The organism is Streptomyces sp. ATCC 21386, from assembly GCF_018728545.1.
Taxonomy (GTDB): Bacteria; Actinomycetota; Actinomycetes; order Streptomycetales; family Streptomycetaceae; genus Streptomyces.
Window position 1 is genome coordinate 8179441 of sequence record NZ_JAAVVL010000001.1, and the last position, 82859, is coordinate 8262299.

Annotated in this window: 72 protein-coding genes, 1 tRNA gene and 2 pseudogenes (1 of these 75 running past the window's edge); 37 read left to right on the forward strand and 38 right to left on the reverse strand. The window is 71.7% G+C overall.

Annotated elements, in window-relative coordinates; all coding sequences use genetic code 11:
• On the forward strand, nucleotides 1-819 hold the 3' portion of the coding sequence (locus GWK25_RS35030; protein WP_215455526.1) for an FHA domain-containing protein. The gene continues 939 nt to the left of window position 1, outside the view; only the last 819 of its 1758 coding nucleotides appear in the window; the start codon falls outside the window, past its left edge; the stop codon is at nucleotides 817-819.
• 117 nt (nucleotides 820-936) lie between these two features.
• On the opposite strand, the gene GWK25_RS35035 is transcribed toward GWK25_RS35030, so the two are convergent.
• Entirely contained in the window at nucleotides 937-1917 is a 981-nt protein-coding gene (locus GWK25_RS35035) for a methyltransferase domain-containing protein (protein WP_215455527.1), read from the reverse strand.
• Between the two features lie 124 nt (nucleotides 1918-2041).
• Between GWK25_RS35035 and GWK25_RS35040 the strand changes: the two genes are divergently transcribed.
• Nucleotides 2042-2455 carry a globin gene (locus GWK25_RS35040; protein WP_184893993.1) on the forward strand — a complete coding sequence of 138 codons (414 nt, stop codon included), beginning with the start codon at nucleotides 2042-2044 and terminating at the stop codon, nucleotides 2453-2455.
• Between the two features lie 5 nt (nucleotides 2456-2460).
• Here GWK25_RS35040 and GWK25_RS35045 read toward each other — a convergent pair whose 3' ends face one another.
• The 7 genes from GWK25_RS35045 to GWK25_RS35075 all read right to left on the reverse strand — a co-directional run bounded on the left by GWK25_RS35045 (nucleotide 2461) and on the right by GWK25_RS35075 (nucleotide 11920).
• A complete protein-coding gene (locus tag GWK25_RS35045) occupies nucleotides 2461-3153 on the reverse strand; it encodes a hypothetical protein (protein WP_215455528.1) in 693 nt (230 codons plus the stop codon).
• A complete protein-coding gene (locus GWK25_RS35050; protein ID WP_215455529.1) occupies nucleotides 3150-3560 on the reverse strand; it encodes a thioesterase family protein in 411 nt (136 codons plus the stop codon). The genes GWK25_RS35045 and GWK25_RS35050 overlap by 4 nt, the downstream gene beginning before the upstream one ends.
• A 6-nt stretch (nucleotides 3561-3566) precedes the next feature.
• The gene (gene ettA / locus GWK25_RS35055) at nucleotides 3567-5231 is read right to left on the reverse strand and encodes an energy-dependent translational throttle protein EttA (protein ID WP_215455530.1); all 1665 of its coding nucleotides are present in this window, start codon (nucleotides 5229-5231) and stop codon (nucleotides 3567-3569) included.
• Nucleotides 5232-5492: 261 nt separating this feature from the next.
• Nucleotides 5493-6926: a TQXA domain-containing protein gene (locus GWK25_RS35060; protein WP_308404389.1), complete on the reverse strand. Its 1434-nt coding sequence runs from the start codon at nucleotides 6924-6926 to the stop codon at nucleotides 5493-5495.
• Nucleotides 6927-7216: 290 nt separating this feature from the next.
• Nucleotides 7217-7696 carry a single-stranded DNA-binding protein gene (locus GWK25_RS35065; protein WP_215455532.1) on the reverse strand — a complete coding sequence of 160 codons (480 nt, stop codon included), beginning with the start codon at nucleotides 7694-7696 and terminating at the stop codon, nucleotides 7217-7219.
• Nucleotides 7697-7907: 211 nt separating this feature from the next.
• Nucleotides 7908-10016: a GTPase gene (locus GWK25_RS35070; protein WP_251830526.1), complete on the reverse strand. Its 2109-nt coding sequence runs from the start codon at nucleotides 10014-10016 to the stop codon at nucleotides 7908-7910.
• A gap of 221 nt (nucleotides 10017-10237) precedes the next feature.
• Nucleotides 10238-11920 (reverse strand): dynamin family protein, encoded by a 1683-nt coding sequence (locus tag GWK25_RS35075; RefSeq protein WP_215455534.1) that lies wholly within the window; start codon nucleotides 11918-11920, stop codon nucleotides 10238-10240.
• Between the two features lie 271 nt (nucleotides 11921-12191).
• Here GWK25_RS35075 and GWK25_RS35080 point away from each other — a divergent pair.
• The 3 genes from GWK25_RS35080 to GWK25_RS35090 all read left to right on the forward strand — a co-directional run bounded on the left by GWK25_RS35080 (nucleotide 12192) and on the right by GWK25_RS35090 (nucleotide 13213).
• A tRNA-Arg gene (locus tag GWK25_RS35080) sits at nucleotides 12192-12264 on the forward strand.
• A gap of 246 nt (nucleotides 12265-12510) precedes the next feature.
• Nucleotides 12511-12975 carry a hypothetical protein gene (locus GWK25_RS35085; RefSeq protein ID WP_215455535.1) on the forward strand — a complete coding sequence of 155 codons (465 nt, stop codon included), beginning with the start codon at nucleotides 12511-12513 and terminating at the stop codon, nucleotides 12973-12975.
• Between the two features lie 7 nt (nucleotides 12976-12982).
• Nucleotides 12983-13213 carry a hypothetical protein gene (locus GWK25_RS35090; RefSeq protein ID WP_215455536.1) on the forward strand — a complete coding sequence of 77 codons (231 nt, stop codon included), beginning with the start codon at nucleotides 12983-12985 and terminating at the stop codon, nucleotides 13211-13213.
• A gap of 38 nt (nucleotides 13214-13251) precedes the next feature.
• Here the strand turns inward: GWK25_RS35090 and GWK25_RS35095 are convergent.
• Nucleotides 13252-13554, reverse strand: a pseudogene (locus GWK25_RS35095) (DUF2087 domain-containing protein); the annotation flags it as partial.
• Nucleotides 13555-13874: 320 nt separating this feature from the next.
• Between GWK25_RS35095 and GWK25_RS35100 the strand changes: the two are divergent.
• The gene (locus GWK25_RS35100; RefSeq protein WP_215455537.1) at nucleotides 13875-14171 is read left to right on the forward strand and encodes a chaplin; all 297 of its coding nucleotides are present in this window, start codon (nucleotides 13875-13877) and stop codon (nucleotides 14169-14171) included.
• A 161-nt stretch (nucleotides 14172-14332) separates the two neighbouring features.
• Here GWK25_RS35100 and GWK25_RS35105 read toward each other — a convergent pair whose 3' ends face one another.
• From GWK25_RS35105 to chpG, 8 genes are all read right to left on the reverse strand, one after another.
• The gene (locus GWK25_RS35105) at nucleotides 14333-15199 is read right to left on the reverse strand and encodes a tyrosinase family protein (RefSeq protein WP_215455538.1); all 867 of its coding nucleotides are present in this window, start codon (nucleotides 15197-15199) and stop codon (nucleotides 14333-14335) included.
• Nucleotides 15183-15635, reverse strand: coding sequence for a tyrosinase family oxidase copper chaperone (locus GWK25_RS35110; protein WP_308404390.1), 453 nt, complete (start codon nucleotides 15633-15635; stop codon nucleotides 15183-15185). The genes GWK25_RS35105 and GWK25_RS35110 overlap by 17 nt, the downstream gene beginning before the upstream one ends.
• A 108-nt stretch (nucleotides 15636-15743) precedes the next feature.
• On the reverse strand, nucleotides 15744-16250 hold the full coding sequence (locus tag GWK25_RS35115; protein WP_215455539.1) for a hypothetical protein: 507 nt from the start codon (nucleotides 16248-16250) through the stop codon (nucleotides 15744-15746).
• A gap of 214 nt (nucleotides 16251-16464) precedes the next feature.
• Nucleotides 16465-17058 (reverse strand): vitamin K epoxide reductase family protein, encoded by a 594-nt coding sequence (locus GWK25_RS35120; protein WP_308404391.1) that lies wholly within the window; start codon nucleotides 17056-17058, stop codon nucleotides 16465-16467.
• Nucleotides 17059-17147: 89 nt separating this feature from the next.
• Complete coding sequence (locus GWK25_RS35125) at nucleotides 17148-17645, reverse strand: DUF5949 family protein (protein WP_215455541.1); 498 nt, start codon at nucleotides 17643-17645, stop codon at nucleotides 17148-17150.
• A 224-nt stretch (nucleotides 17646-17869) separates the two neighbouring features.
• Nucleotides 17870-18160 (reverse strand): hypothetical protein, encoded by a 291-nt coding sequence (locus GWK25_RS35130; RefSeq protein ID WP_215455542.1) that lies wholly within the window; start codon nucleotides 18158-18160, stop codon nucleotides 17870-17872.
• 143 nt (nucleotides 18161-18303) lie between these two features.
• Nucleotides 18304-19113, reverse strand: coding sequence for a hypothetical protein (locus GWK25_RS35135; RefSeq protein WP_215455543.1), 810 nt, complete (start codon nucleotides 19111-19113; stop codon nucleotides 18304-18306).
• 190 nt (nucleotides 19114-19303) lie between these two features.
• Entirely contained in the window at nucleotides 19304-19543 is a 240-nt protein-coding gene (chpG, locus tag GWK25_RS35140) for a chaplin ChpG (protein ID WP_045557607.1), read from the reverse strand.
• Nucleotides 19544-19842: 299 nt separating this feature from the next.
• Here chpG and GWK25_RS35145 point away from each other — a divergent pair, with 299 nt between their 5' ends.
• The 9 genes from GWK25_RS35145 to GWK25_RS35185 all read left to right on the forward strand — a co-directional run bounded on the left by GWK25_RS35145 (nucleotide 19843) and on the right by GWK25_RS35185 (nucleotide 30888).
• Nucleotides 19843-20982, forward strand: a complete 1140-nt coding sequence (locus GWK25_RS35145; protein WP_215455544.1) for a DUF3344 domain-containing protein — start codon at nucleotides 19843-19845, stop codon at nucleotides 20980-20982.
• A gap of 39 nt (nucleotides 20983-21021) precedes the next feature.
• Complete coding sequence (locus GWK25_RS35150) at nucleotides 21022-22194, forward strand: glycosyltransferase (protein WP_215455545.1); 1173 nt, start codon at nucleotides 21022-21024, stop codon at nucleotides 22192-22194.
• Nucleotides 22191-23645: an exopolysaccharide biosynthesis polyprenyl glycosylphosphotransferase gene (locus GWK25_RS35155; protein WP_374105883.1), complete on the forward strand. Its 1455-nt coding sequence runs from the start codon at nucleotides 22191-22193 to the stop codon at nucleotides 23643-23645. The genes GWK25_RS35150 and GWK25_RS35155 overlap by 4 nt, the downstream gene beginning before the upstream one ends.
• A gap of 2 nt (nucleotides 23646-23647) precedes the next feature.
• Nucleotides 23648-25027 carry an O-antigen ligase family protein gene (locus GWK25_RS35160; RefSeq protein ID WP_308404393.1) on the forward strand — a complete coding sequence of 460 codons (1380 nt, stop codon included), beginning with the start codon at nucleotides 23648-23650 and terminating at the stop codon, nucleotides 25025-25027.
• Between the two features lie 212 nt (nucleotides 25028-25239).
• Nucleotides 25240-26985, forward strand: coding sequence for a murein biosynthesis integral membrane protein MurJ (gene murJ, locus GWK25_RS35165; RefSeq protein ID WP_374200661.1), 1746 nt, complete (start codon nucleotides 25240-25242; stop codon nucleotides 26983-26985).
• Between the two features lie 142 nt (nucleotides 26986-27127).
• The gene (locus tag GWK25_RS35170; protein ID WP_215457822.1) at nucleotides 27128-27820 is read left to right on the forward strand and encodes a polysaccharide deacetylase family protein; all 693 of its coding nucleotides are present in this window, start codon (nucleotides 27128-27130) and stop codon (nucleotides 27818-27820) included.
• Between the two features lie 7 nt (nucleotides 27821-27827).
• Nucleotides 27828-28976: a glycosyltransferase gene (locus GWK25_RS35175; RefSeq protein ID WP_215455547.1), complete on the forward strand. Its 1149-nt coding sequence runs from the start codon at nucleotides 27828-27830 to the stop codon at nucleotides 28974-28976.
• Entirely contained in the window at nucleotides 28973-29641 is a 669-nt protein-coding gene (locus GWK25_RS35180) for a lipopolysaccharide biosynthesis protein (protein WP_215455548.1), read from the forward strand. Before GWK25_RS35175 ends, GWK25_RS35180 begins: the two co-directional genes overlap by 4 nt.
• Nucleotides 29638-30888 (forward strand): GNAT family N-acetyltransferase, encoded by a 1251-nt coding sequence (locus GWK25_RS35185; protein ID WP_308404394.1) that lies wholly within the window; start codon nucleotides 29638-29640, stop codon nucleotides 30886-30888. Before GWK25_RS35180 ends, GWK25_RS35185 begins: the two co-directional genes overlap by 4 nt.
• A gap of 22 nt (nucleotides 30889-30910) precedes the next feature.
• Here the strand turns inward: GWK25_RS35185 and GWK25_RS35190 are convergent, their stop codons facing one another.
• Nucleotides 30911-32299, reverse strand: coding sequence for a glycoside hydrolase family 26 protein (locus tag GWK25_RS35190; RefSeq protein ID WP_215455549.1), 1389 nt, complete (start codon nucleotides 32297-32299; stop codon nucleotides 30911-30913).
• 173 nt (nucleotides 32300-32472) lie between these two features.
• Here GWK25_RS35190 and GWK25_RS35195 point away from each other — a divergent pair, with 173 nt between their 5' ends.
• A complete protein-coding gene (locus GWK25_RS35195) occupies nucleotides 32473-33804 on the forward strand; it encodes an ATP-grasp domain-containing protein (RefSeq protein ID WP_251829185.1) in 1332 nt (443 codons plus the stop codon).
• Nucleotides 33804-35063, forward strand: a complete 1260-nt coding sequence (locus GWK25_RS35200) for an NAD(P)-binding domain-containing protein (protein ID WP_215455550.1) — start codon at nucleotides 33804-33806, stop codon at nucleotides 35061-35063. Before GWK25_RS35195 ends, GWK25_RS35200 begins: the two co-directional genes overlap by 1 nt.
• Before the next feature lie 60 nt (nucleotides 35064-35123).
• Here GWK25_RS35200 and GWK25_RS35205 read toward each other — a convergent pair whose 3' ends face one another.
• The 3 genes from GWK25_RS35205 to GWK25_RS35215 form a co-directional block, all read right to left on the reverse strand.
• Nucleotides 35124-36212: a chaplin gene (locus GWK25_RS35205; protein WP_215455551.1), complete on the reverse strand. Its 1089-nt coding sequence runs from the start codon at nucleotides 36210-36212 to the stop codon at nucleotides 35124-35126.
• Between the two features lie 110 nt (nucleotides 36213-36322).
• Nucleotides 36323-36580 (reverse strand): chaplin, encoded by a 258-nt coding sequence (locus GWK25_RS35210; RefSeq protein ID WP_215455552.1) that lies wholly within the window; start codon nucleotides 36578-36580, stop codon nucleotides 36323-36325.
• 246 nt (nucleotides 36581-36826) lie between these two features.
• A complete protein-coding gene (locus GWK25_RS35215) occupies nucleotides 36827-37240 on the reverse strand; it encodes a rodlin (protein WP_086784304.1) in 414 nt (137 codons plus the stop codon).
• Nucleotides 37241-37493: 253 nt separating this feature from the next.
• Here GWK25_RS35215 and GWK25_RS35220 point away from each other — a divergent pair, with 253 nt between their 5' ends.
• Both GWK25_RS35220 and GWK25_RS35225 read left to right on the forward strand, forming a co-directional pair.
• Nucleotides 37494-37898 carry a rodlin gene (locus GWK25_RS35220; protein WP_215455553.1) on the forward strand — a complete coding sequence of 135 codons (405 nt, stop codon included), beginning with the start codon at nucleotides 37494-37496 and terminating at the stop codon, nucleotides 37896-37898.
• A gap of 111 nt (nucleotides 37899-38009) precedes the next feature.
• Nucleotides 38010-38414, forward strand: a complete 405-nt coding sequence (locus GWK25_RS35225; RefSeq protein WP_060884646.1) for a rodlin — start codon at nucleotides 38010-38012, stop codon at nucleotides 38412-38414.
• Nucleotides 38415-38504: 90 nt separating this feature from the next.
• Here GWK25_RS35225 and GWK25_RS35230 read toward each other — a convergent pair whose 3' ends face one another.
• Nucleotides 38505-40430, reverse strand: coding sequence for a long-chain fatty acid--CoA ligase (locus GWK25_RS35230; RefSeq protein WP_215455554.1), 1926 nt, complete (start codon nucleotides 40428-40430; stop codon nucleotides 38505-38507).
• A gap of 119 nt (nucleotides 40431-40549) precedes the next feature.
• Here GWK25_RS35230 and GWK25_RS35235 point away from each other — a divergent pair, with 119 nt between their 5' ends.
• A complete protein-coding gene (locus GWK25_RS35235) occupies nucleotides 40550-41167 on the forward strand; it encodes a chorismate mutase (protein WP_215455555.1) in 618 nt (205 codons plus the stop codon).
• 4 nt (nucleotides 41168-41171) lie between these two features.
• Here GWK25_RS35235 and GWK25_RS35240 read toward each other — a convergent pair whose 3' ends face one another.
• The 8 genes from GWK25_RS35240 to iolC all read right to left on the reverse strand — a co-directional run bounded on the left by GWK25_RS35240 (nucleotide 41172) and on the right by iolC (nucleotide 52962).
• Nucleotides 41172-42788 (reverse strand): von Willebrand factor type A domain-containing protein, encoded by a 1617-nt coding sequence (locus GWK25_RS35240; protein WP_215455556.1) that lies wholly within the window; start codon nucleotides 42786-42788, stop codon nucleotides 41172-41174.
• 158 nt (nucleotides 42789-42946) lie between these two features.
• Nucleotides 42947-43843 carry an ABC transporter permease gene (locus GWK25_RS35245; RefSeq protein WP_215455557.1) on the reverse strand — a complete coding sequence of 299 codons (897 nt, stop codon included), beginning with the start codon at nucleotides 43841-43843 and terminating at the stop codon, nucleotides 42947-42949.
• Nucleotides 43840-46497 (reverse strand): alpha/beta fold hydrolase, encoded by a 2658-nt coding sequence (locus tag GWK25_RS35250; protein WP_215455558.1) that lies wholly within the window; start codon nucleotides 46495-46497, stop codon nucleotides 43840-43842. Before GWK25_RS35250 ends, GWK25_RS35245 begins: the two co-directional genes overlap by 4 nt.
• Before the next feature lie 288 nt (nucleotides 46498-46785).
• Entirely contained in the window at nucleotides 46786-48288 is a 1503-nt protein-coding gene (mmsA, locus tag GWK25_RS35255; protein WP_215455559.1) for a CoA-acylating methylmalonate-semialdehyde dehydrogenase, read from the reverse strand.
• A 16-nt stretch (nucleotides 48289-48304) separates the two neighbouring features.
• A complete protein-coding gene (gene iolD, locus GWK25_RS35260; protein ID WP_215455560.1) occupies nucleotides 48305-50248 on the reverse strand; it encodes a 3D-(3,5/4)-trihydroxycyclohexane-1,2-dione acylhydrolase (decyclizing) in 1944 nt (647 codons plus the stop codon).
• A complete protein-coding gene (iolB, locus tag GWK25_RS35265) occupies nucleotides 50245-51093 on the reverse strand; it encodes a 5-deoxy-glucuronate isomerase (RefSeq protein WP_215455561.1) in 849 nt (282 codons plus the stop codon). The genes iolD and iolB overlap by 4 nt, the downstream gene beginning before the upstream one ends.
• A 7-nt stretch (nucleotides 51094-51100) precedes the next feature.
• Entirely contained in the window at nucleotides 51101-52015 is a 915-nt protein-coding gene (locus GWK25_RS35270) for a deoxyribose-phosphate aldolase (protein ID WP_374200662.1), read from the reverse strand.
• Nucleotides 52012-52962 carry a 5-dehydro-2-deoxygluconokinase gene (gene iolC, locus GWK25_RS35275; protein ID WP_215455562.1) on the reverse strand — a complete coding sequence of 317 codons (951 nt, stop codon included), beginning with the start codon at nucleotides 52960-52962 and terminating at the stop codon, nucleotides 52012-52014. The genes GWK25_RS35270 and iolC overlap by 4 nt, the downstream gene beginning before the upstream one ends.
• Nucleotides 52963-53087: 125 nt before the next feature.
• Here iolC and GWK25_RS35280 point away from each other — a divergent pair, with 125 nt between their 5' ends.
• The 3 genes from GWK25_RS35280 (at nucleotide 53088) to GWK25_RS35290 (ending at nucleotide 55207) form a co-directional block, all read left to right on the forward strand.
• Complete coding sequence (locus GWK25_RS35280; protein ID WP_215455563.1) at nucleotides 53088-54005, forward strand: sugar phosphate isomerase/epimerase; 918 nt, start codon at nucleotides 53088-53090, stop codon at nucleotides 54003-54005.
• Between the two features lie 348 nt (nucleotides 54006-54353).
• Nucleotides 54354-54557, forward strand: a complete 204-nt coding sequence (locus GWK25_RS35285) for an AlpA family transcriptional regulator (RefSeq protein ID WP_215455564.1) — start codon at nucleotides 54354-54356, stop codon at nucleotides 54555-54557.
• A 59-nt stretch (nucleotides 54558-54616) separates the two neighbouring features.
• Nucleotides 54617-55207, forward strand: coding sequence for a GNAT family N-acetyltransferase (locus tag GWK25_RS35290; RefSeq protein ID WP_215455565.1), 591 nt, complete (start codon nucleotides 54617-54619; stop codon nucleotides 55205-55207).
• Here GWK25_RS35290 and GWK25_RS35295 read toward each other — a convergent pair.
• The gene (locus tag GWK25_RS35295; RefSeq protein WP_215455566.1) at nucleotides 55188-56231 is read right to left on the reverse strand and encodes a zinc-dependent alcohol dehydrogenase family protein; all 1044 of its coding nucleotides are present in this window, start codon (nucleotides 56229-56231) and stop codon (nucleotides 55188-55190) included. The two genes, GWK25_RS35290 and GWK25_RS35295, sit on opposite strands and share 20 nt — an antisense overlap.
• 80 nt (nucleotides 56232-56311) lie before the next feature.
• On the reverse strand, nucleotides 56312-58600 hold the full coding sequence (locus GWK25_RS35300) for an MMPL family transporter (RefSeq protein ID WP_215455567.1): 2289 nt from the start codon (nucleotides 58598-58600) through the stop codon (nucleotides 56312-56314).
• Nucleotides 58601-58920: 320 nt separating this feature from the next.
• On the opposite strand from GWK25_RS35300, the gene GWK25_RS35305 reads away from it, so the two are divergent.
• From GWK25_RS35305 to GWK25_RS35315, 3 genes are all read left to right on the forward strand, one after another.
• Complete coding sequence (locus tag GWK25_RS35305) at nucleotides 58921-59502, forward strand: TetR/AcrR family transcriptional regulator (RefSeq protein ID WP_374200709.1); 582 nt, start codon at nucleotides 58921-58923, stop codon at nucleotides 59500-59502.
• 131 nt (nucleotides 59503-59633) lie between these two features.
• Nucleotides 59634-59873 carry a heavy-metal-associated domain-containing protein gene (locus GWK25_RS35310; protein WP_215455569.1) on the forward strand — a complete coding sequence of 80 codons (240 nt, stop codon included), beginning with the start codon at nucleotides 59634-59636 and terminating at the stop codon, nucleotides 59871-59873.
• 34 nt (nucleotides 59874-59907) lie between these two features.
• Nucleotides 59908-62217: a cation-translocating P-type ATPase gene (locus GWK25_RS35315; RefSeq protein WP_215455570.1), complete on the forward strand. Its 2310-nt coding sequence runs from the start codon at nucleotides 59908-59910 to the stop codon at nucleotides 62215-62217.
• A gap of 761 nt (nucleotides 62218-62978) precedes the next feature.
• Here GWK25_RS35315 and GWK25_RS35320 read toward each other — a convergent pair.
• Together GWK25_RS35320 and GWK25_RS35325 are read right to left on the reverse strand one after the other, a co-directional pair.
• A complete protein-coding gene (locus GWK25_RS35320; protein ID WP_033531335.1) occupies nucleotides 62979-64268 on the reverse strand; it encodes a citrate synthase in 1290 nt (429 codons plus the stop codon).
• Between the two features lie 258 nt (nucleotides 64269-64526).
• Nucleotides 64527-66785: an ATP-dependent RecD-like DNA helicase gene (locus GWK25_RS35325; protein ID WP_215455571.1), complete on the reverse strand. Its 2259-nt coding sequence runs from the start codon at nucleotides 66783-66785 to the stop codon at nucleotides 64527-64529.
• 229 nt (nucleotides 66786-67014) lie between these two features.
• Between GWK25_RS35325 and GWK25_RS35330 the strand changes: the two genes are divergently transcribed.
• The gene (locus tag GWK25_RS35330) at nucleotides 67015-67650 is read left to right on the forward strand and encodes a hypothetical protein (protein WP_215455572.1); all 636 of its coding nucleotides are present in this window, start codon (nucleotides 67015-67017) and stop codon (nucleotides 67648-67650) included.
• A 228-nt stretch (nucleotides 67651-67878) separates the two neighbouring features.
• Here GWK25_RS35330 and GWK25_RS35335 read toward each other — a convergent pair whose 3' ends face one another.
• Complete coding sequence (locus GWK25_RS35335) at nucleotides 67879-68082, reverse strand: DUF397 domain-containing protein (protein ID WP_215457827.1); 204 nt, start codon at nucleotides 68080-68082, stop codon at nucleotides 67879-67881.
• An 8-nt stretch (nucleotides 68083-68090) separates the two neighbouring features.
• On the reverse strand, nucleotides 68091-68918 hold the full coding sequence (locus tag GWK25_RS35340; protein ID WP_215457828.1) for a helix-turn-helix transcriptional regulator: 828 nt from the start codon (nucleotides 68916-68918) through the stop codon (nucleotides 68091-68093).
• On the opposite strand from GWK25_RS35340, the pseudogene GWK25_RS35345 reads away from it, so the two are divergent.
• Nucleotides 68871-69059, forward strand: a pseudogene (locus GWK25_RS35345) (ATP-binding protein); the annotation flags it as partial. The gene GWK25_RS35340 and the pseudogene GWK25_RS35345 sit on opposite strands and share 48 nt — an antisense overlap.
• Nucleotides 69060-69110: 51 nt before the next feature.
• On the forward strand, nucleotides 69111-69608 hold the full coding sequence (locus GWK25_RS35350) for a glutaredoxin domain-containing protein (protein ID WP_215457829.1): 498 nt from the start codon (nucleotides 69111-69113) through the stop codon (nucleotides 69606-69608).
• Here GWK25_RS35350 and GWK25_RS35355 read toward each other — a convergent pair.
• Both GWK25_RS35355 and GWK25_RS35360 read right to left on the reverse strand, forming a co-directional pair.
• Nucleotides 69598-69990 carry a type II toxin-antitoxin system VapC family toxin gene (locus GWK25_RS35355; protein ID WP_215455573.1) on the reverse strand — a complete coding sequence of 131 codons (393 nt, stop codon included), beginning with the start codon at nucleotides 69988-69990 and terminating at the stop codon, nucleotides 69598-69600. The genes GWK25_RS35350 and GWK25_RS35355 overlap by 11 nt on opposite strands.
• Nucleotides 69987-70271, reverse strand: coding sequence for a hypothetical protein (locus GWK25_RS35360; protein WP_215455574.1), 285 nt, complete (start codon nucleotides 70269-70271; stop codon nucleotides 69987-69989). The genes GWK25_RS35355 and GWK25_RS35360 overlap by 4 nt, the downstream gene beginning before the upstream one ends.
• A 216-nt stretch (nucleotides 70272-70487) precedes the next feature.
• Here GWK25_RS35360 and GWK25_RS35365 point away from each other — a divergent pair, with 216 nt between their 5' ends.
• From GWK25_RS35365 to GWK25_RS35400, 8 genes are all read left to right on the forward strand, one after another.
• Nucleotides 70488-71504: a LacI family DNA-binding transcriptional regulator gene (locus tag GWK25_RS35365; RefSeq protein WP_215455575.1), complete on the forward strand. Its 1017-nt coding sequence runs from the start codon at nucleotides 70488-70490 to the stop codon at nucleotides 71502-71504.
• Nucleotides 71501-73030 (forward strand): sugar ABC transporter ATP-binding protein, encoded by a 1530-nt coding sequence (locus GWK25_RS35370; RefSeq protein ID WP_215455576.1) that lies wholly within the window; start codon nucleotides 71501-71503, stop codon nucleotides 73028-73030. Before GWK25_RS35365 ends, GWK25_RS35370 begins: the two co-directional genes overlap by 4 nt.
• Nucleotides 73020-74981, forward strand: a complete 1962-nt coding sequence (locus tag GWK25_RS35375; protein WP_215455577.1) for a substrate-binding domain-containing protein — start codon at nucleotides 73020-73022, stop codon at nucleotides 74979-74981. The genes GWK25_RS35370 and GWK25_RS35375 overlap by 11 nt, the downstream gene beginning before the upstream one ends.
• A 103-nt stretch (nucleotides 74982-75084) precedes the next feature.
• Nucleotides 75085-75990, forward strand: a complete 906-nt coding sequence (locus tag GWK25_RS35380; RefSeq protein WP_215455578.1) for a ribokinase — start codon at nucleotides 75085-75087, stop codon at nucleotides 75988-75990.
• Complete coding sequence (rbsD, locus tag GWK25_RS35385; protein ID WP_215455579.1) at nucleotides 75987-76376, forward strand: D-ribose pyranase; 390 nt, start codon at nucleotides 75987-75989, stop codon at nucleotides 76374-76376. Before GWK25_RS35380 ends, rbsD begins: the two co-directional genes overlap by 4 nt.
• Nucleotides 76377-76499: 123 nt before the next feature.
• Nucleotides 76500-77450, forward strand: a complete 951-nt coding sequence (locus GWK25_RS35390) for a type VII secretion protein (protein ID WP_215455580.1) — start codon at nucleotides 76500-76502, stop codon at nucleotides 77448-77450.
• A 31-nt stretch (nucleotides 77451-77481) separates the two neighbouring features.
• Entirely contained in the window at nucleotides 77482-81516 is a 4035-nt protein-coding gene (gene eccCa / locus GWK25_RS35395; RefSeq protein WP_215455581.1) for a type VII secretion protein EccCa, read from the forward strand.
• A partial coding sequence (locus GWK25_RS35400) for a DUF6177 family protein (RefSeq protein WP_215455582.1) occupies nucleotides 81513-82859 on the forward strand: 1347 nt, incomplete at its 3' end. The genes eccCa and GWK25_RS35400, both read left to right, overlap by 4 nt.

Sequence of the window (82859 nt, forward strand, 5' to 3'; positions counted from 1 at the left end):
CCGCCCGGCCCTACGCCGGGTGGTCCGGGCGGCCCCGGCGGACCTGGCGCTTCCGGTTTCCCCGGCGGCCCGGGTGGTCAGGGTCCCGGCGGCGGTCAGGGCCCCGGTGGCGGTCCCGGCGGTGGCGCGCCGCAGGCGTTCCAGCAGGCAGGAGCCACCGCTCCGCCCGCCTTCCCGCAGGAGACCCGGCGCCCGCAGCCCGGCGGCCCCGGTTCCGGTGGCGGCCCCTCGTTCGGCGGTGACGACGACTGGGTGATCTCCCCGCCATCGACCGGCCCGGGCGGATCCGGCGGCCCCGGCGGTGCGGGTGGACCCGGCGGTCCCGGCGGCGCGGGTGCCCGTCCGGGTGGCTACGGCTATCCGCAGCCCGGTGCCACCCAGGCCCCGCCCGGCCCCGCGTACCCGCAGGCGCCGACGACCTGGAGCGCGACCATCGGCCCCGACCGCGACTACTTCATGGCGATGATGCAGCGCTCGGGCCCGGAGGCCGCGGGCCTGAACCTGCCCGCGTACTCCCCGGAGCAGCGGCGCGCCCTCACCGGCAACCAGATCACCATCGGACGGCGCCGCCACTCCACCGGCGACACCCCCGACATCGATCTCTCGGTGCCACCGGAGGACCCGGGCGTCTCCCACCAGCACGCGGTACTGGTGCAGCAGCCCGACGGCAGCTGGGCTGTCGTCGACCAGAACTCCACGAACGGCACCACGGTCAACGGTTCCGAGGACCCCATCCAGCCCTTCGTCCCGATCCCCCTCCAGGACGGGGACCGGGTCCACGTGGGCGCGTGGACGACGATCACGATCCGCCGGGGCTGACCCGCCCCGACGGCAGTGCGACACGGCTCAGGGCCGACCGGACACCTCGGTCGGCCCTGAGGCCGTTGCGCGGCACGGCAACGGGCACCGGCCGTCGCCGCCACCCCGGGGCCCCGGTCAGGGCAGTGGCCAGGCGTACGGGCCCTCCGGGTCGTCCAGCCAGGCCCAGGCACGGTCGCCGCGCACCGTGATGCCGTACCGCTCGCGGGACGGCATCCCCTCGCGCTGCCACAGGGCGAGTGCCTCGTGCGGGTCGAGACTGGCCGCCGTGAGGGCCAGCAGGAACCGGAAAAGTTCGTGATCCCTGGCCCGGTGCGGCAGGCCGCCCAGATGCGGATGGGCCGCTTCCGGCCCATTGCTTCCGCGCAGGGGCACGAAGTACGCGGAGGTGTGCAGGAAACGCCCCTCCGCGGTCTCGGCGTCCTCGACCCGAAGCCGCACCAGCCCCGTGGCCAGCGGCGTCAGGATGCGTGCGCCGGGGGTGCACTGGGCGAGCCAGGCGCGCGGGATCGAGTGCAGCGTGCAGGTCGCGATGATCCGGTCGTACGGCGCCCGCTCGGGCACCCCGCGCGCCCCGTCCCCGGTGACGACGGTCGGGTGGTACCCGGCGGCGTCCAGGTGCCTGCGCGCCGCCTCGGTGATGTCGGCGTCCAGATCGACGGTGGTCACCCGGTCGTCCCCGAGCCGGTGCGCGAGCAGGGCGGCGTTGTAACCGGTGCCGGCGCCGATCTCCAGCACCCGGTCGCCGTCCTCCACCTCCAGCTCGGCCAGCATCTTCGCCATCAGCGAGGGCTGACTGCTGGAGGAGATCAGCTCCCCGTCCCGCACGCGCGTGGCGAGCGGCGTGTCCGCGTACGCGCCCCGCACCCAGCGCTCCCGCCGCCTGGGGTCGCGTTCCTCGCCCCACAGCCGCTCGAAGCCGCCCAGGACGCCCACGTAGTAGTACGGGACGAAGAGATGCCTGGGGACGCTCTCGAACGCCTTCCGCCACTGGGGGTCGGCGTCCCACGCCCCGCTCGCCTCGATCTCCCGCACCAGCGCCGACCGGGCCTCGGCGGCGAGGCGTTCCACGTCGTGGTCCACAGTGTGCGTGCCCATACCTCCACTGTGCGGCCGGACGCCCCCGGAGGCGAGCACCCCGGCGCTTCGGTCCGGAATCAGCCGGTCCGCGCCTTTCGGAAGAGTCCTAAGCCTCAAGACCTCCGTCGCCGCGTCTGAGACCATGGGGAGCGTGAATGAGATTCGGCGCGGCACGCTTCAGGAGCAGACCTTTTACGAGCAGGTCGGTGGCGAGGAGACCTTCCGGCGCCTCGTGCGCCGTTTCTACGAGGGTGTCGCCGAGGACCCGATCCTGCGGCCCATGTACCCCGAGGAGGACCTTGGCCCCGCCGAGGACCGCCTCACCCTGTTCCTGATCCAGTACTGGGGCGGTCCCACCACCTACAGCGAGAACCGGGGCCACCCCCGGCTCCGCATGCGTCACGCCCCCTTCACCGTCGACCGCGCCGCCCACGACGCCTGGCTGAAGCACATGCGCGACGCCGTCGACGACCTCGACCTCTCCGAGGAACACGAGCGCACCCTGTGGAACTACCTCACCTACGCGGCCGCCTCGATGGTGAACGCCCCGGGCTGAGCGGTTCAGCGGACGCTGACGCCCAGGGTTCCCAGTCCCGCCCTGCGTACGGCGATCGACCCGTACGGTGTGCGCAGGCGGAGCCACGCGCCCGACGAGAACAGTCCCGGTGTCGCCGTCCCGGACGTGCCCCCCGCGCGCGGGGGGCGGAGGAAGCCGAGTGACTGTGCCGCGTGCACGGCCCGCACCGGCAGCGGCGTGTCCCCGACCGTCCGGGACCAGATCTCCCGCCCGATGGCGTCCAGCTCGGCCCGTGTACGGCGCTCGGGCGGCAACTCCTCGGTGCGGGAGCGGAATTCACGTACCGCCGCGGAGACCATCGCCGCCAGCGCGTCCGGTGCGGGCAGGCCCGCCTCCGGCCGCCAGCCGCCGCGCGGGGGCAGCACCCCGGCCCACGGCGGTCCGGTCACCGCTGCCGGGACGACCGCCGTGGCGCCCGGCTCGTCGATGGACTCCAGGAGTTCACCGGCCGACACGGTCACGTCGAGAGTGACGTCGAGTCCGCTCTCGTAGGGCTTGGCGAGGCGCACGGCCCGGATCGCCAGGACCTCGAAGGACGGTGGCCGGCCGAAGACGGCCAGGGCGGTGCCGGCCGCCTGGAGGCGCACCGCGGCTCCACGGTCGTAGTGGAGCAGCCGGGAGAGGAAGGCCGCGAGATCCGCCGCCTCCCCCTCGTCGGCGAGGTGGAGCACCGTCATGCGGCGACGGCCTCCTCCTCGTCGTCCCTGTACCCCTCCAGGAACTCGCGTTCCTCGGAGGTGATCCGGCGGGGCCGTTGCGTCGCGAAGTCGAACGGCACGATCACCGTGGAGGCCCGGACGTAGACCTGGTCCGGGTCCTTGACCTCGTAGGTGATCGTGAACGACGCCGCTCTTATCTCCGTGACCCACAGCTCGACGTCCACGGGCTGGTGCCGGTGGACCAACTGCCGCTTGTAGTCGATCTCATGGCGTGCCACCACGGACCCCTGCTTGAAGTCCTTCTCCGGGCGGAACAGGAAGTCGATACGGGCTTCCTCCAGGTAGCGGAGGAAGACCACGTTGTTGACGTGGCCGTACGCGTCCATGTCCGCCCAGCGCAGTGGGCAGCGGTAGATGTGCCGCAAGATCGATCAGCCCCGGGTCAGCTTCTTGTAGGTGGCGCGGTGCGGACGCGCGGCGTCGGCTCCGAGCCGCTCGATCTTGTTCTTCTCGTACGACTCGAAGTTGCCCTCGAACCAGAACCACTTGGACTCGCCCTCGTAGGCGAGGATGTGCGTGGCCACCCGGTCCAGGAACCAGCGGTCGTGGGAGACGACCACGGCGCAGCCCGGGAACTCCAGGAGCGCGTTCTCCAGCGACGACAGGGTCTCGACGTCGAGGTCGTTGGTCGGCTCGTCGAGGAGCAGCAGGTTGCCGCCCAGCTTGAGGGTGAGCGCCAGGTTGAGGCGGTTGCGCTCACCGCCGGAGAGCACCCCGGCCGGCTTCTGCTGGTCCGGGCCCTTGAAGCCGAACGCGGAGACATAGGCGCGGGAGGGCATCTCGACCTGGCCGACGTTGATGTAGTCCAGCTCGTCGGAGACGACGGCCCACAGCGTCTTCTTGGGGTCGATGTTCTCGCGGCTCTGGTCGACGTAGGAGATCTTGACGGTGTCGCCGACCTTGATCGAACCGGAGTCGGGCTGCTCCAGCCCCTGGATCATCTTGAAGAGGGTCGTCTTGCCGGCGCCGTTCGGGCCGATGATGCCCACGATGCCGTTGCGCGGCAGCGTGAAGGAGAGGTCGTCGATGAGGACCTTCTCGCCGAAGGCCTTGCTGAGGTTGTTGACCTCGACGACCACGTTGCCCAGACGGGGGCCCGGCGGGATCTGGATCTCCTCGAAGTCCAGCTTCCGCATCTTGTCGGCCTCGGCCGCCATCTCCTCGTAGCGGGCCAGACGCGCCTTGGACTTGGCCTGGCGGCCCTTGGCGTTGGAGCGGACCCACTCCAGCTCTTCCTTGAGCCGCTTGGCGCGCTTGGCGTCCTTCTGGCCCTCGACCTTGAGACGGGTCTGCTTGGTCTCCAGGTACGTGGAGTAGTTGCCCTCGTAGCCGATCGCGCGGCCGCGGTCGAGCTCCAGGATCCAGCCCGCGACGTTGTCGAGGAAGTACCGGTCGTGGGTGACGGCGACGACGGTGCCGGGGTACTTCGCGAGGTGCTGCTCGAGCCACTGCACGGACTCGGCGTCCAGGTGGTTGGTGGGCTCGTCGAGCAGCAGCAGGTCGGGGGCCTCCAGCAGAAGCTTGCACAGGGCGACGCGGCGGCGCTCACCACCGGACAGGTTGGTGACGGGCCAGTCGCCGGGCGGGCAGCCCAGGGCGTCCATGGCCTGCTCCAGCTGGGTGTCCAGGTCCCAGGCGTTCGCGTGGTCCAGGTCCTCCTGGAGCTTGCCCATCTCGTCGAGGAGCGCGTCCGAGTAGTCGGTCGCCATGAGCTCCGCGACCTCGTTGAAGCGCTTGAGCTTGCCCATGATCTCGGCGGCGCCGTCCTGCACGTTCTGCAGGACCGTCTTGGACTCGTCCAGCGGGGGCTCCTGGAGGAGCATGCCGACGGTGTAGCCGGGCGACAGGAACGCGTCACCGTTGGACGGCTGCTCCAGGCCCGCCATGATCTTGAGGACGGTGGACTTACCGGCACCGTTCGGGCCGACCACACCGATCTTCGCGCCGGGCAGGAAGCTCAGCGTGACGTCGTCAAGGATGACCTTGTCGCCGTGCGCCTTGCGTGTCTTGCGCATCGTGTAGATGTACTCAGCCAAGAGAAACCGTCCGGCAACTTGAGATCTGGCAGTGGGCAGTACCACCCATCTTGCCGCACTGCCAGCCCTCGACGGAAACCGGATGGTGAGCCCCCCTCACGAACGACGCGGCCCCGGCGCCTGGGAGGCGTACCGGGGCCGCGTAGAACGCACGTGTCACCGCGCGGTCACTCACTGTTGAGTTGCCAAGGAAGCTCACTTTCCGACGATCCGGCGGCCGTTCCTCGGCGGTCCCGCCGCCGTTGCGCGTCCGGCGATGCCTCAGGGGTTCCGCTTGCGGATGAGGATCATCACCGCGCCGCCGATCACGACCAGCCCGATCGCGATGCCGCCGATCACCGGCGTCGCGCCGGAGCTGCCGGTCTCGGCGAGATCGTTACCGGCGTCGGTCACCGTGCCTCCCCCGACCGTCGCCGGGCTCGGTTCGCTCAGCGTCCGGACCGAGTCGCCGCCCGCCCCGGCCTCGGTCTCGGTGCGGCAGTCGAGCACGCCCCGGAACTGCTTCGCGTAGCCGTTGGGGCCCTTGATCGTGAAGTCGTACGCCTGGTCCTCCTGCAGCGGGATCGTCACCGTCCGGGTGCCGCCCGCCTCGATGGTGTACGTGATTCCCATCAGGTCGAAGGCGAAAGGCTTGTCACCCTCGTTGGCGGCCGTGATGTCCAGGCCGCCCTCGGCGCAGTTCTTCTCGGCGGACAGTGCGGGTATCGCGCCCTTCTCGGCCCAGTGCGCGGTCGCCGTCGCGGAGACCGTGGACTCGCTGGAGCCCGCGAGGATCTGGGTCTGGCTGCGGGTCTCGGAGGCGAACGCACGGCCGACCGGGACGGTCGTCGAAGCCTCCACGGTCAGCTCCGCCGTGCCGTCCGCGGTGTCCTCGGGCACCTCGAAGTACAGCTCGCTGCCGTCCCCGGCCGAGGTCACGGCCTCACCCTCGGCGTCGACGACCTTCACGCCGTCCGCCGTCGCGTCCGAGGGCGGGGTCACGGTCACGCCGTCGGCGTTGGTGTGCACCGTGACCGGGCCGAGCCGCTCGCCGGCCCGACCGGAGACCGCCGACGGGTCGAGGGTGAGGGAGGCGCTCGGCTCCGCCAGGTTCCGCGCGTTCTTCTGCAGATAGTCCGCGAGCTTCTCCGCCTCCGGGTCCAGGGCCGTCACATCGGCTCCGTCGGAGTACCGCCAGATCGCCACCTGGGTACCGGTCGCGGCGTCCTGTTCCGTGAGGCCCTTGGCCCCCGCCTTGTCGGCGAGTGCCGCGAGGTCGTTCACCTGCGGGTAGGAGTTCTGCAGAATCCAGCGGATTCTGCCCGCGTCCTTGTTGGCCCCGAGCGAGGTGCCGCTCCAGGGGGTCTCCTGGTACTCGGCGTCCTTCTGTGTCGGGTTCTGGACGTCGACGCAATAGGTCTGCAGGGTGCCGCCGCCGTCGACGAACATCTCGAACAGCCCTGCGGGGAGCTGCTGTTCCTGGCCTTCGTCGGTACGGAGCACAGCCGTCCCGTACGTCTTCAGGCCGCCTATGGTCGCGGTCGCCCCGCCGGAACTCTGCGGAGTCTCGTCGGCGACGGACGGGCTCGCGGTGGCGATTCCGCCCGCGACGACGAGGCCGGACACGAGCGACACGGCGGCGAGCCGGCCGGCCTTGCGCCTGCGTGCGGCCCGCCCGAACCCACCGGAGATCGACGCCGAGAACCAAGAAACCACAGAAATTCCCTTCGAGCAGGACCCGTTGACGTGGGGGGTGGTCCCACCAGCAGAATCAGAAGCCCCGTGAGCTATGCCCGGCATCCTAGGGATGCGGTGCACCACTCTTCCCAGTCGTATCGTCGGACAACCGATCCGAATCGGAATCGTTATCGGTCGCACAGCTCGCGAACAGCACTTATCGACAAGTCGATGAGATGTGTACACAGGCTCTTCACGGTGTGTCCGTCGATGGACCACGGACCGATGAGCCGAAACGCCACGCCCGTTCCGCGGAGCACGATCCGACGTCACGTCACCCCCGCGGGTTCCGGGCGCAGTTCGGTGGACGCGTCGAGCAGGCTGCCGGGCGGCGGGGCCTCCCAGGCCGGCTCCGGCCGGGAGGCAGACTGGGCCGCGATCGCCGCCTCACCCCTGGCCGTCCGCCGGAACGCGGACGTCCCCCGCGACAGATCGTGGCCGACGGCGACCGCGTCGACATCCGCCGAGACCCGACTCTGCCCGTCGCGCTGTTCGGTGCGCACCTTCAACCGCCCGTGCACCACGACCGGATCACCCAGCGCGACGGACGACGCCACGTTCGCGGCGAGCGCGCGCCGGGCCCACACCGTGAAGAAGTTGGTGTGCCCGTCGGTCCACTCGTTCTTCTCCCGGTCCCAGTAGCGCGAGGTCACCGCGAGTCGGAAGCGGGCCGACGAACCCGTCGCCAGCTCCTTGCAGACCGGCTGGGTCGCCACATTCCCCACCACACACACCATCGTCTCGTTCATCTCGCGAACCCCTCCTTCACACCGGCGTCGGACGCCGTCGGCATCGGACACGCGTACGGGCCCGTCCCGTACGACTGCTGCGTCCTTCGGGCGGCGGTCCCTGCGATCGCCGCGAATCCAGACTGCCGCCGCCGGGCCGAGCCCGCTGAGCCCTGTGTACTACCCGCCGGTTGTGGACAACTCCGTCACCCGAGGGGGTGAAAGGCCGACCTCACCTCACCGGTGCCGCCCCCAACACCCGCCCGTACTGCTCCCGCACCTCCCGGTACCGCAGCAGTTCGGCGGCCACCGGATCCAGCACCCGGGCCCGGCCGCACCCGGCGGCGGCCTCCCGCAGCCGCCGTTCCGCCTCATGGCCGTAACGCCTTGCCGGACCGCGTGCCGCCAGCCGGCATCCCCACTCGACGGCCGGACCGCCGACGATGCCGATCACCATCAGCAGCACCGGCACCCCGAGATTCGGTGCCATGAACCCGATGATCTGCCCCAACAACCACAGCCCTCCGACGACTTGGACCAACGTCATGGAGGCCTGTGCGAGCACCGCCGCCGGCCACCAGCTCGGCCGCGGCGGCCGCCCCGTCGGAGCCCCGGCCCGCACCGCCAGCTCGTCCAGCGCCTCGGGCAGCCCCTGCGCGCCTCGTACGGCCGCCTCACGCACCGCCTGGGCCCAGGGCTGGGGCAACCCCCTCGCCGCGCGCTCCGACAACGTACGTACGGCCTGTTCGACGCGCTGCCGGGCGGTGGCCTCCTCGTCCACAGGCGTCTTCAGGGCGAGCCGCCCGGTCGGGGGTTCGCTCCGGTCCTGGTACCAGCGCCACAGCCGCAGCCACGGCGTCCCGCACGCGCGGTTGGCGTTGCGCAGCCAGGCACGCTCGGCGGCCTCGCCCGCGGCGGTGGCGCCGACGGCGTCCGCGAGGCGCGCAGCGAACTCGTCGCGCGCCCTCTCGCTGAGCCCCGCGCGCCGCTGATTGGCGTACACCGGCCACAGCCGCGCGGCCGCCGCGTCCAGATCGGCGCGGACCCGGCGGGCGGGGGCACCCCGCTCGGCCACGAACTGCTCCAGCGCTTCCCGCAGTTCGCCCACGCCGTCCCCGGTGAGCGCGGACAGCGCGAGCACGGTGGCCCCGGGTTCGCCGTGTTCCCCCAGCGCGACGCCGTCCTCGTCGAGCAGGCGGCGCAGATCGTCGAGCACCTGGTGGGAGGCCTCCCCGGGAAGCCGGTCCACCTGGTTGAGGACGACGAACATGACCTCCGCGTGCCCGGCCAGGGGCCGCAGATAGCGCTCGTGGAGGACGGCGTCGGCGTACTTCTCCGGGTCGACGACCCAGATGACCGCGTCCACCAACGCCAGGATTCGGTCGACCTGCTCACGGTGCTGCACGGCCGCCGAGTCGTGGTCGGGCAGATCCACGAGGACGAGACCGCGCAACTGGGCCTCCGCCTCAGCGCTCTGCAACGGCCGCCGCCGCAGCCGTCCCGGAATCCCCAGCCGGTCGATGAGGCTCGCCGCTCCGTCGCTCCAACTGCACGCGATGGGTGCGGCCGTGGTGGGCCGACGGACACCCGTCTCCGAGATCGCCACCCCCGCGAGCGCGTTGAACAGCGTCGACTTGCCGCTGCCGGTGGCACCCGCGATGGCGACGACCGTGTGCTGCCCGGAGAGCCTGCGCCGCGCCGCCGCCTCGTCCAGCACCCGCCCCGCCTCCGCGAGGGTCGCGCTGTCCAGCCGGGTGCGGGACTGTCCCACCAGCTCGCGCAGCGCGTCGAGCCGCGAGCGCAGTTGCCCGTCGTAGGCGAGCGGGACGACCGACTGCGCGACCGGGGCCCTGGTCTCCACGGCCGGCACCCGCTCGGCGGGACCCGCCTCGGTGGCACGCCGGGCGATGAGCCCGTCGTCCCAGGGGTCACCGGCCTCCGCGCCGGCCTCCGCGGCCACGGCGCCCGATTCCGTACGCGCAGCTCCCGGATCCGTACGCGCGGGACTCGACTCCGTACGCGCGGGACCCGACCCCGTACGCGCGGGACCCGATTCCGTACGCGCGGGACCCGATTCCGTACGTGCCGAGGCGCCCCGGAACCCCTCACCGGGGGTTCCGGCGAGTTCGTGGCGGGACACGCCTCCACCGGAACGGTCGTCCACGCGCGCGAAGAGGTCGTTCTCGCCGCCCTCCGTACGCGGCTCACGGCGCGGGCGCGCCGACGGACCGGCGACGGTCCTGTCCCGGCCGCCGATCGCGCCCCGACCCCCGGTCCCCTCCGAACGCTCGGCCCCGGCGGCAAGGCCGTTGGTCCGGCCCTCGCCCTTCTCATCGACCATCTTGCCGACCTTCTCGCCGAACTCCGCGCCGACGTCGTAGCCGAAGTCCTTGCCGAACTTCCCGTCGGACTCCTTGCCGAACGCCCTGCCAAACTCTCTGCCGAATTCCTGGCCGAAGTCCCTGCCGGGCTCCTGACGGGCCGGCCTGGGCCTGGCCTCGCCCTTCTCAGGGAGGTCGTCCCCGGTCTGATCCGTGTGATCAGTGACGGCGGTCACGACGGTCACCTCTCCTTCTGCAGTACGGACAGGGCGGCGATGAGTTCGGCCTGCGGGTCGGGGTGCACCTCGAGGGCGTCGAGCGGGGCGAGCCGGCGGTCGCGCTCGGCGTCGAGCGCCCGTTCGAGGTAGTCGGTGAGCAGCCGTCCACCGCGGTCGCGCAGCCGCAGCGCGCCGTGCGCCCCGATCCGTTGTGCGAGCCCCTCCCCGGCGGACCGGGCCCGTCGGCCGCCCAGCAGGGCCGTGGCACCCAGTGCGGCCACCACCTCCGTGTCCGGAGCGACGCTCCGGTCGAGGTCGCGCACCTCTTCCTCGGCGTACTCCTCCAGGACGCGCCGCCAACGCCGCACGGTCATCCCGATGCGGTGTTCGACGCTCTCCCCCGTCGTGTCACGCTCCGTCAGCCCCGCCGCCACGGCGGCCGGTTCCCGGCTCCAGGCCTCGCCGATGCGCTCGTCGGCGGCGGTGACCGCGCACAGCAACAGGGTGCCGAGGCTCTCGACGAGGGCGTCGAGCAGTTCGCCGGCGGTGCAGTCGAGGGGGTAGCTGCGCCACCGCTTGAGGGCGTCACCCGCGAGCACGGCCCCCGCCTGCAGCCGGCCCTTCACGCGCGCGTGCTCGCTGTCGTACGCGGAGTCGACGGCGGCGGTGAGCCGGAGTGCGGTGGAGTACTGCTGGGCCGCCGCACTCGCCAGCTCGGGCATCCGGGACCGCAGCGAGTCGAGGACCCCGTGCGCGGTGCGGGCCATGGCCTGGTGACGGGCCTCCGGATCGGTCGCCTGCTGGATGAGCCAGGTCCGCAGCGGCGCGACGGCGGTGCCCGGCAGCAGCCCGCCGCCCCAGGCGGACTCGGGGAGTTCGGGGACGGTGAAGCGGGGTACGTCGCCGAGTCCGGCCTTGGTCAGCAGCGCCCCGTACTGCCGGGAGACCTCGGAGACGACCTGGTGGGGCACCCGGTCGAGCACGGTGACCAGGGTCGCCCGGTGTTCCTTCGCGGACCGCAGCAGATGCCACGGCACGGCGTCGGCGTAGCGGGAAGCCGTGGTGACCATCACCCAGATGTCGGCGGCGCAGATGAGTTCGGCGGCGAGGACCCGGTTGTCGGCGTCCAGGGAGTCGATGTCGGGGGCGTCGAGGAGGGCTAGGCCGGGCGGCAGGCTGTCGGCTGTCTCGATGCGCAGGAAGCGCTCGCCTCTCCTGCCGCCGCCACCGTCGCCTTCGCCGTCCGGCGGGAACGCGTCGTCGTCCGGATCCTGACCGGGGTCCCGCGGCGGCGCCCAGGCGCGCGTGAGGTTGGGCAGGACCCGCATGCCGCTGAACCAGTGATGGTCCTCGGGGTGGCAGATCAGGACGGGCGTGCGGGTCGTCGGCCGCAGCACGCCGGCCTCGCTGACCTTCCGTCCCACGAGGGAGTTCACCAGCGTGGACTTGCCGGCGCCGGTGGACCCGCCGACCACCGCCAGCAACGGTGCCTCGGGTTGTCGCAACCGGGGCACCAAGTAGTCGTCGAGTTGCGCGAGCAGTTCGTCGCGGTTGGCACGCGCGCGCGGGGCCCCTGCCAGGGGCAGCGGGAAGCGCGCGGCGGCGACACGGTCGCGCAGGGCGGAGAGCGCGTCGAGCAGCTGAGGCCGTACGTCCAAGGTCACCACATGCGAAGAATGCCCAATTTTGTGGACTTTCTGAAGCATATAAGTACGTCTGCGCGCCGACAGGACACACGGGACGGAGGGGACGAGAGGGGCACAGGCATAACGAGTGCACAACACCCGGGGTCCGAGGCGGCAAAAGAGGTGCACGATTCGTACCTGCCTGCGATTATCAGGACCGCTTCACCGAACCTCCACATTGAGCCACGGAGGCGAAGCAACAGGGACAAGGACTCGGGAGCCCTATCCTTGTCCCCGGCGACGTCACGGATCAGCCCACACCCGGGCACCAAGACAGAGGCCACCACACCCGGCCCCCGTAGCTCAGTGGATAGAGCAGGCGCCTTCTAAGCGCTTGGCCGCAGGTTCGAGTCCTGCCGGGGGCGCCCACACCCCGCCCTCCCTCCGGGAGGGCATTTTTGCTGTTCGAGGGCCACCGCACCCCGCCGACGGAATCACGCCAAGCGATCAAGCTGTGACGCAACGCGACGCGGAGTCGGGGCCCGACGAGATGTACTACACATTCAAGCCTTGATCACACTTGATGGTGAACCTACCAAGATCACGCAACTGGCAGCGGTGAAGGACGGTTGTCCCAGGTGCTCATCTGAAGATCACCACAAGGGGAAATCTTGACCACGCCGCACATCGCACGCCTTCTCGCGTCACTGGTAGCCGCCGGAGCACTCGTTCTCACGACGCCGTCCGGAGCGCAGGCCACCGCGGTCGGATCAACTCCCGTGCGCACCTTCGAGTACACCTTGGGCGGCGTGACCGTGAAGGTGCCAACGGGGTGCATGTTCACCCACATCATCCGCGGAAGCGGGAAGAAGGTCACCTATCAGAACGCGGGTGTGGACTGCGCCTTCGTGGGGGCGATGAGCAGTGGGTTCTGCAACTGGCGCATCGACTTCACCTACGCGGACGTGAACAACCGCGTCTATCGCACCTCGCGGGGCAAAACGCACAGCGAATGCAAGACCGACCCGATGAGGAACAACTCTCCCCAGACGCTGCCTCGTTATGGGAAGGCGTGCGCCCACCTTCATGTCAACGGTGTGCGGCGTGTGAGCCAATGCCACCACATCACGAAGTGAGTCGTTCATGGTCGACCAGCAAGGCGGGCAGAGCGCACCGCGTGTGCACGAAGCGCGGCGTCGGCGAGTCGAGATCGTCGCGTTCCTCTCAGGGATGGGCCTCGTACTCGCCTTCTTCGCGTTTTTTCCCGGGCTGCCGCATGTCATCGACTGGGGAGCGATCCTCGTGTCCCTGGCCGGGGGCGGGCTCGCCCGGTGGGGGTGTCGGGCCTGGATGGCCAGGGGAGCCAAGGAGTAGGCACCTGCCGTCGCGGGGGACTCGGTAGGGAGGTGGTGTCAGGCCACGGACGTGGCGTCGGGGACCCAGTAGGAGCCGTGGTGGCGGTGGAGGTGGCCCAGGTCGACCAGGTAGCGGCGGAGGGTCACATGGTCCACCGGGGCGTCCTCGCACCAGGGGCGCAGCTTCTCGTTGACGGTGCGCTCGGGGTACTCGATGCCCGGCTCGAAGGTGCGTTCCGCCACGTACCGCAGCACGACCAGCTTCCGCTGCCACCGGGCCGGGAGCCGCACGAGGCGCCCGTCGCGCACGAAGGTCCGCAGCACCGGATCGGTCCGTTCCGGCTCTCCGGCTCGCCCGGCCGCGGGCATCCGTCCAGTCGCCTCGGCCCCCTCCGCCCACCTGGCGCCCAAGTTCGGTGTCGCCGTCTGCTCCTCCGCGCCGTTCACTCTTCCGCCCCTCTGTCCGGCTGTCGTCCCGTCGCCCGGAGGTTAGCCGCGCGGCTCCCGGAGCCGCACCGGAATTCCAGTCGGCGCGGGGCGTCCGAAGGTGCCGCTCCCACACTCGCGTTCGGAACGGGTGATCCCCCGATGAACGCCGTGACCACCGGTGCGCGGGCGCGTTGAAGGGGCGTGCGGCCACGAAGAAGCGGTCGCGCTCACCGATCAAGAAGGAGAACGTGATGTCTCGCATCGCGAAGGCAGCCGTCGTCACGCTCGGCACGTCCGCCGTCGTGCTCAGCGGCGCCGGCCTGGCCTCGGCGGACGCGGGCGCCGAGGCCAAGGCCGTCGGCTCCCCGGGTGTCCTGTCGGGCAACGTCGTCCAGGTCCCCGTCAACGTGCCGATCAACCTGTGCGGGAACACGATCGACGTCATCGGCCTGCTGAACCCGGCCTTCGGCAACGTCTGCGTCAACAAGAGCGACGACAACCACAAGGGCAACCCCGGCAGCCCCGGCCCGTCCGGCTACGGCCACTGACGGGGCCGACGCCCCGAGCGGCACGGCTGTTCCGGCAGGCCAGGAACTGCACGGCAGTACCAGGAAGCCCCCGACGGTGTCCGACCGTCGGGGGCTTCTCGCCACTCCAGGAGCCCGTTCCCGGAGCCCATTCACGCCGCCCGGTCACGCGGCCCCACCGGTCACGCGTACCGGTACACGCTCCCGATCTCCTCCATCTGCCCCGGCGTCACGTTCCACGGCGGCATCCGCTCGTCGCGGGCGAGGATCCGGCCGCGCTGGGCGTCGCCCCGGGCCGGCGGCTTGGCCGGGAGGTAGCGCGCGCCCTTGTGCCGGCGCTGCCAGCGCGTCCACTGCAGGTCGATGAAGGCGTGATGCAGCCAGAAGACGGGGTCGTTGACGGAGGCGCCGCCGACCATGTGCCCGCCGACCCACCGGTGCACCCGGTTGTGGTTGAGCCACGAGCCGTTGCCGGTCCCCTGCCCCCACCCTTCGAGCCGGTTGCGGAACCCCCCGCGGGTGACCGAGTTCCAGGGGGCCTTGTCGTAGACCGGCTCGGCGAGGGCCGCGTCCAGGTCACGGGCCGTGGGAAGACCGACGGGGTTGCGGGGGTAACCGAAGTCCCGGGTGAGGTACTCGACGTCCGTGAGCCCCTCCGTGATGGTCCACCTGCCCGTGCCGTACGCGAAGGGGCCGGTCATCACCCGCTTGTCGGAGCGTCGGCCGTTGCCGCCGAGCAGATCCGCCGTCCAGGGCACCGAGGTCGTCGTACGGTCCCGGGTCCAGTCCCAGTAGGGCACCGTCACCGAGTCGTCGATCCGGCGCAGCGCCTTCTCCAGCTCCAGCACGAACCGGCGGTGCCACGGGAGGAAGGAGGGCGCCATGTGGGCCGTCCGCAGACCGCCGTCGCCGTCGGAGACGTAGTGGTCGATGTGCATGCGCACGAACTCGTCGTACTCACCGCGCTGTTTGAGCTGCAGCAGCGCTCCGACGAACCGCCGCCGCTCGCTGCGGGTGAGGGTGCTGACGTCCTTACGCGTGTAGGCCATGGCCGACCGCTCCCTCCATGGTCGCCGACACGCGCAGGCGCTGGGCCGTGCCCAGCTCGTCGACCGCCGCGCGGGTCGCGTCCAGGGCCGTCGGGTACGAGCGGTAGTGGTCGATCATGCTCAGGTACGTGCCGTCGGCGCGCCGCATCAGGTGGAGCGGACGTCCGTCGACGGTGATGTCCCAGGTGTCGCGGCCGGGTGTCCGGGCGGCCAGATAGGCGGCCTGGCCCGTGTCGGCCCTGGCGCCGCGGATGCGGTGGCCCCGATAGATCTCGTCGAAGTCGGCCTCCTCGGGGCGCGCCGACGGGCGTGGCCACGCGGCGGCGACGACGGGGGCCACGGCCAGGGCGAGGGCGGAGACGCCCAGCGCGCGCAGCGCGTTGCGGCGCGTTCTGCTCCGGCCGGCGTCGGGGTCCGCCGTCACTCTGCTCGTCACTCTGCCGACGAACAACACTCTCTCCTCGTCGTGTTCGGTAGCGGTGACCCCCGGGCGGCCGGCCCGGGCGCGTGCGGCCCGGGCCTCGTCCTCCGTGTCGCCGCGGGCTCAGACGAGCCCGAGGTTCGCGGTCGGCGCCGTCCGCAGCACCGGGGTGAGGACGGCCGCCTGGGGGTCCTTGAGGCTGGGCAGGCCCAGCGCGTCGGGGTTGGGCGCGGTCAGCGGGGTGTCCACGTTCAGCCCGGGGGTGAGGGTCCGCAGGTCGGCGGCGGGGGCGTCGACGCCCACACGCTCGAAGCCCTCCCCGACGATCCGGGGCAGCGGCGTCTCGGCCTGCAGCCCCGGCAGCGCGGCGCCGAGCGGCACCTGCGGAAGGGCACTGGCGGGCAGCAGTCGGCCCTCGACATACTTCGGTCCCTCGGGAGCGCCCGGCGACAGCAGCGGCAGTTCCCCGCCCAGCCTGGGCATCTTCACGTTCAGGGAGTGCTCCACCCCTTCGAGCGGTACGGGGACGGGCACCGTCTCGGCCGCGACGGCGGGGGCTGCGGAGGCGCCCACCGCGGCCGCCACACCGGTGACGACGGCGGCAAGGGTTCCTCGTGTGGTCGGCTTCATCTCGGTACGGTCCCTTTCAGGAATGGGCGGATCCGGGGCTCGGCGTCCGTATCTGGTGAACGATCCGGAGATCTCCCTCAGCGGAAGATTCGCCCGACTGCCGCAATAGTCCGAGAGGCCTATCGGCCCACTGGTCGTCTGCTCGTTTCGTCGCCTGGTCGTCAGGTCGTTTAGTCGCCTGGTCGTTTGGTCGGCCGGTCGGACGGTCCGGTGGTCAGCTGGTCCAGAAATCCCACCAGCGGGTCAGGACGAGCATCCCGATCACTCCGAGGTGCACCACCGGGAACACCCAGGTGAACTCGCCCAGGAAGCTCCGCAGCCCGGCGGGCGCGGGCAGGAGACCCTCGCGGACGACGAACGAGGTCAGGTACCAGAAGAGGACGACCGTGGCGATCCAGGCCAGGCAGCACCACAGACAGAGCGAGTTGATCCGGTACAGCGACTCGAACTGGAGCCAGGTCACGAAGCCGACCCCGAACAGCGCGCCCGCCTCGAAGGTCAGCCAGTACCAGCGCGGGAAGGCCGCCCCGGCCAGCAGGCTCATGCCGACGCAGATGACGATGCCGTAGGCCACCAGGCCGATCATCGGATTGGGAAACCCGAAAGCGGAAGCCTGGTCGCTCTTCATGATGTTGCCGCAGGAGACGACCGGGTTGAGGCTGCACCCGGGGGTGAAGTTCGGGTCCTCCAGCAGCTTGAACTTGTCGAGCGTGATGACCCAGGAGGCGAGCAGTCCGGCCGCTCCGGTGATCAGCAGCAGGATCGCGAAGGCACGACTGCCGCCGGCCGCACGGTGCGTGCCCCTCACACCCGCGCCCGCCGCACCAGCGGAACCAGAGGAACCCTCGGCACCCGCCGTACCGGCCCGGCTCTCCGACCACCCTGCCGGGGCGGCCATCAGTCGCGCAGGCTGCGGGCCGGCAGGAGGACGTGGGCCGCGCTGGTCAGCGTCTCGGTGTCACCGGCGAAGGCGGCGAGGGCCTCGGGCTCGACGGGCGTGCCGGGCCGGGCCTCGGGCCAGGGGCGGGTCGCGAAGAGCAGGTAGGCGAAGCCCCGCCGGTCGACGGCGGCGAGCCACTCCGGCGGCGCGGGGCACTGGGCGTTGAGCTGCGGCATCGTGACGACGGCCTGACCCGCCTCGACGAGCAGGGTGACCGGCAGGCTGGGGTGGGCGGCGCCGTCGACGACCTTCTCGCCGATGGACAGGCCGAGGCTCGTCAGCAGATCCGCGACGGCGGCCGTGGAGCCCTCCGGACCGCTCTGCCCGTCGCCCAGGGTGTAGGCGAGCAGGTAGGGCATGTCCCCGTCGGGGGCTTCACCGCTCCATGCCATGACGACGAGCGTGCCGAGGTCTGCGGGGCGGAAAGGGCGGGTTTCAGCGGAAGTTGAAGTCACCGCGGAACCCTATCCACGCCCGCCAAACGACCCTGCCGCCTTTTCACCCGACCGGGCGACAGCCGACGACCGACCACACGAACGAGGGACACGCCTCGAACATCGCGGACGTCCGTCATGGCGGACGTCCGTCATGGCGGACGTCCCTCTCCGGGGCGGGCGAACGAGCGGGGCCGGTCCCGCGGCTGCGCGGAACCGGCCCCGTGGGGCCGCGAGGGGAACGGTCAGCGCTGGAGGGGCAGACCACCGAGGAGCTGGCCGGGGCCTCCGGAGGAGTTGAGGGTCTTGGTCGCGCCGTTCACCGTGTGGAGCACGGAGTCCTTGTTCTCGGTGTCGAGCGCGTTCGACTGCTGCTGCAGGGGTGCGGGTGAGATGGGCTCCTTGAAGAGGGTGTTCACCGCGCCGTTGAGGCTGGTGGGCGTGACGTCCGTGGCGTCGTAGGCGGAGGCCGGCGCGGCGGCGCCAGCGATGGCCATGGTCCCGGCAACGACAGCGGCGGCCTTCAGGGACTTCATCGTGTTCCTCTCCTCGGAATACTGGAAGCACTGCGCCGTGTCCAACGAGCCCTCGCGTCGGCGGAAACCCCGTACCGGACAGGTCATATCTGACGCCGAACGACAGGTCATACGAACCAGCCGGTCCAGCAGGTCCAGCAGGTCTAGCGCACGGGCAGCGTGCCCGTGGGCGGCGTCGCGGGCAGTTCCGCCGGCGGCTGGACCGGTGGCAGGTCGGCGGGGACAGGCAGTCCGCTGCCGACCAGGATGGCCGCGATGAGCTTGACCAGGCTGGTCACCACACCGGTGACGGCGGGCACCACCTGGGCCAGTTCGCCGGAGGTGACCGCCTTGAGCAGGGCGTCGACGGCGGCCTGGAGGGCGGTGAGCGCGTCGGTCACCGGGTCCGCCGCGGTTCTGCCGACCGGCAGCGCGAGGCCTCGGTCGAACGCCGGCAGCGTGACGGCCTGCTGCGGCGCGGGCGGCACCGACGGCGCCGCGGGGACGACGGGCGCGTTCACGGCGGGCGGCGCCGGGGGCACGGCGGGCGCGGGCGGCGTGACGGGCGCCGCGGGCACGGCGGGCGCGGGCGGAGTCACGGGGACGGCGGGTGCCGCCGGGTCGACCGGCAGGGCGGCCGGCGGGGTCGCCGGTGCCGCCGCCTTGGCCTTGTCGATGGCCTCCTGCACGGCCTTGCCCAGCGAGGCCGCCTGTTCGGCGGAGAGCTGACCGTTGTCCGCCTTGAGTACGGCGTCGAGCAGATCGGTCACCGGCTTCAGTACGCCACCGAGGTCGCCCAGGCCCTTGAGCTGGGTGAGGAGCGCGTCCGCGCCGGGGACGGGGGCGGCCGCCGACCGGGCGCGGTCACGCGTCGTCTCGGCGTCGGCCGCCAGGGCGGCGGGGGCGGTGACGCCGAGCAGGAGCGTGGCGCAGAGGGCGGGGACCGCGAGACGCCGTGCGGGCAGAGCACGCATGGATGTTCCTTTCACCGGTGCGACGGATTGGCTTTTCACCTTGTCTTTTCACCGTGAAATCGGTGTCCTCCGTCTGCAACCGAGGGACCCCATTCGGGGCAACACGAACCGGCCGCCCTCCCTGCGGGGAGGACGGCCGGTTCGTGTGTGAACGTGCGAACGTCAGTCCGAGGACGTCAGTTTTCGAACGTCAGTCGTTGAAGCACTTGTTGCCGAACGCCGGGTTCAGCAGACCGATGATGTTGACGGTGTTACCGCACACGTTGACCGGCACGTGAACCGGAACCTGAACGACGTTGCCCGACAGCACGCCCGGGGAGTGGGCGGCGAAGCCCTTCGCCTCGCTGTCGGCGGTGGCGACGCCGGCGGTGCCCGCCACGGCCGCGGCAGCAACGGAGGTCAGGGCCAGGCCCTTCGCGATACGCGACATGGAGAGGTGCTCCTTGGAGTTGATGCAAAAACACTCGGGCGGGGATGCCCGGCGCTGGAGTCAACGCGCGGCACGGGCCGGGGGTTGTGCCTCCAAAGGGGTGATCTCCCAAATCGCCTGCTTCACCATTCCGACACAGTTGGCATGTTCCGCGAATACCTGGGCGGGGCGGGCTAGAGTTGCGCACCTCCCCAGCCCGCCGCTGCCTTTATCAGATCCGCAGATATTCGACACGTAGACGGTCTGCGGAATTACCCCGACAAGCACCCGAACGAGCTCCCGAAAGGGCACCGACGGTCATGCGAATTCATCCGGGTCCTTCGCTGCGCCGCGCATGGGTGGGCTGCTGCGCCCTCATGGTCCTCCTGGGGCCCGGCGCTCCCGCGACGGCCGCACCGACCGCCCCCTCCCCCGAGGCCGAGCGCCTGGCCTTCGTCCAGCGCTACCGGGCGTCGCAGCACGGCGGGATCGTCCGCGCGGCCAACTCCTCCATCACCTGCCGCACATCGAACACCTCGACCACACCGACCACACCGACCACGCCGTCGTGCGCCGACGCGCGCGGGGGGCGGACCGCCGCGAACGACGACTTCGACATGTTCTACATCGACGTCGACCGGGACCCGAACACCTACAACTCCAGCCGGGGCGAGGTCCGCCTGCCGCCCGGCGCACGCGTGTCGTACGCGCGGCTGTACTGGGGCGGGAACCTGCGGGTCGGCGAGCAGAAGCCGCCGAAGGACAACGGGCGGGTGCTGATCGCGGAGCCGGGCGGGGCGTACAAGGAGGTCCTCGCGGACTCGGTGGTGGGTCACCGGGTGACGCGGGACGCGGACGCGTTCCAGGCCTCGGCGGACGTCACGGAGCTGGTGCGGTCGAGCGGTTCGGGGCTGTACACGGTGGCGCAGGTCAATGTGGCCATGGGCCGTTCGGCTGCCGGGGCGTGGGGCGGCTGGACGCTGATGGTGGCCTACGAGAACCCGGCGGAGCCGCTGCGGCATCTGGCGATGTGGGACGGGTTCGACACGCTGTCGACGGGCCTCGACACACTCCTGACGGGCGGTGGGCAGCGGATCCGGCTGACCGGGGCGGCGCTGCCGGAGCGGGCGCGCGGGACCGTCGGGCTGGTCGCCTACGACGGGGATCGCGGGAGCCCGGGCGACTCGCTCACTGTTTCGACCGGGCGGGGCCCGGCCGTAGTGCTCGGGGACGCCGCCAACCCGCGTGACGACGTTCTGAATTCGACGATCAGCCAGCCGGGATCGGTCGTCGCGGGGCGTACGCCGGCGTACACGAACACTCTCGGATACGACTCGGACGTTCTCGAACTGGACGACGAAATCGGGCGCGGCGGTGACCAGTTGGCCTTCCGGCTCGTTTCGCAGCGGGACGCGGCTTGGGTCGGAGCGCTCTTCGTCGCCGTCGACGCCAAGCCGTGACGCGCGCCGCCCGGCGCCGCCCTTGAGCGAGGAACCCGCATGCAACTGTCACCATCCGACCCTCCGTCGCGGGTCCTGCACCTCACCCAGCCGGTCGACGGCGGCGTGGCCCGTGTCGTGACGGACCTGGTGCGCGCCCAGCTCGCCGAGGGCCTGTGCGTCGCGGTGGCCTGCCCCGACGGTCCGCTCGCCCGCGAGCTGCGCGCGCTCGGCGCCGACGTACGGCACTGGGCGGCCACCCGGTCGCCAGGGCCGTCGCTCGTGTCCGAGGTGCGCGGGGTGCGCCGGATCCTCGACGACGTACGGCCCGACCTGGTGCACGCGCACAGCGCGAAGGCCGGGCTGGCGGGCCGGCTCGCCGTACGGGGGCGCGTGCCGACGGTGTTCCAGCCGCACGCCTGGTCGTTCGAGGCGGTGGACGGCGCGATGGCGGCGCTGGCGCTCGGATGGGAGCGAACGGGGGCGCGTTGGGCCTCGCGGGTGGTGTGCGTCAGCGAGGCCGAGCGGATCACCGGCGAGCGGGCCGGGGTGCGGGCGCGCTGGACGGTGATCCCGAACGGGGTCGACGCCGGGCGCTTCCGTCCCGCCGCCGTCGACGCGGTGCGCGCTCAACTGCCGCTGCTCTCCGGGATCGATCCGGCCACGCCGCTGGTCGTGTGCGTGGGGCGGTTGTGCCGGCAGAAGGGGCAGGACGTGCTCCTCGCGGCGTGGGACGAGGTGCTGCGGCGGGTGCCGGGGGCGCGTCTGGTGCTGGTCGGGGACGGACCGGACGACGAGCGGCTGCGGACCCTGGCTCCCGAGGGCGTGCTGTTCGCCGGGGCGGTCGCGAACGCGGTGCCCTGGTACCAGGCGGCCGATCTGGTCGTCCTGCCGTCGCGGTGGGAGGGCATGGCGCTGGCTCCGCTGGAGGCCATGGCCTGTGGACGGCCGGTCGTGCTCACCGAGGTGGACGGGGCCCGCGAGAGTCTGCCGCCCGGGCAGGAGCCGGTGCCCGTCGAGGACCCCGCGGCGCTCGCCGGAGCCGTCGCCGGTCTGCTGCTCGACCCGCTGCTGCGGGAGTCGCTCGGCCACCAGGGGCGCCACCACGTACTGACCACGCACGACGTACGGCACACCAACGAGGCCGTCGCGGGCGTGTACCGCGAACTGCTCGGCGGTGCGGACGGCCGGCGCGGGGAAGCCACCGAGTGCAGGGAGTCCATCCACACGTGACTGCGGAACGTACGGAAAGCACCGTCCCCTCCTCCCATGGGCAGCGACGCGAGTTCGGCGGCGCGTCCGTCTCGGTAGCGCCGCCGCGCGAGACCGTCGGCGGCCTGACCTTCCCGGCCGGCAGGCGGCCCGTCGCGCGGCCTCCCTCAGGACTGCCGCTGCTCGCCGTGGACGGCGGCGCGGCCCTGCTCGCGGTGCTGGCGCTCACCGGCGACACCACTCCCGGGCGCCCCCTGATGGCGGCCGCGCTGGCCCTCGCCGTGGCCTGGCTGAACACCCGGGCCCGCCTCTACCGGCCGCCCGCCGTGCCCGCCGTGCTCGACGAACTGCCCGCCGTGTGCGGACGGATCGTGCTGGGCTGGTGCGTGCTCGGCGCCGGTGTGGCCGCGCACTCCCCCGATCACGCCCTCACCGCCCACGAGCTGGCCCTCGGCTGCGCGCTGCAGTCGGCGGCGGCCTGTCTCGGCCGGGGCACCGTGCACCTGTACCGCCGCCGGGCCCTCGTGCGGCGTCCCGGGACGGCTCTGGTGGTGGGCCCGGCGGCGACCGCGCAGCGCGTCGCCGCCGCGTTCCTGCGTCACCCGGGATGCGGCATCCGGCCCGTCGGGGTCGTCGCCGACCAGGTCGGCGGGACCGAGGGCCTGCCCGTGCTGACCACCGCCGAGGAGGTGCGGCGGGCCGTCCTGCAGAACGGTGTGCAGACCGTGCTCGTCGTCGGCTCGCGCATCGATCGCGCCCCGTTGCTGCGGACCTTGCAGGACGGCGGCTGCGCGCTGTGGGAGGTGGACGCCGAGTCCCCCTCGTACGACCGGGACGGCTCGACCGAACTGCTCGCCGGGTTCGCCTGCCGACGGCTGGAACTGACCGGCGGTCATGAGCCCGTCGGGAAGCGACTGGTGGACGTGCTGGTGTCCGGGGTGCTGTTGCTGCTGGTGAGTCCACTGCTGCTGGTGTGCGCGGTGGTGCTGCGGCTGAGCGACGGACCCGGCGTGGTGTTCCGGCAGGAGCGGATCGGGCGGGACGGACTGCCGTTCACGCTGCTGAAGTTCCGCACCCACCGGCCGGCCGACGCGCACGAGGCGGCGACCCGGTGGAGCGTGGCGAACGAGCAGGAGATGGGCTGGTTCTGCCGCTTCCTGCGCCGCACCTCGCTGGACGAGCTGCTCCAGCTGTGGAACGTGCTGCGCGGCGACATGAGCCTGGTCGGCCCACGCCCCGAACGGCCCTACTTCGTGGCCAAGTTCGGGCAGACCTACCCGGGCTACGCGGCCCGGCACCGGATGCGGACCGGCATCACCGGACTGGCCCAGGTCACCGGCCTGCGCGGGGACACCTCCATCGAGGACCGGGCCCGCTTCGACAACGCGTACATCGACAACTGGTCGCTGTGGCAGGACGTCTGCATCCTGGTCCGCACGGCCGCCGCGCTCGTCCGTCCGACGGGGAGCTGACCGTGACCTCTGCGCGCGCTGCGGCGCCCGTCCTGCCCGTCGTCGCCGTGGTCGCCGCGCTCGCGCTGCCGATCACGCCGGACGCCAAGGGCGGCGCGACCCCGGCCGACGCCGTCTCCGGCCTCCTCGTGCTGTGGTGCGCCGTACGGCTGCTGCGGGACCGGCGGCGCCCCCTGACCCCTGCGGCCGCGGTGGTCCTCGGCCTGCCGGTGGCCGGTCTGGCGCTGGCCGCGGCCGGGGCGGGCGACCCGGGGGCCGGGCTCGCCGGGCTGGGCCGCTACCTCCAGGTGTTCGTGCTGGTCCCGGTGGCGGTCCTGCTCAGTGTCCGGAGCCGGTCCGACTTCCGGGTGCTGGCCTGGTCGTTCGTGGGGCTCGCGCTGTGGCAGGGCGCGGTCGGGGTGCACCAGTTCGCCACCGGGACCGGGGCCAGTTACGCCGGTGAGGACATCCGGGCCGTGGGGACCTTCGGGGCCGGCGACGTCATGGGGATGGCGACCGTGGTGTCGTTCGGGCTGGTGTGCGCGGTGGGTCTCGCGCTGGCGCCCGCCACGGCGCAGCAGCGGGCCTGGGCACTGGTCTGCTCGGCGCTGCTGGTGCTGCCGCTCGCGGTGTCGTTCAGCCGGGGCGCGTGGATCGCCACGGCCGTGGCGTGCGGGCTGCAGGTGGTGCTGGCCGGGCTGCGGCGGGCGGTGGTGGTCTTCGCCGCCGTGGCCGCCGTGGGGGTCGTCCTCGTCGGCGGGCTCGGCATCGGGTCGGCAATGCTGCAGGAGCGGATCAGCAGCATCACCCGGGTCGCCGACGCGCCGGACCAGTCGGTCACCGACCGGTACACCATGTGGGCCGCGGCCGTCGGCATGTGGCGCGAACAGCCGCTGACCGGCGTCGGGTTGAAGGGCTTCCCCGAGCACCGCGACAGCCACGCCTCGCTGGCGCTCTCCTCCGGCAGCGACATCGCCGGCGCCGGCACGGCCTACCAGAAGCAGCCGTTGCTCTCCCCGCACAACATGTACCTCCTGGTCCTGAGCGAGCAGGGGCTGATCGGCCTGCTCACGCTCGGGGGGAGTTGGCTGGCCCTCGGGGTGTGCGGTGCCCGGGGTCTGGCGCGGGCTCGCCGCGAACCCGGGCCGGGCGGACACGCACGGGGTGCCGGCGGGCGCGGAGGCGGCCCGGGTGGTGTCGACTGCGGGCTCGTCGCCTGTGGGCTGGTCGCCTGGGTGCTGGTCGACTTCGTGTACGCGGACATCGGCGGGCCGACGACCGTGCTGACCGCCGTGTGCTTCGGGCTGGTGGCGTGGTGGGCCCTGGCGGACCGGACGGCCACGGACGCCGCTCCGGTCGGGGCCGTCTCGGCCGGCGTTCCGGAGGAGGCCGGTGCACGATGACCTCGACGCCTCCTCGCGCACCGCGCGGAACACCTCCGCAGCCGCCGCGGCCGCCGCACCGAGCGCCCGCGGCGCACGCCTCCGCGGGCCACGCGGCGGCGACTTCCGCCCCTGCCGACCCTGCGCCGACGGCTTCCGGCCCGGCCGGACCGGCGTCGCCGACTGCGGGCCCCACCACCCACGGGTCGCCGACTGCCGGTCCCTCCGGCCCCGTGTCACCGACTGCCGGTCCCTCCGACCTCGTGTCGGCGGCTTCCGTCGCTTCCGACCCCACCCGCACCACCGTGCCGTCCGTCTCCGACCCCGTCACCCCAGGGCCGTCGGCCTCCCCGTCCGTCGGCGCCTCGGTGCCAGGGGCCCGCGCCGCCGATCTCTCGGAGGTCGCGCCCCCCACCGGCCGGTTCCTCGCCAAGGCCACGCTCGTCACGGCGGCGCTCACCGCGGCGGCGGCCCTGCTGGGGCTGGGCCGTGACCAGGCACTGTCGTATCTGTTCGGGGCCGGCAGCGAGACGGACGCCTTCCTGGTCGCCTGGACGGTGCCGGAGTTCGCGGCGACGCTGTTGATCGAGGACGGCATGGCGTTCGTGCTGGTCCCGGCGTTCAGCGTGGCCGTGGCCCACCGTGCCCGGGGCGGCGTGGGCGACCCCGTCCGCTCCCTGGTCGCCTCGACGCTGCCCCGGCTGACGCTGGCCTTCGTCGCCGCGGCCCTGCTGCTGATCGTCGGAGCGCCCTACCTGGTCGAGGCGCTCGCACCCGGCCTCCCCAACCCCCGACTGGCCGTCGACTGCACCCGGTTGACCGGCACCTGCGCCCTCTCCTTCGGCCTCGCCGGCTACTGCAGCGCGGCCCTGCGCGCCCACCGCCGGTTCGTGGCCCCCGCGGCGATCTACGTGGCCTACAACGTCGGGATCATCACGGCGATGTTCATGCTCGGCGGCCGCTGGGGGGTGCGGGCGGCGGCCGTCGGTGTCGCGGTGGGCGGCGTACTGATGATCCTCACCCAACTTCCCGCGCTGTTGCGCCAGTTGCGACGCAAGGAGCGGGCCCCGCAGGAGCCGGGCACCCTGGCGGGGGCCGACGGCGACGGCGCCCGTCCCGTCGAGTTCGCCCTCATCAGCACCGTCCTGCTCTTCGCGCTCTGCCGTCAGTCCCAGGTCCTCATCGAGCGTTTCCTCGGCTCGACGCTGCCCGCCGGAGCCATCTCGCACCTCAACTACGCGCAGAAGGTGGCCCAGATCCCGATGACGTTCTCGCTGATGCTGTGCACCGTCACCCTCCCGGTGGTGGCGCAGGCGATGGCGGAGGGCGACACCGAGCGGGCCCGCAGCCGGGTGGAGAAGGACCTCGCGCTGGTGTCGTGCATCGTGCTGCTCGGCGCGGCGGCGATCTTCGCGTGCGGGCCGCAGATCATCGAACTGCTCTTCCAGCGGGGCGCGTTCACCGCACAGGACACGGCGGCCACCGCCTCGGTGATGCGCGTGTACGCGCTCGGGCTGCTCGGGCACGCCCTGGTGAGCGCGCTGGTGCGCTCCTACTTCTCGGCCGGCCGGCCCACCTGGTACCCGCTGGTCGCCATGGTCGCCGGGATCGTCGCGACCTCGTGGATCGGCGCGGCCACCGTCGGTTCGTGGGGCGTCCTCGGCATCGCCGCCGCCAACGCCGTCGGCATCACCCTGACCGCCCTGCTCCTGCTGTACGGCATGGGCGGCCGGGCGGTGCCGATCCGCACCCGGCAGGTGGTGACCGAGATGAGCCGGCCGGTACGGGCGGCGGTGGCCGCGGGCGCGGTGGGGATGTACTGCGCCGACCGGATCGATTCGCCCGTCCTCGGCCTCGCCGCCGGCGGCGCGGTCGTCGCCTTCGTCTTCGTCCTGCTGGCCTGGGCCATGGGCGCCTCCGGCGTCACGCCCGCACTCCGTTCCGTCACACGAAGGCTCGCCCATGTCCGTATCCGCTGATCGTCCGTCCGTGCCCGCTGATCGCGTGCCCGTCCCCGCCGGACGCCCGTCCGCGTCCGATCACCCGGCCGTGCCCACCGCCCGTCCGCGCGTCTCCCTCGGTCGTGACCAGGCGAGGGCCGCCGCGCCCCTCTGGGTGGCCATGTACCACTCCGTGGGCGACTGCTCCGACGACCCGTACCGCATCACCGTCTCGCCGGACCGCCTCGACGCGCAGCTCGGCTGGCTGCGGCGGCGGGGGCTGCGCGGGGTCGGCATGGCCGAGCTGCTCGCCGCCCGGGCCCGGGGCGAGGGCCGGGATCTGGTGGGGCTCACCTTCGACGACGGGTACGCCGACTTCGTCGACGGCGCGCTGCCGCGTCTGCGGGCGCACGGCTGCGGGGCCACCCTCTTCGTGCTGCCGGGACGGCTCGGCGGCGAGAACGACTGGGACCCGCTGGGCCCGCGCAAGCCACTGCTCGACAAACAGGGCATCCGGGTGGCCGCCGCCACCGAGGGCATCGAGATCGGCTCGCACGGCCTGACCCATGTCGACCTCACGCGGGCGGACGACGAGACCCTGCGCGCCGAGACCGCCGACAGCAGAACCCTGCTCGCGGAGTTGACCGGTGCTCCGGTCCAGGGGTTCTGCTATCCGTACGGCACCCTCGACAGTCGCGCCGCCGACGCCGTACGGGACGCCGGGTACGCCTACGCCTGCGCCATCGACCCCGGCCCGCTGAACGGCCCGTACGCGCTGCCGCGGGTGCACATCGGCGAGGAGGACACGGCCCTGCGGCTGCTGCTGAAGCGGAAGCTGCACCGGCTGCGCCGGCGTCCCGTCGAGGGGGTCTGAGGCCGACGTGAAGGCGCTGCACATCATCACCGGTCTCGGCGTCGGCGGTGCGGAACAGCAACTGCGGCTGCTGCTGCGTCACCTCCCGGTCGACTGCGACGTGGTGACGCTGACCAACCCGGGCCCGGTCGCCGACGGGCTCACCGCCGACGGCGTCCGCGTCACTCACCTCGGCATGGCCGGCAACCGTGATCTCGCCGCGCTCCCCCGGCTGGTGCGGGTGATCCGCGCGGGCGGCTACGACCTCGTCCACACCCATCTCTACCGGGCCTGTGTCTACGGCCGGATCGCCGCCCGGCTGGCGGGGGTCCGCGCGGTCGTCGCCACCGAGCACTCCCTCGGCGACTCGCAGATGGAGGGCAGAAGGCTCTCCGCCGGGGTGCGTGCCCTGTACCTCGCCAGTGAGCGGCTCGGCCGGTCCACGGTCGCCGTCTCGCCGAGCGTCGCCGACCGGCTGAAGCGCTGGGGCGTGCCGGCGCCTCGGATCGAGGTCGTGCCCAACGGCATCGACCTCGCGGGTTTCCGCTTCGACGGGGACCTGCGGGAGCTGACCCGGCGGCGGCTCGGGCTGCCGGAGGACGCCTACGTCGTCGGGGGCGTCGGCCGGCTCACGGCGAGCAAGCGGTTCGACGTGCTGATCCGTGCCCTCGGCCGGCTGCCGGACGACTGCTGGCTGTTGGTGGTCGGCGGCGGCGCCGAGGAGAGCGTGCTGCGGCGGGCCGCCCAGCGGGCCGGGGTCGCCGACCGGGTGCTGCTCACCGGGGAACGCCCGGCCGCCGGGGCCCCCGGCGCCGATCTGCCCTCCCTGATGAACGCCATGGACGTGCTCGCCTCGCCCAGCGCCGAGGAGGCCTTCGGGCTCGCGGTGGTGGAGGCGATGGCGTCCGGGCTGCCCGTGCTCTATGTCTCCTGCCCGGCGATCGAGGACCTGCCACCGGACGCGACCGTCGGCGCCCGACGTGTCCAGGGGGGCGCGGAGTCGTTCGTACGCGCCCTGCTGGACGTCCGCGCGCAGGGCGCGCGCTCCCGTGCCGTCCCCGCCGCCGCCCAGCACTACTGCATCACCCGCAGCGCCGCCCAGCTCATGGACGTGTACGCGGCCGCCGTCTCCCCTACGCCCTCGCCGACCCCGCCCCTGGGAGTGAGTTCCGTATGACCGACCGTACGCCCGAACGCCCGTCCGACAGCCCGGCCCGTGGGTCGGCACCCCTCTCCCGCGTCAGGTCCCTGCCCACCTGGTCCCTGCTCGCCGCCGGCGCGCTGCTCGGGGGCCTGGCCGGGGGCGCGTACGGCGTGGTGAAGGCTCCCGTGTACACCGCCACCAGCTATGTCGTCGCCGTGCCCGCCGAGGGGTCGGATCCCCAGTCGGCGCTCGGTTTCGCGCAGGCGTACGGGCGGGTCGCCACCCAGGTCGCGGTGCTCGGGGACGCCCAGGTGTGGGCGGGGGTGCCGGTCGGGACGCTCAGGAAGAACGTGCGGACGGCGACGTCACCGGACGCGCCGATGGTCGCCGTGTCGGCCACCTCGGCACGGCCGGACCTCGCCGCCGACATGGCCAACGCCGTCTCACGGGCACTGACCCGGCACGCGAACGACTCCGAACGGTTGACGCGCGTCGAGCTGCAGGAGTTCGCCCGCGCGACCAGGCCGACCGAGGCGTCCTCGGCGTCGTCGACGGTGACCGGCCTGGTGGGCACCGCCGCCGGCGGGCTGCTCGGCGGGCTCGCCCTGCTGTGCCGGCCCCGGCGCACCCCAGGGACCCCACCCGCCGCTTCCGTACCGGGCCCCGCGCTCGCCGCCGACACTCACGGACAGCTGTGACCAGCACCCTGCACACGGCGGCGAGCACCACCCTGCGCGCCGAACTCTGCACCGACGAGGGCGAGTTCGGCGAGCTGACCGGGGCCTGGGACCGGCTGTACCGGCGCTGCGGCGCGGCCACCCCGTTCCAGAACCACGCCTGGCTGCACTCCTGGTGGCTGTCGTACGGCACCCCCGGCAGACTCCGGCTGGTGCTGGTCCGCGACGGGGCCGAGTTGCGCGCGGTCGCCCCGCTGATGCTCGTACGGCGTCCGCTGCCGACCCTCGTACCGCTCGGTTGCCCCATCTCCGACTTCGCGGACGTGCTCCTCGACGACGAGTACGCCGAGCAGGCGTCGGCCGCGCTCGCCGAGGGGTTGTCGGCGGTGGCCCGGACCGCGTTGATCGACTTCCGCGAGGTACGACCGGGCGCCGCCGTCGAACGGATCTACGACCGCTGGCGGGGCCCGCGCCGCAAGGTGGCCGACTCGGTCTGTCTGGAGCTGCCCGCCCAACCCATGGACGAGCTGCTCAAGCGGCTGCCCAACTCCCGGGCCCAGCGGGTGCGCGCCAAGCTGCGCAAGCTCGGTGACCTCGGCATCCAGCCGCGTGCCGTGCGCCCCGACGAGGTGGACGCGGCGCTGCGGACGATGCTGGACCTGCACCGGCTCCAGTGGCAGGACCGCAAGGTGACGACTGAGCACATGCGGCCCCGTTTCTCCGAGCATCTGGTCCGCTCGGTCGGGCCGATGGTGCGCTCGGGGGACGCCGTGGTGACGGAGTTCCGGCTGGGCGGCGACGTCCTGGCCGTCGACGTCACCCTGCTGTCGCGGCGGCTGGCGGGCGGCTACCTCTACGGCGCCCACCCGCGGCTGCGCGAACGCAAGGCGGACGTCGCCACGATGCTGCTCGACGCCTGCGCCGGGCAGGTGGGCCCCGGCGCCCAGCAGGTGCTGAGCCTGCTGCGGGGCGCCGAGCCGTACAAACTCCGCTGGCGCCCGGAGACCGTCGTCAACCAGCGGCTGCTGCTCGCCCGCCGCCGCACCGCACCGCTGTTGTCCGCGGCGGCCTGCGACGCGGCGGCCCGCGACCAGGGCAGGGAGCTGGTCCGCCGCTGGCGCGCGCGGAAGGAGGCGAAGGGCCCGGAGGGCGCCAAGGCCCCGACGGGGACGAAGGTCCCCGGCGGCGCGAAGGCCCCGAAGGGCGCGGGGAACCCGGAGGGTGCCAGGAACCCGTCCCGGAAGGACCGTGGTGGCGGCGGGCGGTGAGGCGCCCGCCGCCGGCCGCGGGTCACCGGTAGCGCGCCCACCAGTCCGTGCGGATGCAGAGCTTCCCGCCGATCCAGTACTCCACCCAGTCGCCCAGCTCCAGCGGCGAGCAGTTCGGCGGGCGTACGGGCGTGGTGGGGGCCGGCTTCGGCGTGGGAGTCGGCGTCGGGGTGGGCGTGGGAGTCGGCTTCGGGGTGGCGGTCGCGGGCGTGTCACGGCCGAAGAGCATCGACCGGTACACCTGGGCCGCCTTCGGGTTGCTCGCGCACTGCCAGACACCGTGCGGGCAGTAGTCGGTGAGCGTGTTGTAGAGCGGCTTGTGCTCGTCCATCCAGGCGAGCATGCGCCGCATGTACTCCGGGTTGTCGCCGTTGCGGAAGAGTCCCCATTCCGCGTAGGAGATGGGCTTCTTGTGCTCCTTCGCGAAATCGACGTGTGCCTGCAGACCGTACGGTTCGCTGATCTGTTCGTCGAAGGTGATGCCGCGCGGCTGGTCGTAGGAGTCCATGCCGATGATGTCGACGGTGTCGTCCCCCGGATAGCACTGCGTCCAGGGAATGGCGTCGCGGCCGCGGTTCGGGGTCCAGTCGAATTTGAACTTCTGGCCCGGCACCGCCCGCATCGTGGTGACGATCCTGTTCCAGTACTTCTTCCAGCTCTCCGGGTCGGGCCCGCAGCGATGGGTGTACGTGATGCCGTTCATCTCCCAGCCGAGCACGATCACCGTGTCCGGGATCTTCAACTCGACCAGCCGCTCCGCGAGTCGGCGGTAGTGGTGGTCGAACGCACCGGCCGCGGCGCGGCGCAGCAGCGCGCGGACCTCCCCGTCGGAGACGCCCTCCTCGTTGCGCTCCATCATGGGCACGTTGAGGACGAACATCCTGTCGTCCTCATCGCGCCGCCACTCCGCCCAGGAGTCCAGGAAGCCGGGCAGTCCCTCGATGTTGGACCAGCGGTCGCCCGGCAGATAGGTGTGCGCCACCCGCAGGTCGGAGCCGCCCAGCCAGTCGCTCAGCTCGGCGATCCGGGCGACTCCGCGGGGCCCGTAGTGCAGATAGGCGCCCATGGCCGGCAGCAGCTCCGGAGACTTCGGGGTCTCGGAGGGAGTGGCCGGCAGGGGCGAGGGGCTCTGCGGCAGGGCGGACGCGTTCGGGACGAGGGGTGCCGTCGGCGCGGCGGGGGCCGTGGGGACGGGCGTCGCCGAGGCGGCCGGGGCCGTGGTGCCGGCCGGAGTCGTGGAGGCGGCCGGGGCCGCCGGTGCCGGTGGGTCGGTCACCCGGACCACCATCTGCGTGCCGGCGTACACCGGCACGGACGCGAGGGCGAACGACGCGACCACGCCGGCCGCGACGAGCGCCAGCCGTCTGCCGCGCGGCCTCCTGTGCCGATGCCGCCGCTGTTGTGGAGCCATGTCCGCTCCCCTCTCCGCTTTCTTCACTTCACTGCTTTCCGCCGCCGATTTCCACCTACTGACAATCAGTCACACGAATATGAATTCCGCCAACTGGGGCTCCGGCCTTCGGGTGCCCGAATCGCCCGCACGGGTGACCCGACGTCAAAGAAATGTGCGAGGACCCCGACGAAATGAATGTGTCGCCGCTCGACACCCGCGTTCCGGCCGTCCTGTTGCGGACGGACCGCAATCCCTTCCACCACGGAACCCTCGGAGCCGTACGGTCCTTGGGCCGGGCGGGGGTCGAGGTGCATCTGGTCGCCGACTGCGCGGCGAGCCCCGTGCGCAGCTCACGGTTCCTCCGCGCGATCCACGCCCCGCCCCGCCCTGGCGCCCGCCTCGACGAGTTCGCGGGCGTCCTCGACCGGGTGGCGGACCGGGTCGGCCGCCCGGCCGTCCTGGTGGCCCTGGACGACGCGAGCGCCGTGGCCGTCGCCCGGCTGCGCGCGGATCTGACGGGCCGTTTCCTGCTGCCGGCCGGCCCTCCCGACCTCGCCGAGCAGGTGGCCGACAAGGCCGAACTCGCCGCGCTGTGCGGGCGTCTGGGCCTCCCGCACCCCGCGACCACGGTCCCCGACAGCGCGGCGGAGGCGGAGGCCGCCGCCCGCGAGCTGGGTCTGCCCGTGGTCGCCAAGTGGAGCCGCCCATGGCTGCTGCCCGCCGGGGCGGGACTGCGCAGCACGGTGGTGGTGCGCTCGGCCGGGGAGGCCGCGGCCCTGTACCGGCGCTCGGAGCAGGCGGGCAGCCGGCTGATCCTCCAGGCCTTCCTGCCCCCGGGGCTGGACCGTGACTGGTTCTTCCACGGCTACGTGGATCACGCCGGGGTCGTACGCTGCGGCGGGCCCGGCCGTAAGTTGGGCGCCTGGCCGCCCGGCGCGGGTCTGACCACCGTCGGCCGCTGGACCCCGAACCCGCAGGTCCAGGCCCTGGCCGAGCGGTTGACCGCAACCCTCGGCTACCGGGGCGTGTTCGACCTCGACTTCCGCCGCGAGGGCCGGACCGACGTCTACCACCTGCTCGACTTCAACCCGCGTCCCGGCGCCCAGTTCCGGCTGTTCACGGACACGGCCGGGGTCGACGTCGTCCGCGCCCTGCACCTGGACCTGACCGGCCGTCGGGTGCCGGACGGGACGCCGGTGCCGGGCCGGACGTTCGTGGTCGAGAACTACGCGCCGCTGACCGCGCTGCGCCCGCACCCCCTCCCCTGCCCACCGTCCCGGCCGGGCCTGCGCGAGCTGGCCTGGTACGCGCGGGACGACCGCGCTCCCGGCCTCGCGCTGTGGTCCCTGTGGCCCCGGCACGCGCTCGGCCGATTGCTGGCACCCCGCACCTCCCCTCCCGGACGGCACGACCGCACCCCCGACGAGCACCACCCGGCCGGGCACGCTCCCGACCCCCGCACCCCCGGCCCCCGAGCCGGGAGCCGCACCGAGAACGAGAACGAGAAAGCGAGCAGCGCCTGATGTACGACCTGCTGGTGGTGGGCGCCGGCCCGTACGGCCTGTCCATCGCGTCCCACGCCGCGGCCGCCGGGCTCAGCCTGCGCGTGGTCGGCCGCCCCATGGCGTCCTGGCGCGACCACATGCCGCCCGGCATGTTCCTCAAGTCCGAGCCGTGGGCCTCCAACCTCTCCGACCCCGAGGGCCGCCTGCGCCTGGACGTGTACTGCGCGCAGCGGGGCGTCGAGTCCCGTCACGGCCTGCCGATCCCGGTCGGCACCTTCGCCTCGTACGGCCTGTGGTTCGCGCGCAACGCCGTTCCGCCCGTCGACGAACGGATGGTGACGCGCGTTCAGCGGCGCTGCGGGGGCTTCGAGGCGGTTCTGTCCGACGGCGAGGTGGTCCGCGCCCGTACGGTGGTCCTCGCCGTCGGCGTGATCCCCTTCGTCGAAGTCCCGCCCGTGCTGCGGGAGTTGTCCACCGACCGGGTCTCCCACAGCAGTCACCACCACGACCTCGGCCGGTTCCGCGGGATGGACGTCACCGTGATCGGCGGCGGTCAGGCGGCCCTGGAGACAGCCGCGCTCCTCGCCGAACAGGGCACCCGGGCCAGGGTGCTGGCCCGCTCCCCCCTGCTCCGCTGGAACGACGTCCCACCCCCGCTGACGCGCCCCTTGCGGCACTCGGTCCGCTCCCCGCACAGCGGTCTGGGCTGCGGCTGGCGCAACTGGTTCTACGCGCGGCGGCCCGACTGGTACCGCTGCCTGCCGGAGGCGAGACGCGTACGGATCGCCGCCGAGGCGCTGGGGCCGGCGGGCGCCTGGTGGGTGCGCGACCGCGTCGAGCGCACCGTCGAGGTACGGCTCGGCCTGGAGGTCGCGGTGGCGTACGAGACGGGCGACGCTGTACGCCTGGAGACGGTGGGCCGGGACGGTGGGCTGACCTCGCTGGACACCGAACACGTCATCGCGGCCACGGGGTTCCGGGCCGGCTGCGACCGGCTGGACCTGCTGGCGCCGGAGGTGCGCGCGGACCTCCGGCCCCTGTACGACGGCTCGCCCGCGGTCGGGCGGGACTTCGAGTCCACGGTCCCCGGTCTGTTCTTCGCGGGCCTGACCACCGCCGCGGGTTTCGGCCCCGCGATGCGCTTCGTGCACGGCGCGTCGTTCACGGCGCCCACGCTCGTACGAGGGGTACGGCGGCGGCTGCGCGCGGGGGTGCCCGGCGGACGGGTCCCGGTGCCGGGGGCACGGGCCGACCTGGCCTCCGCCGCCGGGCCGTGACGGGCTCGGGTGCCGGGCGGCGCGGCGCGCCCCCGGCACCCGGAACGGATCACCGTCGTGTCATCGGCCGGACGCGGCCCGGCCCCGCCGGTACACGATCGCCCCACCCGCGATCAGCGCGAAGCTCGCGACCCCGGCGGCGATCAGCGCCTCACGGTCGCTGCCGGTCTCGGGCAGCGTGGGCGGCTTGGTGGGCGGCGAAGTCGACGGGTGCGTCGTGTGCGGGGGCATGGTCGGCGGGTGGGTCGAGTGCGGGGGCTTCGTCGGGGGATGCGTCGTGTGCGGCGGGTGCGTGGGGTGCGGGGGCTTGGTCGGCGGGTGCGTCGAGTGCGGAGGCTTCGTGGGATGCGGCGTCTGCGTGGGGGGCTTCGTGGGGTGCGGCGGCTTGGTCGGCGGGTGCGTCGAGTGCGGAGGTTTGGTCGGCGGGTTCGTCGGCGGTTTGGTCGGGTGCGGGGGTTTGGTGGGCGGGTTCGTCGGCGGGTGGTCGCCGTAACCGCCCTCGGGCTCCTCGTCGTTCGGCTGGTCGTCGCCGTAGCCGCCCGGGGAGTCGTCGTGGTGTCCGTAACCCCCGTCGTGACCGCCGTCGTCCCAGTCCTGGGTGAACTCCTCGTACGCCGCCGGACCCTCGTCGTACGTCTCGTGTCCGTCGGGGCCCTGGTACGCCTCGGGTTTCTGCGGCGCGTCGGGCTCCACGTACTCCTCGTACGACGGCGCCGCCCAGGAGTCCTCGGGTTCCGGCGCCGAGGAGACCGACTCCTCGGGCGCGGACCTGGGGGCCGGCGTGTACACGGGCTCGGCGACCGGGGCGGTATGACGATCCGGGACGCTCTCGAGGCTTTCCGTGCTCTTGGCGCTCTTGGTGCTCTTGGCGCTCTCGTGGCTCTTGGCGCTCTCCGGAGCGTGGTCGCCGGCGTTGCCGCACGCGTTGCCGACGGACGGGTTGCCGATGGCGGCGGGATCTACGGTGTTGCCGCAGATGTTCACCGGAACGGTGACCGGCACCTCGACCGCGTTGCCCGAAGCTACGCCGGGCGAGTTCGCGGCGGCCCCGTGCGCGCCCGTGTCCGCGAGGGCCGACGTGCCGTAGAGGGACAGCAGGCCTGTCGTCGCGGCGGCCACGACCATTCTCTTGCGCAGGGTCTGTCGCATCTCGTGTTCTTCCTGCTCGAAGAAGTGGGAAAAGCCGGCCTTGGAGCCGTTGAGGACGCTCCAAGACCGGCTGAGGCACAGCCGAGCGGCTGGTGCGAGGCGTTACGACGTCAGTCGTTGACGCACACGTTGCCGGCTGCCGGGTTGAGCAGGCCGACGACGTTGACGGTGTTACCGCACACGTTGATCGGGATGTGGATCGGGACCTGCACCACGTTCCCCGAGAGGACACCCGGGGACCCGATGGCGGCACCCTTGGCCTCGGCGTCGGCGAAGGCCGGGGTGGCCATGCTCACGGCCATGATCGCGCCGGCGACGACGGCAGCGCTCTTCTTGAGCTTCACGTCATTTCCCTTCTCTGCGGTCATGCCCTGATTGACGGCCGAAACCGAGCGAGCACAGCATGGACGGCTCGCATCATGACCTGCAGCCTGTGAAACGAGGAATAGACACCGGAGGAAACTTCCGAACGCGGCGCGCGGGGCAATTCACCCAATCGCCCCGCGAGATTATCGGAAAGGCATATCGGCATCACCCGAATGGCATGGACGGAGACAGACGAAACTCGGGCCGGACGCACCGCGCGCGACCCGAGTTGTCCGATGTTCTTCCGATCAGTTCTTGCCGCCGCCGTTGCCGTTGTCCGAGAGGATCGGGATGTCGGACAGGATGTGCGACAGCGGCTCGTCACCCTTGGCCTGGGTGGAGTTCTCGGTGCACTGCTGGTTCTGCGGGGCCGACAGGATCGGGACGTCCTGCAGCACGGAGACTCCGGCGAGGAGTCCGAGGCCACCGAGGTTGCCCTTGACCGGCAGGCCGACACAGGGCTTGTTCAGCGAGCCCTGGACCAGCGAGAGCTGCGGGCTCATGTCGCCCTTGGTCACCGAGTTGCCGAACGCCTGGCTGGCGTGGTTGCCGCTGAACGACGTGGTCCCACCGTCGTCGGCGAGAGCCTGGGGGGCGGCGGCGGCCGCGAGGCCGGTGATGGAAGCGGCGACCGAGACCGCGGCCATTGCCTTCTTGAGCATTTCGCATTCCTTTCCTGGCGGACCCTCAGGTCCCTGCCCTGGCAGCAACGGTCACGCGCCTGATCCGGTTTCGCCACATCACCCGTTCGGCCCGCTCGCACCGGCGATTTCCGGAGCATATGCAAAACCTCGCACGCCCCACTCTCACTCCGTCGCATGGGCCGACGGAGTGAATCGGAGCAACCGGGAAGTCGGGCGGAAGTTGTCCATGGCGCTCCGGTGGAAACGGGGTTCTTCCAGAAGGGAATCGCAAGTGATCAAGAAGATGATGACCGCAGCGACGATCGCCGCCTCCGTCGTCGGAGCCTCGGCCGCCGCAGCGCCCCAGGCGCTCGCCGACGACGGTGGCACCACCACCTTCAGCGGGAACGACGCCCATCAGGTCTACGGCAACTCGGCCACGTACGGGAACATGAGCCCGCAGATGGCTCTGATCCAGGGCTCGTTCAACAAGCCCTGCATCGGCCTGCCCGCGAAGCTCAACCTCGGCGGCATCGGACTCATCGGGATCTCCGCGCTGCAGGACGTCCCGATCCTGTCGGCCCCGCAGAACCAGCAGTGCACCGAGAACTCCACCCAGGCCAAGGGTGACGAGCCGCTGTCGCACATCCTGTCCGACATCCCGATCCTCTCGGACAACGGCAACGGCAAGAACTGACGATAAGACGCCTATTGCGCCAAAAGACGCAATCAACGCAACCGTTGGCCGGATGCCCTGTTGATCAGGGCGCAACTCCGCAACGGAGTCCGCTTTCCGAAGGGATCCAACATGAACAAGCTGTGGGCCACCGCGGCTGTTGCTGCTTCCATCGCCGGCCTCGGTGCCGCGACCGCACCCCAGGCGCTCGCCGACGACGGTGGGACCACGTCCTTCAGCGGCAACGGCGCCAGCCAGGCGTTCGGCAACTCGGTGACCAAGGGCGACATGAGCCCGCAGCTCTCGCTGGTCCAGGGCTCGCTCAACAAGCCCTGCATCGGTCTGCCCGCCAAGCTCAACGTCGGGGGCATCGGAGCCCTCGGGATCTCCGCGCTGCAGGACGTCCCGATCCTGTCGGCCCCGCAGAACCAGCAGTGCACCGAGAACTCCACCCAGGCCAAGGGTGACGAGCCGCTGTCGCACATCCTGTCCGACATCCCGATCCTCTCGGACAACGGCAACGGCGGCGGCAAGTAGCACCGACGCCACCACCGGACAGCAGGAAGCGGGTCGCCGAGTCGTCGGCGGCCCGCTTTCCCGTGTGCGCACGCGCCTCCCGCGCGTGGCTCACTTCTTCGCGTACAGCGACTCGATCGCCGCCGCGTACGCCGCCGTGACCGCGTGGCGCTTGACCTTCATCGACGGGGTGAGCAGGCCGTTCTCCTCGGTGAACTCGCCTTCCACCAGCTTGAACTCGCGGATGGACTCGGCGCGGGAGACCGTCTGGTTGGCGTAGTCGACGGCCTGCTGGACGTCGGCGCGCATCCGGGGGTCGGCGACGATCTCGGAGAGCGGGGTGTCCGGGGACATGCCGCGGACGTGCAGCCAGTGGGTGACGTCCTCGGGGTCGAGGGTGATGAGGGCGGCGACGAAGGGGCGGTTGTCGCCGACGACGATGCACTGTCCGACCGGGGGGCGGCTGCGCAGCCGGTCCTCCAGGACGGCCGGGGAGACGTTCTTGCCGCCGGAGGTGACGAGGATGTCCTTCTTGCGGCCGGTGATGGTGAGGTAGCCGTCGTCGTCGAGCGCTCCGAGGTCCCCCGTGGCGAACCAGTCGTCGGTGAGGGCGGCGTCGGTGGCGACCGGGTTGTTCCAGTAGGTGCCGAAGACGATGGGGCCCTTGATGAGGACCTCCCCGTCGTCGGCGATGCGGATGGTGGTGCCGGGGACGGGCTGGCCGACCGTGCCGGGGCGGGGCTTCAGCGGCGGGACGATGGTGGCGGCGGCGGTGGTCTCGGTGAGGCCGTAGCCCTCGTAGACGATGATCCCGGCGGCGTAGAAGAAGAGGTTGAGGTCGCGGTCGAGGGGGGAGCCGCCGCTGATGGCGTAGCGCATGCGGCCGCCGAGCTCCTTGCGGACGCGGCGGTAGACCAGCAGGTCGTACAGGGCCCAGGCGGCGTACAGACCCGGGGTCGGGCCGGGGCCCCGGTCCAGGAACTTGTCCAGGTAGGCGCGGGCGAAGCGGACGCCGAGGCGGTGGGCGCGGTCGAAGGAGGCGCCCCGGCCGAGGCGTTCGGCGGTGGCGCGGCCGGTGGCGTGGATCCGCTCGAAGAGGTACGGGACGCCGACCAGGAAGGTGGGGCGGAACTTCTTGAGGGCGGGCCGGAGTTCGTCGGGCTTGATGCTCGGGCAGTGGCCGATCTCGATGCGGGCCATGAGGCAGGCGATCTGGATCGTGCGGCCGAGGATGTGGGCGAGCGGGAGGAAGAGGAGGGTGGCGGCGACCTGGCCGGTGACCTCCTGGAAGACGGGGTGGAGCAGTTGGACCGTGTTGGCGGCCTCCGCGTGGAGGTTGGCGTGGGTGAGGACGCAGCCCTTGGGGCGGCCGGTGGTGCCGGATGTGTAGCAGATGGTCGCGGCCGTGTCGGGGGTGAGAGCGGCGCGGCGCTTGGTGACCTCGTCGTCGGGGACGCCCCGGCCCAGGTCGGCGAGGTGGGCGAGGGCCTCCCGGTCGATCTGCCAGACGTGCGGGGGCTGGGAGTGGCCGGCGGTGGCGGTGGCGACGGCCTCCGCGTTGTCGGGGGTCTCCACGACGACGAAACGGCAGCCGGAGTCGCGGACGATCCACTCGATCTGGTCGGGCGAGGAGGTGGCGTAGACGGGGACGGACTGGCCGCCGGCGGCCCAGACGGCGAAGTCGAGGACCGTCCACTCGTAGCGGGTGCGGGACATGATCGCGACCCGGCCGCCGGGTTCGAGCCCGGCGGCGATCAACCCCTTGGCGGTGGCGGTGACTTCGCGGGCGAAGGCGGAGGCCGTGACCGGGTGGAAGGTGCCGTGGTGGTCGGCGCGGCGCAGGACCACCGCGTCCGGGGCCTCGGTCGCGTTGACGTACGGGAGGTCGGCGATGCTGCCGCCGCTCAGCGAGGGCGCGAGGGCTGGAGTGCGTGCTTCACGCACCACGCCCCGCTCGTCCCTGACGACCTCGACCTTGACGCGGTCGCCGAGGCCGCCGCGCGCCTTCGCCTGGTTCAGGTCCTTGCGTACGCCCATCACGGCTCCCGAGCCCGACTCTTACATTACCGGCGAGTCAACTTACCGGTAGGTAAGAAATTTTCAAGGGTTTCGGCCGACACCGGGAGCGCGGGTGGGGCGCGTGATAGGCGTGGATCATGCGCCCCCCTCGCCTCAGGTCCGTCCTGGTCTCCGTCTGTGTCTCCTCCGCCGTGGTGCTGACCGGTGTAGCACCGGCAGCGGGCGCCGAGTCGTCCTCCGCTCCCTCCCGTACGGTTGTGGGCACCCGGTCGCTCACCGGGCTGACGGATCTGTTCGCCGAGCGGCTGCTCGTGGCGGACAAGGTCGCGGCGGCCAAGTACGGCACGACCGCACCGATCGACGATCCCGTCCGGGAGAAGGCGATCCTGGACGATGTGGCCGCGCGTGCGGTGGGGCTCGGGCTCGATCCGGACGAGGTGACCGCCGTGTTCCGTGACCAGATCGAAGCGAACAAGCTGGTGCAGCGGGGGCTTTACGCCCGGTGGGACGCCCACCCGGAGGAGCGGCCCGTGGAGCGGCCCGATCTGGTGACGGAGGTGCGACCGGTGCTGGACCGGATCACCACGCGGTTGCTGAACGCGCTGCAGGAGACGGAAGGGGCGCGGGACGGGGTGTCCTGCGAGCCGCGGCTGCGGGTGGCGGCTCTGCGGTCGGCGTACGAGCACCGGCTGGACCGGCTGCACGGGGAGGGACTGGGGCGGGCGTTGCCCTCGGTGTGCGCGGACACCCCGTAGGGCTTCAGCCCAGCATCGCGTCCGCCGTCTCGATCGCCTCGGCCAGGTCGTACAGCTCCTTGTCCTCGCGGTCCCTCGCCAAGTCGTCCGCCCGACGGTTCAGTTCGCCGAGGGACGGACGGCCGGGGAGGTCGGACCAGCGCGTGTCGCCCTGGCGCAGGCAGTCGGCGAAGTAGGCGGCCACGGCGGCGACCCGCAGTCCGTACGGTGAAGACGCCCACAGGTCGCGATGGAGGTCCGTGGCCTCCAGCTCGGCCGATTCCTCGTGCGGGGTGCGGGTGTCGGGGTCGAGCCAGCGGACGGTGGCGGTGGCGAGGTGCCCGCCTCCTTCGCCTCCCTCGGTCCGGACGGCGTAGAGGGCGGTGACGGTGTGGCCGGGGCCGACCTCGCCGCCGTCGACACGGTCGTCGCGGAAGTCCTCGTCGGCGACCTGCCGGTTGTCGTAGCCGATCAGGCGGAACTCCTCGACCGTCGCCGGGTCGAAGGAGACCTGGACCTTGGCGTCGCGGGCGGTGAGGTCGACGTGGCGCGGGAGTTCCTCGCAGAAGACCTCCTCGGCCTCCTCCTCGGTGGAGACGTAGGTGGTGTGGCCGTCGCCCCGGTCGGCGAGCTGTTCCATCAGCTCGTCGCCGTAGTCGCTGCCGACACCGACGCCGAAGAGGGTGATGCCGTGCTCGCGGCGTTCGCCGGCGATGCGTTCGAGGATGGTGTCGGCGTCGGTGGCACCGGTGTTGGCGAGGGCGTCGGACAGCAGCACGACCCGGTTGGTGGCGCCCTTGCGCAGGCCGTCCACAGCGGTCTCGTAGCCGGTCTCGACGCCCGCCGCGAGGTTGGTGGAGTCGGTGGGCTCCAGACCGTCGACCGCGTCCAGGACCCGGTCCCGGTCGTCGTCGAGGCGGGTCATCGGCAGGACGGTCTCGGCCTCGTCGCTGAAGGTGACGATGGCGACCGAGTCGTCGTCGCGCAGCCGGTTCGTCATCGTGCGCAGGGCGTCCTGGGCGAGGTCGAGGCGGCCCGGTTCGGCCATGGAACCGGAGACGTCGATGACGAAGGTGAGGGCGGCGGGCGGGCGTTCGCTGTCGCCGTCCGCGGCCCGGGTGGCGAGTCCGACGCGGACCAGGGACCATCCGTCGTCGCCGGTGCGGGCGCCGTCGACGGACACCGAGAAGCCGTCGCCGTCCGGGCGTTCGTAGTCCTGGCGGAAGCTGTTGACGAACTCCTCCGGCCGGACGGTCGACGGGTCGGGCAGGCCGCCGTCGTCCAGGGTGCGGCGGGCGTAGCCGTAGGAGGCGGTGTCTACGTCGAGGGCGAAGGTCGACAGGAAGTCGTCGGGCGTCGGGGCGATGTCCCGGGACTCCTCGTCCGTCTGCCCCTCGCGCTGCTCGCGCGGGCCGGTGCCCTCGGGTGCGGGGGCCGGGAAGCCGTCCTGGGAGCGGCTCTCGCCCTTGCCCCGGTCGTACGAGGAGGAGTCGCCCTGTCCGTCGGCGCCGCCGCTGCATCCGGTGAGGAGGAGGGCGCCGGCCGTGCCCAGGGCCAGGAGGGCGGTGCCGAGTCGGCGCCCTCGTCGTGGTGTCGCCGGCCTCGGCCTCGTCGTCGGACTGGTCCTGCGATACGTGTGCATCCGGGCCCCCTAGCCACGTCATACGTCGCCTTTCGTGGGCGACTGTTGTGACTGTGACGGCGATGGGGGCCCGGACGTGCGCCACGGGGTGTTGCGGATCCGTCTCGAAGCGGCCACGGCGGGGGCCCGTCGAGACCGGTGGGTGATCTTCCGTTGACCTAGGAGACGACGTCCTTGCGGCCGAAACCCCGGAAGGCCAGCGCGAACAGGACCAGGGCGTACGTTATGGAAATCGAGACCCCCTGGATCATGTCGGTGTACTCGGGCTGCGGGCGGACGACGTCGAGCCAGGCGTACTGCCAGTGCGTGGGCAGGAAGTGGCGCCAGTCGCCGAGGGCGGTCACCTCGTCGAGGACACTGCCGACGATGGTGAGGCCGACGGCGCCGCCGACCGCGCCGAGCGGCGCGTCGGTCCTCGTCGACAGCCAGAACGCCATGCCGGCGGTGACCAGTTGGGACACGAAGATGTACGCCACGGTGATCACCAGGGCCTGCGCGGCGGCACCGGCGGCGAGTTCGCCGCCGGTCGGCAGCTCCAGCGGGCCCCAGCCGTAGGCGGCCGTGCCGACGGCGAGGGCGACGACCGGCAGCAGCACCAGCGCGGCGAGGCTGAGGGTGAGGCCGACGACGAGCTTGGACCACAGCAGCCGGGCGCGGGGGACGGGCGCGGCGAGGAGGTAGCGCAGGGAGGACCAGCTGGCCTCCGAGGCGACCGTGTCGCCGCAGAACAGCGCGATGGGGATGACCAGGAGGAAGCCCGCCGCGGCGAAGAGGTTCACCGCGGCGAAGTTCGCGCCGGACGCCGTCGCCGTGTCCATCAGGTTGACCCGGTTGTTGCCCTCGCCCGGTGTGCCGCCGACCTGGAAGGCGATCAGCAGCACCAGCGGCAGAGCGAACAGGATGCCGAACATGACCATCGTGCGGCGGCGCTTCAGCTGACGGAGCAGCTCGACCCTCAGGGGGAGGGTGCGGCCGGCGCGGTAGCCGTCGGCGACCTCGACGGGCCGCGTGGTCCCGGGTTCTGCGTGCTCGGCACGCTCGGCCAGCGTGCTCATGCGGACTCTCCGATCAGGGTGAGGAAGGCGTCTTCGAGGCGGCGGTGGGGGCCGACCGACGCCACGGGGACCTCCAGCCGTACGAGTTCGGCGACCAGGCGCCGGGCGCTGCCGTCGGCGTCGAGGCGGACCACCAGGCCCTCGTCGGTACGGACGGCCGAGTCGACGCCCGGCAGGGCGGCGATCTTCTCGACGACCGGCTCGTCCACGGGCTCGTCCGTGCCGACCAGTAGCGTGTCCCCGGAGCCGACGATCTCGCTCACGAGGCCCGCCTGGACGAGCTGTCCCTTGTCCATGACGACCAGATGCGTACAGGTCTGCTCGACCTCCGCCAGCAGGTGGCTGGAGACGATGACCGTGCGGCCGGCAGCCGCGTACCGGATCATGACCTCGCGCATCTCGCGGATCTGTGGCGGGTCGAGTCCGTTCGTCGGCTCGTCGAGGATCAGCAGGTCGGGCAGGCCCAGCATGGCCTGGGCGATGGCCAGGCGCTGGCGCATGCCCTGGGAGTAGGTGCGGACCGCGCGGGCCAGGGCGTCGCCGAGACCGGCGATCTCCAGGGCCTCGTCCAGGTGCGCGTCCTCGGCGGGGCGGCCGGTGGCGGCCCAGTACAGCTCCAGGTTCTCGCGGCCGGACAGGTGCGGGAGGAAGCCCGCGCCCTCGACGAAGGCGCCGACCCGGGAGAGGACCGGGGCGCCGGGAACGATCGCGTGGCCGAAGACCCGGATCTGGCCGCCGTCCGGCTGGATGAGGCCCATCAGCATGCGCAGGGTCGTCGTCTTGCCCGCGCCGTTGGGTCCGAGCAGGCCGAGAACCTGGCCCTTCTCCACGCGGAAGGAGAGGTCGCGGACGCTGTAACGGTCGCCGTTCTTGTACTTCTTGCTCAGGCCGGTGATCTGGAGGGGGACCTCGGCGAGCGCCGGGTCGGGGGCCGGGGTGACGATCCGGCGGCGGCCGGTGACCAGCAGGATCGCCGCGATCACGGCGCCGGCGATCGGCAGGTACCAGACCCAGGCGGGCAGTACGTCGCCGCGGTCGGCCCGGCCCAGCGGCGTGGGCACCTCCAGGTCGCCCTTGAGGGAGACGGTGTACGTCGCCGGGGTCGTCGGGGAGGCGTAGCCGAGGTCGGTGGAGGCGAGGACCAGGCGGAGGCTGTGGCCGTCGTCGAGTTCGTGGTCGATGGCGGGGAGGGTGAGATGCACGTCCTTGCCGGACTCGGCGCCCTCGACGCGGAGGGGTTCGACCAGCTGGGACGGGAGGACCTGGGACCTGCCGTCCGGGCCGACGTCGTAGACCTTCGCGAAGAGCACGGCGTCCTCGCTGGTCGACTTCACATGGACCGTCGCCGTGGGCGAGCCGGTGATCTGGAGGTCGTCGGTGACGGGCTTCGACTGGAACGCGGCGAACTGGCCGGGGAAGTCCAGGGAGATGCTGACGCCGAGGGAGGAGAGCTGGGCGAGGCCGCCGGCCGCGCCGAGCCCGGGCAGGGCCGAGATGCCGGGCGGGTTGGCGCCGGCCGGGTTCTCGAAGCTCTGCTCCCGGCCGGCGAGGGCGATCTTCGTGGGGTCGCCCTCCAGGCCCGGGTAGGTGTCGTCGGTGGTGCCGGCGAGACGGGGCTCGCCGTCGCCGGAGCCGGTGCCGAGGGTGCGGGTGACGCGGAACGCGGAGCCGGTGTCGGCGCCCTTGTCGTCCTTGAGGTAGCGGTCGAACCAGGCCTCCGTCCGGGCCTGGATCCGGCTCGTCTCCATGTCGCCGCCGTCGTGGCCGCCGGCGATCCAGTCGACGTCCACGGGCGCGCCGTTGGCTTTGATCGCCTTCGCGGCGGCGTCGGCCTGGCCGAGCGGGAAGAGGGAGTCGGTCTGGCCCTGGCTCAGCAGGGTGGGCACCTTGATGCGGTCGCCGACGGCCTCGGGGCTGCGGGCGTCCAGCAGCTTCACGGCCTCCGCGTCGGGCGTACCCGACTCGGCGACCCGCTGGTACATCTCGCACAGCTGGGTCTCGAACTTCTCGCAGCCGCCGCCGGTGTTGACGAAGAGCCCGGCCCAGAGCTTCTTGAAGACGCCGTTCGGGAAGAGGGCGTCCGCCAGGTTCCAGTACGTGATCGCGGGCGCGATGGCGTCGACGCGGTCGTCGTACCCGGCGGTCAGCAGCGCGATCGCCCCGCCGTAGGAGGCGCCGGCCATGCCCAGGCGCGGGTCGCCCTTCTTGTCGAGCTGTACCTCGGGGCGGGTCGCGAGCCAGTCGATCAGCTTCGAGACGTCGGCGACCTCGCCCTCGGGGTCGTTCAGACCGATCTTGCCGGTCGACCTGCCGAAGCCGCGGGCGGACCAGGTCAGCACCGCGTAGCCGTCGCGGGCGAGGTCCTCGGCCTGTGCGCGGACGTCGTTCTTGCTGCCGCCGAAACCGTGGCCGAGCAGGACGGCCGGGCGGCGGCCGTCACCGCCGGAGGTGAAGTACGAGGTGTCGATGCGTACGCCCTCGGCCGTCCCTATGGCACGGTCGGTGCGTTTCACCGGCGCCGCTTCGTCCGAGGCGGTGGCCGTCCAGGTGCCGGCCCCGGCGAGAACGACGACGGCGGCCGCGGCGGCGACGGTCCGCCGCGGCCGCCGCCGCAGCGCTCCGCGCAGGCGCGGGCCGGTCAGTCGAAGATCCATGCGTCAACGGTACGGGGCGGTGCCGGTACGCCAGGGCCCCCTCAGGGGGGAAGAGTGGGACATCCCACGGTCGTACGGGGGGAATTCGGCATACAGCGGGTGCGGTACGTCGTCGGCTGACAGCAACCTGATAAGTCGCCCCCGCCGCCCCTACCCGTCCCTTCCCCCAGGGGCTGCGCCCCTTCGACCCGCTTTCGCGCTCCGCGCGGGGGTGGGTGGGTATGTGCCGGCTCGGTGGGGCTTCTCGCGCAGTTCCCCGCGCCCCTTGCGGGGCGCGGGGTGACTCGGTCAGTGGTTGCGCGGGAAGCCCAGGTCCACGGCGGACGGGCCGTCGGCCGGGTCGGGCCAGCGGGTGGTGACGACCTTGCCGCGGGTGTAGAAGTGGGTGCCGTCGTTGCCGTAGATGTGGTGGTCTCCGAAGAGGGAGTCCTTCCAGCCGCCGAAGGAGTGGTAGCCGACGGGGACCGGGATCGGGACGTTGACGCCGACCATGCCCGCCTCGACCTCCATCTGGAAGCGCCGGGCGGCGCCGCCGTCGCGGGTGAAGATCGCGGTGCCGTTGCCGAACGGGGAGGCGTTGATGAGGGCGATGCCCTCGTCGTAGGTGTCGACGCGCAGGACGGTCAGCACCGGGCCGAAGATCTCGTCCTGGTACGCCTTCGCCGTGGTCGGCACCTTGTCCAGCAGCGAGATGCCGATCCAGTGGCCGTCCTCGTAGCCGTCGACCGTGAAGCCGGTGCCGTCGAGGACGACCTCGCAGCCCTCGGCCGCCGCGCCCGTGACGTACGACGCCACCTTGTCGCGGTGGACGGCCGTGATCAGCGGGCCCATCTCGGAGGTCGGGTCGTTGCCGGGGCCGATCTTGATCTTCTCGGCGCGCTCGCGGATCTTCTCGACGAGTTCGTCGCCGATCGCGCCGACGGCGACCACGGCGGAGATCGCCATGCAGCGCTCGCCCGCCGAGCCGTACGCGGCGGAGACGGCGGCGTCTGCGGCCGCGTCCAGGTCCGCGTCGGGCAGGACCAGCATGTGGTTCTTGGCGCCGCCGAGGGCCTGGACGCGCTTGCCGTTCGCCGAGGCCGTGGTGTGGATGTAGCGGGCGATCGGCGTCGAGCCGACGAAGGAGACCGCCTTGACGTCCGGGTGCTCCAGGAGGCGGTCGACGGCCACCTTGTCACCGTGGACGACGTTGAAGACACCGTCCGGCAGGCCCGCTTCCGCGAGCAGCTCGGCGATCTTGATGGAGGCCGAGGGGTCCTTCTCGGACGGCTTCAGCACGAACGTGTTGCCGGTCGCGATGGCGATCGGGAACATCCACATCGGGACCATCGCCGGGAAGTTGAACGGCGTGATGCCGGCGACGACACCGAGCGGCTGGCGGATCGAGGCGACGTCCACACGGCTCGCGACCTGTGTGGACAGCTCGCCCTTCAGCTGCACGTTGATGCCGCAGGCCAGGTCCACGATCTCCAGGCCGCGCGCGACCTCGCCGAGCGCGTCGGAGTGCACCTTGCCGTGCTCGGCGGTGATCAGCTCCGCGATCGCGTCACGGTTGGCGTCGAGCAGCGCGCGGAACTTGAAGAGGATCGAGGTGCGCTGCGCCAGGGACGACTGGCCCCACGAGGCGAACGCCTCCTTGGCGGTGCGGACCGCCGCGTCGACCTCGTCGACGGTCGCGAAGGCGACCTTGGTGGTGACCGCGCCGGTCGCCGGGTCCGTGACCGGCCCGAACGTACCCGACGCGCCTTCGACGGTCTTGCCGCCGATCCAGTGGTTGACGATCTTCGTCATTCCAGAAACTCCTTGCTCACAGATGGCGGCGTCGGGTTGAGACGTGCCGGTCGTACTCCTCGCGTGCCTTGACCGCCGACGCGCGGGTCGCCGTCTCGGCCACAGGTACATCCCACCAGGCCTGCGCGGGAGGCGGGCCCGACACTGTGTCTGCGGTTTCGGTCTCCACGTAGACACAAGTGGGAGTGTCGGCCGCCCGTGCCTCGGCGAGCGCGGCGCGCAGGTCACGGACCGTCTTGGCGCGCAGGACGCGCATGCCGAGACTGGCCGCGTTGGCGGCGAGGTCCACGGGCAGCGGGGTGCCCGTGAACGTGCCGTCGGTGGGGTTGCGGTGCCGGTAGGCGGTGCCGAACCGCTCGCCGCCCACCGACTCCGAGAGACCGCCGATGGAGGCGTACCCGTGGTTCTGCACCAGCAGCACCTTGATCGGGACGTTCTCCTGGACGGCCGTGACGATCTCGGTCGGCATCATCAGATACGTGCCGTCGCCGACCAGCGCCCACACCGGGCGCCCGGGGGCGGCCATCCGGACACCGATCGCGGCCGGGATCTCGTACCCCATGCAGGAGTAGCCGTACTCCAGGTGGTACTGGTCCCGCGACCGGGTCCGCCACAGTTTGTGCAGGTCACCGGGGAGGGACCCGGCGGCGTTGATCAGGATGTCGGACTCGTCGACGAGTTCGTCGAGGAGTCCGAGGACCTGCGCCTGGGTGGGCCGGGTGTCCGGCTCGTCGGCCTCGTAGCAGGCGTCGACGCGGTGCTCCCAGCGCTGCTTGTCCTCCGCGTACTCGGCGACGTAGGCGTCCGCGACCCGGTGGCCGTGCACCTCCAGCGCCTCGGCGAGCGCCTCCAGACCCGAGCGCGCGTCAGCGATCAGCGGCAGGCCGGAGAGCTTGTGGCCGTCGTAGGGCGCGATGTTGAGGTTGAGGAAGCGGACACCGTCGGCGGCGAAGAGGGTGTTCGAGGCCGTGGTGAAGTCCGTGTACCGGGTACCGACGCCGATCACCAGGTCGGCGGTGCGGGCCAGTTCGTTGGCGGTCGCGGTGCCGGTGTGGCCGACGCCGCCCACGTCCTGCGGGTGGTCGAAGCGGAGGGAGCCCTTGCCGGCCTGGGTGGAGGCGACGGGAATGCCGGTGGCGTGGGCGAGTTCGGCGAGCGCCTCCTCCGCGCGGGCGTGGTGGACGCCGCCACCGGCCACGATCAGCGGGCGGCGGGCCGCGCGGATCGCGTCGAGCGCACCGGCCAGTTCGGCGACGTCGGCCGCCGGGCGGCGGACGTTCCAGGTCCGCTCGGCGAAGAACTCCTCCGGCCAGTCGTACGCCTCCGCCTGCACGTCCTGCGGCAGGGCGAGGGTCACGGCGCCCGTCTCCACCGGGTCGGTGAGGACGCGCATCGCCTGGAGCGCGGCCGGGATCAGCGCCTCGGGGCGCGTGATCCGGTCGAAGTACCTCGACACCGGGCGCAGGGTGTCGTTGACACTGATGTCGCCCGCGTACGGCACTTCGAGCTGCTGGAGGACCGGGTCGGCCGGCCGGGTGGCGAAGATGTCGCCGGGGAGCAGCAGGACCGGCAGGTGGTTGATGGTGGCGAGGGCCGCGCCGGTGACCAGGTTGGTCGCGCCGGGACCGATGGACGTCGTCACGGCGTGCGTGGACAGCCGGTTCGACTGCCGGGCGTAGCCGACGGCCGCGTGCACCATCGACTGCTCGTTGCGGCCCTGGAGGTAGGGCATGTCGTCGGCGTACTCGACCAGCGCCTGTCCGAGTCCCGCGACGTTGCCGTGGCCGAAGATGCCCCAGGTGGCGCCGATCAGCCGCCGCCGCTCGCCGTCGCGCTCGGTGTACTGGGCGGAGAGGAAGCGGACCAGCGCCTGGGCGACCGTGAGCCGGGTCGTGGCCGGGGTCCTGTTCGTGGCCGGGGCCTTGTTCGTGGCCGGGGTCGGGTTCGAGGTCGGGCTCATCGGTACCCCTCCGTGTGGTCGGGGTGGAAGCAGATCTGCCACTTCCGCTCGGGGCCGGGGCCCGCCATCACGTTCAGGTAGTACATGCTGTGGCCGGGCTGCGCGATGGACGGGCCGTGCCAGCCGTCGGGTACGAGCACCGTGTCACCGGAACGGACCTCGGCGAGCACCTCGGAGCCGCCCTCGCGGGAGGGCGACACGCGCTGGTAGCCGAAGCCGTTCGGGCCGTCGATCTCGAAGTAGTAGATCTCCTCCAGCTCGGTCTCCTCCCCCGGCCGGTTCTCGTCGTGCTTGTGCGGCGGGTAGGAGGACCAGTTGCCGCCGGGGGTGATGACCTCGACGGTGATCAGCTTGTCGCACTCGAAGGCGTCGGCGGAGGCGAAGTTGCGCACCTGGCGGGCGCAGGTGCCGCTGCCCCGGTCCTCGACGGGGACCTCCGGCGCGGGGCCGTAACGAGCGGGGAGTCGTCGCTCGCACTTCGCTCCTGCCAAAGCGAAGCGGCCTCCCGCGCCGGAGGCGATCTGTACCCGGGCGTCGCGGGGCGCGTACACGAAGTCGGAGACTCCGGCGAACACGCTCTCCCTGCCCAGGATCTGGAACTCCGCGCTGCCGCCACCGTCTGAATTGCCCGGTTCCTCCGACACCTGAACCGTACAACCGCCGCCCAGGGACAGCACGATCCACTCACTGTCCCCGGTCGTGAACGTGTGCGAGCCGCCCGGCTCCAACTCCACGATCCTGAGGCTGCTGTGGGTCCATCCGGCCCGTTTCGGGTCGATGTCGACGGTGTACTGGGCGTTCGCGGTGGCGCCCCTGGGTACGTACAGCTCGGTCTTCTGTGTCATGCGGCCCTCACAGCAGTCCTACGGCGGTGTCCACGGCGGCGGTCACGTCGTCGTCCGCCGGGTAGAGCAACGAGCGGCCGACCACCAGGCCCTGCACGGTGGGCAGTTGCAGCGCGCCGCGCCACTTCTCGTACGCGCCCTCCTGGTCCTCGCCGACGTCTCCGCCGAGCAGGACGGCGGGCAGCGTCGAGGTCTCCATCACGTGGGCCATGTCGTCGGGGTTCTCGGTGACGGGCACCTTCAGCCAGGTGTACGCCGAACTGCCGCCCAGCCCGGCGGCTATGGCGATCGACTTGGTGACCGCCTCGGCGCTCAGGTCGTTCTTGACCTTGCCCGTGGCCGGGTCGCGGTGGCTGATGAACGGCTCGACGAACACGGGGAGTCGGCGCTCGGCCATGGCGTCCACGGCGCGGGCGGTGGACTCCAGGGTGGTGAGGGAGCCCGGGTCGTCGTAGTCGACGCGGAGCAGGAGCTTGCCGGCGTCGAAGCCGAGGCGCTCCATGTCCTCGGGGCGGTGGCCGGTGAAGCGGTCGTCCAGTTCGAAGCTGGCGCCCGCGAGGCCGCCCCGGTTCATCGAGCCCATGACGACCTTGCCGTCGAGCGCGCCGAGGAGCAGCAGGTCGTCCAGGATGTCGGCGGTCGCGAGGACGCCGTCCACACCGGGACGGGACAACGCCAGGCACAGCCGTTCGAGGAGGTCGACGCGGTTCGCCATGGCGAGTTTGCGGTCGCCGACGGAGAGGGCGCCGCGGGCCGGGTGGTCGGCGGCGACGATCATCAGCCGGCCGGAGTCACCGATCAGGGGGCGCCGGGTACGGCGGGCGGCGGCCTCGGCGATGGCCTCGGGGTGGTGGACCCGGGTGCGGACGAGGGCGGAGACGTCGATGGGGCCGAGAGGGCCCACGGGGCGGGCGGGGGTCACTGCACCGCTCCCGCCGCGACCGCGGTCTCGATCTCGTCGACGGTCGGCATCGCGGAGGAGCACTCCAGGCGGGAGGCGACGATCGCGCCGGCGGCGTTGGCGTACCGCATGATCTTCTCCAGGTCCCAGCCTTCGAGCAGGCCGTGGCAGAGGGAGCCGCCGAAGGCGTCACCGGCGCCGAGGCCGTTGAGGACGTCGACGGGCAGGGGCGGGACCTCGGCGGACTCGCCCTTGGCGCTGACCGCGAGGACGCCCTTCGGGCCCTGCTTGACGACCGCCAGTTCCACGCCGGCGTCGAGCAGCGCGCGGGCCGCGGCCTGCGGTTCGCGGACGCCGGTGGCGACCTCGACCTCGTCCAGGTTGCCGACGGCGACGGTGGTGTGCCGCAGGGCCTCCGCGTAGAACGGGCGGGCCTCGGCCGGGTCGTTCCAGAACATGGGGCGCCAGTCGAGGTCGAAGACCGTCGTGCCGGCCTTGGACCGGTGGGCGAGCGCCGCGAGCGTCGCCGTACGGCTGGGCTCCTCGCTCAGACCCGTGCCGGTCACCCAGAAGATCCGGGTCGCGGCGATGGCGTCGAGGTCCAGCTCATGGGCGTCGATCTCCAGGTCGGGCGCCTTGGGCCTGCGGTAGAAGTACAGCGGGAAGTCGTCCGGCGGGAACACCTCGCAGAACGTGATCGGGGTCGCGAGGCCCGGAACCGGGGTCACCCAGCGGTCGTCCACCCCGAAGTCGCGCAGCGCCTGGTGCAGATAGTCGCCGAAGGGGTCCTCGCCGGTGCGGGTGATGACGGCGGTGGAACGGCCGAGTCGGGCCGCGGCCACCGCGACGTTCGTCGCCGATCCGCCGAGGAACTTGCCGAAGGACGTCACCTGCGGCAGCGGGACCCCCGTCTGCAACGGGTAGAGGTCCACACCGATCCGCCCCATGGTGATCAGGTCGTACGCCATCGAGTTCCCTTCACGCGCCGGTTCCCGTCAAGGTCTAGTCCCGTCGGAGCGACCCTGTCAATACTTTGTCCAGACATTCGGACTACCTATTGACACCCTCAGCTCCGGGGCGGAAGCTGACTCGCATGACGTCGTTGTCACCTCAGTCCTCACTTTCGCGCATCCGGGTCGGCTCGGCGCCCGACTCCTGGGGCGTCTGGTTCCCCGACGACCCCCAGCAGGTCCCCTGGCAGCGCTTCCTCGACGAGGTCGCCGCTTCCGGCTACGAGTGGATCGAACTGGGCCCTTACGGCTATCTGCCCACCGACCCGGCCGTCCTCGCCGAGGAGACGGCCAAACGTGGCCTGAAAGTGTCGGCCGGCACCGTCTTCACCGGCTTGCACCACGGTCCGGACATCTGGGAGAAGACCTGGGCGCACGTGGCCGACAACGCGGTCCTCGCGCAGGCCATGGGCGCCAAGCACCTCGTCGTCATCCCGTCGTTCTGGCGGGACGACAAGACGGGCAAGGTGCTGGAGCCCAGCGAACTGACCGTCGAGCAGTGGCGTCACCTCACGCAGCTGACCGAGCGGCTGGGGCGGGAGGTGCGGGAGAAGTACGGCCTCCAGATCGTCGTCCATCCGCACGCCGACACCCACATCGACAGCGAGGAGAACGTCGTCCGCTTCCTGGACGGCACGGACTCCTCGGTGGTCTCGCTCTGCCTCGACACCGGGCACTACGCCTACTGCGGCGGCGACAGCGTCAAGCTGATCGAGACCTACGGCGAGCGCATCGGCTATCTGCACCTCAAGCAGGTCGACCCCGAGATCCTGGCCGACGTCCGCGCGAACGAGATCCCGTTCGGGCCCGCCGTGGCCAAGGGCGTCATGTGCGAGCCGCCGAAGGGCGTGCCCGAGCTGGGGCCGGTGCTGGCCGCAGCCGCGAAGCTGGACGTGGATCTGTTCGCGATCGTCGAGCAGGACATGTATCCCTGCGAGCCGGACGCTCCGCTGCCGATCGCCCAACGGACGCGTGCGTTTCTGAGGTCCTGCGGGGCGTAGCCGCTCCGCCGAGGGCCGGGCGCCGGGAAGCGTCGGGGAACTGCGAGTCGCCGGCGGGCCACAGGTGGTCCGCGGCTGGTCGCGCGGTTCCCCGCACCCCTTTCGGGGCACGGCTGCCCGCCCACGGTCGCGAGGCGCTCCCATTCATCACCAGTGTCACAAAAGTCACCTTTCTGTCACGTGCGTCACGCGTACGCGGACCTTCCGTCACACGTGATCCACGGGACCTCGCGGCGGTCACCAAGGGTCGTTGACCGGTCACAGCTTTGTGATCGCCAGCGCAGTGCCCGGCTCCCCCCGCGGTCGTCCCGGCCGCCGCCGTGGTGCGCGCGCAGGGAGGTGCCACAGATGACGACCGACCGGCTTCTCTGGTCGTACAAGGACATCGCGGCGCACATCCGTGTGCAGCCCGACACCGTCCGCTCGTACCGCAAACACGGGCTGCTGCCGCCGCCCGACCACGTCGAGAGCGGCAAGCCCTACTGGTACGCCGACACCATCCGCACCTGGGTCGCCTCCAGACCGGGCAACCGGGGGCGAAAGGTGGAGTGATCCGCCCCTCGTCACTTATTCGTTTGTCCCCGGGTCCGTGCCTTGTCCAGGATCCGGGGATGAGCCTTTTCGAGAATCCCGTCCTCACCGGTGAGAAGGCCCTGCTGCGGCCGTTCACCGAGGACGACGCGCCCGTGATGGCGCGCATCCTGGCCGAGCCGGACGTGGTCCGGCTCACCGGCAGCCCGACCGAGAGCTTCGGGCTGGACCGGCTGCGTTCCTGGTACGGCAGCCGCAACGACCAGACCGACCGTCTCGACCTCGGCATCGTGGACCGGGCGAGCGGTGAGCTGGTGGGTGAGGCCGTCCTCAACGAGGTCGACGAGGCCAACCGAGGCTGTTGCTTCCGGATCCTGATCGGCGCGAGCGGGCAGGGCCGGGGACTGGGCACGGAGGCCGTGCGGCTGACCGTCGGCCATGCCTTCGAGCACATCGGACTGCACCGCGTCTCGTTGTCCGTCTTCACCCACAACCCCAGGGCGCGGCGCACCTACGAGAAGGTCGGTTTCGTGGCCGAGGGGATCGAGCGACAGACGTTGTGGCAGGGCGGGGAGTGGATCGATGCCCTGCGGATGTCGATTCTCGCCCCGGAGTGGGCCGCCCATCGGGGACGGCCCGAGCGGGAGCGGGTCAGCTCCACGGTTCGATGACCGTCACCCCGCCTCCCGGGGCCGTGCCCAGCGCCGCGAGTGCGGACGGGGCCGCGTCCAGCCCGATCGTCGAGGTCACCAGGAGGTCGGGGCGCAGGACACCCGCCTCGACCAGCTTCAGCATCGCGGGGTAGGCGTGGGCCGCCATGCCGTGGCTGCCCAGGAGTTCGAGTTCGAGGGCGATCGCCCGGGCCATGGGGACGGGGGTGGTGCCCGTCCCGGAAGGAAGCAGGCCCACCTGGATGTGGCGGCCTCGGCGGCGGAGGCCGTTGACGGAGGCCGCGCAGGTGGCCGGGGAGCCGAGCGCGTCGAGGGAGAGGTGGGCGCCGCCGCCGGTGAGGTCGCGGACCGCTTCGGCCGTGTCCTGGACCGCCGAGGCGTCCACACACTCCGCCGCCCCGAACTTCCGGGCCAGGTCCAGGGCCGGGGAGGATACGTCGACGGCGATCACCCGGGCCCCGGAGGCCGCCGCCACCATCACCGCGGACAGGCCCACACCGCCGCAACCGTGGACGGCGACCCACTCCCCCGCCGCGACCCGGCCCTGCGCGACCACCGCGCGGAACGCCGTGGCGAAGCGGCAGCCGAGCGAGGCCGCCGTGCCGTACGACAGCTCGTCGGGCAGCGCCACCAGGTTCACATCGGCGTGATCCAGCGCGACGTACTCGGCGAACGAGCCCCAGTGTGTGAAGCCCGGCTGGGTCTGCCGCTCGCACACCTGCTGGTCACCGGCCGCGCAGGCGGCACAGGTACCGCAGGCACAGACGAACGGGACGGTGACACGGTCGCCGGGGCGCCAGCCCGTCACCGCCGCGCCGGTGGCCTCCACGACCCCGGCCAGTTCATGGCCGGGGACGTGCGGGAGTGTGATGTCGGGGTCGTGGCCCTGCCAGCCGTGCCAGTCGCTGCGGCACAGGCCGGTCGCCTCGACGCGGACGACGACACCGTGGGGAGCGGGGGTGGGTGCGGGAAGCTCCTTCACCGTGGCCGGCTCACCGAACCGCTCGAACACCACCGCGCGCATGTGCCGTCCTCCACTCATCGACTACGGCCCACCGACCGTCTTCTGCCTACGGCCTGCCGATCATCTCTTCGGAGCGAACGTTAGCCAGAGATCTCCACCTTGTCGTCGTCGCGCTGCTTGCCCGGGGCAGGCACGTCGGGTGTGGCGGTCTCGGCGTCCGTCGTCCCCGTCGCCTTGGCAGTCGCCTTCGCCGCGGGCGCCGGCTCCCCCTCGCTCAGGCCGAACCTCTCGTGGAACCTCCTCAGCGGAGCCGGGGCCCACCACGTCGCGCGGCCCGTCAGGCGCATGACCGCCGGGACCAGGAGACTCCGGATGACCATGGCGTCCATGAGGACGGCGAGGGCTATGCCGAGGCCCAGCATCTTCGTGTTGGTGACCCGGGAGGTACCTATGGCGATCATGACGACGGCGAGGATGACGGCGGCGGCGGTGATCAGGCCACCGGTGCGCTGGAGCCCGAAGCGGACCGAGGCGGTGTGGTCGCCGGTGTGGTCGTACTCCTCCTTGATGCGGGAGAGCAGGAACACGCCGTAGTCCATGGAGAGCCCGAAGGCCACGCAGAACATCAGGACCGGAAGGGTCGTCTCGATGGAGCCGGGGCTGGTGAAGGCGAGCAGGCCCGAGAGGTGACCGTCCTGGAAGACCCACACCAGGGCGCCGAACATCGCCGTCAGGCTGAGGGCGTTCAGCAGGACCGCCTGGAGCGGGATCAGCACACTGCCGGTGAGGAGGAAGACCAGGATCAGGGTGACGATCGCGATGAACGCGAGGGCCCAGGGAAGGCCCCCTCCTATCGCCGCCTTGGTGTCCACCAGGACCGCCGCCGTGCCCGTCACCGAGGTGTCGAACGGGGCGTCCGCCGCCCGGATCTCCTTCACCAGGCGTTGCGCGCCCTCGTCGACCGCCTCGCCCTTCGGCTGCACCGTGAAGTAGGCCCAGTCACCCTTGACCAGGGGCCCCTCCACCCGGAGCACCTCGGGGAGGTCCGCCAGCCGCTCCTTGTAGGCGGCGTACTCCGCCTTCGTCGCCTCGCCCTCCGCCAGGACCTCGAGGCCGCCTCCGGGAGTGCCCGGGAAGCCCTCGCGCAGGTGCTGTTGCACCACGTGGGACTCGGCACCGGCCGGGAGTTGGCGGTCGTCGGCCGTACCGAACTTCACCCCCAGGAAGGGGAGGCCGAGCAGGAGCAGACCGGCGGTCGTGGCGACGGCGAAGAAGGGGGCGCGGCGCATGACGAGGGTCGCCATACGGCCCCAGGCCGCGCCTTCCTCCACGGCCGGGGTGCCGTCGCCCGTGGTCTTCGCCTTGCGGCGCTTGAACAGTTTGCGCAGGTCCAGGGCGTTGACGCGGTCGCCCAGCAGGACGAGCGCGGCCGGGAGGAGGATCAGGGCGGCTGCCGCCGCCAGGAGGACCACGGCGATGCCCGCGTAGGCGAAGGACTTCAGGAAGTACTGCGGGAAGACCATCATCGCGGCCAGGGAGACGGCGACCGTCAGGGCGGAGAAGAGGACCGTGCGGCCGGCCGTGCGCAGGGTGGTGGCGACGGCTGTCAGCGAGTCGGCTCCGGTGGACAGCTCCTCGCGGAAGCGGCGCACGATGAACAGGGCGTAGTCGATCGCGAGACCCAGACCCATGGCCGTGGTGAGGTTCAGGGCGAAGACCGAGACGTCGGTGACCTCGGTGAGGCCGCGCAGGATCGCGTTGGTGCCGAGGATCGCGACGACGCCGACACCGAGCGGCAGCAGGGCGGCGACCGCGCTGCCGAAGACCATGACCAGCAGCACGAGGGTCACCGGCAGGGCGATCATCTCGGCCCGCAGCAGGTCCTCCTGGATGATCGTCTGCATCTCGTGGCGCACGGCGAGGATGCCGCCGACCTTGACCTCGACCGGACCGTGCGTGCCGCGCAGTTCGGGGGCGATGCGGTCCAGGGTCTTGTTCACGGCCGTGTCGTCGCCGGTGAGGCGGGCCGCTATCAGCGCCTCGCTGCCGTCCTCCGAGCGCAGGGTCGGTGCTCCGGTCCGCCAGTAGGAGCCGACGCCCGTGACGCCCTTCTCGGCGGCCAGCCGCTCGGTCAGCTTCTTCGCCTCCGCGGCGACGGCCGGGTCGTCGACCGAGGCCTCGCCCGCGTCGACCAGCAGCAGGAAGTTGGGCTGGGAGTCGGGGAACTCGCGCTCCAGGGCCTTGGTCGCGTAGGTGGACTGGGCGGCCGGATCCTCCCAGCCGCCGCTGCCGAGACGGTCGGCCACATCGCTGCCCGCGACGACCGCCAGGGCGGTGAGCACCAGAGCGACGAGCAGGGTGAGCCGGGGGCGGGCGGTCACGAACCGGGTCCAGCCTCCCCGGCGGGGTGGCCGGTTGACTTCGGTCATGGTGCGGTGTCCCCTTCACTCTGATCACTGCGGTCCGTGCTGTGCGCAGCCGGGCAGCATGGAAGCGCCAAGCCATACACTGGCAAACACGAGAGATCGCTCGCGTTTCTCCAGAATGCGAGCGACCACTCGTGTTTGTCAATCACGTCCGGAAAGCTGGGGATAACCGCGTGCCCACCCACCAGGAGAAGGAACAGCCCCAGGCCACAGAGCAGCCCCAGGCCACAGAGCAGTCCCGGGCCCCGGAGCAGCCCCCCGCCGGTGAGCGACCCCAGGCCAAGGAGCAGCCGCGCCGCCGCCAGGCCCGTGGCGAGCGCCGCATCGCCCAGCTGCTCGAAGCGGCGGCCTCCGTGTTCTGCTCGACCGGGTACACCGCGGCCAGCACCAACGCCATCGCCCGCGAGGCGGGGGTCTCGCCGGGCACGCTCTACCAGTTCTTCCCGAACAAGGAAGCGATCGCGATCGAGCTGAGCGAGCGGCTCATGCTGGAGATGCGCGAGACGTACGGCGAGGCGCTCGCCCCGGTGGACCCGGCGACCCCGCTGGAGGCGGCCGTGGCCACCGCCGTCGACCGCTTCATCGACTTCAACTGCCGCCACCCCGTGGTCTACACGCTGATGCACGGCCCGGACGCCCCCGGCCGGATCGCCGAGCAGCACGACGCCCTGCAGGCGGCCCTGGTGGCGCGGATCGAGGCTCTGCTCACCCCGCTCCTGCCCGGCGCACCGGCCGCCGACATCACGCGCACCGCGCACGTCTGCATGGCCATGTACAAGGCCGGCCTGGAGCTGGTGATCGGCCGCGAGGGCGAGGAGCGCGAGGCCTACGTCCAGGAGCTGAAGAACGTCCTGTTCCGTTACCTGGAACCCTTGGTGGGCGAACGCCCGCCGGTCGACCCCTAGCACCCCCGGCGCCTCACCGCCCCGCGGGGACCCCTCTTGGATTCATACCCCTAGGGGGTATAAAGTGGATGCCCTGAAGGGTTACCCGACCCCGACGCAGTCCCCCACACGCCCCGATGAGGAGTAACGACATGGCCACCGACACCGACACCCAGGGCTCCGTCACCGCCGTCTACAAGGTGAGCGGCATGAGCTGCGGGCACTGCGAGGGCGCCGTCTCGGGCGAGATCAACCAGCTCGACGGCGTGTCCTCGGTCAAGGCCGTCGCCTCCACCGGCGAGGTCACCGTGGTCTCGGCCGCCCCGCTCGACGAGGAGGCCGTCCGCGCCGCCGTCGACGAGGCCGGTTTCGAGCTGGTCGGCAGGGCCTGAGACCGGGCACGGCCACGGACGTACGGGCACGGACATGACGAGCACCACCGCGGCAGCCTCCCCGAGCGAGACCGTCCACGAGGTCGAACTGACCATCGGCGGGATGACCTGCGCCTCCTGCGCGGCCCGCGTCGAGAAGAAGCTCAACCGCATGGACGGGGTCACCGCCTCGGTGAACTACGCGACGGAGAAGGCGAAGGTCACCTACCCCTCGGGGACGGAGATCGCCGACCTCATCGCCACCGTGGTGAAGACCGGCTACACGGCCGAGGAGCCACCGCCGCCGGCCCCGCCGCGGTCCGAGCAGGCAGCAGCCGTCCCCGCGGAGGAGGCGGACCCCGAACTCGCCTCGCTGCGGCAACGGCTCACCGTCTCGGCGCTGCTCGCGGTGCCCGTCGTCCTCATGGCCATGATCCCCGCCCTCCAGTTCGACAACTGGCAGTGGCTCTCGCTGACACTGGCCGCGCCGGTCGTCGCCTGGGGCGGGCTGCCCTTCCACCGGGCCGCGTTCACCAACCTCCGGCACGGCGCGGCCACGATGGACACCCTCGTCTCCGTCGGCACGCTCGCCGCCTTCGGCTGGTCCCTGTGGGCCCTCTTCTTCGGGCACGCGGGCATGCCGGGCATGCGGCACGGCTTCGAGTTCACCGTCTCCCGCACGGCGGGCTCGTCGACGATCTATCTCGAAGTGGCCGCCGGGGTGGTCACGTTCATCCTGCTCGGCCGCTATCTGGAGGCCCGTTCCAAGCGCCGCGCCGGCGCCGCGCTCAAGGCGCTGCTGAGGCTCGGCGCCAAGGACGTCTCGGTGCTCCGGCAGGGGCGGGAGGTGCGCGTCCCGGTCGGGCAGCTGGCCGTGGGTGACCGTTTCGTCGTGCGCCCCGGCGAGAAGTTCGCCACCGACGGCACCGTCGTGGAGGGCGCCTCCGCCGTCGACGCGTCGATGCTGACCGGCGAGTCGGTACCGGTGGACGTGACCGTCGGCGACGCCGTCACGGGCGCGACCGTGAACGCCGGCGGGCGGCTGGTCGTCGAGGCCACCCGGATCGGCGCGGACACCCAGCTGGCGCGGATGGCGCGGCTGGTGGAGGACGCGCAGAACGGCAAGGCGGAGGTGCAGCGGCTCGCCGACCGGATCTCGGCGGTGTTCGTGCCGGTCGTCATCCTGATCGCGGTGGCCACCTTCGGCGCCTGGCTCGGCGCCACGGGCGACGCCACCGCCGCGTTCACGGCGGCCGTCGCGGTGCTGATCATCGCCTGCCCGTGCGCCCTCGGCCTCGCCACCCCGACCGCCCTGCTGGTCGGCACCGGTCGCGGCGCCCAGCTCGGCATCCTCATCAAGGGCCCCGAGGTCCTGGAGTCCACCCGCCGCGTCGACACCGTCGTCCTCGACAAGACCGGCACCGTCACCACCGGACGGATGACGCTCCAGCGGGTGTACGTCGCCGGGGCCACCCCCGACACCGAGGACCAGGGCGCCGAGGACCGAGACATCGACGCCGAGGCCGAGGCCGACCTCCTGCGACTCGCAGGTGCCGTCGAACACGCCTCCGAACACCCGGTGGGCCGGGCCATCGCCGCGGGCGCCGAGGAGCGCGTGGGCGCCCTGCCGCCCGTGGAGCGCTTCGAGAACGTGCCCGGGAGGGGCGTGCGCGGCCTCGTGAAGGGCTACGACGTCCGAGTGGGCCGATTCCACGACGAGCCGCTCCCCGAGGCCCTGCGGCGCGCCAAGGAGGCCGCCGAGGACGAGGGGCACACGGCGGTCGTCGTCCTCCGCGACGGTGTGGCACTCGGTGTCCTCACCGTCGCCGACGCGATCAAGGAGACCAGCGCCGAGGCGGTACGGCGGCTGCGGGCGCTCGGCCTCACCCCGATGCTGCTGACCGGGGACAACGAGCGCGTGGCCCGGTCCGTGGCCGCGACGGTCGGCGTCGCTCCCGAGCACGTGATCGCCGAGGTGCTGCCCGAGGACAAGGTCGATGTCGTCCAGCGCCTCCAGAGCGAAGGCCGTACGGTCGCGATGGTCGGCGACGGCGTCAACGACGCCGCCGCGCTGGCCGTGGCCGATCTGGGGCTCGCCCTGGGCACGGGGACGGACGCGGCGATCGAGGCGGGCGACCTGACGCTGGTGCGCGGGGACCTGCGAGTGGCCGCCGACGCCATCCGGCTGTCGCGGCGGACCCTGTCCACGATCAAGGGCAATCTGGCCTGGGCGTTCGGATACAACGTGGCCGCGCTGCCGCTGGCCGCCGCCGGATTGCTCAATCCGATGATCGCGGGGGCGACTATGGCCTTTTCGTCCGTTTTCGTGGTAACGAACAGCTTGCGACTCAGGACATTTTCGTGACCGCCGGGCAAAAGTCCCTCTAGAGTCCGGGAGTAGCCTCACATAAGCTCTTCACAAGGCTCGCGCATCATCCTTACGCTGGGGCCTCGATCGCTGAATCAGGTCTCTTGCGCATCTTCAGGACATTTCGCAGGAGACGCAGATCACAGTGATGTGAACGTAACCACTGAAGGGGTTCGTGAGTCTAAGTTGGCGATGTCAGAAGCGTCTTGGGGGGCGTGACTGGCATCTGGGGATGTCTTGGGGGACGTTCCCGGAATTGCGTTGCCGGGGCACGTGCACCGGGGAGCTTTGAGCGGCCCTCCCGTACGTACGCGTCCCGGCAGACCGCACACCGCCGCTCTTCAACCGCATACAGGTAGGACGACGAGTTCTGCTCGTCGAGCTCAGCGATTCAGGCGCTGTGCCCACCAGACGCCCGGCCGGATCCCGTGGGGGGAATCCGCACCGGGACATGGGAAGGCGCCCTGCTCGCCGGCCCGTGGGGGGACCAGCGGCGCAGGGCGCCTTCTCGCTATTTTTTGGGGCTCGGTTCGCCTCCGGGCGCCTGCGCCTGTGTCGAGAGCCCGACCGTGCTCGACCCTTCGGGCCTCCGCGCGCTCGGGCTCTCGACACAGGCGCGCCCCTTCGGCTCACTCGCCGTAGGGCGCCCTCTTCTGCAGCCGGCCAAGTAGTGGGCCCGTGCGGTCTGCGGCCGGGTAAACAGCGGGCCCGTACGGACGGCTCTCCGTACGGGCCCCTTGCTACAAGTGATCGGCGGCTCAGCGTGCCTCGACCGGGACGAAGTCGCGCTCGACGACGCCCGTGTAGATCTGGCGGGGGCGGCCGATGCGGGAGCCCGGCTCCTTGATCATCTCGTGCCACTGGGCGATCCAGCCCGGAAGGCGGCCGAGGGCGAAGAGGACCGTGAACATCTCGGTCGGGAAGCCCATGGCGCGGTAGATCAGACCCGTGTAGAAGTCCACGTTCGGGTAGAGGTTGCGCGAGACGAAGTAGTCGTCGGAGAGCGCGTGCTCCTCCAGCTTCAGCGCGATGTCCAGCAGCTCGTCGGACTTGCCGAGGGCCGAGAGGACGTCGTGCGCGGCGGCCTTGATGATCTTGGCGCGCGGGTCGAAGGACTTGTAGACCCGGTGGCCGAAGCCCATCAGACGGACGCCGTCCTCCTTGTTCTTCACCTTGCGGATGAAGGAGTCGACGTCACCGCCGTTCGCCTGGATGCCCTCCAGCATCTCGAGGACGGACTGGTTGGCGCCGCCGTGCAGCGGGCCCCAGAGCGCGGAGATACCGGCGGAGATCGACGCGAACATGTTCGCCTGGGACGAGCCGACCAGGCGGACCGTCGACGTCGAACAGTTCTGCTCGTGGTCGGCGTGCAGGATGAGGAGCTTGTCGAGCGCCGAGACGACGACCGGGTCGAGGTCGTACTCCTGGGCCGGGACCGAGAAGGTCATGCGCAGGAAGTTCTCGACGTAACCGAGGTCGTTGCGCGGGTAGACGAACGGGTGACCGATCGACTTCTTGTACGCGTACGCCGCGATGGTCGGCAGCTTGGCGAGCAGGCGGATCGTGGAGAGGTTGCGCTGCCGCTCGTCGAACGGGTTGTGGCTGTCCTGGTAGAACGTCGACAGGGCGCTGACCACGGAGGAGAGCATCGCCATCGGGTGGGCGTCCCGGGGGAAGCCCCGGTAGAAGTTCTTGACGTCCTCGTGCAGCAGGGTGTGCTGCGTGATCTCGTTCTGGAACGTGGAGAGCTCGTCGACGGTCGGAAGCTCACCGTTGATCAGCAGGTACGCCACCTCGAGGAAGGTGGAGCGCTCGGCCAGCTGCTCGATCGGGTATCCGCGGTACCGAAGGATGCCCTGCTCACCGTCGAGATAGGTGATGGCGGATTTATAGGCAGCGGTGTTCCCGTAGCCGCTGTCCAGGGTGACCAGACCGGTCTGGGCCCGGAGCTTCCCGATGTCGAAGCCCTTGTCGCCGACGGTGCTGTCGATCACCGGGTAGGTGTACTCGCCGTCGCCGTACCGCAGTACTACAGAGTTGTCGCTCACGTCATCCCTCACCGACGTAGTGCCTCTTCTTCGAGGTGCCCTGACTGTCTCTACCATCCCCCAATTGGCTCTGGAGAGTGCACTCGGGGTCGACCATCGGGCCCATCGGCGGCACTCAGTGCCGCCAACTTGCTCATCCTGCCCCTTCCGTCCGACATCTGGAAGGGCTGTGTGACCTTTACGACTCGTTTGATCGATCAAATTTCACTCACGAGCCGCCGGAGCGGCACGAGAGGTTCTCCCGAAGCGGGCCCCGCACTACAAAACCCGTGGTGCGAGGCGGAAGTCGAGGGCCGTGCACCGGCGGCCGGCAGAGACCGTGCGGACCGCCTGGCCGATCGCCTTGCGGGAGCCGACCAGGACCACCAGTTTCTTCGCCCTGGTCACGGCCGTGTAGAGGAGATTGCGCTGGAGCATCATCCAGGCTCCGGTGGTGACCGGGATCACCACGGCCGGGTACTCGCTGCCCTGGGACCGGTGGATCGTCACCGCGTAGGCGTGCGCCAGCTCGTCCAGTTCGTCGAACTCGTACGCCACCTCCTCGTCCTCGTCGGTGAGGACCGTCAGCCGCTGGTCGACCGGGTCGAGCGCGGTGACCACGCCGACGGTGCCGTTGAAGACGCCGTTCTCGCCCTTCTCGTAATTGTTGCGAATCTGGGTGACCTTGTCGCCGACGCGGAAGACCCGGCCGCCGAACCGCTTCTCGGCCAGGTCGGGGCGGGCGGGGGTGATGGCCTGCTGGAGCAGACCGTTGAGGGTGCCGGCGCCGGCCGGACCCCGGTGCATGGGCGCCAGCACCTGGACGTCCCGGCGCGGGTCGAGCCCGAACTTGGCCGGAATGCGACGGGCCGCGACGTCGACCGTGAGCCGCCCGGCCTCCTCCGTGTCGTCCTCGACGAAGAGGAAGAAGTCCTTCATGCCGTCGGTGACCGGGTGCTGCCCGGAGTTGATCCGGTGCGCGTTGGTCACCACGCCGGACTGTTGCGCCTGGCGGAACACCTTGGTGAGGCGGACGGCCGGGATCGGGCTGCCGTCGGCCAGGAGATCGCGGAGGACCTCGCCGGCGCCGACACTGGGGAGCTGGTCGACGTCCCCGACGAAGAGGAGGTGCGCGCCCGGCGGCACGGCCTTCACCAGTTTGTTGGCGAGGAGGAGGTCCAGCATGGAGGCCTCGTCGACGACCACCAGATCGGCGTCCAGCGGGCGGTCCTTGTCGTAGGCCGCGTCGCCGCCGGGCTTCAGCTCCAGGAGGCGGTGGACGGTGGAGGCCTCGGCGCCGGTCAGTTCGGCGAGACGCTTGGCGGCCCGGCCGGTGGGAGCGGCGAGCACGACCTTCGCCTTCTTGGCGCGGGCCAGCTCCACGATCGAGCGGACCGTGAACGACTTGCCGCATCCCGGGCCACCGGTCAGCACGGCCACCTTCTCGGTCAGCGCGAGGCGGACGGCCGCCTCCTGCTCCGGGGCCAACTCCGCGCCCGTACGCCCCCGCAGCCATGCCAGCGCCTTGTCCCAGGCCACGTCACGGAAGCCGGGCATACGGTCGCCGTCGGTACGCAGGAGGCGCAACAGCTGGGCGGAGAGGGAGAGTTCGGCGCGGTGGAAGGGGACGAGGTAGATGGCGGTGACCGGGTCGCCACCGTCCTGCCCCGGTACCTTCTCGCGCACGACGCCGGGTTCGCCGGACTCCTCGTCGGGCAGGGCGAGTTCGGCGAGGCATTCGATGACCAGGCCGGTGTCGACCTGGAGGAGCTTGACCGCGTCGGCGATCAGGCGCTCCTCCGGGAGGTAGCAGTTGCCCTGGTCGGTGGCCTGCGAAAGGGCGTACTGCAGGCCCGCCTTGACGCGCTCCGGGCTGTCGTGGGGGATGCCGACGGACTGGGCGATCTTGTCGGCGGTGAGGAAGCCGATGCCCCAGACGTCGGCGGCGAGCCGGTACGGCTGGTTCTTCACGACGCCGATCGAGGCGTCGCCGTACTTCTTGTAGATGCGGACCGCGATGGACGTGGACACCTCGACCGTCTGGAGGAAGAGCATGACCTCCTTGATCGCCTTCTGCTCCTCCCAGGCGTCGGCGATCTTCTTGGTGCGCTTGGGGCCGAGGCCCGGGACCTCGATGAGGCGCTCGGGCTCCTCCTCGATGATCTGGAGGGTGTCCAGGCCGAAGTGCTGGGTGATGCGGTCGGCGAAGACCGGGCCGATGCCCTTGACCAGGCCGGAGCCGAGGTAACGGCGGATGCCCTGGACGGTGGCCGGGAGGACGGTGGTGTAGTTCTCCACGGTGAACTGCTTGCCGTACTGGGGGTGCGAGCCCCAACGGCCCTCCATGCGCAGGGACTCGCCGACCTGGGCTCCGAGGAGCGCGCCGACGACGGTGAGCAGGTCACCGGCGCCGCGGCCGGTGTCCACGCGGGCGACTGTGTAGCCGTTGTCCTCGTTGGCGTACGTGATGCGTTCCAGCACGCCTTCGAGCACGGCGAGACGCCGTTCGCCCGGGGGGTTCCCCGCCTGTTGAGCCATGATCCGACGGTACCGCCGGGATCTGACACCGAGGATCACCCTTCGGCAACTCCGCGCCGTTGCCGGACGGGAATGGCAGGTGCGGCGACGCGAAGCGCACAGCATCGACGGACGCGCATAACTGGGGGCTCGCCCCCCATGCCCCTTCACCGCCTGGCGCGGACTCTGAACCCATGCGCCGCCGCTTCGACCAGCGGTCGGCACGAGCGTGTCCAACGACAGGAGCAGCATGGCTATGTCAACCCGCAGGGGATTACAGGCGGCAGCGGCGGCAGCGGGTGCCGCGCTGCTGGTCTCCACCGGCCCGGCGTCCGCCGCGACGGGGGCGGTGCAGGCAGGCGCGACGGTGGTGCAGGCCAACGACGCGTTCATCTTCGTCAACGCGGCGGCCGGGGAGAGGAACAGGATCTTCATCAACCCGTCCGGCAGCACCGTCACCGTCATCGACACCGGGGCGTCCACTTCCGCGGGAGTGGGGTGCACGCCCAACAGTGACGGTTCCGTCTCCTGCCCGGCCGGCACCCGGACGATCCTCGTCGTGGCCGGCGACCAGCAGGACACCATCGCCCAGAGAACCGGCCTGCGTGCCTCGCTCGACGCCGGACCGGGCAACGACACGGTGTACGCCCAGGACGCCACCGGCCGTCAGTCCATCGCGGGCGGAGAAGGACGGGACACCCTGTTGAGCGGCAGCGGCGCCGACGTCCTCGTCGGGGGGCCGGGCGTCGACTCGCTGAGCGGCGGAGCGGGCAACGACATCCTGGACAACGTCGATCAGGCTCCGGGCGACTCCGCCCTGGGAGGGGACGGCAGCGACAACTGCACGTCGGACTCCGGAGACCAGGAGATCGGCTGCGAGTCCTGACCTGGCCTCCAGCCGGTCCGGGCCCGCGCCCGCGCCTTGTGCCTGTGCCTGTGACAGCGCCTGTGCCTGTGACAGCGCCTGACGGCACTCGCTGAGCCCGCCGTCATGCCTCAAGTCCTGCCCGATGGGCCGTCCGCTCCGGCTGGCGGCCCATCTCGTTCGGGCGCCTGCGGGGCTGCGCGCCGCGGTACGACGGCCCCGTGGCGGTGGATCGCACCGCTGGATCCCCTAAGGCATCGGCGGCGAAGGTGTCGTCCGCGACGACTTGAGGGCACTGATGAACGCGGTGAAGGAGGGGGCGAGGAAGGTGAGGGTGCGGGTGGTGGGGGTCTTTGAATCGCGGACTGCTATGTGGGTGGGGCTCGTCGCGATCTCCACGCACTCGTTGCCGTCTCCGGGACCCGAGTAGGACGACTTCCGCCAGTTGCCCATGGGGTTCTTCACAGCTCCTTCGCCAGTCTGTGAATGAACTCACGCGACCCTCCAGGGTCGAGTGACGCGTCCTCCACCTTACGAAAGCTCGTTCGGTAGATGTTGAGCTGGGCGTCGGAATCGATGAAGGCCGAGCCGTGAAGCGCATCGCGGACCACCGTGTCCAGCTTGGGCAGGGGCCCGCCCACGTACGTCATCGTGCCCGCGGCACTGGCAAAGCCGTCCAGATCGAAGGGGATGACGCGCATGGTGACGTGATCCGCTTCGGAGAGCTCGACGAGCCGGGCCAGCTGGGCCCGCGATGTGCCACGGTCGCCGACTCTGATCCGGAGTGCCGCCTCATGGATCACCGCCTCGTACGGGATCGTGGACTGCTGGCGCGCCTTTCGATGCTGGATGCGCAACTCGATCTCTTCTTCGGTGAGTTCGGGCAGCCTGGACGAGAAAACGGCACGCGAGTAGTCCTCGGTCTGCAACAGGCCCGGTACGTAAAGGATCGCCACGTGGCGTTGGAACCGGGCGTGATGTTCCAGCTCGGAGAGGTCCAGGAACGGCGTGGGCAGCAGGCCCCGGTACTCCTCCCACCAGCCCCGTGTGCGATCGGTGGCCATCGCGACCAAGGCATCGATGAATTCCTCGTCCGCGCAGGCGTAATGGGACGCAAGACGGCGGAGCCTCAGCTCGCTCACTCCCGCGAGCGCGGACTCGATATGAGTGATCTGGGCAGGGCTCACTCCGAGCAGTGAGGCCGCCTCGCGCGAGGAAAGCCCTGCCCCCTCGCGCAGCCTAGGATCGGGGCGTGGGACGCCGATCCCGAACCGCCGCAACCGCCACAGCCGCTGGAGCGGGTGGGCGAGCAGGAGGACGGACGCGGGCTGGGGCTTGTCGTGGCCTGCACGAAGTACTGGGGGTGGATGCCGTCGGCCAGGTTCGGCGAACGGGGCAAGTACGTGTGGTGCGAGCTGGCGGCGGCGTAGGGGCCCTTGGACGACGGGAAGCAGTTCGACTCACCGATAGGCTGCCTCACCATGATGCGCGCCTGGATCCTGCCGATGCTGCTCGCGCTCTGCGGCATAGCCCTCGCGACCGCGCAGATCGTCGACGGGAACCCCGGCACAGCCGCAGCGCTCCTGCCGGCGTTCCTGGTGCTCGCAGGGGTGAACTCGCCCCTGATCTTCCCGAAGTCCATCACCGCGCAAGAGGCGCAACGCCGCAGCGCGGTCGACGGCCGACCTGTCGTCTTCTGGCGGCCGGGCTGCCCGTACTGCATGCGACTGCGCCTCCGGCTGGGCCGCGGCGCCCGCCAAGCGCACTGGGTCAACATCTGGCGTGACCCGGCAGGAGCCGCCGTGGTGAGGGCGGCCAATGACGGCAACGAGACCGTGCCGACCGTCGTCGTGGCGGGGCGGCCGCACACCAACCCCGATCCCGGATGGGTGCGCGAACAGCTCTCCCGGTCCGCTCGATCAGAAACCGCGCCCGAGTCGGAGCCGGGTGAAGACGGGCTTCGCGGTGTCACACCTTGATCACGCGGACGCCGGGGCCGCACAGCACGAGGAGGTCCTCGGGATCCGAGGTCAGGATGGTGACCGGGGCGGGTGAGGCGAGTGCGGTGGCGGCGACGATGGCGTCCAGGGCGTACTTGTGGCCATGGAGTCCGGCGGCGGCCAGCAGCTTGCTCGCGTGGCGGGCGATCGCTTCGGTGGGCGGGGCGATGTTCACGCGGGAGGCCGCGTAGTCGAAGCGGGCCTGGTTGGTTCTGGGGTCGCGGGCTTCGACGAGGGTGACGGAGCTGGCGATGACCCGGATGTCCTCGGCCTCCGCGGCGGCGAGCCATTCGGTGAGCTCGGGTGTGCGGCGTACAAGCTTGGACAGACCTTCGCAGTCCAGAACGAGCGTGCCGCTCACGCGGCGTCCGCCGAGCCGGCCGCGTCACCGCGCAGGAGCGCCCTCTTGGCCTCGACCGCTGCCTGGTCCACCGGCCCGTGCTCGGCCTCCGCGTCCTCGATGAGTTCGCGCAGGCGCTCCCGTTCGAGTTGGCGTTGGATGAGGGCTTCGACGTAGGCGGACATGCCTCGCTTGCCGGTGCGCGCCTTGAGAGCGGCGATCGTGCCTTCATGGAGGGAGACGGAGACCGGACGGACCGGGCCCTCTCCGGGGGCCGGGTCGGGGTCGGGAGTGGCAGCCATGGGGCCACTTTAACAAAAGTCTTGTTATTGGAGGGTTGCCCGCAATAGCCCCTCCGTCACCGGATCTGGCCGGGCGCGCCGCTCGCACGCCCGGCCACACCCCCTGGATCACGATTGAATTTCGGCCACATCCACACCCTTGCCTCATGGCCATGTAATCGATTCCAATCCTCCGTGACGTCGGTGTAATCGATTCCACGAGGAGGTGGGCCGGCGATGGCGAGCATCAAGGATGTCGCGGCCGAGGCGGGGGTGTCCGTCGCCACCGTGTCCCGGGTGCTCAACGACCATCCGTCGGTCAGCGCGGAGGCGCGAGCGCGGGTGATGGCCGCCGTCGCGGCACTGGGGTATCGGCCCAACGCCGTCGCCCGGTCCCTGCGCACCGACCAGACCCACACCCTCGGGCTCGTCATCAGTGACGTGATGAACCCGTACTTCACCGAGCTGGCGCGGGCCGTCGAGGAAGAGGCGCGGGCGCTCGGGTACAGCGTGATCATCGGGAACGCCGACGAGCGGCCCGAGCTTCAGGATCACCATGTGCGGAATCTGCTCGACCGGCGGATCGACGGGCTGCTCGTGTCGCCGACCGACGGTGGTTCGCCGTTGATGCTGGACACCGTGCGGGCCGGGACGCCGATGGTGTTCGTGGACCGGTGGATCCCGGGCGTGGATGTGCCCGTGGTGCGCGCGGACGGGCGGGACGCCGTCAGGGAGCTCGTCGCTCATCTGTACGGGCTCGGGCACCGGCGGCTCGCGATCATCGCCGGGCCGGCCGCGACCACGACCGGCCGGGAGCGGGTCGAGGTCTTCCGGAAGGCCCTGGGTGAGCATGGGCTGGCGTTGCCCGACGCGTACATAGGGCAGGGCGACTTCCAGGCCGCGAGCGGGCGACGGGTGATGGAGAGGTTCCTCGATCTGGCCGAGCCGCCGCAGGTCGTCTTCGCCGCCGACAACCTGATGGCGCTGGGCGCCCTCGACGCCGTGCGCGCGCGTGGGATGCGGGTTCCGGAGGATGTCGGACTCGCCGCCTTCGACGACATCCCCTGGTTCGTGCACACCGATCCGCCGATCACCGCGGTGGCCCAGCCGACGGGCGAGCTGGGGCGGGCCGCCGTGCGCGCGCTGATCGACCGTATCGAGGGGCGGCCCCCGCAGTCCGTCACCCTCCCCGCCCGTCTCGTCGTGCGCCTCTCGTGCGGCGAGGAACACGCACAGAACAGGAGCACGTCGTGAGCGACCCGGACGAGTTGCTGCGCATCGAAGGCATACGGAAAACCTTTCCCGGTGTGGTCGCGCTGGACGGCGTCGACTTCGATCTGCGCCGGGGCGAGGTGCACGTCCTGCTCGGTGAGAACGGCGCGGGCAAGAGCACGCTGATCAAGATGCTCTCCGGTGCCTACACGCCCGACGCGGGGCGGATCCTGGCCGCCGGCGAGGAGGTGCGCATCCATGGTGCGCAGGACTCCGAGCGGCTCGGGATCGCCACCATCTACCAGGAGTTCAACCTGGTTCCCGATCTGACCGTCGCCGAGAACATCTTCCTGGGGCGGCAGCCACGCCGCTTCGGGATGATCGACCGGAAGCGGATGGAGGCCGACGCCGCCGAGCTGCTGGCGCGGGTGGGGGTCGACGTCTCGCCACGCGCGCGCGTGCGTGAACTCGGGATCGCCCGGCTCCAGATGGTCGAGATCGCCAAGGCGCTGAGCCTCGACGCGCGTGTGCTGATCATGGACGAGCCGACCGCCGTGCTGACGACCGAGGAGGTCGAGAGGCTTTTCGCCATCGTGCGACGGCTTCGCGAGGACGGGGTGGGCGTCGTCTTCATCACCCATCACCTGGAGGAGATCGCCGCCCTGGGGGATCGGGTGACCGTCATCCGGGACGGCAAGAGCGTCGGGCAGGTGCCCGCCACCACCCCGCAGGACGAGCTCGTACGCCTCATGGTCGGGCGGTCCATCGAACAGCAGTACCCGAGGGAGCGGGGGGACTCCGGCGAGGCGTTGCTCGTCGTCGAGGGACTCACGCGGGACGGCGTCTTCCACGACGTCAGCTTCGAGGTGCGGGCCGGTGAGGTCGTCGGGATCGCGGGGCTCGTCGGGGCCGGCCGTACGGAGGTCGTGCGGGCCGTGTTCGGCGCCGACCCGTACGACGCGGGGGCCGTGCGGGTCGACGGCTCCGCCGTGCCCAAGGACGACGTGGTCGCCGCCATGGCCGCCGGGATCGGGCTCGTGCCCGAGGACCGCAAGGGCCAGGGGCTGGTGCTGGACGCGTCCGTGGAGGAGAACCTCGGCCTGGTGACCCTGCGGGGCGCGACCCGGGGCGGGTTCGTCGACCTCAAGGGGCAGCGGGCGAACGCGGCCGGGGTCGCCGAGCGGCTCGGGGTGCGGATGGCCGGGCTGCACCAGCACGTCCGCACCCTCTCGGGCGGCAACCAGCAGAAGGTCGTCATCGGCAAGTGGCTGCTGGCGAACACCAAGGTGCTGATCCTCGACGAGCCGACCCGTGGCATCGACGTCGGCGCGAAGGTCGAGATCTACGAACTGATCAACGAGCTGACGGCCGCCGGTGCAGCCGTGCTGATGATCTCCAGTGACCTGCCCGAGGTGCTCGGTATGAGCGATCGGGTGCTGGTCATGGCCCAGGGGCGGATCGCGGGTGAACTGCCCGCCGCCGAGGCCACCCAGGACGCGGTGATGGCGCTCGCCGTCTCGCACCCCACCACCCTTGCGACGGAAACGGAGGCCCCCGATGGCCGCTGACACGCTCAAGAGCACGACGGGCGCGAGTGGCGCCTCGGGAGCATCGGGGCTGCGCCGGCTCCTGCTCGACAACGGCGCGCTGACCGCGCTGATCGTCCTCGTCGTCGGGATGTCGGTGCTGTCCGGCGACTTCCTGACGGCCGACAACCTGCTCAACATCGGTGTCCAGGCCGCCGTCACCGCGATCCTCGCGTTCGGTGTGACCTTCGTGATCGTCTCGGCGGGCATCGACCTGTCGGTCGGTTCGGTGGCGGCGCTGTCGGCCACCGTCCTGGCCTGGAGCGCGACCTCGGAGGGCGTGCCGGTCCCGATAGCCGTGCTCCTCGCCGTCGTCACCGGCATCGCGTGCGGTCTCGTCAACGGCTTCCTCATCTCGTACGGGAAGCTGCCGCCGTTCATCGCGACGCTCGCCATGCTGTCGGTGGGGCGTGGTCTGTCGCTGGTGATCTCGCAGGGCAGCCCGATCGCGTTCCCGGAGTCGGTGTCGCACCTCGGTGACAACCTGGGCGGCTGGCTGCCGGTGCCGGTCCTGGTGATGGTCGTCCTGGGCATCGTCACGGCCGTGGTCCTCGGGCGTACGTACATCGGGCGTGCCATGTACGCGATCGGTGGCAACGAGGAGGCGGCCCGGCTCTCCGGGCTGCGGGTGAAGCGGCAGAAGCTCGTCATCTACGCGCTGTCCGGGCTGTTCGCCGCCGCCGCGGGCATCGTGCTCGCCTCCCGGCTCTCCTCCGCGCAGCCGCAGGCCGCGCAGGGCTACGAGCTGGACGCCATCGCGGCGGTCGTCATCGGCGGTGCCTCGCTGGCCGGTGGTACGGGCAAGGCGTCGGGGACGCTGATCGGCGCGCTGATCCTGGCGGTGCTCAGGAACGGCCTCAACCTGCTGTCCGTGTCCGCCTTCTGGCAGCAGGTCGTCATCGGTGTCGTGATCGCGCTGGCGGTGCTGCTGGACACGGTGCGACGGAAGGCGGGGGCGACGCCGGTGGCGGCCGGTGCCGGTGGCTCCGGGGACCGGAAGAAGCAGGCGCTGACGTACGTGCTGGCCGCGGTGGTCGCGGCGGCGGTCGTGGGCGCGACCTCCTTCCTGCACACCGGCTCGTCGGCGGCGAAGAGCGAGAAGATCGGGCTGTCGCTGTCGACGCTCAACAACCCGTTCTTCGTGCAGATCCGGGCGGGCGCCCAGGACGAGGCGAAGAAGCTGGGCGTCGACCTGTCCGTCACGGACGCGCAGAACGACGCCTCTCAGCAGGCCAACCAGCTGCAGAACTTCACCAGTGAGGGCCTCGGCACGATCATCGTGAACCCGGTGGACTCCGACGCGGTGACCCCGGCGGCCAAGGCCGTCAACAAGGCGGACATCCCGCTGGTGGCCGTCGACCGCGCGGTCAACGGCGCGAACACGGCCGCGCTCGTGGCCTCCGACAACGTCAGCGGCGGAAAGCTTGCCGCCAAGTCGCTCGCCGAGAAGCTGGGCGGCAAGGGCGAGATCGTCATCCTCCAGGGTCAGGCGGGCACCTCCGCCAGCCGGGAGCGCGGTGCCGGCTTCGCCGAGGGGCTGAAGGCCTACCCGGGCATCAAGGTCCTCGCCAAGCAGCCCGCCGACTGGGACCGCACCAAGGGCCTCGACGTGATGACGAACCTGCTCCAGGCCAACCCCGACGTCGACGGTGTCTTCGCGGAGAACGACGAGATGGCGCTCGGCGCGATCAAGGCGCTCGGCGCCAAGGCCGGGAAGTCGGTCCAGGTCATCGGTTTCGACGGCACCGCCGACGGGCTGAAGGCCGTCGAAGCGGGCACGCTGTACGCGTCGGTGGCGCAGCAGCCCGCGGAACTCGGCAGGATCGCGGTGCGCAACGCCGTCGAGGCCGCCAAGGGCGAGAAGGTCGAGCAGTCGGTGATGGTGCCGGTGAAGGTGGTCACGTCCGAGAACGTGGCCGAGTTCAGCGGCTGACGGCGAGGGCGCGGTCAGCGGCTGACGGCTGGGGCCGGTTCGGCCGTTGTCGGCGGCGGCCGGTTTCAGCGGTTGACCTCGAAGGACGCACGAAGGAGCACGCATGTACGACTACGACCTCCTGGTCGTGGGATCGGCCAACGCCGACCTGGTGATCGGTGTCGAGCGGCGGCCGGGGGCCGGGGAGACCGTGCTCGGCTCCGACCTGGCCGTCCACCCCGGCGGCAAGGGCGCCAACCAGGCGGTGGCGGCGGCCCGGCTCGGGGCGCGTACGGCGCTGCTGGCGCGGGTCGGCGACGACGGCAACGGCCGCCTGCTGCTGGACTCGCAGCGGGCGGCCGGGGTCGACACGGCCGGGGTGCTGGTCGGCGGGGCGCCCACCGGGGTCGCGCTGATCACGGTGGACCCGTCGGGCGACAACAGCATCGTGGTGTCGCCGGGCGCCAACGGGAAGCTGACCCCCGGGGACGTGCGCGCGGCGGAGGGCCTGCTGCGCGCGTCCCGGGTGGTCTCCGCGCAGTTGGAGATCCCGTTGGAGACGGTGGTGGAGGTCGTCCGGCGGCTGCCTGAGGGGGCCCGTTTCGTCCTGAACCCGTCGCCGCCGCGGGAGTTGCCTGCGGAGGTGCTGGCCGCCTGTGATCCGCTGATCGTCAACGAGCACGAGGCCCGGGTCATCGTCGGGGGCGAGCTCGCGGGGTCGCCCCCGCCGGAGGACTGGGCGCGGGCGCTGCTGGCGCTCGGGCCGCGGTCGGTGGTCGTGACGCTGGGCGCGGAGGGGGCGTTGGTCGCGACCGCCGAGCGGAGTGCGCGGGTGGCGGCCGTGAAGGTGGACGCCGTGGACACCACGGGTGCCGGGGACGCGTTCACGGCGGCGCTGGCGTGGCGGCTGGGTGCGGGCGCGGAGCCCGCCGAGGCCGCCGCGTACGCGGCCCGGGTGGGGGCCGCCGCCGTCACGAAAGCCGGGGCGCAGGTGTCGTTCCCGACCGCCGAGGAGGTCGCGGCGCTGTGAAGCGGGCCGGGATACTCAACCGTCATCTGGCGGGCGCCATCGCCGAGTTGGGGCACGGGCACGGGGTGCTGGTGTGCGACGCGGGAATGCCGGTGCCCGAGGGGCCGCGCGTGGTCGACCTGGCGTTCCGGGCGGGGGTGCCGTCCTTCGCGGAGGTGCTGGACGGGCTGCTCGACGAGATCGTGGTCGAGGGGGCGACGGCCGCGTACGAGGTGCGTGAGGCGAATCTGGAGGCGACGGCGCTGCTGGAGGACCGCTTCCCCGAGCTGGAGCTGGTCTCCCACGAGGAGTTGAAGGGGATGTCGGCGGGCGCGCGGCTGGTCGTACGGACCGGGGAGGCGCGGCCGTACGCGAATGTGCTGCTGCGGTGCGGGGTGTTCTTCTAGCGACCCTGCGGGCGAGCACGGCGGAATGCGCGGAATGTTTCGAGGGGCCCGGTCCATTGGACCGGGCCCCTCGGGTTTTCCCCTCCGTATCAGAACCTCTAGTACGGTCTCGTGGGCTCGGAGATGGGTATAAGGTACAGGCAGACCCCGCTGCACGCCCCCGACTCCGTGCCCACCATCGATCCTCGGCTGGCCCATGCGCTCGGGCGGCCTCAGCACGGGGAGTCCGTGGCTCGGCGGACGGGGCGGTCCATCCGGAAGCTGGCCGGGTCGGCCGCGCAGGACGTCGCCGAGGAGACGCGGATCGCGCGGGAGTTGCAGCAGCCGGTGACCACCGGACGGGTCATCGCGGTGACGTCCATCCGGGGCGGCGTCGGGAAGTCGACGATGGCCGCGCTGCTGGGGCGGACGTTCAACCACTACCGGCACGACCCGGTGCTGACGCTGGAGGCCGACGCCGCGCTGGGCACCCTGCCGGTGCGGATGGGCGCCGACTCGGTGCGCTGGGCGGCGGCCGACCTCGCGCGGATCCTCAACCCGGCCATGCAGCTCACCGACGTCACCGGCTACCTCGTGCCCGTCTCGGACGGCGGCTGGCTGCTGCCCGCCAGCCAGGGCCGGGTCGGGGCCCCGCTGGACATCCGCACGTACCGCACGGTCACCCTCGCGCTGCGGCGCTACTTCGCGGTGACCGTGGTGGACTGCGAGACCCTGCCGGGCGAGGTGGCCCGTACGGCGATGGACACCGCCCACGCGCGCGTGGTCGTGGCGCCGATGACCGCCGAGGGTGTCAACGGCACCCGCCAGGTCCTGGACTGGCTGGGCCAGTTGCCGCACTCCGCGCTCTCCTCGACCGTCGTCGCGCTGACCGCCAACTCCCCGGACGTCACGCTGGACCGTGCCACGGCCGTCGCCCACCTCAAGGAGTCCGGCGTCCATGTCGTCACCGTCCCCTACGACCGTCACCTCGCCCAGGGCGGCCCCATCCGCACCGCCCTGCTGGGCCAGGAGACCCGCGCGGCGGCGATCACCCTGGCGGCGGAGGCGATGACCCGCGCGGTGAGGATGCGATGAACGACCAGTCGTGTGCGGAAGGGGTCCGTCCGTGACCCAGGAGTTGATTCACCGGCCCGCTCGCAGCACCCGGCCGCAGGGGGCCGCCGGTGCGCGCACCATCGAGCCGCCGCCGAACCTCCCGGAGGGCAAGGCGGGGACGGCCGCCACGGCGCTGCTGCCGATGGCGGGGGTGATGGGCTCGGTCGTGATGATGACCGTGATCCGCAACAGCCAGTTCGCGGCCATCGGCGCGATGGTGCTGGTCATCGCGCTGCTCGGCGCGGTAGCCCTGTTCCTCTCCCAGCGCGGCAAGGCCCAGCGCACCCGGCGCACCCAGCGCGAGCGGTACCTGGAGTATCTGGAGGAGCTGCGCGAGGAGTTCGGCGCCGAGGAACGGGAGCGGCGGGCACTCGCGCGGGTGCTGAATCCGCCGCCGGAGGCGCTGTACGACCTGGTGCGCGACCCCGCCCGGCTCTGGGAGCGGCGGCGGCAGGACGTGGACTTCCTGCGGGTGCGCGTCGGCACCGGTGACGTACCCGTGGCGGGTCTGGCCATCGGGCAGAACCAGGGCGGGGTGATGACCCCGCCGGACCCGTTCATGCTGAACGAGGCACGGGCGCTGCTGGCTCGCTACTCGGTCGCGGGCGGCTGCCCGATCACCGTGCCCTTGGACCGCGCGGGCAACGTCAGCGTGGTCGGCGACCGGGAGGGCGTGCTGCGGGTGGCCCGCGCGCTCCTCGTCCAGGTCGCCGTCTCGCACGCGCCCGACGACGTGGCGGTGGCGCTCGGTGTGCCGGGTGAGCGGCTGGCGGACTGGGAGTGGGCCAAGTGGCTCCCGCACGTGCTGGACGCGCAGGAGCACGACGGCCCGGTGGCGGCCCGCCGGATCGCGCCGAGCCTGCCGCAGCTGGCCCGGCACTTCCGGCACGAGCTGGGCCGGCGCGCGTCGTACGCGGCGGAGGTGCGCCGGGGGCTCGCCGACCGCAAGGCGCTCGGGCTGGCGTCCCGGATGCTCGTCGTGAGCGACGAGTACGGGGAGACGGCCGTCGAACTGCCGCGTCCGGACACGGCGGTGGGGCTCGCGGACATGGGCGTCACCGTGCTGCACCTGCTTCAGGAGCAGGTGCACGAGCCCGATCAGGTGTCGGTGCGGATCACCGTGCGGGGCGACCGGGTCGTGGTGGAGGACCTGCGCGTCCCGGACCCCTTCGCGACAGCCGAACCGCACGCCGTCCCGGCCGCGCACGGTACCTCCGACCAGGTCACCGCCGCCGGAGCCGAGGGGATCGCCCGGCTGCTCGCGCCGCTGCGGCTGTCCGCCGAGTCGGCCGCCGAGGGCACCCCGGTCACCGGGCCCGTCGACTTCCCGGGCCTGCTCGGCATCGACGACCCGGCCCTGCTGAACCTGCACGACCTGTGGGCGCCGCGCGGCGAGCGGGAGTTCCTGCGGGTGCCCATCGGGGTGACGGACCGTCATGATCCGGTGCTGCTGGACCTCAAGGAGTCCTCGGAGCTGGGTATGGGCCCGCACGGCCTGTGCGTCGGTGCGACCGGCTCCGGCAAGAGCGAGCTGCTGCGGACCCTCGTGCTGGCGCTGGCCGCGACCCACTCCCCCGAGGACCTGGCCCTGGTCCTGGTCGACTACAAGGGCGGCGCTACCTTCGCCCCGTTCACCGAACTCCCGCACGTGGCCGGTGTGATCACCAACCTGGAGAACCAGGCGGGGCTCGTCGAGCGCGTGCACTCCAGCCTCGCGGGCGAGGTCAAGCGGCGCCAGCAGGTACTGAAGGACGCGGGCAACGTGGCCGACATCGGCCACTACGCCGCCCTGCGCGCCACCCGGCGGCCCGATCTCGAACCGCTCCCCCACCTCTTCGTGGTGATCGACGAGTTCGGTGAACTCCTCACCGCCAAGCCGGACTTCATCGACCTGTTCCTCTCCATCGGGCGTATCGGCCGGTCCATCGGCGTGCACCTGCTGCTGTCCAGCCAGCGCATCGAGGGCGGCAAGCTGAAGGGGCTCGACACCTATCTCTCGTACCGGCTGGGGCTGCGCACCTTCTCCGCCGACGAGTCGCGGACCGTCCTCGACACCACGGACGCCTTTCATCTGCCGCCGCTGCCGGGCTTCGGCTATCTGAAGGTGGACACCTCGACGTACGAGCGGTTCAAGGCGGGGTACGTGTCGGGCGCGTACCGGGGTCCGGCGCTGGTGGCGCAGGAGGAGGACACGCCGCTCGCCTGGCCGTATCCGACGTACAACACGCTGGAGAGCGCGCCTGCCGCCGGTGAGGCCGCCGACGAGCCGAAGGCGACGAAGCGGGAGACCGGGCCGACCGTGATGTCGGTGATGGTGGACCAACTGGCCGCCGCCGCACGCCCGGTGCGGCGGATCTGGCTGCCGCCGCTGCCGGACGCGATCACGCTGGACGCGGCGGCGGGCCCCGTGCGGGTGGACGAGCGGGGGCTGCGGCTGGCCACCACCACCGGCCCGATGCGGGTGCCGCTCGGCGTGCTGGACGACCCGGCGAAGCAGTGGCAGGGGCACTGGGTGCTCGATCTGACGGTCGCGGGCGGGCACGCGGCGGTGATCGGCGGCCCGCAGTCCGGCAAGACGACGCTGCTGCGGACGCTCGCGCTGTCCCTGGCGACGACGCACACCCCCGCCGAGGTCGGCATCTACGGCCTCGACCTGGTCGGTGGCGGGCTCTCGGCCCTCTCCGGGCTGCCGCACGTCGGCGGCATCGCGGGGCGGGCGGACCGGGAGCGGGCCGCGCGCACGGTCGCCGAGGTGCGGACCATGCTGATCGAGCGGGAGGAGCTCTTCCGCGAGCACGGCATCGACTCCGTCGACCAGCTGCGGCAACTGCGCCGGCAGGGCCGGCTGCGGGAGCTGGGGTCGACGGACATCGTCCTGCTCATCGACGGATTCGGCGCGCTGCGCGACGAGTTCGCCGAGCTGGACGACACCGTCGTGGAGCTGCTCAAGCGCGGCGGCGGGTACGGCATCCATGTCGTCGGGGGCATGCTGCGCTGGAACGACGTGCGGATCGCGACACAGTCGATGTTCGGGACACGGGTGGAACTGCGGCTCAACGACCCGAGCGATTCGAGCGTGGACCGCAAGCTCTCCGAGACGCTGTCGCCGGACACCCCGGGGCGCGTCCTCACCGACGGCAAACTGTTCGCGCAGGCGGCCCTCCCCCGCATCGACGGGCGGCCCTCGACGGGGGATCTCGCGCCGGCGCTGGAGGACGCGGCCCGCACGATCCGCTCCACCTGGCACGGTGAACTGGCCGCCCCAGTAAGGGTGTTGCCGACCCGGCTGTCGTCGGACCGGCTGCCGTCGGTGGTCGCCGAGCCGCACCGGGTGCCGATCGGGGTGGACCAGGACGCCCTCGCGCCGACGCTGCTCGACCTGTTCGGCTCGGACCAGCACCTGCTGATCCTCGGCGACAACGAGTGCGGCAAGACGAACCTGCTGAAGCTGGTCGCGGCGCGACTCGTCGAGCGGTACTCGGACGAGGAGCTGGTCTTCGGCGTGTTCGACCCGAGGCGCGGACTGCGGGGAGTGATCCCGGAGCCGTACCGGGGCGGGTACGCGCACAACGCGAAGCTCGCGGCGGGGCTGTCGAGCGGGATCGCGAGCGAGCTGGAGAAGCGGATGCCGGAGAGCGCCGACCCGGACGCGCTGACCGACGAGCCCGCGTTCCAGGGCCCGCGGATCGTGATCCTGGTCGACGACTACGACATCCTGACCACCGCCGGGCAGCAGCCGCTGGCCCCGTTCCTGCCGTACGTCTCGTCGGCGCAGGACATCGGGCTGCACTTCGTGATCACGCGCCGGGTGGCGGGCGCCTCCCGGGCGATGTACGAGCCGCTGCTGCAGACCCTGCGCGAGACCGGTACGGCCGCGCTGCTGATGACCGGCGAGCGCAGCGAGGGCCAGCTCTTCCCCGGCCTGTACGCGTCGGCGCAGCCGGCCGGGCGGGGCACGCTGGTCCGCCGGGGCCGGCCCCACCAGCTCATCCAGACCGCGCTCGACGACAGCGCACTCGACAGCGAGGAGGGCCACCGCCCGTGACCAAGGACGTCATCGCCCTCACCCCGAAGATGCCCGATGTCTGGGCCCTCATGGCGAGCCTGTACGCCGGCGGCTCCGACCTGGACCTGTCGGCGGCGGCCGAGGGCGCGGTCGTCCAGTTGCACGGGCCCGGGGGCCGCCCGCTGGTGTCCGTGGAGTCGCCGGTGCTGGTCCAGGTCCCCGGTGAGGCGGAGCGGCTGCTCGGGCAGGGCGCGGCGACCCCGTACTGGTGGACGGAGGCGCGCGCCTCCACGGCCGTCCCGGAGGCGGAGCGGCTCGCGGGAGTGGTGTGCGGGCGGCTCAACGCCCTGCTGGGCGGCTCGACCTGGCCGCCCGGGGCGGCGAGCACGCAGGTGGTCGACGTGTCCGCCGTGCCGTCGGCGGGGTCGGGGCAGCCCGCCGTGGACGTGGTGACGGAGAACGCGGCGGTCGTCCTCATCGACCGGCCGGTGGTGGCGCTGACCAGCTGGCTCGCGGAGATCATGCGGACGGCCGCGGTGTCCCGGCGGTCGCTCCAGATCGTCACCCCGGCCGGCGTGCGGCTGACCCCGGCCGCCCGGTCGACGCTCGCGCGCGTCCCCAACCGGTGGGTCGTCCAGGACCCGGAGTGCGGCTACTACGACGGGCTGTCGGGGGCGGTGCTGCGCTGGCAGGACGGCGCGTTCTCACCCGCGCTCGCGGAGGACGGGACGGCGGCGGTGGCGGCGGCGTTCACGCGCGGGGTGCGGGGCACGGCACCTGCCCCGGCGGACGTTCCGGCGCAGGGGAGGGTGGACGGGACGGCGGACGGGACGGCGAACGGCTCCCACGGCGGCCCGGCGGACGGGGACGTTCCCGGCCGGCAGTTGATCGTGGCCCTGCGTACCGTGCACCGGGCCGACGAGCACCTCCTGCTGGGCGGCGGCCTGGAGGCGGCCTGGAAGGCGTTGACCGGCACGGCACCGGCGGGCTGGGGTACGGCCGAGCCGGTCAACCTCCCTTGGTCGCCAAGGCAGTTGACGGATCTGGCCCGGGAGCGGGCGCCCGAGCCCTCGCAGTTGATCGTGGTCGGCACCCCGGAGCGACCGGCCATGGCCACGGTCCGGGTGACCCGGACGACGAAGGGCGTGGAGGAGGACGCGGTCCTCACGCTCGGGTACACGGCCGGCGAGGACCCGCCGCTGGACCGGATCGAGGCACTGGCCGACACCCTGGTCCGGGAGCACGGGCTGCGGACCATGCTGACCTCGGTGCGCCTGGCCCGCGCCGACCTGACGACCGCGCCCCGGCTGGAGGGCCCGCCGATCCCGTACGCCTTCACGCTCGGCCCCGACGACGTCCACACCATCGGCCTGGACCACGCC

What these genes read in the sequence shown, in the direction of transcription:
- GWK25_RS35035 (WP_215455527.1), bottom strand. Translation starts at nt 1,917, where the DNA reads ATGGGCACGCACACTGTGGACCACGACGTGGAACGCCTCGCCGCCGAG.
- GWK25_RS35040 (WP_184893993.1), top strand. Translation starts at nt 2,042, where the DNA reads ATGGGGAGCGTGAATGAGATTCGGCGCGGCACGCTTCAGGAGCAGACC.
- GWK25_RS35045 (WP_215455528.1), bottom strand. Translation starts at nt 3,153, where the DNA reads ATGACGGTGCTCCACCTCGCCGACGAGGGGGAGGCGGCGGATCTCGCG.
- GWK25_RS35065 (WP_215455532.1), bottom strand. Translation starts at nt 7,696, where the DNA reads ATGAACGAGACGATGGTGTGTGTGGTGGGGAATGTGGCGACCCAGCCG.
- GWK25_RS35070 (WP_251830526.1), bottom strand. Translation starts at nt 10,016, where the DNA reads ATGGTCGATGAGAAGGGCGAGGGCCGGACCAACGGCCTTGCCGCCGGG.
- GWK25_RS35075 (WP_215455534.1), bottom strand. Translation starts at nt 11,920, where the DNA reads ATGCTTCAGAAAGTCCACAAAATTGGGCATTCTTCGCATGTGGTGACC.
- GWK25_RS35090 (WP_215455536.1), top strand. Translation starts at nt 12,983, where the DNA reads ATGGTCGACCAGCAAGGCGGGCAGAGCGCACCGCGTGTGCACGAAGCG.
- GWK25_RS35100 (WP_215455537.1), top strand. Translation starts at nt 13,875, where the DNA reads ATGTCTCGCATCGCGAAGGCAGCCGTCGTCACGCTCGGCACGTCCGCC.
- GWK25_RS35105 (WP_215455538.1), bottom strand. Translation starts at nt 15,199, where the DNA reads ATGGCCTACACGCGTAAGGACGTCAGCACCCTCACCCGCAGCGAGCGG.
- GWK25_RS35115 (WP_215455539.1), bottom strand. Translation starts at nt 16,250, where the DNA reads ATGAAGCCGACCACACGAGGAACCCTTGCCGCCGTCGTCACCGGTGTG.
- GWK25_RS35130 (WP_215455542.1), bottom strand. Translation starts at nt 18,160, where the DNA reads ATGAAGTCCCTGAAGGCCGCCGCTGTCGTTGCCGGGACCATGGCCATC.
- GWK25_RS35135 (WP_215455543.1), bottom strand. Translation starts at nt 19,113, where the DNA reads ATGCGTGCTCTGCCCGCACGGCGTCTCGCGGTCCCCGCCCTCTGCGCC.
- chpG (WP_045557607.1), bottom strand. Translation starts at nt 19,543, where the DNA reads ATGTCGCGTATCGCGAAGGGCCTGGCCCTGACCTCCGTTGCTGCCGCG.
- GWK25_RS35145 (WP_215455544.1), top strand. Translation starts at nt 19,843, where the DNA reads ATGCGAATTCATCCGGGTCCTTCGCTGCGCCGCGCATGGGTGGGCTGC.
- GWK25_RS35150 (WP_215455545.1), top strand. Translation starts at nt 21,022, where the DNA reads ATGCAACTGTCACCATCCGACCCTCCGTCGCGGGTCCTGCACCTCACC.
- GWK25_RS35170 (WP_215457822.1), top strand. Translation starts at nt 27,128, where the DNA reads ATGTACCACTCCGTGGGCGACTGCTCCGACGACCCGTACCGCATCACC.
- GWK25_RS35180 (WP_215455548.1), top strand. Translation starts at nt 28,973, where the DNA reads ATGACCGACCGTACGCCCGAACGCCCGTCCGACAGCCCGGCCCGTGGG.
- GWK25_RS35190 (WP_215455549.1), bottom strand. Translation starts at nt 32,299, where the DNA reads ATGGCTCCACAACAGCGGCGGCATCGGCACAGGAGGCCGCGCGGCAGA.
- GWK25_RS35195 (WP_251829185.1), top strand. Translation starts at nt 32,473, where the DNA reads ATGAATGTGTCGCCGCTCGACACCCGCGTTCCGGCCGTCCTGTTGCGG.
- GWK25_RS35200 (WP_215455550.1), top strand. Translation starts at nt 33,804, where the DNA reads ATGTACGACCTGCTGGTGGTGGGCGCCGGCCCGTACGGCCTGTCCATC.
- GWK25_RS35205 (WP_215455551.1), bottom strand. Translation starts at nt 36,212, where the DNA reads ATGCGACAGACCCTGCGCAAGAGAATGGTCGTGGCCGCCGCGACGACA.
- GWK25_RS35210 (WP_215455552.1), bottom strand. Translation starts at nt 36,580, where the DNA reads ATGACCGCAGAGAAGGGAAATGACGTGAAGCTCAAGAAGAGCGCTGCC.
- GWK25_RS35215 (WP_086784304.1), bottom strand. Translation starts at nt 37,240, where the DNA reads ATGCTCAAGAAGGCAATGGCCGCGGTCTCGGTCGCCGCTTCCATCACC.
- GWK25_RS35225 (WP_060884646.1), top strand. Translation starts at nt 38,010, where the DNA reads ATGAACAAGCTGTGGGCCACCGCGGCTGTTGCTGCTTCCATCGCCGGC.
- GWK25_RS35230 (WP_215455554.1), bottom strand. Translation starts at nt 40,430, where the DNA reads ATGGGCGTACGCAAGGACCTGAACCAGGCGAAGGCGCGCGGCGGCCTC.
- GWK25_RS35235 (WP_215455555.1), top strand. Translation starts at nt 40,550, where the DNA reads ATGCGCCCCCCTCGCCTCAGGTCCGTCCTGGTCTCCGTCTGTGTCTCC.
- GWK25_RS35240 (WP_215455556.1), bottom strand. Translation starts at nt 42,788, where the DNA reads ATGCACACGTATCGCAGGACCAGTCCGACGACGAGGCCGAGGCCGGCG.
- GWK25_RS35245 (WP_215455557.1), bottom strand. Translation starts at nt 43,843, where the DNA reads ATGAGCACGCTGGCCGAGCGTGCCGAGCACGCAGAACCCGGGACCACG.
- GWK25_RS35250 (WP_215455558.1), bottom strand. Translation starts at nt 46,497, where the DNA reads ATGGATCTTCGACTGACCGGCCCGCGCCTGCGCGGAGCGCTGCGGCGG.
- mmsA (WP_215455559.1), bottom strand. Translation starts at nt 48,288, where the DNA reads ATGACGAAGATCGTCAACCACTGGATCGGCGGCAAGACCGTCGAAGGC.
- iolD (WP_215455560.1), bottom strand. Translation starts at nt 50,248, where the DNA reads ATGAGCCCGACCTCGAACCCGACCCCGGCCACGAACAAGGCCCCGGCC.
- iolB (WP_215455561.1), bottom strand. Translation starts at nt 51,093, where the DNA reads ATGACACAGAAGACCGAGCTGTACGTACCCAGGGGCGCCACCGCGAAC.
- iolC (WP_215455562.1), bottom strand. Translation starts at nt 52,962, where the DNA reads ATGGCGTACGACCTGATCACCATGGGGCGGATCGGTGTGGACCTCTAC.
- GWK25_RS35280 (WP_215455563.1), top strand. Translation starts at nt 53,088, where the DNA reads ATGACGTCGTTGTCACCTCAGTCCTCACTTTCGCGCATCCGGGTCGGC.
- GWK25_RS35285 (WP_215455564.1), top strand. Translation starts at nt 54,354, where the DNA reads ATGACGACCGACCGGCTTCTCTGGTCGTACAAGGACATCGCGGCGCAC.
- GWK25_RS35290 (WP_215455565.1), top strand. Translation starts at nt 54,617, where the DNA reads ATGAGCCTTTTCGAGAATCCCGTCCTCACCGGTGAGAAGGCCCTGCTG.
- GWK25_RS35295 (WP_215455566.1), bottom strand. Translation starts at nt 56,231, where the DNA reads ATGCGCGCGGTGGTGTTCGAGCGGTTCGGTGAGCCGGCCACGGTGAAG.
- GWK25_RS35300 (WP_215455567.1), bottom strand. Translation starts at nt 58,600, where the DNA reads ATGACCGAAGTCAACCGGCCACCCCGCCGGGGAGGCTGGACCCGGTTC.
- GWK25_RS35310 (WP_215455569.1), top strand. Translation starts at nt 59,634, where the DNA reads ATGGCCACCGACACCGACACCCAGGGCTCCGTCACCGCCGTCTACAAG.
- GWK25_RS35315 (WP_215455570.1), top strand. Translation starts at nt 59,908, where the DNA reads ATGACGAGCACCACCGCGGCAGCCTCCCCGAGCGAGACCGTCCACGAG.
- GWK25_RS35325 (WP_215455571.1), bottom strand. Translation starts at nt 66,785, where the DNA reads ATGGCTCAACAGGCGGGGAACCCCCCGGGCGAACGGCGTCTCGCCGTG.
- GWK25_RS35330 (WP_215455572.1), top strand. Translation starts at nt 67,015, where the DNA reads ATGGCTATGTCAACCCGCAGGGGATTACAGGCGGCAGCGGCGGCAGCG.
- GWK25_RS35335 (WP_215457827.1), bottom strand. Translation starts at nt 68,082, where the DNA reads ATGGGCAACTGGCGGAAGTCGTCCTACTCGGGTCCCGGAGACGGCAAC.
- GWK25_RS35350 (WP_215457829.1), top strand. Translation starts at nt 69,111, where the DNA reads ATGATGCGCGCCTGGATCCTGCCGATGCTGCTCGCGCTCTGCGGCATA.
- GWK25_RS35360 (WP_215455574.1), bottom strand. Translation starts at nt 70,271, where the DNA reads ATGGCTGCCACTCCCGACCCCGACCCGGCCCCCGGAGAGGGCCCGGTC.
- GWK25_RS35365 (WP_215455575.1), top strand. Translation starts at nt 70,488, where the DNA reads ATGGCGAGCATCAAGGATGTCGCGGCCGAGGCGGGGGTGTCCGTCGCC.
- GWK25_RS35375 (WP_215455577.1), top strand. Translation starts at nt 73,020, where the DNA reads ATGGCCGCTGACACGCTCAAGAGCACGACGGGCGCGAGTGGCGCCTCG.
- GWK25_RS35380 (WP_215455578.1), top strand. Translation starts at nt 75,085, where the DNA reads ATGTACGACTACGACCTCCTGGTCGTGGGATCGGCCAACGCCGACCTG.
- GWK25_RS35390 (WP_215455580.1), top strand. Translation starts at nt 76,500, where the DNA reads ATGGGTATAAGGTACAGGCAGACCCCGCTGCACGCCCCCGACTCCGTG.